The following is a 115,343-nucleotide window of genomic DNA, read 5'->3' as shown; positions in this document are numbered from 1 at the left end:
TGGGAAGCCAATACGCTTAGCGTGAGCTTTGTTTTTCGCTTCATCATCATCTAGTGGGCCATCTGAACCAGGAACACAAGGTACACCAGCTTTCTTCATTGAAGTGATAGCCGATACTTTGTCACCCATCATACGGATAGTTTCCGCTTTAGGACCAACAAAGATGAAGCCGCTACGTTCTACTTGTTCAGCAAAATCAGCGTTTTCAGATAGGAAACCATAGCCTGGGTGTACCGCAACTGCACCAGTTACTTCCGCTGCGCTAATAATGCGAGGGATGTTTAGGTAGCTGTCGATACCGCGAGCAGGACCAATACAAATTGTTTCGTCTGCAAGAAGTACGTGCTTAAGATCACGGTCAGCTGTTGAATGAACAGCAACGGTCTTAATGCCAAGCTCTTTACAGGCACGCAAAATACGCAGTGCAATTTCACCACGGTTCGCAATTACTAATTTATCTAACATAATGAGTGTTCTCTATTATTCGATAATTACTAGAGCTTGGTCGAACTCAACTGGTTGGCCGTCTTCAACTAGGATTGCTGTTACAACACCAGATTTATCAGCTTCGATTTGGTTCATCATTTTCATTGCTTCAACGATACATAGAGTTTCGCCAGCAGTTACAGATTGACCAACTTTAACGAATGGTTTTGCATCTGGGCTTGGTGCGCCGTAGAAAGTACCAACCATTGGAGAAAGAACTTGGTGACCAGCAGGAACTGCAGGTGCAGCTTCAACGACAGGAGCTGCCGCAACAGGAGTTGCTGCAACAGGAGCCGCTGCAACAGGAGCCGCTGCGTATTGAACAGGAGCTGCAGATACAGGGCTGTTACGACTGATTCGTACTGACTCTTCACCTTCAGAGATTTCTAGCTCAGAAATACCAGATTCTTCAACCAATTCGATTAGCTTTTTGATTTTGCGAATATCCATTGTTTCTTTCTCTTTATCTGTTGATTGACCTGACTCTATGACTGAGTAGGTAAGTATTAGTTCTGTCTTTAGACAGTTATTTTGACGTCAGCTTATTAATCGCTGCCATCAAAGCAAATTGATAACCTTGAGCACCTAAGCCACAAATCACACCTTCTGCTTTATCTGAAAGGTAAGAATGGTGGCGGAATGATTCACGTGCGTGAACATTCGATAGGTGTACTTCAATAAATGGTATCGCGACTCCTAATAATGCATCTCGCAACGCAACACTGGTATGAGTGAAAGCTGCTGGATTTATTATAATAAAATCAATGGACTGATAAGCACTGTGTATGGCTTCGATCAGTTCATACTCACGGTTAGATTGTAGGTGCGACAACTCGACGTCTTGCGCGTTTGCTTGCTCGGTTAAAGATTCAATAATCTGTTCGAGTGTTTGAGAACCATAGTGTGCAGGCTCTCGTAGTCCTAAAAGGTTAAGGTTTGGACCATTTAAAACTAGAATGCGTAACTTTGTAGACATCGTGAGGGTATCTTCCTATATCGTGACAACGAGTGCGAATGTTCCCATTTTATTTACAATTTAGACGTATTTACCAGAGGCGAAACGTCCAAATTTTCAAATTAGACCCAGATTATAGCTAATTCAGCGAAAATCGCAGCAAATTACTGGTCTAATCACCTATAGTTCAGGTCGGGAGTTGTTACTAACTTATCAAAAAAGGTTCACTACCTTAATTTTTGTGCGGATAATTGAGATCAAGATCAGGCACAAAAAAACCGCCACACAGGTGACGGTTTGTAAATGTTTCTGTTTTAAACAGCTTGTAAAAGCATAGTGTGAAGCTTGTTATGCAATTTCTGCTTTTTCAGCAATAAGCTTATCAACCACGCTAGGGTCGGCAAGAGTCGATGTATCGCCAAGGTTGCTGGTATCACCCGTTGCAATTTTACGTAGGATACGGCGCATAATTTTACCTGAGCGTGTTTTTGGTAAAGAGTCAGTCCAGTGCAGCACATCTGGCGTGGCTATCGGCCCAATCTCTTTTCTTACCCAGTCCTTCACTTCTTTATGAAGTTCAGCTGTAGGGAACTCACCGTCATTGAGTGTGATGTAAGCATAGATTGCTTGCCCCTTGATATCATGAGGAATACCAACAATGGCAGCTTCTGCTATTTTATCGAAAGCAACTAATGCAGATTCGATTTCCGCAGTACCCATACGGTGACCAGAGACGTTTAGTACGTCATCGACACGACCTGTGATCCAATAGTAGTCGTCTTCATCGCGTCGAGCACCATCACTTGTAAAGTACATACCTTTAAATGTAGAGAAATAGGTTTGCTCAAAACGTTCATGATCACCATAAACTGTACGCATTTGCCCTGGCCATGAATCAAGAATAACTAGATTACCGTCTGTAGCGCCTTCGATTATGTTCCCCATGTTATCAACAAGGGCTGGCTGAACACCAAAGAATGGGCGAGTTGCAGAACCTGGTTTCAGGTCAGTTGCTCCTGGAAGAGGGGCAATTAAGATACCGCCAGTTTCAGTTTGCCACCATGTATCGACAATCGGAGATTGCTCATTACCAATTGTTTTGTAATACCATTCCCAAGCTTCTGGGTTAATTGGCTCACCTACTGATCCCATAATGCGTAAGCTATCACGAGAAGTACCTTCAACGGCTTCATTACCTTTTGCCATCAATGCGCGAATCGCGGTTGGTGCGGTATAGAGGATATTCACTTGGTGCTTATCGACTACTTCGCTCATACGGCTAGTATTTGGGTAGTTTGGAACACCTTCAAACAAGATTGTTTTTGCACCATTCGCAAGTGGTCCGTAAACAAGGTAGGTGTGACCCGTGATCCAACCTACATCAGCAGTACACCAGAAGGTTTCGCCTTCTTGGTAATCAAAAACATACTTAAACGTCATTGCCGCGTAAACGAGGTAACCACCTGTAGTATGTAGAACCCCTTTTGGTTTACCTGTTGATCCTGAAGTATAAAGAATGAATAGCGGATCTTCGGCTTTCATTTCTTCCGGTTCACAGACCTCTGAAACTGTTGCTGTTGCTTCATGCCACCAAACATCACGATGTTCATGCCATTCCACATCGCCACCCGTACGTTTCATAACAATGACTTTCTCAATGTTTTTCACTTCTGGGTTGGTCAGTGCTTCATCAACGTTTTTCTTCAGTGGGACCGCTCTTCCGCCACGTACGCCTTCATCAGCTGTAATGACTACTTTTGAATCTGAATCAATGATTCGGCCTGATAGGGCTTCAGGAGAGAAACCGCCGAACACGACTGTGTGTACGGCACCAATTCGAGTACAAGCCAACATTGCTACGGCGGCTTCTGGAACCATTGGCATGTATAAACACACCACATCACCTTTGCGTACGCCTTGCTCTTTTAGAGCATTTGAAAACAGGCACACTTCTTTGTGTAATTCATTGAAGGTCAGTGTTTTATCATCGGCAGGGTCATCGCCTTCCCAAATAATAGCGACTTCGTCACCACGATCGGCTAGGTGACGATCAATACAGTTTGCTGAAACATTTAATGTCCCGTCTTCAAACCAGCGAATATCCACATGACCAGGATCGAATGAAGTGTTTTTTACTTGGGTGAAGGGTTTAATCCAATCTACTATTTTTCCGTGTTCACCCCAGAATCCTTCTGGGTCAGATACAGATTGCTGGTACATGGCTAGGTAAGTGTCATTATCCGCGTGTGTAGTTGCTTTGATATTGTCTTGTACTGGATAAACGTGGGCTTCACTCATTGCTTCTCTCCTTGTGCCTTCATTCCATGTGAACTGGGCAATTTCCGTTATGCGCTAATTCCGCTAGCTGTTTTTTAAACATGGCATTTATTTGAATTGTCTTTTATTGACTGCCTGTTGTGCTATCACTCTCGGCTAGGTGGGGAATTTCTACAATTAGACTTTAGGATGAGACGCCGCTTTCTACTTAAAAAATGGGGCGTTAAGTTTATAAAATAGCGACTTATGTTGAAATTTGCGAGATTGATCTAACGTTGATTATTAAGAGCTAGTTTTCAATGGGAAGAGTTGAAACGCGGTAAGTCACCGTGTTTTAAACGAACGAAGACCAAAGCGGCAGAGATAGCATCTTGTAGAGCGTCGTGCTTGTTGTTTTGCTGGGGAAGCCCAAGTTGTTTACAAATGGCGTCAAGACTTAAGTCGAAGTAGGAATTAGGCAAATGTTTTTCGAACTTGTCTTGGTAGAGCAAACTGACTTCAATGAGTTTGTTTGGCATGGGAAAACCGAGTTGCTTGATGCATGCTCGGTCCAATATCTTCTTGTCATATCGTATATGGTAGCCCACAAGCGGGCGGTTGCCGATAAAGTCGAGAAGTTCAATTAGAGCCTGTTTTTCTTCGATACCATTTTTAAGATCTTCATGACGAATCTTATGGATTTTGATAGAGCCAGAATCTAGAGATTGAGGAGCCCTAAGACGAACTTCGAAGGGTTGGCTGGTAATAATACGGTTGCCGATGATTTTTGTTGCCGCAATAGTGACAAGTTCTGCTCGGTTTGGATCCAGGCTGGTGGTTTCACAATCAAGTGATACATATTCACTTTGATGTGGGGCAGTAAAAAGCTCTCTGTAAGGCGAACCCTTTAGCTTGTAATGCCAGAACCGTCGAGTAAGCCCATTCATAGAAAGAGGCTCATGAAATGTCTTTGGCTTATCACAGGCAGCCTTTGGTTTATCACAGATAGTTTTTGGCTAATCATAGATAACCTTGGGCTCGCCATAGATAAATAGATATACATTGGCATAGCTTAATCACGAACTTGGTAGTGGTAACCAAGCCATTGTTTGAATTTTTTGACCACATGCAAACTATGGCGGAGTAAGTCTCGGTCTGATCTCTCCATTAATTTAATATCTAGCTTATTACTGCTGTGCTGCTGGGTGAGCCTTTGTGCCAATCTCCACTTAAAAAATTGTTTAAGTGCTTCACTTAAATTATCGGCTGTACTTTGTTCAAGAACCTTTCTCTCTACTAAGGCATTGATGCGGTCAAAGGTATTTTTATGAGGAATATTGTATTCCAAGCTTAATGCACGAATACCATGCACTATAGGGAAGATACCGCCTTGCTTGATATCCAAACCAGACTTCGATTTTTTTACATTACCAAAGAGTGTTAACGGGACTGAGAAATTCAGTGCAGGTCGGCAAAATTCAGTGAGGATTAACTCTTGCCCGGCCATTAATTCACTGAGGTGTTTCTGGATTGGTTCAAGTAATTCTTTATTACCGGCGACAGCGTGAGCATCTGCCATAATCGCAATGTCCATGACTTTTTCGGGTGTCGCTGAATGTACCCAATTGGAGAGTGTTTTTTTCCATTCGAGTTGGGAGTTCACCCATTTGGGATTATTGACCATTACGTTACCTGGGCAAAGAGGGTAGCCCAGCTGTTGCAAGGTGTGAGTCAGGTTTTCCATCACGTATTCGCATTGATGCCAATGCAGACCGTCTTGAATAATGAGTGCGTTATCTTGATCGGTTTTTAAAATTTGCTCTCCACGACCCTCAGACCCTAATACAACGAAACAGCAATGATTATGTAAAGCGGGTGGAACGACTAACTCAAAGGCCTTTTCAATTATTTGCTCATTAACGGCTGATATTAATTCCATGATAAACCGGGTACGAATACCATTATTTAAAAGACTCTCCACAAGTTGACGTTGTTTATTTGATGCGAGTGCAAGTTCTTCAATACTGGTTGCTCTCGCGATACGCAGAGTCAGAACGTGTGAGTGAGTGGAAAAGGCACTTAATATTTGAGTCATATCGAGCATGCCAATCGCTTCGCTGCCATCACAGACCATGACTCGTTTCATGCGGTTTCTTGTCATGGTAATCATGGCATTAAAAAGAAAGTCATCTTCCTCCACATGGAACACTGGAAAAGTCGCAATATCCCCCACGGGCGTATCAAGTGGGAGGTTATCTATCATAACTGCATGTAGCATATTGGTGCGGGTAACAATGGCATAAGGATAGGGCTTTGGAGTTCCTATAGTTCTAGGATCATCGTAGGCCAAATGCACCAGTGCTGAATCTAATCCGCTTTCTTTTAATGCTTGAGTCACTTGATTGATTGGCTGTTCTGGAGTGAGGATCAGTGGCGGGTGATAAATAGAACTATCAACTTTGGTAAGAATAAACTCCGCCAAGTTTTGTTGCTCTTGAGCTTCTTTAATAAGCTGTTTGCGTTTAGCAAGGTTGTTATCAAAGTAAGCGGCAAATTGCCCGTTCTCGTTGTAAAGCTCTAAAAAGACATGAGAAGGGAGCAGATAGCTTAAGGTGTCCTCGAGAGCGATATATTGGTGCTTTACCTGCTCATTGAATTGGCTTCTTACATCAAAAATATCGTCATTGGCGTAGTGCGCGTAAATTTCTTTGTTGTCAGGCGATCGTTCTTCAACGGCACCTTTAATCAGTATATGCAGGTGGTGGCTCGGTTTATTGGCCTCAACGATGACTTCTTGCTCTCGATAGTATGCGACATCCAATGAAGAACGTAAGGTCAATTGTTCGCTTTCGGATAAACGATCAAAAGGCGGAGACTGCATATTAAATTTATCAGGCATCATCGTCGCACAATAAAGGAGTGATGATCTCAGTTTGCCAAAAATCGAGTGGAGCGCTAGACGACTTTAGTCTAGAAAACAAAGAAGCTGAATCTAGATAGTTATGAAGCTTAGGTTAAATAGTAATTAAGCTTAAGTAAGGTAGTGGTGAATCGATGAGTTTAAAGGGCAATATTGGCTTCCATATTTCTAATACGGAAATTTGCAACGTCGTTTTATTCCCTTTTTCGTAAGCAATAAGCTAGGCATAATTCATCAATGCTCTTTTCTGTCTTCTTTAATAGGTCTTCGCGATGCAAAACCCTTCACCTTATGGCTGGATATCTCAGTATTTTCTTGGCTTTTTCTTTGCCTATGGCGTTTATCTGCCATTTTGGGCGCTGTGGTTTGAAGACCAAGGTGTTGCGCCAAGCGACATTGGTATTTTAATTGGTGCTGGTTTTGCGACTCGTTGTGTCGCTAACTTTGTTATCACACCACGCATTCATAAAGTTGAGCACTTAATCCCTGCTTTACGATGGTTGAGCCTCGCTGCATTAATTTTCGTAGGTTTTCATTTCTTTACTGGAGGCAGTTTTGCACTAATGCTGCTGGCTACGGTTCTGTTTAATTTATGCTGCGGTCCTATCGTTCCTTTATCAGATGCGATGGCGAACTATTACAGCCGAATTAAGCTATTGGACTATGGGCGCACTCGTTTGTGGGGCTCTATTGCTTTCATTGCTGGTTCAACGGTTGTGGGCTTCTTAGTCGCTGAGTTTGGCACTGAAATGATTTTGTATACGGCATTAGCTGGCGTGCTTTTTTCTTTAGTGCTGTGCATGCGTAATCCAAGCATTATGCCAGTAACACAGCAAGAAGAAGAGGCGACAAGACCTAAGCTGATGCAGTTGCTGCGTGAACCTTCAGTAGTGAAGTTTTTAACGCTAATGGCTTTGATCCAAGGTAGCCATGCGGCTTACTACAGCTTTAGTGCGATTTACTGGAAAGAAGCAGGACACTCGGAAGCGATTATAGGTTACCTGTGGAGCTTAGGTGTTGTTGCGGAAGTCGCGGTATTTGCATTCAGTAAGCGATTATTTTCAGGCTGGACTCTACGTACTTTATTCGTTATCGCGTCAATTGGTGTTATGGCTCGTTGGGGGATCACCGCTTCGACCACAGCTATCTTCGCATTAGTCATGGTTCAGTTATTACACGGTGTGACTTTTGCGATGGCACATATTGCTGCTATCCAATACATTCAATCAGAAAAGCCAAGCAAAATGGTCGCACTCCAGGCTTTATACAACGCAATTCCATTGGGTGCATTCATTGCGCTGATGACCACTCTGAGTGGTTGGGGCTACGAATTATGGGGCGCTGATATTTTCTGGTTTATGGCGGCAATGGGTGTTCTTGCTCTGTTTATCAAGGTTGATGAGAAACACTCAGTAACAGATGTAAACAGTAAAACGAAAGCGGAGCCTGAAGCACAGAATTAGAGCGTTCAGATTGTGTTCGCCCTCTATCCTTAGTTTAATAAACTTTGCTCAATTAAAGCCTGCACATTGCAGGCTTTTTCATAAGGATATGAATGAATGCAAGGTAGGCTTATATGCAAGGTTGGATAGTCGTTCCAGTATCACTCGCGTACTTAGGCGTATTATTTCTTATTGCTTGGTATGGAGATAGGCAGACTCGCTGGTTATCTCGTTGGCGACCATGGATCTACAGCCTTTCCATTGCGGTGTACTGTACTTCATGGACCTTCTACGGAACGGTTGGTCAGGCAAGCAATAACCCTTGGTCTTTTTTACCCATCTATCTCGCTCCCATCCTTGTTTTTACTTTGGGTTGGCGAGTCTTAGCGCGTTTGATTTTGATCGCGAAACGGGAGCACATTACCTCAATTGCTGACTTTATCGCGGCTCGTTACGGAAAGTCGCAAGGGCTAGCTGTGGCTGTTACCTTAATTGCGGTTGTGGGTATTCTGCCTTATATCGCTTTGCAGCTACGCGGTATTACCATGGGGCTCGATATTGTTGCCCCAAACCTTGCTCATGATTTTGGTTATCAGGACTACCATGTTTCTTGGTTTGTGGTTGGGGCATTAGCCATTTTTACCATGTTATTTGGTACCAGACATATCGATAATACAGAGCATCACCGCGGTATGATGATGGCGGTGGCATTTGAATCCATCGTTAAGCTGGTGGCTTTTCTTATCGTGGGTATTTTCATCATTTATCTAGCGTTAAGCAGCAATGAAATCAACTTACTGGATGTCGCTTCTTCCACTTACAAGCCGCCTAATATTCCTACGTTAGCCATCCACACAGTGCTCACTATGCTGGCTATCGTCTGTTTGCCTCGCCAATTTCATACCATGGTAGTAGAAAACGAGAGACCACAAGATCTGCATACGGCTCGTTGGTTATTTCCTCTCTACCTTATTTTAATGGGATTGTTTGTTTTACCCATTGCTTGGGCTGGGCAAGGGTTGTTAACGACTATGCCAGCAGATACTTATGTCATCAGTGTGCCAATGGAAGTTGGGGCTAATCACATTGCACTATTGGCATTTCTTGGAGGTACGTCAGCCGCCAGTGGTATGGTTATCGTATCGACAATTGCACTTGCGATAATGGTTTCAAATGATTTAGTGATGCCGTTATTACTGCGTCGTATGCGTTTATCGCAACGAACTCACCGACACTTTTCCGGCTTACTGCTTATTATTCGTCGGGCGCTGATTTTACTGTTGTTGCTCGGTGCGTGGGGGTTCTATCAGGCTTTAGATAGTATCCACTCACTTTCTGCCATTGGCTTCTTATCGTTTGCAGCCATTGCTCAATTTGCCCCTGCATTAATCGGCGGCATGTACTGGCGTTTGGGTAATCGTAAAGGTGTCTATGTCGGTTTAATGTTTGGATTCCTAATTTGGCTTATTACTCTGATGAGCCAAACCAGCATGCTTGCCGGAGATGGTGAAACTAACTTATTGCTATGGTTGATTACCCCGCCACAAATATTGAGTGGTTGGGAAATCAGTAGCTCAGATTGGGGAATCGTCCTCAGTGTGAGTGTGAATACTTTATGTTATGTCGCGGTGTCGTTACTGACGCGCCCAAGCCTAAGTGAACGCTTACAATCGGCATCTTTCATTGGCACACCGTTGCCTGAAAATGAAAACATCAGCTTGTATCAAGGGCGTGTCACGGTTGCCGAATTGGAGATGCTAGCGTCCCGTTTTGTTGGACGACCACGAGCTAAGTCTGCTTTTCAAACTTACTGGCAGCAGCAAGGTCCTCCTTTGTTACCTAATCAGCAAGCGCCTGAAAGTTTGATTCGCCATGCTGAAAGGGTGCTCGCTGGTGTATTTGGAGCTTCGTCTGCCAAGTTAGTACTTACTTCTGCTTTGCAAGGCAGAAACATGCAGCTTGAAGAAGTGGCGACCATTGTGGATGAAGCATCAGAGCTTTATGACTTTAGCCGGGGCTTACTACAAGGTGCAATCGAGCACATTGGACAAGGCATTGCTGTAATTGATAAGCAAATGCGCTTGGTGGCGTGGAATCAGCGTTATCTAGAGTTATTTGAATTCCCCGCAGGTTTGATACAAGTTGGTCGACCGATCTCAGATGTCATTCGCCATAATGCTGAACAAGGCTTGTGTGGTCCCGGCGATCCTGAAGATCATGTTCGTCGCCGTGTGTACCACTTGGAGCAAGGTACTCGGCATACCTCTTCGAGAATTCGTGCTGACGGTCGAGTGATTGAGGTTCAAGGTAATCCAATGCCTGGCGGTGGGTTTGTGATGAGTTTTACCGATATCACGGTATTCAGGCAAGCCGAACAGGCACTTAAAGAAGCCAACGAAAGTTTGGAATCTAGGGTTCACGAGCGTACTCAAGAGCTTGAAAAACTTAACCATCGATTAGTGAAAGCAACCAAAAAATCTGAATTGGAATCCCAATCAAAAACGAGGTTTTTAGCAGCCGTGAGCCATGATCTCATGCAACCACTTAATGCGGCTCGCTTGTTTGCCTCTTCATTATCTGAAGTGGCTAAAGATTCTGAAGTGAAGCAGCTGTCTTCCCACATTGAAAGTGCACTTGGGGCTGCTGAAGATTTGATTGGCGATTTGCTGGATATTTCTCGTTTGGAGTCAGGAAAATTAGAAACTCATGTGCATGCGTTTTCAATTAATGATGTGCTATCCAATCTTAATGCTGAATTCAGCGCGCTGGCTAAGCAACAAAACATACAATTTGAGATGATTCCTTCATCATTATTTATTGAGTCTGACCCTAAATTATTGAGACGTGTAATTCAGAACTTTTTAACTAATGCTTTCCGCTATAACCCGAGAGGAAAAGTGGTGTTGGGTGCTCGCCGTGTGAATGGGCAAGTTCGTATTGATGTATGGGATAACGGAACGGGTATTGATGAAGATAAGCAGCAAGAAATTTTTGAAGAGTTTACTCGTGGTAGCCAAGTCCGTGCTGATCAAGGATTAGGGTTAGGGCTCGCAATTTCAAAAGGGATTGCGCACGTTTTAGATCATCATATCTCTATGCGATCGTGGCCAGGTGAAGGGAGCGTCTTTTCTATCACTCTTAACCGAGCGGAAAAAATTATTGCGCCTCAGATTGTTCAAACCGTCACGCCGACCAGCGACTTAGATCATTTGAAAGTGTTATGCGTGGATAATGAACCTGAAATTTTAGTGGGGATGGAGAATTTAATTGGCAGGTGGGGCTGTGAAATTAAAACGGCAACAGATTTGGTTCAAAGCCTAAAAGCTTTGGATGATGACTGGATTCCAGATGTGATTTTCTCTGACTATAGGCTAGACAATGGTCGAACTGGGTTAGAAGTGCTGCAACAGTGCCGACTGCGCCTTGGTAATAACTTTGAAGGAGTCATTATTAGTGCAGATAGAACGGATGACATGATGTCTGCGATCAAAGGAAACGGTTTTGGATTCATAGCTAAGCCTGTTAAACCATTAAAACTAAGAGCCATTTTGAATCGACTTGCTTAGGCTTTTTAAGAGTAAGAGTACAAACAGAAAGAAGGTCTCACTTGAGACCTTCTTTTTATTGAATCGTAGTTAACTTAAATCACGGATAACCTAATCCGCGATACCGCCTTGAGTTAGCTTGGTTGGATCAAGTAAGCGAGCTAACTCTTCTCGGCTTAAATCTGTTTCCTGTTCTGCGACATCTAAAATTGGGCGCCCTTCTTTATAGGCTTTTTTGGCAATGTCAGCCGCTTTTAAATAACCAATCACAGGGTTAAGAGCGGTGACTAATATTGGGTTTTTAGAAAGTGCTGAATCTAAGTTATCTTGTCTAACTGTAAATGTAGCGATGGCTTTATCTGCTAAGGAAACGGCACTATTGGATAGCAGCTCAATGCTTTCCAAAATATTGTGTGCAATCACAGGCAGCATCACATTGAGTTGGAAGTTGCCTGATTGCCCAGCAATGGTAATGGTAGTGTCATTGCCAATGACTTGAGCTGAAGCCATGGCAGCCGCTTCGGGAATCACAGGGTTCACTTTGCCTGGCATTATAGAAGAACCAGGCTGCAAAGCTTGCAACTCAATTTCGCCAAGACCAGCAAGAGGACCTGAATTCATCCAGCGAAGATCGTTCGAGATCTTCATGATCGCGACTGCCGCTGTTTTAAGCTGGCCAGATAATGCGACGATCGCATCTTGGCTACTTAGGTTGAAAAAGAAGTTGTCGCTTGCTGTGAGCTTAAGCTTCGTGGCTTGAGATAGGTTATCTGCAAACTTACTAGCGAAACGCGGATCGGCATTGATCCCTGTTCCAACGGCTGTCCCGCCTTGAGCTAGAGCTGTGACAGAAGCAAGGCTATGTTCAATTCCTTGCTGGGCATGTTCAATTTGATATTTCCACCCACCCAGTTCTTGAGAAAAAGTGATCGGCATGGCATCCATTAGGTGCGTGCGCCCTGTTTTTACCACGTTAGATAACTCTGACTGCTTGGTTTCTAGCACTGATGTTAGGTGATTTAAAGCGGGCAATAGTTGTTTTTGAACAGCCATGACTACGCTCACTTGGATAGCAGTAGGCACTACATCATTACTGCTTTGCCCCATGTTTACGTGATCATTCGGGTTCACGTTGCCACCAAGTTGGGTAGAAGCGAGAGTGGCGATTACCTCATTAGCATTCATGTTTGAGCTAGTCCCGGAGCCCGTTTGATATACATCGATAGGGAAGTGATCAAGATGGTCGCCATCAATAATTTCTTGGCTCGCATCGATAATTGCAGCAGCAATATCACCTTCCAATAAGCCTAGTTGAGCATTGGTACTCGCCGCTGATTGCTTGATGTAGGCGAGAGCTTGAATGAAGCGAGTTGGCATAGTGTGCGAGCTGAAAGAGAAGTTATCTACTGCTCGCTGAGTTTGTGCTTGGTATAGCGCATTTTTAGGTACATGGACTTCACCCATGCTGTCCGTTTCAATTCTGTATTCTTGGGTCATCTTCTATCCTTGTTAGCCAAGTGGTGCTTGGACTTGTTGTAATTTTCTATGTAGGGATTGGTAGCGAGCATTACCTTCAACTTGTTGGCAGTAGTGTCGTTTTAAACAATAAAGAGGTGAGTAAATAGAATCGAGGCAGACTCGGCGGAAGATCATGCTGCGCTGAGGAGATTCGATTGCTTCAATCAAATGGAGGAAGATCTGACGTAAAAATAGTTCACAAAGTAAGATGTTTTCGTTTTCAGCGTGTTTTTCATAATAGGAAGCAAGTGTTATCCCGCAGTGGATATATTCTTGAATAACGTCGGGCTCAAAACCCGCTGAAGTCGTGGGTGCCGTAAAGCGATCTTGTGCTTTGTAAAACATTGAGTAGAGAATTTTTTGCTCTTCCATAGAAAGTTCTTCCATAAAAATCTTTCGATAATGTAATGATAATTATTATCGTTTGGGTTTTTAAACACAACCTCTTTATAAAAGAAAAGCCGATGCTATCAGCATCGGCTTCAGGTCGTTTCAATTTGAATCCCTACAATCCAACTTGAATCTTATATTTTCACTAGGTCTTAGTGGTCGTGAGCTTCACCTGCACCTTTAGGGTAACGGATGTTCTCAACCATCTCTTGTACATCTTGTGGAACTTCAGCTGTTACTTTATTCACTGCAATTGATACTACAAAGTTTAGACACATACCTAGCGTACCGATGCCTTCTGGGCTGATACCAAACCACCAGTTTTCAGGTGTGCTTGCTGCTGGGTTAATGAACTTGAAGTAAATGATGTAGCTTGCTGTGAAGGCAATACCCGTTAACATACCTGCGATTGCGCCTTCCTTGTTCATCTTCTTATAGAAGATACCTAGGATGATTGCAGGGAAGAAGGATGCTGCCGCTAAGCCGAATGCAAATGCCACTACTTGAGCTACGAAACCTGGAGGGTTAATACCTAAGTAACCCGCCCCGACAATTGCGACCATTGCTGCAATACGTGCGGCTAATAGCTCTTGTTTGTCGGTCATGTTTGGTCTGAAGCCTTTCTTCAGTAAATCATGAGAGATAGACGTTGAGATAACCAGTAGTAGACCTGCAGCAGTTGATAGTGCAGCGGCTAAGCCACCTGCAGCCAGTAGTGCTACAACCCAGTTTGGTAGTTTCGCAAGTTCTGGTGAAGCCAGTACGATGATGTCGCGGTTAATCTTCATCTCGTTGCGTTCATCACCCGAGTAGAACATTTTGCCATCGCCGTTCTTATCTTCCCAACCAACTAGACCAGTGCTTTCCCAGTTTTGGTACCAGCTTGGTGCTTCTGCTGCTGGAACACCTTGCATGTCAGGACCATTGATAGTTTCGATCATGTTTACACGAGCGAATGCTGCAACACCTGGTGCTGTTGTGTATAGCAAAGAGATGAACAGTAGTGCCCAACCTGCTGAGATACGAGCATCACGTACACGTGGTACTGTGAAGAAACGAATGATTACGTGTGGAAGACCTGCAGTACCAACCATTAGAGCCGCACAGATGAAGAATACATCCACCATGCTCTTGTTACCTTCGGTATAGGCGGTAAATCCGAGTTCTTCGGTTAGCCCATCCAGTTTATCTAGTAGATAAACATCGGTACCTGAAAGTGTTGAACCCATACCAACTTGTGGAAGTGGGTTACCAGTCATCATGATTGATGTGAAGATTGCTGGGACAAGGAAGGCGAAAATGAGGACACAGAATTGAGCTACCTGCGTATAAGTGATGCCTTTCATGCCGCCAAGTACAGCATAGAAGAAAACAATACCCATACCAATGATGATACCTAGGTTAATGTCGACTTCTAAGAAACGGGAGAATACTACGCCCACACCACGCATTTGACCTGCTACGTAGGTAAACGATACGAAGATTGCACAAAATACAGCAACCATACGCGCGGTTCTTGAGTAGTAACGCTCACCGATGAAATCTGGAACCGTAAACTGACCAAACTTACGTAGGTAAGGAGCTAAACATAGAGCAAGTAGTACATAACCACCAGTCCAACCCATAAGGTAAACCGCACCGTCATACCCTACGAATGAAATGATACCAGCCATTGAAATAAATGATGCAGCTGACATCCAGTCTGCAGCGGTTGCCATACCATTCGCAACAGGGTGTACACCACCGCCAGCTACGTAGAACTCACTGGTTGATCCCGCGCGAGCCCAGATTGCGATGCCGATATAAACTGCGAAAGTAATACCGACGAGAATAAACGTCCAAGTTTGAATATCCATGTTCTAGCCTCTAGTCTTCCTGTACGTTATATTTTTTGTCGAGCGCATTCATGCGAACAACGTAAATAAATATCAGCGCCACGAAGGTATAAATGGAGCCTTGTTGGGCGAACCAAAAACCTAGCTTGAAACCGCCAAATTGAATGGTGTTAAGAGCATCCACAAATAAGATGCCTGCGCCGTAAGACACTACAAACCATACCGCGAGTAGTGTTCCCATAATTCCCAAGTTTTCCTTCCAGTAGGCTTGAGCATGTTCTGTCGATTCGAACGCCATTGCCTTCTCCTTAATTCCGTTTCAGTAAAAACTGTTTCTGTAGAAAATTACCATGTTAACGTAATGTTACGATTTAAAAGATAACAAGGATAAGTCAATAACTCTGTGCAACTTTAGTCGGGCTAATAAAAGCGTAAGATCACCACTTAATGGGGCTTTAAGGGAAGTCGGCAATGAAAGTGTGATGTTAATTTGTTGTTAAATTAGCCAAAGGTCTAAGGTTGAGGGGGCTTTGAAGGGATCTTTTGAGCAATTAAATGAAAATTACTGAAAATAAACGGCAGGCAGGGGCATGGAACATAGGTGTATTTATGCATTATAAGGGCTAAATAAGAGAAGCTTCAGTATAAATGGCTAAGTATGAAAAGGGTTAAGAATGAAAGGGGCTAAGTGCGAGAAGAACTCTTAGTAGAAAACCTTAAGAATAAGAAAAATTGATCTCTAAATTTGAGAATATCTGAGTTTTAGACAAGTACGGCTTACAAGGAAGATTGCCCTCAATCACCGGCTTAGTCATTGAGGGCAACATTTTTAAATTGGTTAAAGGATTACATGTAAAAATCTTTAATACCGAGCAGTAAGTTATTCACTGCTACTGCTGCAAGAATAAGCCCCATTACACGGCTGATAATAGCAGCTCCTGCATTACCAATGACCTTTTGGATGCTGTTCGCTGCTAGTAAAAGCAGTAAAGTAATGACTAAGACACCGAGCATCACACCGGCAGTAATACTCTGATCAATCAAAGAAAAGCGGTGGTTATCAGTCAACATAACAATAGCCATCATTGCTCCGGGAGAAGCAATGGATGGAATAGCTAATGGGTAGACAGCCAAATCAGCTAGTTGAGAATGGCTGACTTCCTCAGAGATTTTTTGTTCTTGTTCGGGTTTGCTTTCCCCAAAAATCATAGATAACGCAAACAGTAATAAAACAAGCCCACCCGCCGCTTGAAATGCAGGAAGTGGAATTTGCATGGCCTCAAGAAGAAGTTGCCCAGCGATAAGGAAAAACAATAAAACGCCAGCAGATATCGCCACGGCTTTCAAAGCCACTTTGCGTCTTTGTGCAGGGGTTAAGCGTTGAGTTTGAGATAAGTAGACAGGTACAGAGCCAATTGGGTCAATAACAGCCCAAAGAACAACAAACTGAGTAATGATGATACTAGTAAGCAAAGTAAATCTCCCAGAGTTACGGACAGAGGGATAAAGATTGCTAGGGCAGCAATCTCATTCATTATAGCGTCTGTTATTCTCTTTAAGTCATCACAATGTGAGAGCTGAAAAAGACATTCAATTCAGCTCAGATATTGTGATGTTATTTACTGCTCGGTTTCCATCTGCTGTAGAAGGATGACGGCTTGAGTGCGGTTTTTTACGTCCAGTTTACGGAAGATTGCAGTCATGTGTGCCTTGATAGTTGCTTCTGAAACATTTAACTCGTACGCGATTTGCTTATTGAGTAAACCATCCGAAAGCATGCCGAGCACTTTGTATTGCTGAGGGGTGAGGGTGGATATTTTCTCCGCTAGATCGTTACATGCAGCGTTATTAGTAATCAGACCTTCAGGGTAGAAAGGGTCACCGTTTAATACTTGGTTTAATGCACTGACCAATTCTCGCATGTCACTCGATTTCGGAATAAATCCAAAAGCTCCGTGGCTTTTTACTTGGGTAACGACGCTGGCGTCTTCACTGGCAGAAATCACGACAATAGGTAAATCTGGGTATTCTGCTCTCAATTGAATAAGCCCTGACATGCCATTTGCACCAGGCATTTTGAGATCAAGCAGTAATAGATCGGGCTCATCTTCTTTTTTAAGGAGGGTCAGTAGTGCATTGAGTGAGTCTGCTTCAAGTAAATTAGCCCCGCTTATCGCCATATGAACCGACTGAAATAGAGCGTTGCGAAAAAGAGGGTGGTCATCAGCAATGATAATGGTGTAGGTCGAGTCCATGACATTTTACACTTTTAACAATTTAGTTAACTTTTATTATTATCTTGATTGGATATGCGGACAATATTTATACACTAAAAGTCTGAACCATATCGACTTTTAACGTGAACTAGCTTGATTATGAATCAGTAATTGAAAGGTAGATAAAGAAAACCGCAATTCTAAGAGTATTATTAAGTACTTATAGAAATGCGGTTCTTTTAAATTTGCTCTTTAGTTTCGGCTTTGGAAGCTTATTGATTCGCTTCGAGCGGGTAGGTATTCATATGCCTTAGGAATTTTTCAGCATTCATAAAGCCAGTCACGCGAGCATTTGGAACATGGTTACCCTTACTGTCCCAGAACTCGATAGTGGGTAGCCCAAGTACTTGTAATTGACCTAATAATTCAATGTCTTGAGGTAGGCTTTTGGTGACATCAGCTTGAAGTAAAATAAAGTTACCCAACTTCTTCTCTACATCTTGCTGGTGGAAGGTGTATTTCTCAAATTCCTTACATGCCACGCACCAATCAGCGTAGAAATCGAGCATCACAGGTTTACCTTGGGTTTTTGCATTTATTAGCTGTTGCTCTAAGTCAGCGATGTTACTGATTTGAATAAATTGCACTTGTGCTTGTTCTACCTGTACTGATTTTTCTGAAAACCAGTAGTTGAGCGCAGGCTGCGCTGAAACAAACAATCCAAGTATTGCAATAATTCCCACAGCACTTTGTTTCCACTCTCCAAATGGCAGAGAATTCTTAGAATGGTAAAGCCAACCAAATGCGATAAAGCCTAAAGTAGACCACAGTACTGTTGCCCAAAATTCAGGAATAATTCGTTCCAGTAAGAAGATAGGAGCGGCAAGCAAAATGAAACCAAACGCGACTTTCACTTTATCCATCCAATTACCTGCTTTTGGCAGAAGCTTATTACCAAACACGGCCACTAATATAAGTGGAATTCCCATGCCCATTGCAAGTGCGTAAAGCGCAATGGCACCAGTAAACAAGTCACCACTTTGTGCGACATACAAAAGAGCGCCAGAAAGTGGGGCAGTAGTACAAGGTGAACATACTAAACCAGAGATAGCCCCCATAGCGAAGACACCTAAAGTATTGCCACCTTGTTGCTTGTTGCTTTGATTGTTTAACCAAGTTTGGATACTGCTTGGCAATTGCAGGTTGTACAAGCCAAACATCGACATTGCCAAAGTGACAAACAATAAGCTTAAGCCAATCAGGACATAAGGGTGCTGCATTGCGGCTTGAAATTGCATGCCAGCTGAAGCGACAACTAACCCCAATAATGTGTAGGTGAGCGCCATACCTTGCACATAAATAAACGACAGCATTAATGCGCGACCTTGGCTCAATTTACCGCCACCCAGTACGATGCCAGTTAAAATTGGGTACATAGGTAAAACACAGGGAGTGAAAGCTAAACCAACACCTAGTGCTAGGAACAAGAAAGGTGTCCACCATGCATCCCCAAGCTTGTCTGCAAGGTTTGAGTCTTTCGATGATTCTGAAATCGAAGGAGTTTGGTTATTTGAGCTGGATAAATTCTGATTACTTTGAGTCTTTTTAGTTGTGTTATCTGTGCTCGCAGTATTAACTTTCGCGTCTGTTGATAATGAACTTCCAGCGGATGAGTCCGCTTTAAAAGGCTCGATATCAATAACACGAGTTTCAGGAGGGTAGCAGAAGCCTGCTTTAGCACAGCCTTGATATTGAACAATGAGTTTTGCACCTTCTTGATATTCAAGAAGCGGTATTTGAACAAAAAGAGGCTCTGTATAAATGCTCACTTCACCAAAAAATTCATCTTGGTAAGGTTGCCCATCCTCCATTTGCTCATCACCAATCAAGAGGTTTTCACCACTGAAAGCTATGCGATGTTGGTAGAGGTAGTATTCATCCTTCACTTGCCAATCAAGTAATATTTGATTGCCTTGCTGAAAGTGATTTAAAGGAAAAGCTTGGTCTACAGGAACAAATGTATTGCTCGATGTTAGGTTTAAGCTTGGTTCACTTTTTCCAAATAAAGCGAAAGCAGGGTTAGAGAGAGTAAGTAACCCGATAACCAGCAAAGAAATGAAAGCGCGCATAAAAAGATTCGTCAGTGTTAAGTTAAAAGTATCTTAACTTACTCAGACAGGATTATTGATGAATAAGTTTCAACTTGAGGCATATTTATACTGCATTGGGCTTTTTGAGAAAGATACAGATAAAGAAAAAGGAAGCCGAAGCTTCCTTTATGTTTTTATTACCGGGACTCACTGAGTCAATCGGAAACTAGATAAGTAGACCACCGAATGCAAAACCTAGCGCTACAGACGTTGCAATAGTCACAACACCCGGAATAAAGAATGGGTGGTTGAATACGTAGTTACCGATACGTGTAGAACCTGTGTCATCCATCTCAACTGCTGCCAATAATGTTGGGTAAGTTGGAAGTACGAACAGTGCACTTACCGCAGCAAATGACGCAACGGCTGTTAGTGGTGCTACACCAATTGCAAGAGCAGCTGGCATTAGTGCAACCGTTGTTGCGCCTTGTGAGTAAAGCAGCATAGAAGCGAAGAACAGAACTAGTGCTAGCATCCATGGGTAGTCAGCCAGTAGAGCGCCTGCTACGTCTTTGATTTCAGCAACGTGTGCGTTTACAAACGTTGAGCCTAGCCAAGCCACACCAAGTACACATACACACGCTGTCATACCAGAGCGGAATGTTGGCGCAGATGAAATTTTAGCAGCATCTACTTTAGTGAATAGAACAATCGCAGCTGCGGCTGCAAGCATGACACTCATGATTGCTTCGTTACGGCCAAGTGCTGGGTTTTCAATAAGACCAACTGAGCTTGAGATTGCAGCAGCGTAGCAAACGACAAAACCAATAGCGGCAAGGAAGATAAATGTCGCTTTCTTCGCTGTAGGCAGAATTTCACGCTTCTCTTGTGTCGCCAGTTTCACTAAACCTTTTTCAAGACGGTCTTGGTAGATAGGATCGTCTTTCAATTCGCTGCCCATGTAATTGGCAACCAAAGCACCGACCATACAAGCAATAAAAGTTGTTGGAATACAAACGGCTAGCAATGTTAGATAGTCAACACCGAATGGTGCCAGCATCGCAGCAAAAGCAACCACTGCCGCTGAAATTGGAGATGCAGTAATCGCAATTTGAGATGCAACAACAGCAATAGAAAGCGGACGAGATGGGCGTACCCCTTGTCCTTTTGCTACTTCGGCAATAACAGGCAGAGTCGAGAATGCGGTATGACCAGTACCCGCCATAAGAGTCATGACAAAAGTTACAATAGGCGCGTAAAAGGTAATACGTTCAGGATGTTTTCGTAAAAAGTTTTCGGCAATTTGCACTAACCAGTCCATACCACCAGCAACTTGCATAGCAGCAATCGCGGTAATGACCGACATGATGATCAAAATTACGTCAACAGGGATAAATGCTTGGCTGGTTGGAACTCCAAGTATTAGAGAAAGTGCGATAACACCTGCACCACCGGCAAAGCCGATTCCAATACCACCAATTCTGGCCCCTAAGAATATAAAGAGTAGGACGACAAATAGTTCTACTGCAATCATGGTTACACCTCATTATTAGATTTTATTATGTGAAGGTTCATATGAATAAGCCCTCAAATAATAAATCTTATGCATCTCGTTGATATAACCACTTTTACATTGTGGTTAACCGTATTGGAGCCTAAAAAAGGGCTCCGTTTGGAGCCCTCTATCTTCTACTTATTCGTAGCGCTTAGCTTTATACTGAGGATGCATGAGGTTTTCAACAGAGAAAATGTCATCTAGCTCTTCTTCAGTCAGTAATCCACGCTCTAAGACCACTTCTCGAACACTTTTTCCTGTTTCTGCACAAATCTTACCGACAATGTCACCCTCGTGGTGCCCAATGTATGGGTTTAGGTAAGTGACGATACCGATAGAGTTAAATACGTGAGATTCACATACTTCTTTGTTCACCGTAATGCCGTCTACACACTTGTCACGAAGGTTCACACACGCGTTTGTTAGAATATCTAGAGACTCAAACATGCTTTGTGCAATAACAGGCTCCATTACGTTCAGTTGCAGTTGACCACCTTCAGCAGCGAAAGAAACCGTGTTGTCGTTACCTAGCACTTTAAAGCAAACTTGGTTTACTACTTCAGGTACAACTGGGTTTACTTTAGCTGGCATGATTGAAGAGCCTGCTTGAAGTTCAGGTAGGTTAAGTTCATTCAGACCAGTACGTGGGCCTGAAGAAAGCAGACGTAAGTCGTTACAGATCTTAGACAGTTTAACCGCTAGACGCTTAAGTGCACCGTGTGTCATTACGTATGCGCCACAGTCCGACGTCGCTTCGATTAAATCTTCAGCCGCTACACACTCTAGTCCAGTTACCTCTGCTAGGTGTTTAACCGCAAGACCTTGGTAGCCAGGTGCAGCATTCAGACCAGTACCGATAGCTGTTGCGCCTAGGTTTACTTCTAGAAGTAGTTTTGAAGTGTATTCTAGGTTTTTGATTTCTTCATTAATGGTAACTGCCCAAGCATGGAACTCTTGACCAACCGTCATTGGCACTGCGTCTTGAAGCTGAGTACGTCCCATCTTCAAAATTGTGTTGAATTCTTGGCTCTTAAGCTCGAACGCACCTTTTAGGTATTCGATAGCGTCGATCAGTTTACGAACACTGTTGTAAACAGAGATGCGGAAGCCAGTAGGGTAAGCACAGTTTGTCGATTGGCTGCGGTTTACATGGTCATTTGGGTTGATGAACTCATATTGGCCTTTTTCTTTGCCCATTAGTTCAAGTGCCACGTTCGCGACTACTTCGTTCGCGTTCATGTTTACAGAAGTACCAGCACCACCTTGGAAAACGTCCGATGGGAACTGATCCATGCACTTGCCCGTGTCTAGAATTAGGTCACACGCTTCGATGATGTATTTAGCAACTTCGCTTGGAATGACACCTAACTCTTTGTTTGCTAAAGCTGCCGCTTTCTTGGTCATCACCATGCCACGAACAAATTCTGGTACGTCAGAAATAGTTACATTTGAGATGTTAAAGTTTTCAATAGCACGAAGAGTATGGATGCCGTAGTAAGCATCAGCGGGAACATGACGTTGACCTAATAGATCTTCTTCTAAACGAGTGGCTTGATTAGCTGCGATAGGAGCTTTAGATAGAGTAGCCATAACAGGATCCTTAGAGAATAATTCTGATAATGTAGTTAATTATTAGCCTATTCTGTATGCAAATACTCCGTTCGCTAGAATATTGGGCTGATAAATCCGTCCTGACTTATGTAGCACATGATACTGTACTTAGCGCATAAAAATAGTAAGTTGATCACCTTTTTTACTTTTGTCTCGTCAATATTCTGTAAAGTTATTTCGGGTCAAAAAACACGGTTCTTTACAGGATAAATTTGTGGTTAGTGGGGCTTTAAGCGTACACTGCAAGTAACAAAGGAGGGCGTGTGTTTCCTATCTTACTTTTACTCTTTATTTTCGTACCTATCATTGAGATCGGTCTATTTATTCAAGTTGGTGGCTTTCTAGGATTGTGGCCAACGATTGCGTTAGTACTCGTGACTGCATTTGTTGGGGCTTCACTGGTTCGTAGCCAAGGTATTCAGACATTAATGTCGGTACAAGGTCGCTTGCAGCAGGGTGAAATGCCTGCTCAACAGATTCTAGAAGGCGTGATGCTGGCTGTTGCTGGCGTATTGTTATTGACTCCTGGTTTCATGACAGATGCTTTCGGCATGCTGGTTTTACTTCCTGCACCAAGAGCTATCATGGCTAAAAAGTTGATGGAAAAAATGGTTGTGAAGAATATGTCTGGCGGATTTCACGCTGGTGGTTCGGCTGGCTTTGGTCATAGCCCATTTGAGCAAGACCCATTTCACCGCGACCCATTTAATAATTCGAATGATAGCAATACGTTTGAAGGTGAGTTTGAGAAAAAAAATGATGATGACGTCAATAAACTCAACAAGCCTTAGTGAGTTGATGGAATTCACGTTTTGAATGTCTGAATCGATTTAAATAAAAAATGCCCTAGCAAATTGCTGGGGCATTTTCTATTCGGTATCTAAGCAACTGAAGCTTGGTTCACTTCAATGTTGGCTCTTGTGATATTGAAGCCTGATGTGTTTTGGTTACATGAGTCCGACTAAACGGTAATGACTCATGTGACTGTAATTCTGAAATAAAAAGCGATTTAAAGCGCTCCTTCAAATCCCATTTGACGCCAAGCTTCAAAGGCGATAATTGCAACGGCATTAGATAAATTTAAGCTGCGAGCATCTGGCATCATAGGAATACGAATTCGCTGATCCATCGGCATGCTTTCAATAAACTCTGCTGGTAAACCGCGAGTTTCAGGACCAAACATTAAGACATCACCTTGTTGAAATTTAGCATCGACATGATGCCCCGTGGTTTTTGTGGTGCAGGCAAAAATACGGTAGTCGCCTTCACGTTCATTTTCTAAATATTCAATAAACGCTTCTAAATTTTTGTGTCGCTTCACGCGTGCTAAGTCATGGTAGTCCAAACCCGCACGGCGGACTTTCTTTTCTTCTAAATCAAAACCTAGTGGCTCAATTAAATGTAAGTTCGCACCGCAGTTAGCGCTAAGTCTAATAATGTTGCCAGTATTAGGGGCGATTTCAGGTTCATAAAGTGCAATATCAAACATATAAATTCACTATCAATAGAAGAAAAGAGGCTGAAGTATAAGGCGGCTTATTGTTTTAATACAAGCCACCTTATTGTTTCACTTTACGTCAGAGTTCATTTTGATGTTCTTCTGACTTGTATCTTTCGCATATCTTTATATTGAAAGCGATTTAGAACAGATGAGATTCATCTAGCCGTTATGACTTGTGGGCACTATGACTTTGGAAATTATGATTTTGGAAATAGGGCGACTTCGTAGTTCTCGGCAACCGCATTCCAGTTCACAACGTTCCACCATGCTGCTATGTAGTCAGGGCGGCGGTTTTGATAACTGATGTAGTAAGCATGTTCCCAAACATCGAGAGCTAAAATTGGCTCACCTTGGTTTTCAGCCGCGTCCATTAGTGGGTTGTCTTGGTTCGGTGTTGAGGTGATTTGAAGCTTTTTATCTTTCACGATTAGCCACACAAAGCCAGAGCCGAAGGTATTGATTGCTGCTTGAGTAAATGCCTCTTGGAATGCTTCAAAACTACCAAATGTAGATTGAATTGCTTCGCCAAGTGCCCCTTGTGGCTCGCCTCCACCTTCAGGTGACATGCAGTACCAGTACAGAACATGATTATAGTAACCACCGCCATTATTGCGGATCGCTGGAGCGTGCGTTGAGATATTGGCGAAGATGTCTCTAAGGGTTGCAGTTTCAAGATCACTGCCACTGATCGCAGCCATGAACTTGTCGTAATAAGTTCTATGGTGCTTTCCGTAGTGGACTTCCATTGTTTTCGCATCAATGTAAGGTTCTAAAGAATTGTATGCGTAGGGTAGTTCAGGGAAAGTGTGTGACATAGTAAATCCTCCGTAATTAGACGATCTACCATAATGATAATAAATATCATTATCAACTGTGTATTTGTAAGGTTATAGCTTGTGTCAAAATAAGCCGCTCACTCTTAAGCGGCTTACTTTGAGTACGACTTTATTAAACGGGCAAAATCGGTAGGGTAACTTCGACCTGAAGCCCACCTAACTGACTTCGACTACCTGCGATGGTGCCACTATGCTGGCGAATCGCACTTTCCGTAATAGCTAGCCCTAAACCAGCCCCTCCGGAATGCCGATCTCTAGCGGTCGATACTCGGTAGAATGGACGGAATATGGCTTCTAATTCATCGTCCGGAACACCTTCACCATTGTCACTTACTTGGATGGTAAGTGTGTCATTCTCGACAAACAGCTGAACATCAACAAGGTCCTCTCCATAATAAATGGCATTGCGAGTAATGTTCTCTATTGCACTCATCAATAGCTTTGGGTTACCTGAGATCTTTCTATCTGGAATGCTTGAGAAAGTCAGCTGCTTATCCATTTGCTCTGCTTCAAATTGGGCATCTTTTAATATTTCTTCCCATAAGCTAGATAAAGGCTGTACTTCGCGGTTTAAATGACTGTCTACTTGCATTCTTGAAAGAGTCAGTAGTTCGCCAATCATTTGTTCTAAACGTTGAGCTTCTGTTTCAACCCTGCCGTGTTCAGAGCTTTCCCCCTGTTTTCGTATGGCTAGAGCATTTGCCATGCGCAGGCGAGTTAATGGTGAGCGCAGTTCATGAGAAATATCAGATAGCAGGCGCTGTTGCCCTGAAATCATTTGATTCACAGCTTCAACCATTTGGTTAAAGCTTGCTCCTGCTTGTCTGAATTCTGACGTCCCTTTTTCAAGTTCAGGGTCTACGATGAACTCCCCTTGAGCAACTCGCTTAGCTGCTTGTTCAAGTTTTCTTGCAGGTTGGCTAAGTGCCCATGCTAACCAAAGCAGTAAGGGTGTGCTCACGAACATTACGGCTAGGAGCAGCTGTAATGGTTTATCGAACAAGCGGAGGAGAAATGGCGGTGTTTGATCCCATTTAACGCCAATATACATATAAAGATCTTGGTTGGCTAAATGCACGGGCAGAGGTCCAGCCACCATATAATGTCCATACAATCTTTGCTTGGGTTGCGTGGGTGCATCTATGGTTGTCACAAAGTTTTTAATGGCTTTAAGTTTAAAGTCTGGGTGCCTTTTTGTGGTTAACACGTTGCCATCTAAGTCAGTTAAAAATTGGCGAGCGCGTTTATCCCTTTTACTTCGAGGCTCTTCAAGCTTGAATAAAATTTTGCCTAAGTTGCTTTCGTTGGCAAAGCGTTTCTCAGTGTTGTCTTTTATCTTAAGAATACGCTGATAATGATCGGCTGGAATGTCGCGTGCTTTTCTTGGGTCTAAGTGTGGTAGAGATAACACAGCCAAAAGCACCAGTAACATGGTGAACCAAAAGATAGCAAAGATACGTCCATATAAGCTGGTGATTTTAGGTAAGCGCATTAATCTTCCTCAATCAATAAGTAGCCACGCCCTCGTAGGGTTTTAATACGAGGCTTGCCATCAGCACGTTCGGGGAGTTTTTTTCGTAAATTAGAAATATGCATATCAATGGCACGGTCAAAAGCTGCTAACCGTTTACCTAGGACATCCAAACTTAAAGATTCTTTTGTGATGACTTTTCCTGGGTTTTGGATTAAGTGGCTTAATAAGGCAAATTCAGTTGTTGTTAAGTCAACAAGCTCGCCTTTGTAGTAGGCTTCCTGTTTTCCGGGGTAGATCTTTATACCGTTATACTCGATACCATCGTTAGTCGGTTTTGGTGTCACAGCTTCCGTTTGGGTACGCCTAAGTATCGCTCTGATACGAGCAAGCAATTCGCGGTCACTAAAAGGCTTAGGTAAGTAGTCATCGGCGCCAAGCTCTAAACCAATCACGCGATCAATTTCTTCGCCCTTTGCAGTGAGCATTAGCACTGGTGTTTGCCTTGTTTCTCTCAGTTTCTTTAAAGTTTCCATACCATTAAGCTTTGGCATCATGACATCCAACAAAATAAGGTCGATGTCATCTGTTACGGCTTCTAATCCTGCGTATCCGTCATTGGCTTCTGATACAGAAAAGCCTTCGAAGCTCAAAATATCTTTCAGTAAGCTGGTGAGCTCAGTATCGTCATCAATGAGAAGAATATTTGCCATGGTAAGAACCTTGTTATTGTTGTGTACGCTTTAATATTACTGCTAATCGTTGGTCTATTTATAGTCTTTACGATTCTTTACGCTTTCTAAACGTTGCTTTACAAGCTAGCCACTATTCTACACTCAAGCGCTGAGAAACAGCCCACAAACAACCGAACCGTGACACGAATTGAGGCAATGATTATGAAAATGACTAAGAAACTTGTTCTAGCAGCAACTGCACTTCCACTAATGTTAGGCACTGCAAGCGCGTATGCTTTTGGCGGCGGTGATAAAGGACATCATGAAGGCTTCAAAGGTAAGTGTGGCGGTTTTGATAAGAAGATCATGCGCAAACTTGACCTAACTGATGCTCAGAAAGACCAGCTAAAAGAAATGCGTGAAGCGGGTCGTGAAGAAATGAAAGGTAAGCGTGCAGAGAAAATGGCGAACATGCAGCAGCACCAAGAAAAAGTTCAAGCGCTAGTTCTTGCTGATACTTTTGATGAAGCTGCAGCAACAGAATTGGCGACTCAGATGGTAGAAAAGCAAGCTGAACGTCGTGTTGCAATGCTTAAGAAGCAACACCAAGTGATGAGTATTTTAACTGAAGAGCAAAAAGCCGAGTTCCAAGATATTCAGCAAAAGCGCATGCAGAAATGTACTGAAAAAATGGAAAAACACATGAGTAAGCAAGGCTAAGCCTTCTGCTATTATCCGAGTGTTTTGTTACACCAGAATGTGTAAATAATTGATTAAATAAGCGACCTTGTGTCGCTTATTGTCGTTTAAGCATTCTAATTTTTAAGATAGAACATATTTTAACCTGTCATATTCAAGCTTTAGATTGCACGTTATACTTTGTTAACTCAGTCACTATATAGCCAGATTATGAAACAAGAATACGCTCGTTTAGTTACCTTAGCCGCTTGGGCGGCAACTATTATCGCCTCCATTTTGTTGATTGTGAAAGTGGCAGCTTGGTGGGTTACCGGATCAGTCAGTTTGCTGGCTTCTGTTGTTGACTCTCTGCTCGATATCGCGGCTTCAGTCGTCAACTTGTTGGTGGTCCGTTATGCATTACAACCTGCAGATAAAGAACATGCGTTTGGTCATGGAAAGGCGGAGTCATTGGCGGCTTTGGCTCAGGCGATGTTTATTTCTGGTTCTGCCTGCTTCCTTATTTTAAATGGTGTCGAGCGATTCTTCAGACCCCATGAACTTAACTCCCCTGAAATTGGTATATATGTCAGCTTATTTGCGATGCTGATGACCTTTGGGTTAGTTCGTTTCCAAAAACATGTGGTTCGCCAAACGGGTAGCCAAGCCATTGCCGCCGATTCCTTGCATTATCAATCTGACCTTTATATGAATGCTGCGATTATGCTGGCATTAGCGTTGAGTTGGGTTGGCTTTGGACAAGCTGACCCTGTGTTTGCTGTTGCTATTGGTCTTTATATTCTTTACAGCGCGTACCAAATGGCAATGGAAGCTATTCAATCTTTGCTTGATAGAAAGCTGCCTGATGATGAACTTCAGAAAATCAAAGATGCTTCGTTAAGCGTGGAAGGAGTGCTCGGTGTTCACCAGTTACGAACTCGTCGTTCTGGTCCTATTCGATTTATTCAACTGCATTTAGAGCTAGAAGACCAAATCCCACTTATTGAAGCGCACCGTATTTCTGATGAAGTAGAAGCAAAACTTATTTCAGTTTTCCCATCTGCTGATGTATTAATTCATCAAGACCCGTATTCCGTTGTTTTTGGTCCTGAAAAAGAACAAAAGTTTCAAGATTGGTCTTAATTGAGTGAAATGGTAAGTGATTGGATTTTGGACTACAGTGAGTAAAACCAAAGCGTCAGTGGTTGGTTTTCTCTACTGAGTAGTGAGCGTCTTAATAACAATTGTTGTTGATTCTGATATGAATCAACAAAGTATTTGAGTAAAACTGTAATACTCTTACATAAGTAGAAAAGTTACATAATTTAGTGCGATTAAAGTGGTATTCCTGTTGAAGAAATGTAACATAGCGCACAAATATAGAGTTTAAATATTGTTGATATACCGTCAGCAAGCATAAGAATTGAATAATAAATTCCCAAAAATCGAGGGTGAGCATGATTAAGAAAATCGGTGTTTTGACAAGTGGCGGTGACGCTCCAGGCATGAACGCAGCAGTACGTGGCGTAGTTCGTACCGCACTATCAGCTGGCATTGAAGTTTACGGCATTTACGATGGCTACCAAGGTCTAGTTGAAGACCGCATTCAACAGCTTGATCGTTCAAGTGTATCTGACGTGATTAACCGTGGTGGTACTTTCTTAGGTTCTGCACGTTTCCCTGAGTTTAAAGATGTAGCTGTTCGTGAAAAGGGCATTGAAAACCTTAAGAAACACGGCATCGAAGCTCTTGTGGTTATCGGTGGTGACGGTTCTTACATGGGTGCGAAAAAGCTTACTGAAATGGGCTACCCGTGTATTGGTCTTCCTGGCACTATCGATAACGATATTGCAGGCACAGATTACACAATCGGTTACCTAACTGCACTTAACACTGTTATTGATTCAATTGACCGTCTTCGTGATACTTCTTCTTCTCACCAACGTATTTCAATTGTAGAAATCATGGGTCGTCACTGTGGTGATCTAACTCTGATGTCTGCAATCGCAGGTGGCTGTGAGTACATAATCACTCCTGAAACTGGCTTAGATAAAGACCAGCTAATCGGTAACATTCAAGACGGCATTGCGAAAGGCAAAAAGCACGCAATTATCGCTCTGACTGAACTGATGATGGATGCTAACGAACTAGCCAAAGAAATTGAATCAGCAACGGGTCGTGAAACTCGTGCAACGGTTCTTGGCCACATTCAACGTGGTGGTCGTCCAACAGCATTTGACCGTGTACTTGCTTCACGCATGGGTAACTACGCTGTACACCTTCTTGCTGAAGGTCACGGTGGTCGTTGTGTTGGTATCGAGAAAGAACAGCTTGTTCACCACGATATCATCGATTGTATCGAGAACATGCAAAACCCAGATCGTTCAGACCTATTCAAGGTTGCTGAAGAGTTATTCTAAGCAAACATTAGACTTTGTCTGAAAGACTTAAAAATATTAAAAGTTTATAAGTCTGAAAAATTTAAAAACCGCTGATTAACTTCAGCGGTTTTTTTATGCCTGGCTTTTATACCGCTGAAGTTTCTAATTGAGCTGAACAGTATAGAAAACTGAACATATTAGAAAAGCAGGCAATAAAAAAGGCCAACCGAAGTTGACCTTTCATTTAACTTAAACGGTAAAGTTTAAATTAAGCTTTTGCTTCAGCTGCTGCTTTAGCGATAGCTGCGAAGCTTTTCGCGTCTAGAGCTGCACCGCCAACTAGAGCACCGTCGATGTCTGGTTGTGCGAAGTAAGCTGCTGCGTTTTCTGGCTTAACAGAACCGCCGTATTGGATAACAACTTTCTTAGCAACGTCTTCAGATTTCTCTGCAATGTGTGCACGGATTTGAGCGTGGATGCGTTGTGCATCTTCAGCTGTAGCTGCTTTACCAGTACCGATAGCCCAGATTGGTTCGTAAGCGATGATAGCGCCTTCAAGAGCTTCAACACCTTGAGTGTTGATAACAGCGTCAAGTTGACGAGCACATACAGCAACAGTTTCGCCTGCTTCGTTTTGTGCTTCAGACTCACCAATACAAAGAACAGGAGTTAGACCGTTCTCTTTTAGGAATGCGAATTTCTTAGCAACAAACTCGTCAGATTCAGCGTGGTATTCACGACGCTCAGAGTGACCGATGATGATGTGAGATGCGCCGAACTCTTTAAGCATTGCTGGAGACATGTCGCCAGTGAATGCACCGCTGTTGTTTAGGTCAGAGTTTTGAGCACCTAGGATGATAGCGCTGCCTGCTTCAGTAAGCGTACGCTCAGCAAGGTCAACGAAAAGTGCAGGTGGAGCAACTGCTACGTCTACGCCTGTCACGCCTTCAAGTTCAGCGTTAAGACCGTTTAGTAGATCAACAACCATTTCTTTGCTGCCGTTTAGTTTCCAGTTACCCATAACTACAGGATGACGCATAGGAATATCTCCAAAGTATTTAAATAAATCGAATGTAAAAAAGTAAACTTTATTACGAAATAATATAACAGATTAATATCAACAGATCATGACTGTGGTCATTACTTTCTTGGATCTTACTCAATGGTCAGAGTAGATTTTGAGCATATATCAGTGATCCGACAGACAGAATAATAGCGAACTTCTCGGATTTTTCATCGTTAGTTGATATTAAGGGACAAACGATTGCGTATTAGTATAGGAATTGAGAATGCCAAATTTAGTTTTAGAGTATTCAAACTCAGTGGATGAGCGAGTTAATATTCAAGGTTTGTTAGAAGACCTTCACCAAGTGGCACTTGTATGTGGGTTATTTGATGCGACTTCTGTGAAGTCTCGTTCACTGCGTTGCCATAATTGGTTGGTGGGTGAGGAAGGCGATAATGTCGATTTTATCCATATCAGTTTTGAACTATTATCGGGGCGTACAGAAGAGCAAAAGCGAGATTTATCTCGCCAATTAATGCAAACTTTACAAGAGCAAGCGAGCCACGTTCGTAGTCTTACTGTTAATATCCGAGATATGGATAAGACTTGTTTTCAAAAAGTGATTAACTAGCAGTCATGATTAACTTGTTGTAATGATTAATTAGTTAAAATAGTTAGCTGATCTAACCAATTTTTATTTTGCTGTCATATTTATTTTTGCTGTCAAAGCTGTGATGGCTAATTTTTTGAGTATCTAAGATGTCGATGAAAGAACTGTTGTTTTCTTTCAAGGGTAGAATTGGCCGTAAGGTCTTCTGGACTTGGAATGTTATTTATTATGTTTTAATTGCGGGCTTTGCAACCGGCATTTCTGTGTTATTCCCAGCGTATGCTTATATATTGCTACCTGTTTTCTTATTTTTCCTACTTGTACCTGATTTAGCGATCACTTCAAAGAGGTGGCATGACAGAGGAAAATCCAACCTTTGGTTACTGCTTAATATTCCTTTGGTACTAGGACGCTTAGCAACACCAGCCGCCACACAGAGTGTTGACGGTGCATCACCATTACAAATGGTTGCGACTACCGCTGCTTTGGCTTGTGGGCTGTGGATTCTGGTGGAGTGTGGCTTTATGAAAGGTACTGATGGAGAAAACCAATACGGACCAGAGTCTAAGTAGGTGTAGGTAAGCTGAGGTCTGAATAAATTCGGCATTCTAAAAAGGAGACTTAGCAGTCTCCTTTTTTATTTGAATTTAGTCAGCGTCATGGAATGTTTTCTTATGAGGGGGCTGAGGTTTAAAAGGAATAATCACAGCTTGTGGGGAATCAATTCGTACATCACCTTCTAGCATGTCTTGAAATTTACCCATCTGGCAGCAAAGCTCTTGCATCAACACAACATTGGTGTGATCCGGATTTTTACAGCGGCTGACGACGAGATCGATGTGGCATTGCTGTGCTCTAAGCCTGTCTTGCATGGATTCTGATGCAGAGCAAATCATATCCTCGCACATGTCATGCTTAAATTGATTAAAAGCGTCGGGATCCTTTTGTGCAAGATCGACAAGTTCATCGAATGATGGGAGAGGTTGTTCTAGCTGTGGGTATCCCATAGAGACTTCCTTCGTACTGTAATAACAATTTCATCAGTACATTAAGCATAAGAAAGATTATGGGGGATATTGTATCCGTTTACTCTTTTCTCAAAAATGAGAATGCATTAGAGCAAAGGCGTTAAGGTATAAGTGCAGCGGCGTTTACCTTCAATAATGTGTTCTGAGCGAGTAACTTCACATTCACCACTCAATAACTCTTTGAATATATTAAGCTCTGATTGGCATAGGCTTGGGCAACGTATAGCTGCTTTACAAATTGGGCAGTGATTCTCAATTAAAATATAGTGATCGTTTTCGTCAATAAGCTCTGCCATATATCCTTCGTTTTCTCGTAAATCAGCAAGTGTTTGCAATTTACTTGGCAGGTCTGAGCAATGAGATAGGGCTTCTTGGTACTGTTTGAAAGTGTGAGCTTCACGCTCAGCGGTGACTTTTTCCAGTCCTTCTTTACCAAATAAGTGTTCAACAGCATCAATAAATTGAATGGTTAATTCACCGTGACGATCTGAAAATTGCCCATGACCTTTCTGAGTCAGTGACCAGTGACGAGTAGGGCGCCCAACTTTAACTTTTACATCATGAAACGCGAGAATACCGTCATCTTCCAAACTTTGTAGGTGTTGTCTTGCGCCCATCGTCGTCATGCCAAACGCTTCAGAAAGTTGTTTAGCAGTAACGGCACCTTGGCGCTTGATAGTTTGTAAGATTTTGTCGCTCGTTTTCATGTTATTCCTACCTTATGAACCCTACTATTATGGGGCAAGGTGTTTATAAAGAAAACCTCTTACTATCTCTTGAGTTCTTTTATGCTATTTAATCGAAGAGCTTGCGGGGGAAGACAGAAGATTTTATAGGGATAATAAAAAGACTGATACCTGAGTATCAGCCTTCTTTTTTATTAAGCTCTGTTATTACTAAGCCTGATAGCGATCAGTGTTTATTATGACCGGTATTCATTATGGCGATTTTCTTTAAAGAATATGACCGATCACTTCTGGGTCTTTACGCTCTAGGTAGTGAATCGATTTGATGCGACGAATAGTACGGCAGCGACCACGAATGAGCAGGGTCTCAGTTGTCGCAATATTGCCTTGGCGTGTAATACCTTCAAGCAGGTCACCTTTAGTAATACCTGTCGCAGAGAATACAACATTGTCGCTGCGAGCCATGTCTTCCATTTTTAGGACGATGCCAGCGGTTACGCCCATTTCAGCACAACGCTCAAGTTCAAGTTCACCGTGTTTGCGGTTCTCTTCTGTGTCGCCTTTTACTTCGTGGCGAGGCAGTAATCGACCGTGCATGTCGCCATCTAGTGCGCGAATTACAGCAGCAGAAACCACACCTTCAGGAGCGCCGCCGATGCAGTACATTACGTCTACTTCGCTGTCTGGCATACAAGTTAGAATTGAAGCGGCAACATCGCCATCAGGCACAGCAAATACACGAATGCCCATTGTTTGCATTTGTGCAATAACTTCATCGTGACGAGGCTTAGCAAGCGTGGTGACTACTAGAGTATCAAGGGTTTTACCTAATGCTTTAGCGATATTTTCTAGGTTTTCTGTTAGTGGCAGTTCTAGGTCAATAACGCCTTTAGCGCCAGGACCAACCACTAGTTTTTCCATATACATGTCGGGTGCTTTTAGAAAGCTTCCTTTCTCACCTGCAGCCAGTACAGCCAAGGCGTTAGATTGCCCCATCGCCGTCATGCGGGTTCCTTCAATTGGATCTACTGCGATATCTACAGCATCACCACCAATACCTACCTCTTCACCAATGTATAGCATTGGAGCATCATCTATCTCGCCTTCACCGATAACAATTTCACCGCTGATTTCTGTTTTATTAAGTAAGCTACGCATTACTTCTACAGCAGCGCCATCGGCAGCGTTTTTATCGCCACGCCCGAGCCACTTATAACCTGCTAGTGCGGCACCTTCTGTGACACGAGAGAATGACATTGCTAAATCGCGTTTCATGCTGACTCCAAAACTTTCAAAGGGGGAATAGAAATTTGCGGCGAATTTTATCATACCTCAAAGGGAACGTTTGCTTTTTTACTTTTGAGGGTTTGCCTTTGATCAATATGAGGCTCGAAATTTGAAATATTCAATAAAATGATGAGTTACCACAGTTGCTTGCTATTGCTCACGTCAATATTCGGTGAATTACGATTATTTTTTAGTCGAATAGTGCAAAATATCGAATATAGAGAGTGTTTATCGGGGCTCTGCTGAGTAGAATGGGCGATAAGTGGAGTGAACCTTCAACTCGAATAGATAATTTAAAGGTAGGCCGACATGTCTTTTGATGTATTAGAAAAATTAGAAGCAAAAATTCAAACTGCAGTAGATACAATAGCACTTCTTCAAATGGAAGTTGAAGAACTTAAGGAAGAGAAAGAGCAGCTTACATCTGAAGCTAACGAGCTTAAAATAAGCCGTGAAGCATTAGAGCTTAAATCTCAAGAAATGCAGAAAGAGCATGAAGCTTGGCAAGACCGCATCCGTAACCTTTTAGGTAAAATGGATGATGTAGAGTAATTAGCTCTCTGAATTAGAAAACGCCCGCTATTTTTATAGCGGGCGTTTTTGTTTTTGTTCAGTTTTATCTGCAAGACGACTTAGCAAGTCGGCGTTTAGCTCATTAGATCTTAGGCCATTAGTTACAGGTTTATTAGTTACTAGCGAATTGGGTCATATGTTTCGTTATCAGGTGAATCATCTTGCTCATCGACTTCAAGATCATCATCCATGTCATCGTCATCTAGAACCAAATCTACATCAAGCGGCTCTTGAGATAAGATAACACCAGTGTTGTCGGCATACAGGTGATCTTCAGGAAGGAAAGTCACGCCACCAAAATTAACAGGTACGTCCGTTTCGCCATTGTGTTGTTGGGTTGCGCCAACCGGAATAGAGGCTAGGGCTTGGATGCCTAAATTCATATCTTCTAGTTCATCGACTTCACGTACACAGCCGTATACGACAAGACCTTCCCACTCATTCTCTTCGGCTAGTAGAGCAATTTCTGCATCAATTAAGGCTTTACGTAGAGAGCCTCCACCATCAATTAGCAACACTCGACCAAGACCATCTTGTTCTAGGACGGAACGAATTAAAGCATTATCTTCAAAACATTTTAACGTGGTGATTTTACCGGAGAACGATGAGCGACCTCCAAAGTTGCTGAACATAGGTTCAAGTACATCAACTTGGTCTAAATAAATATCACACAGCGCAGAAGTGTTGTATTCCATAGTTTACCTTTTGAACAATGAGCTTATCTTGAGTATATCGGTGCATTAACCCTTTGCAATCATTCCCCATAATTAACTGAGCAGAGTTTGAGCTACAACAACTCCTGCAAATAATAGGTTGGTAATTAATGAACACTTAACAATGACCGGCATCATAGGGGCAATTTGGGCTGGTTTTTGAGTATTCCAAACGGCTTTACCGTGTTTATAGACGGCGATAATGCTCAGTAAAAATGGCAAACTTATCCAAAGCGGCTTTTCTTGGATAACTAAGTAAGCAGAGAAGGCAACAATGGCACTGCCTAATAATAAGAAATGATAGTGCTTAGCTTTTGTTTGACCGAGACGAACTGCCATGGTGCGTTTTCCGCATTCGCTGTCATTTTCAATATCACGCATGTTATTGATATTAAGGACTGCGACAGCCATTAAGCCACAACCTAAAGCAGGCAGAAACAAGCTAGGCTCAACATTCCCAGTGTGTAAGAAGTAGGTGCCGGATACGCCAAGTAAACCAAAGAAGATAAAGACAGATAAGTCGCCTAACCCAATGTAGCCGTAAGGCTTGTTTCCTACTGTATAAGCAATAGCCGCGACAATGGCGAGAACACCTAATGCGATAAATGACAAAATACTTTCCAGTGTGCTTAATGCGTGGAAAATTAAAACCAAGCCCGCCACCATGGTAAATATGATGTTCAAAATGATGGCTTGCTTCATTGTTTTGGCGTTTACTGCGCCAGATTGCATGGCTCTTACTGGACCTAATCGATTATCGTTGTCAGTACCTTTAACAGCATCGCCATAGTCATTGGCGAGGTTGGATAATATCTGTAAAAGGGTTGCGGTAAGGAAAGCCAATAAAGCGATCGAAAGCGAGAACTGATCCGTGGAAAATGCCAAGCTACTCCCGGTAAGAATAGAGACAAGTGCCAATGGCAGAGTTTTTGGTCGTGCGGCATCAAGCCAAATCAGTAGAGATTGTTTCATCGTAGATACATTTCTTTATCAGTTCACCTTCATTAGCGGTGAGCTTAAGTGGTAAGTATATGGTGTCATACAGTGATTTCAGTATACGCTCATTTTTTGGGTATTAAAAAGCCCACTCGGAAGTGGGCTCTTATTAATGTCATTAGCCGTCATTTCTTTGCGATAACGCAAATGTTCGACTTTTTTGTGCTACAGGATAAAGCGACTTAAATCTTCATCTTCTACAAAACCACCTAATTTCGCTTTCACGTACTCAGCGTCGATAGTCAGTTTTGTACCAGGTTTGTCTGTTGCTTCGAATGAAATCTCATCCATTAGACGCTCCATAACAGTATGAAGACGACGAGCACCAATGTTCTCTGTTGTCTCATTGACTTGCCATGCTGCATCTGCAATTTGTGTGATGCCATCTTCTGTGAAATCAACATCAACATCTTCTGTCTTCATGAGCGCGATGTACTGTTCTGTCAGAGATGCTTTTGGCTCAGTTAGGATACGTTTGAAGTCGTTACTTGAAAGTGCTTCAAGCTCTACACGAATCGGTAAACGACCTTGTAGTTCAGGTATAAGGTCAGACGGTTTCGCTACTTGGAATGCACCAGATGTAACAAACAAGATATGGTCTGTTTTCACCATGCCATGTTTTGTTGAAACGGTACTGCCTTCAATTAATGGCAATAGATCGCGCTGAACACCTTCACGAGAAACATCAGGGCCAGAGCTATCGCCGCGCTTACAAATTTTGTCGATTTCATCAATGAAGACAATGCCGTTGTTTTCAACGTTGTAAATTGCGCTTTCTTTCAGTTCTTCTTGATTGACTAATTTTGCAGCTTCTTCTTCAGTCAGTGCTTTTAAAGCATCTTTGATTTTCAGCTTGCGCTTTTTCTTGGTGTCACCTGCAAGGTTTTGGAACATACCTTGAAGCTGATTAGTCATTTCTTCCATGCCCGGAGGAGCCATGATTTCCACGCCCATTTGCGGAGCGGCAACGTCGATTTCAATCTCTTTATCGTCTAGCTTTCCTTCGCGTAATTTCTTGCGGAAGATTTGACGAGTGTTTGATGAGCTTGTGTCTTCTGATTGCTCATTTTGACCCCAAGCATCACGTGCTGGTGGAAGTAGGGCATCTAGTACGCGTTCTTCAGCTTGTTCTTCAGCGCGGAATTGTACTTTTTCCATTGCTTGCTGATGAGTCATTTTGATTGCAACGTCTGTTAAGTCACGAATGATGGTTTCAACTTCTTTACCAACATAACCAACTTCAGTGAATTTCGTTGCTTCAACTTTGATGAACGGTGCGTTCGCCAGTTTTGCTAAGCGACGCGCAATTTCAGTTTTACCAACACCTGTTGGACCAATCATTAGAATATTTTTTGGAGATACTTCAACGCGCAAGCTTTCTTCAAGCTGCATGCGACGCCAGCGGTTACGTAGTGCGATTGCAACTGAGCGCTTTGCGTTATCTTGACCAATGATGTGGCGGTTAAGTTCGTGAACGATTTCACGAGGAGTCATCTCAGACATGGTGTTTCCTTAATTCTTTTAATCACGACTGCAATTGAATATCAAAATAACAGTTCTGCTGTTGGGCGTTAACTTCATACTTGGTTTGCGTATAAGTCATATACATAAATGAGCTTATGTGCGCATGAGCTATTTGTGCTCAGACATATTGAAGATGCGGCTGATTATTCAGGCTTAGGCAGTTCAACAGTGCTTTCAAGCTCTTCAACAGTGTGGTGATGGTTTGTGAATACGCAGATGTCACCAGCAATAGTGAGTGACTTCTCTGCTATTTCACGAGCATCTAAATCGGTATTTTCAAGCAGAGCTGTCGCGGCTGCTTGCGCAAAGTTACCACCAGAGCCAATGGCAATGAGGTCGTTTTCAGGCTGCACAACATCACCATTACCTGTGATGATCAATGATGCTGTTTCATCCGCAACCGCTAGTAAAGCTTCTAGCTTGCGAAGTGCGCGATCACTGCGCCAGTCTTTAGCAAGCTCAACGGCTGCTTTTGTTAAATGACCTTGGTGCATTTGCAGTTTGCTTTCAAATTTTTCGAATAGCGTGAAAGCATCAGCAGTACCGCCAGCAAAACCTGCCAGTACTTGGTTGTTATATAGGCGGCGAACTTTACGGGCATTGCCCTTCATCACTGTATTGCCTAAAGATACTTGTCCATCACCCGCGATGACGACTTTATTATTACGACGTACAGATACAATGGTAGTCACGAGTAGGGCCTCTTGTTTTTTTGTCTTTTGGGTATACAGGTTATATGAGGATAAAGAGCCGATAATTCAAGGAACCGCACAACTCAGAAATCAAATAGATGTGTAAATGAACGTAAGAATAAAGTTAGGAGAGATCTTTAAGATGAAAGAAGCAGTAAAGTGCTGGGGATAATGCTTGAGGGCGCTTAAAAGATAAAAGCCTTCACAAGGAAGGCTTTTAAGAGGTTGATACTTTAGTTGAGGTATTTTTGTGCTCACTGAAATACCACTATTGGGTTTCTTTCCAAATAGCACACGGCTCAATTTTAGCTCGTTGTAGCTTATGTCGGTCGCGCTCAGCATCGCGTTTTAAATCGTAAGGTCCAAGCACTACTCGGTACCAACTGCTGTTTTCTTTTTTGCGAACTTTACTGTTGATGCCTTGGAAAGCGATATCTAACTTGCGTGCTTCCGCTTGTTTCAGTGTTTTGTACGCACCACACTGCATGATATAAGGAATGTCAGATTTCTTCTGCTCTTTTGCCTTTACTTCAACTTGGCGGCTTGGCAGCGTTTCAACGTAATCCCACTTTTCTTCTGGAGGCGGTGGAATAGGTTTCGCAGCTTTAGGTTTTGGCTTGGGTTTTGTCACCACCGGTGTAGGTGCTGGTGGCTCTGGGTCTGTGCTAAGCAGGTATAATCCATAACCGAACCCACTAGCTAGTAGGATCGCTAAAAGACCACTACGCCAAGGCTTACGGCGAGGGGCTGTCTTTTTGGTCGGCTTCTTTGTTCCACGACCGCGTCTTGCGTAATCTTTATTGGCCACTGAGCATTTCAACAGTTGATGATTCAACTTTCATGGTAATCCAGATCGCGAGTGGATAATAGTGTAGAAATGGAAGCGGCACATCAAAATGTGCCGCAAAGAAGTGCTTTTCTATTGAATGCGTGGTGGAGCTGTACTTCCTCGTACGATCAACTCTGTTTCAAGCAAGCGGGAACCAGCTTGAACATCATTGCCTTTCAATACGTCCAGCATCATTAGCATCGCCTGACGACCAATCTCGTAGCGAGGTTGTGAAATAGTGGTGAGCGGTGGATCGCAGTATTGTGCGAATTTAATGTCATCGAAGCCTACCACAGAAAGGTCTTGTGGAACGCGTAGACCTAACTTCTTCGCTTCTTGAATCGCACCGATAGCCATAGCATCGTTGTGACAGAAGATAGCAGTTGGAGGTTCTGGCAGTGCGAGCAGTTGGCGAATCGATTGCGCGCCAGCTTCAAAAGTAAAATCGCCAACCGTGCCATAGGCAGGGTTCATTGTGATACCTGCTCGGCGTAGTGCTTGCTGGTAACCTTGCTGACGAAATTGACAGAGTGTCGCAGACGTTGGACCTGAAATTTGCCCTATACGCTTATGACCAAGTTGAGTGAGATAGTTCACGGCTTCAAATGCAGACGTTAAGTTGTCTATATGGACAGTCGGAAGCTCAAGATCTGGGGCAAACTCACAAGCCATTACCATGGGAGGTAAATTCTTTTGCTCGGGTTTACTTAAGTCAAATGGATGATCTGTACCGAGTAACAACATGCCATCAGCTTGTTTGGTGAACACTAAATTTACAAAAGAGCTCTCACGCTTCTTTTGTTGTCCACTATCGCCAAGTAACACAAGGTATCCGTGTTCAACCGCAGCATCTTCAATCCCACGGATAATTTCCGTAAAGTAAGGGTCACAGATGTCTGGGACAATAGTTACTATGGTTTTAGATTCGTTGCGACGTAAGTTTCTAGCTAACGAGTTAGGTGAGTATCCAGCTTCAAGTACGGCATTTTCAACGCGTTTACGAGTTGAAGATGATACTTTTTCCGGGTTCATAAGCGCTCTTGATACTGTCGCTGTAGAAACCCCTGCAAGCTGGGCAACATCCTTCATTGTCGCCATAAATTAAACCCTCTTTAAATTCCTTTGTATGCCACTGAAATCGGCAATCATTATTCTTTTAATTGATTAACTTCCATGAAAGCAATGCTTACACTTATGTGCTTGAAATATACTATTCATTTAGAGCACATAAAGTTACGGGTAGATTAACAAAAATTACACGACTCGTGTGAAGTAGCTCACGAGAAAACTGAAATCTCTGAAGCACCGCATACTTTTAACTGAGATCTTGAGGCTCTATATCGATCGACCAGCGTACTTTTTTTGCAGTTGGTAACATATTGATAGCTGGTTTCGCACTCATTAATAACTTTTGCATTAATGAACGAGTTTGAGTTTGTAAAACTAATTGCCAGCGTGACTTTCCTGCACGTTTTGCTAAAGGTGCGGGCGTTGGTCCGAGCACCATACAAAACCCATCATAAAGTGGATGTGCTTCAAGGGTATGACGAACCTGACGTAAAAAATCTTCCACCAAATATGGATCGTTGGCTTCAGCTCTAAATAACGTCATGAAAGTATAAGGAGGCAGCATAGCCTGTTTACGTTCGGCTAAGGCAGTTTGCGCAAAGTGGTTATAGTCTTTATGCAGTAAAGCCTGAAGAAGCCCATGTTCAGGGTGATGGGTTTGTAAGATCACTTCCCCAGGTTTACTGGCACGACCTGCACGTCCCGCGACTTGAATGAATAACTGGGCGAGTCGTTCTGAGGCTCGAAAGTCACTGCTATAAAGTGAACCATCGACATCGAGTAGGGCAACTAAAGTTACATCTGGAAAGTGGTGCCCTTTAGCGAGCATCTGCGTTCCGATAAGTATTTGGAACTCACCTTTACGTATGGATTCTAATGCTGTTTCTAAGCTGCCTTTACGGCGAGTGCTGTCTCTATCAATTCGTATTGTTTTATAATCAGGGAATAGGTGCCCTAACTGGGTTTCTAATTGTTCGGTACCCACGCCATGTGTTACTAGTTGGGTTGAACCACAACCTTGGCAATGGTGTACAACATGCTGTTGAGAACCACAGTGGTGGCAACGCATTTCATTGCTGTTTTGATGATAGGTATAATAAGCATCGCAGCGTTTACATTCTGCCGTCCAACCACATTCGTGACACATTAAAGCAGGAGAAAAACCACGGCGGTTTAAAAACAACATGACTTGGTTGCCAGACTGCAAATGACGTTGCATTTCTGCAATCAATGAAGCTGATAATCCACTTTCTAAATATTCCCCCTTCACATCCAGCACTTTGTTGGTTGTAGGAAGCGCGACCCCCGCTCGGTTGGTTAGTCTTAAATAGTGATACTTACCGGTTTGAGCGTTATGAAGGGTTTCAAATGCAGGAGTAGCAGAGCCGAGGACTACCGGTATTTGTGCTTTATGCGCACGCATTATCGCCACATCTCTAGCATGATAACGAAGGCTGTCTTGTTGCTTGTAGGATGCGTCATGTTCTTCATCAACAATGATGATACCTAGATCTGAAAAAGGGGTGAACAGTGCTGAGCGAGTGCCTATTACGATTCCTGCTATTTTATCACGGGCTGACAGCCAAGCATTAAGACGTTCAGTATCATTAAGCCCAGAGTGAATTACCTCGACAGGCACATTAAAGCGTCGTTTGAATCGGTTAATGGTTTGTGGCGTTAATCCAATTTCAGGAACAAGAACAAGCGCTTGTTTACCTTGCTCTAAAATTGGCTTAATCATGTTCAAGTAAACTTCAGTTTTCCCTGAGCCAGTGACACCTTCAAGCAAAAAGCAGCCAAAATCTGTCTGGCTATTGACGGTCGCGATAGCAATGGCTTGTTCTTCATTGAGCTTTGGCTTGTCGTGGTCGTTTTCTAGTTCTTTAGACCAAGCGATACGCATCGGCTTTTTTTCAAGAGACTCAATCCAGCCCTTTTCTTGAAGTGTTTTTAAAACCGCGCTTCCCACTTCCTCATCAATAAATTCTTGATGGGGCACGGATCCGTTTTCCAGCATTCTCATGACTTTTGCTTGCTTAACGGCACGCCCAAAACCTAGCATTAACTGATCTTTACCTTGAGGTGTCAGCTGCCATTCAACCAAGGTGGCAAAATCTGCATCTTTACCTTTACGTAAAGCAGAAGGTAATGCATTGGCGAACGTTTCCCCAAGAGGGTACTGATAAAACTGACTGCACCAAACTAACAAAGAATAAACCGAGTCAGACCAAACGGGTTGATTGTCCAACAACGCTTTAATTGGTTTGAGCTTGTCTAAGCTAAATTCGGATTCATTGACTAGCGCTGTGACTATGCCTGTTAATGTTTGACGCCCAAAAGGTACAGATACACGACCGCCAATAATAGGGAACAGGTGACTAGGTATTTTGTAGTCAAACTGCTTATCTAAAGGGACTGGTAGTGCGACACGGGCGATAGTTGGGCGCATAAAGTGACAGCTTTATTTTGAATAGGAAGTGACGAAACAGTCTAAAGGATAAGCCCATGAAATTCGAGAAACAGTTTGGTATCGCTTCATAAAGGCTGTGTTTTTTAATGGCTTAGCGACGTTAGAGAAGAACTGATATTGGCTTTTAATATAGAAGGGAAAAAAGGTTGGTGAAAAATGTATCAAATCAGTTGATCCTACTTCTCAGATTCATTACTATACTGCGCCTTGAAGGTATGGCTTTGTATCCTTGTGTTACGAAGCGGTACTTTTAATTATTTTTTAACTACGTGTGGTGTCCGGCTTAGAATCGGATGGCGACACGGCCTAATTGAGGTTATCCCATGAAAGCTGGAATCCACCCAGAATACAAAGCTGTTACAGCTACTTGCTCTTGCGGCAACACATTTGAATTCAACTCTACTCTAGGTAAAGCTGGTATTCACCTAGACGTATGTGACAAATGTCACCCATTCTACACTGGTAAGCAACGTATCGTAGATACTGGCGGCCGTGTTGATCGCTTTAACAAGCGTTTCGGTGCTCTTTCTAGCAAGTAGTAATACTCGCTAGATAGACATCCAAAAGGACACTTCGGTGTCCTTTTTTGTTGCCTACCATTTAGAGATTTCAACTGTTCACTGGTCTTATTAGTAGTCAAATCTCGTTTTTTAGTGAGACTGATAGGTAAACCACCTAGGAACTTTGAAGTACATCTATTAACATGAAGAGGATTCCCCCAAATAATAATATCTTAGGAAACCTACGCTCATGTCAGACGACACTCGCCAGGCTCAATCTTCAAAAGAGCCATTATCAGCAGAAGAAAAATTATCTGCTCAAGAACAATTTCGCCAGCAAGCTCTTGATTATCATGAATTCCCTATTCCAGGTAAAATTGCCGTTGAGCTGACTAAGCCGGCAAATTCAGCTGAAGACCTTGCTTTAGCATACAGCCCAGGTGTAGCTGAGCCTGTTCGAGAAATCGCACAGAATGTTGATAACGTTTATAAGTACACAGGTAAAGGCAACATGGTTGCAGTTATCTCTAACGGTACTGCGATTTTGGGTTTAGGTAACCTTGGTCCTATCGCTTCTAAGCCTGTAATGGAAGGTAAAGCTCTTCTGTTTAAACGTTTTGCTGGTTTAGATTCTATCGATATTGAAGTAAAACACCGCACAATCGATGAGTTTGTCGACACGGTAGCGAACATCGCAGATACTTTTGGTGGCATCAATTTAGAAGATATCAAAGCACCAGACTGCTTTGAGATTGAACGTCGTCTTATCGAACGTTGTGATGTGCCTGTATTCCATGATGACCAACACGGTACTGCTATCGTAACGGCTGCAGGTATGCTGAATGCCATCGAACTTCAAGGTAAGCAGCTAGAAGAATGCAAGATTGTTTGTTTAGGTGCGGGCGCGGCTGCGGTAGCGTGTATGGAGCTACTGATTAAGTGTGGCGCTCAGCGTGAAAAAATCTACATGCTAGATCGCAAGGGTGTGATCCACACTCGCCGTGACGACCTAAACGAATACAAACAGCTTTTTGCAAACAACACAGACAAGCGAACGCTGGAAGATGTGATTGAAGGTGCTGACTTATTCTTGGGTGTATCGGGTCCTAACTTATTACCTGCAGAATCTCTGAAGCTGATGGCTGATAAGCCTGTTGTATTTGCATGTTCAAATCCAGATCCAGAAATTAAGCCAGAGCTTGCTCATGAAGTGCGTAATGACTTAATCATGGGTACAGGTCGTAGCGACTACCCGAACCAAGTTAATAATGTGCTTTGCTTTCCGTTTATCTTCCGTGGTGCGCTAGATGTGCGAGCTAGCGAAATCAACGATGAGATGAAACTGGCAGCAGTCACGGCGATTCGTGAACTAGCAAAAGAAGAAGTTCCTGCTGAAGTATTAAAAGCGGCGGGAGCTGATGCACTGACATTTGGGATGGATTACATTATTCCGAAGCCAATGGATCCACGCTTATTGCCTCGCGTAGCGAAAGCGGTAGCACAGGCTGCAGTTGAATCTGGTGTTGCTCGTATCGAGATGCCTGAAAATTATATGGCTTAATGTTACGTCTTTAGCATTTAACTCATAAAAAAGCCGAATCATGGAAGCATGATTCGGCTTTTTTGTATCTTGGTATGACAAGCTTACACTTGAAATACAGAAGTTAGGTTCAAACTATTGTCACAAGCAAATGAAAATATGAAGGGTATAGACGTGATTTATTTTTATTCTTCGTCAAACGCTTCGAATTCGATACCCATCTCTGTCATTAGTTTTTTCACTTCAGCAGGGATATCGTCTGGGCGGTCTTTACGTAGATCTTCATCCGTAGGTAACGGTTGACCTGTGTAGGCATGAAGAAAGGCTTCACATAGCAATTCACTGTTTGTGGCATGGCGTAAGTTGTTTATCTGACGACGAGTACGTTCATCAGTTAGCACCTTTAATACTTTTAGAGGGATAGAAACCGTAATTTTCTTTACTTGTTCGCTTTTCTTTCCATGCTCAGCATATGGGCTTATGTACTCACCATTCCAATCTGCCATTGTGTACCTTCATCATTTTTGTAGTTAGATTAATTTAGAAGGTGATTTTAGCGGGATTTACCGCCATAAGCAAAGACATATGGACGTCTAGAAGTGTTGACGTCTTATGTTTATGGCAGTAAAGTGAATAACATATATCTAACACAGCTGCAAAACGCCGACAAGCAGCTGTTATATCCTGAACCCAATTTGTAAGGAGACACCTATGAGCAGCCGGAAGCCAGCCACAATTGCCGTTCGAACCGGTATTGAGTCAGACACTCAACACCATGCCGTTGTTCCACCAATTTATCTTTCGACAAATTATGGTTTTCCCGCTTTTGGTGAAGTGCCTAAATATGACTATACGAGATCGGGCAACCCGAACCGTGGGTTATTAGAAACAGCGCTCTTCGAACTGGAATCAGGAAAGGGTGCCGTTGTGACCAACTGCGGTACATCAGCATTGAACTTGTGGGTGTCTGCATTTCTAAGTGGTGACGATTTAATTGTTGCTCCACATGACTGCTACGGTGGAACGTACAGACTGTTTAATACACGTTCTCAAAAAGGGGACTTCAAAGTCCTGTTTGTTGATCAATCGGATCAAACCGCATTAGATGCAGCTATTGCTCTCAAGCCCAAATTAATCTTACTTGAAACACCTTCTAACCCTCTAGTGCGAGTGGTCGATATTGCAGAAACGTGTCGTAAAGCAAAAGAGGTCGGAGCGTTAGTTGCTGTCGATAATACGTTTTTGACACCTGTGTTCCAAAAGCCTCTAGAGCTAGGTGCTGACTTTGTTATTCACTCCACAACTAAATACATTAACGGTCACTCAGATGTAATTGGTGGTGTGGTCATCACTAAAACAGAAGAGCATGCTGAAGAATTAGGATGGTGGGGTAACTGTATAGGCGCAACAGGTACGCCATTTGATAGCTACATGACTTTACGTGGTATTCGTACTTTAGGTGCTCGTATGCGTGTACATGAAGAAAGCTCTCGTGAAATTTTAACAGCGCTTCAGCAGCAAGATTTAGTCGGCACTATTTATCACCCAAGCTTACCTGATCACCCTGGTCATGAAATTGCCAAAAAGCAGCAGTTAGGCTTTGGTTCTATGCTGAGCTTTGAGTTCGCAGGATCTTTTGAAGCGTTGAAGTTTTTTGTTGGTGAGCTAGAGCTGTTCTCGTTGGCAGAATCTTTAGGTGGTGTTGAAAGTTTGATTTGTCATCCAGCTTCTATGACTCACCGTGCAATGGGGGAAGCTGCTTTGGCTGAAGCGGGTGTATCTCAGCAACTTCTACGTTTGTCTGTAGGTTTAGAAGACGCGGGCGATCTTATTGAAGATCTAAACCAAGCGTTTCTTAAGACACATAACTTCATCGAGAATGGGGAAGCGAGCTAATGAGTGTTTTACGCCAACTGCATAAATTTGGTGGAAGTAGTTTAGCTAACCCAGAATGCTATCAGCGAGTTGTGAATATATTGAAAGAGTATTCAAGCGCGACTGATTTGGTTGTGGTCTCCGCTGCTGGTAAAACGACTAATCGTTTAATCGAGTTCTTAGAAGCACTAGATAAAGATGGGCGTTTAGCACATGAATGCCTACAGTCATTACGTCAATTCCAACTGAATTTAATTGAAGAGTTGTTAGAAGGTGATCAAGCTGCTCATCATCTTGGTTTAGTTCAAGCGGAATTCACAGCGTTAGGTGAATTGAATTCTCCACTGACTGAAGCGCAAAAGTCTCAAGTGCTAGGTCATGGTGAGGTCTGGTCTTCAAGGTTACTTGCTGAACTTCTTTCTCAGAGTGATCTACAAGCTATCGCGCAGGACGCTCGTGAATTCTTACGAGCGGAAGCGGGAACACAGCCAGAAGTTGATCGCTCGCGCTCTTACGCTTTAATTAAAGAAGTGCTGGCGCAACATACACATTGTCGGGTTGTGATTACGGGCTTCATGGCTCAAAACAGCGAAGGCGAAACCGTTCTTTTAGGGCGTAATGGTTCAGATTACTCTGCAACGGTTATTGGCGCGCTAGCTGAAGTTGACCGAGTGACTATTTGGAGCGATGTAGCCGGCGTTTACAGTGCGGACCCAAGGCTAGTATCGGATGCGTGCTTATTGCCTTTACTTCGTTTGGATGAAGCCAGCGAATTAGCCCGACTTGCTGCTCCTGTTTTACATAGCAGAACCTTACAGCCTGTTGCTCAAAGTGCGATGGATTTAAGTTTACGTTGCAGTTATCAACCAGAATCGGGCTCCACTCAAATTGAGCGTGTATTGGCTTCCGGTCGTGGTGCGAAAATTATTACGTCTCTGGATGAAGTTTTATTAATCCAAGTAACGTTTGGTCACGGGCACGATTTTGAGCGTTTGACTACCGATGTACTCGAAGGGTTGAAGCGTGCTCAATTAGAACCGCTAGCATATGAATTACAACCAGACCAATATTGTATTCGCTTGGCGTACACTGAAGAAATTGCTGGTGGTGCTTTAGAATACTTACAAGACCATGCTGTAGAAGGCGAGATTAAACTTAAAGAAGGCTTCTCTTTGGTGGCTGCGGTTGGAGCGGGTGTGACGAAAAACCCGAATCATTGCTATGGCTTTTATCAGCAGTTAAAAGACTCACCGGTAGAGTTTATCTCAGAGGCTTCTTCTGGATTAAGCTTGGTTGCAGTGATGCGCAAAGCTGACACATCTATTTTAGTAAAAGGTGTCCATTCCCAATTATTCCAAGCACAGAAACGAGTTGCTATCGCACTATGCGGGAAAGGAAACATTGGTTCGAGTTGGTTAAGTTTATTTGCAGAACAGAAAGCTGAACTAGAAAAGCGCCGTGGTATGAGCTTTGATTTAGTGGCAGTGATTGATAGTCAAACTTATTGGTTTGATGAGCAGGGCATTGACCCTAGCACTGTGCTTACTTGTTTCTCAGATGAAGCGGTAAATAATAACGGTAGTGACTGGCTTGAGCGTTTAGGCGAAATACAGGGTTATGATGAAGCGGTTGTATTAGATGTCACAGCCAGCAAATTGCTTGCTGATAAATATTTAGATATCGCTAAACAAGGGGTTCACCTGATCTCTGCAAATAAAGTGGCAGGTTCAGCATCCAGTGAATATTATCATCAAGTCCAAGATGCTTTTTCTAAAATCAGTCGCCACTGGTTATATAATGCAACAGTAGGGGCTGGGTTACCGATTAACCATACAGTTCGAGATTTACGTGAAAGTGGTGATGATATTATTGCTCTTTCAGGAATCTTCTCTGGTACTTTGTCTTGGCTGTTTCAGCAATTTGATGGCAGCGTTCCATTTAGTGAATTGGTAGATCTAGCATGGCAACAAGGTTTAACTGAACCAGACCCTCGAGCTGATTTAGATGGATCTGATGTGATGCGTAAGCTAGTGATCTTAGCACGTGAGTCAGGGCTAGATATTGAACCTGAAAACGTGAAAGTAGAGTCTTTAGTGCCGAAAGAGCTACAAGATTTGTCTGTAGATGACTTCTTCGATAAAGCTTCGTTGCTAAGTGATGAATTGGCAGAACGTTTAACTAAAGCTCAATCACAACAGAAAGTACTTCGTTATGTTGCTCGTCTTGAAAAAAATGGTAAAGCAACGGTAGGCGTAGAGGCTTTATCTAAAGAGCATGCGCTAGCGAACCTACTGCCATGCGATAATATTTTTGCGATCGAGAGCAAATGGTACAAAGATAATCCCTTAGTGATTCGAGGACCAGGCGCTGGTCGAGAGGTGACAGCAGGAGCAATTCAGTCCGATTTGAATCGTATGTCTAGCTTATTTTAATACCTTTAATGGTTGATTGTTCTGATTAACCAAGCCGCAATAACCCATAAATATGGCTGAAAGTAGAATTTATTTACTTTCAGCTTTTTTGTTTCTTTTCGGTGATTATCTATTCTCAAGCTCTGACCTTCTTCTTGAGCTTTACTCACGATCTACTTGAAAAAAATTCATAATGGATCAGTTGACATTAAATCGTATTCAATACATTCTGGAGACATATAGACGTCTAAACGTCGCTAGGGATTTGAAAATATTTAGTGGTTGCTTTTGCCACAGGGAGAGTAAGATGGGATATACGCACGCAGGTCATATCGACGCTTTGAATCAAAATATTGCTGAGCTTTCAGATAATATAAACGTGTCATTTGAGTTTTTTCCGCCGAGTAGTGAAAAGATGGAAGAAACGCTGTGGAATTCTGTTCACCGCTTGAAAACTCTTCAACCTAAATTTGTTTCAGTAACTTATGGAGCAAACTCTGGCGAGCGTGATCGTACTCACTCTATTATTAAAGAAATCAAAAACCAGACAGGTTTGGTAGCAGCGCCACACTTAACATGTATCGATGCAAGTCGTGATGAACTGATCCAGATTGCTGACGATTACTGGGCGAATGGCATTCAGAGTATTGTTGCGCTACGTGGTGATATTCCTGAAGGTGGCGGTGCTCCTGAGATGTACGCGTCTGATTTAGTCAATTTACTGAAATCCCGTCACGACTTTGATATCTCTGTTGCAGCTTTCCCTGAAGTGCACCCTGAAGCAAAAAGTGCTCAATCTGACCTTATTAACTTGAAACGTAAAGTTGATGCCGGTGCTAACCGTGCTATTACTCAATTCTTCTTTGATGTTGAAAGCTATCTACGTTTCCGTGACCGTTGTGTGGCAGCAGGAATTGATGTTGAAATCGTACCGGGCATTTTACCAGTATCTAACTTTAAACAAGCTTCCCGCTTTGCTGCGATGAATAATGTGAAAGTACCAGGCTGGATGGCGCAGCAGTTCCAAGGCTTGGATGATGATCCAACGACTCGTCAACTTGTAGGTGCTAGCCAAGCGATTGATATGGTTCGTACCTTAAGTCGTGAAGGTGTGAAAGATTTTCACTTTTATACACTGAACCGTGCAGAAATGACTTATGCACTGTGCCATACATTAGGTGTTCGACCACAAGTGGTAGCTGTTTAATCCATTTTCTTTAGATACAAAAAAGGCTTGGACTCTAAGAGTTCAAGCCTTTTATCTTTATAGACAGTCGCTATTCAGCTAAAAGCGATACAATCTGAACAGGGAAGAGCGTTATGCCATTGCACCTAGTTCAAGCAAAACCTCGTCAGCCCACACAATCCATGCCTCACGGATAAGTAGGTTACGACGCAGCGTTAAGCGCTCTAGACGAGCTTGCTTATCTAATGTCGCTGGTGTCGCGTAGTATGCTGCTTCAATTTCTTTGTAGTGAGAAACTAGCTTACGAGACTCTTCTACAAGTTCAGTCAGTTGAATACGGTATGCATCTGATGGTTGAACAGCACAAGCCATTAGCTTAGCTGAGAACTCATCACGTACTGTTGGGTGCGCAGTTGGTTGTTCAAACCATTCACCTAAAGCGCCACGACCGGCGTCGGTGATAGAATAAACTTTACGATCAGGTTTGCCTTCTTGAGGTTCAAGCACACAAGTTACTTGTTCATTTTGAGCCATTTTATTTAGCTCGCGATAAACTTGTTGGTGGCTTGCTTTCCAGAAGTAGCCAATGCTTGATGAAAACTCTTTTGTTATATCGTAACCAGTAGCATCGCGCGTACTTAAAACAGTTAAGATTACGTGTGGTAATGACATGTCTTTAATCCAAATGGTCAATAAACAGTAAACTAATGCTTAAACATCAAGTGTGCTTCTAATGGCACGATATGTTGGTATATGTCTAAGCAACACCAACGTATTTCGTTGGTTATGTCACCTTATAAAGCCGTTTGTCACCTAGCGCGGTAAGTTTCCTTACCTAGTGCTGTGGAATATTTTGATAGGAGTGTTTTCACAGCGGAGCGGTATTATATCTAAATAATAAGCATAAAGTGGAATACATGGACAAAATAACCCAAAAAACTGATAGAAAACTCAATAGTGGTTATTTTACAAAATAAAAAGGTCGCACGTGGCGACCTTTTGTCTTTATTTTAGTGTTAATCACTGGCTATCCGGTATTTCGCATACCTGCTGCAATACCTGCAATCGTCACCATTAGGGCTTCTTCTAGCTCTGGCGGTGGAGTTTCACATTTTCTAGTTCGGTATAACAACTCAGCTTGAAGCATGTTTAGTGGCTCAACGTAGATATTACGAAGGCGTATTGATTCAAGGCCCCATGGGTCGCTTTGCATCAAGTTTTCGTTATTCTCAACGTTCAATACTGCTTTAATGTCTTTTTGCAGTTGTTCACGAAGCAATTCACCAAGAGGAAGTAGTGACTCATCAACAAGTCGTTGATCGTAATACTTCGCGATTTCTAAATTGCACTTAGAATAAACCATCTCTAGCATACCTAAACGCGTAGAAAAGAATGGCCATTCGCGACACATCTCTTCTAAAAGAGCTTGATGGCCTTGGTCTACTGAATATTGAATCGCTTCACCAGCACCTAGCCATGCGGGTAGAACCAAGCGGTTTTGGCTCCAAGAGAATATCCAAGGGATCGCACGTAAGCTTTCAACTCCACCGTTAGGGTTACGTTTTGCTGGTCGAGAGCCAAGAGGCAGTTTACCTAGTTCTAACTCAGGCGTAGCTTGGCGGAAGTAAGGAACAAACTTTTCTTCACCACGAACAACATTACGGTAAGCTTCACAAGACACTTCTGAAAGCACATTCATCAGATCGCGCCATTCTTTTTTTGGCTCTGGTGGTGGTAGAAGGTTCGCTTCTAAAATAGCACTAGCGTATATATTAAAGCTGTTAACGGCGACTTCAGGTAATCCCAGCTTAAAGCGGATCATTTCACCTTGTTCCGTTACACGCAATCCGCCTTTTAAGCTTTTAGGTGGTTGAGAAAGTAGCGCCGCATGCGCCGGAGCGCCACCACGACCAACTGTTCCGCCACGACCATGGAATAACGTCAGTTCAATACCTTCGTCTTCACACACTTTAACCAGCTGATCCATTGCGTCATATTGAGCCCAGCCTGCAGACATTACACCAGCGTCTTTTGCTGAATCCGAGTAACCAATCATGACCATTTGGTGATTTTGGATAAAACCTCGGTACAGATCGATGCCCATTAGCTGTTTGATAACTGCTTCAGAGTTATTCAAGTCATCCAAAGTTTCAAACAACGGACACACATCCATGCGGTAAGGGCAGCCAGATTCTTGAAGAAGTAGGTGAACCGCCAGTACATCAGACGCAGTACGAGCCATTGAAATAACATAAGCACCGAAAGCTTCACGAGGCTGAGCTGCAATAATCTTACAGGTGTCTAAAACCTCTTTAACTTGTTCTGAAGGTTCCCATTCGCGTGGAAGAAGTGGACGTTTAGAACTTAGTTCATTGGTTAGGAAAGCAATCTTGTCTTGCTCACTCCATTGGTCATAATCACCAATGCCAAGGTAACGAGTCAGCTCAGAAAGAACGTCAGAGTGGCGAGTACTTTCTTGACGAACATCTAAGCGAACTAGATGTACTCCGAATGCTTTAATTCGACGTAGGGTATCAAGCAGTGAGCCATCAGCGATAACGCCCATGCCGCACTCATGCAGAGATTGGTAGCAGGCGTGAAGAGGAACCCAAAGCTGATCAATGTTTTGTAATGTCGGCTTTTTAGGCACGTCAGCGTGATGAATCTCAGCATCTAACACTTCAAGCGTATCACCAAGAAGAGTACGTAGACCTTTTAGGATGGCACGATACGCTTCGTGTTCATCGCCAGCTAATGCACGAACGGTGTCATTGCACTTTGTCATTGATAATTCAGTGATCAGTTCATTGACATCACCTAAATAGAGATCAGCGGCTTTCCAGCGAGATAAACGAAGTACTTCTTTGGTAATGGTATGAGTGACAAATGGGTTTCCGTCACGGTCACCACCCATCCAAGAAGAAAAGTGCACAGGGCGAGCATCAATAGGTAGACCTTCGCCAAAGTAGCCTTTAACGCGCTCATCCATATCACGTAGAAAATCAGGTACTGCTTCCCATAGTGAGTTTTCAACGACAGCAAAGCCCCATTTAGCTTCATCAAGTGGTGTTGGACGTTGCTGACGGATTACATCTGAGTGCCAACCTTGAGCGATTAATTGCTCTAGACGACGTTCAGTTTTAACGCGTTCTTTGTTTGATAAGTCACTTAGCTCTAGCTTCGACAAACATTGGTTAATTTTAACGAGTTTGTTGATCATCGTGCGACGAGTGATTTCGGTTGGGTGAGCCGTCAGTACGAGTTCGATATTTAAATCGCGTACTGCTTGTGCCGCATCCAACTTACTGATTTTGTTTTGGCTAAGCTTTGAAAATAAAGATTGTAGCGCGTCTGGTTCGCAAACGTGCTCTTCACAATGGCGAGAAATAGTATGGTACTGCTCTGCCATGTTTGTGAGATTTAAGAATTGGTTAAATGCGCGTGCCACAGGGGTTAGCTGTTCATTCGGCAGGTTTTTTATTTCTTCAATCAGGCTGTCACGATCAGCTTGGTTACCTGCTCTGGCTGACTTGGAAAGTTTACGTATTGTCTCTACTTTCTCTAAGATTACGTCACCATGTGCGTCTTGGATAGTGTTACCGAGCAAGCGTCCCAGCATGCTTACGTTACTCTTGAGAGCGGCGTATTTCTCGTTCATTGTCATCCTGCCTCGTAAAAAAATTACATCCATTGTTCCTTGCTAAGTACACAATCTAGCGAAAAGTGCTGTATCTAGTCAAATAAAGCATTCTAAGTTTGCAATTATTGGTTTTGGAAAATGAAGAAGTGATAAATTTGTTTTGATATAGGAATAAATTGAAATTTAATTACAACTTCTAAGTAGGAAAGGGAAAAACAGCATAAAAGCGACCTATTTGAGGATCGTTTTTATGCGAGTGATCTCTATTTTTGTTCTTAACTTAGAAGCTGGTAATAACTAGAAACAATATTTACGTATTGATTTACTGAGTACATCAATTGTTGGGTCGATGAAGTCAAAACTTAAGAACTCATCAGGTTGATGGGCTTGGTCAATTGAACCTGGTCCCAGTACTAGCGTTGGGCAAAGCTCTTGCAAGAAAGGCGCTTCAGTACAGTAGTTCACGGTTTGTGATTCAATCCCACACACTGATTCCATTCCACCAATAAATGGATGATCGTGTTGGCACTCGTACCCCGGGATTGGTTCATGCAATGGCGTTATCTCAATTCTGCCTGGCCATTTTGCTTCTACTTCTTTAAGCGCACCACGCAGCATGTTATCCAAACCATCTAGGCTGATGCCCGGTAAAGGACGAACATCATAATGCAGTTCACAACAGCCACAGATACGGTTAGCACTATCGCCTCCGTGAATATGACCAAGGTTTAGAGTGGGGCTTGGAATTGCAAAGCCGGGGTGATGGTACTCTTTAACTAACTTATCTCTCAGTTGCATTAGCGCAAACAGCACTTCATGCATAATTTCGATGGCATTAACACCTAAGGCGGGATCTGAAGAGTGACCTGATTTACCGGTTACTCGCACCGCATTAGCTACATGACCTTTATGCCCACGGATTGGTACTAGGCTTGTTGGCTCACCAATGATGCAGTAATCCGGTTTAAAAGGAGCACTTTCAGTAAAGTGTCGAGCACCCAGCATGGTGGTTTCTTCATCACACGTTGCTAAAACATAAAGTGGCTTAGATTGGTTACTCCAATCCATTTTCTTGACCGCTTCATAGATGAAAGCAAAAAAGCCTTTCATATCCGCAGTGCCTAATCCATAAAAACGGTTGTTGTGTTCTGTTAATGCATGAGGATTGAAATTCCAGCGTCCTTCATCAAAAGGAACGGTATCGCTGTGCCCTGCAAGAAGTAACCCTCCCTCACCAGAGCCCATTTTGGCAATCATATTATGTTTACCGGGTTCAACTTCTATCACTTCAACGCTGAAACCCACGTCTTTAAACCATTGCGCAAGCTTTTCAATGACTTTGGCATTGCCGTGATCCCAACTTGGTTCTGTTGAGCTAATTGAATCGGTGGATATCAGTCCTTCATAGACCTCAAGAAAACTTGGTAATTGCATAATATCTTCACTTCTACTATTGACAGAAAAACCATAAGGCGGTAAAACACATATTAAATCATATTTACTGAATAAAAAATCAAATAAAGCTAAAAATTAAGTATGATTAGTCAAATTTGAAATGTAACTTACCTCAAGAATGGATGTGTTGGGATGTTGAAAACTACGATTATCGGCGCAAGTGGCTACACAGGAGCAGAACTTGCTCTCATGGTGAATAAACACCCTGAGCTCACGCTATCAGGTTTATATGTATCCGCCAATAGTATAGATGCGGGTAAACCAATTGCAGCCTTGCACGGTAAGCTAGCTGGTTTAATTGATATGCCAGTTCAACCTCTAACGAATCCAGAACAAGTTGCACAAGACTGTGATGTTGTTTTTTTAGCGACAGCACATGAAGTAAGCCACGATCTCGCTCCTATCTTTCTTGAGAACGATTGCCAAGTATTCGACCTATCAGGTGCATTTAGAGTGAAGGGCGAAAACTTTTATCAAGAATTTTATGGCTTCGAGCATCAACATGAGCAATGGCTTGATAAAGCGGCTTACGGTTTAGCTGAGTGGAATGAAGACGCGATTAAAGAATCTCAGTTGGTTGCGGTAGCTGGTTGTTACCCAACAGCTTCACAGTTGGCAATCAAACCTTTGGTTGACGCTAACTTGCTTGATACAAACCAGTGGCCAGTGATTAACGCGACCAGTGGAGTCACTGGAGCGGGTCGTAAAGCGAGCATGGTCAATAGTTTTTGCGAAGTGAGCCTGCAGCCTTACGGTGTTTTCAATCACCGTCATCAACCTGAGATTGCTGCTCATTTAGGATGCGATGTGATTTTCACTCCACACCTTGGAAACTTTAAGCGTGGCATTCTAGCAACAATTACGATGAAGCTATCTGAAGGAGTGACGACCGAGCAAATTCAGCAAGCGTTTGAACAAGCTTATCAAGGTAAGCCTGCAGTCAGAATTCTTGAAGATAAGCTGCCTAGAATTCAAGACGTTGAAAACACACCATTTTGCGATTTAGGGTGGAAGGTTCAAGGTCAACATATCATCGTTGTGTCTGCGATTGATAACTTACTAAAAGGTGCATCTAGCCAAGCGATGCAGTGTTTAAATTTACGGTATGGCTTTCAGTCATTAACTGCGCTAGTGTAAGGAATCTTGTTATGAGCCTTAATAATCAACCATTAATCATAAAGTTAGGTGGAGCTGCATTATCTTGCACTGATACTTTAAGTCAGTTATTTGGTGCCATTTCCACTTATCAGCAACAAGCCCAACGCCCGATCGTGATTGTTCATGGCGGTGGTTACCTTGTTGATGACTTGATGAGTAAGTTAAATCTTGAAACCGTAAAAAAAGAGGGACTACGTGTCACTCCTTATGATCAAATTCCATTGATTGCAGGCGCTCTTGCAGGCACAGCGAACAAGCTACTTCAAGGGCAAGCAGTTAAAGATGGTTTGAATGCTGTTGGTTTGAGCTTAGCAGATGGTGGTTTATGTGAAATCACTGAGCTGGACCCTGAACTTGGAGCAGTAGGCAAAGCTGCTCCAGGTAATTCAGCAGTGCTTCAAGCAATTTTAGAAGCGGGCGCCTTACCTATTATCAGTTCGATTGGCTTAACTAATGATGGTCAATTGATGAATGTAAATGCTGACCAAGCTGCAGTAGCAGTAGCAGGTGCACTTGATGCTGAATTGGTACTGCTTTCTGATGTAAGCGGTGTATTGGATGGCAAAGGTCATTTGATTCCAAGCCTTAATCAACAGCAAGCCGATGACCTTATTACAGGAAAAGTGATTACTGACGGCATGATCGTTAAGGTTCAAGCCGCACTAGAAGCCGCTAACGACCTCGGTCGACCAATTGAAGTTGCCACTTGGCGATACCCAGAGAAACTGACACAACTTTTTTCAGGTAAAAGCATCGGAACACAGTTTTTACCTCAGTAGGGCTTACAACGAGTCACTACTTAAAGAATTTAGACAAAATATTTAGAACAAGCATATAACTATTAAAGTCATTTCCAACGCTGACCGCCATGTGCAGTATGGAAACTAGGAGAAAGAAAATGAGCAAAGTTAACGTAAAGAAAGTTGTAGTAGCCTACTCTGGCGGTCTAGACACATCAGTAATCATTCCATGGTTGAAAGAGAACTATGACTGTGAAGTTGTTGCGTTTGTCGCGGATGTTGGTCAAGGCGATGAAGAACTTATCGGCATTGAAGAGAAAGCAAAAGCTTCTGGTGCATCAGAATGTTACATCGCTGACCTTAAAGAAGAGATGGTTGCAGACTACATCTACCCAACGCTAAAAACAGGCGCTTACTACGAAGGAAAATACCTACTAGGTACGTCAATGGCTCGTCCAATCATCGCGAAAGCGCAGGTTGAAATCGCTCGTAAAGTGGGTGCAGACGCACTGTGTCACGGCTGTACTGGTAAAGGTAATGACCAAGTTCGTTTTGAGGGTGCATTTGCAGCTCTTGCTCCTGACCTACACGTAATTGCACCTTGGCGTGAATGGGATCTTGTGAGCCGTGAAGAGTGTCTCGATTACCTAGCTGAGCGTAACATTCCTTGTACCGCTTCTCTTACTAAGATCTACTCGCGTGATGCAAACGCATGGCACATTTCTACAGAAGGTGGCGTACTAGAAAATACATGGAACGCACCGGATGAAGATTGCTGGGCTTGGACGGTAGACCCAGAGCAAGCGCCAAACGAATCTGAAACAGTGACTTTAAAAGTTGAAAAAGGCGAAGTGGTAGCGGTTGATGGCGAAAAAATGACGCCATACAACGCACTGGTTTACCTAAATGAGAAGGGTGCTAAGCACGGTGTTGGTCGTATCGATATCGTAGAAAACCGTCTTGTTGGTATGAAGTCTCGTGGCTGTTACGAAACTCCTGGTGGCACAATCATGATGGAAGCACTGCGTGCAGTAGAGCAACTGGTTCTTGATAAAGCGGCATTCGAATTCCGTGAAGAGCTAGGTGTTAAGGCTTCTCACCTTGTATACGACGGTCGTTGGTTCACTCCTCTATGTAAGTCAATTCTTGCAGCAACAGATGAGCTAGCACAAGACGTGAATGGTGAAGTGGTTATCAAGCTTTACAAAGGCCATGCAACGGTGACTCAGAAGCGTTCTGACAACAGCCTGTACTCAGAAGAGTTTGCAACCTTCGGTGAAGATGAAGTTTACGACCAAAGCCACGCTGAAGGCTTCATCCGCCTTTACTCGCTATCAAGCCGTATCCGTGCTCTGAATAGCCAAAAGTAAAACTGAATAAAGACTTAACGCATTGCGTTAAGTCTAAAGTTTGAAAATATAGATACCGAAGCCCATTTACTATTTAAATAGTGAATGGGCTTTTTTCTTGAACAATCTGTTTAGTAAATGGGCATCGGCCTTTTGTATCCAATGACATATAATTCGCATTTCACGCTGTAAAGAGTCAACGGACGATTACCCGATGAATAAATATGTAAAAATAATGAATTAATACTTTATTTTTATTTTAAATTGCCGTAAGTTTAAACCATCAGAAAAATACTGAATCTTAATCAGAATTATTATTTGCAAAAACAGTGAGCACTGTGCAATTAGGAGATACACAATGGCATTATGGGGCGGTAGATTTACCCAAGCAGCAGACACACGGTTCAAAGATTTTAACGATTCTCTTCGTTTTGATTACCGTCTCGCTGAGCAAGACATTGTGGGCTCAATTGCCTGGTCTAAAGCTCTTCATTCAGTCAATGTTCTAACAGAAGAAGAACAGCAAAGACTAGAGCTTGCACTGAACGAGCTAAAACTCGAAGTGATGGAAGATCCAGAGCAGATCTTACGTTCTGATGCAGAAGATATTCATAGTTGGGTGGAGCAACAACTTATCGGCAAGGTCGGTGACTTGGGTAAAAAGCTTCATACCGGCCGTTCTCGTAATGACCAAGTGGCGACAGACCTTAAACTATGGTGCCGTCAGCAAGGTAACCAACTACTGCTAGCGCTTGACCGTCTGCAAAGTCAAATGGTGAACGTTGCTTCTCAGCATCAAGAAACCGTGCTTCCTGGTTATACTCACCTTCAACGTGCTCAGCCAGTAACTTTTGCTCACTGGTGCTTGGCTTACGTTGAAATGCTTGAGCGTGATTACTCTCGCTTGAGTGATGCGATTAAACGTCTAGATACGTGTCCTTTGGGTTCTGGTGCCCTTGCTGGAACCGCTTACCCGATGGACCGTGAAGAGTTAGCTCACAACTTAGGTTTTCGTCGTGCAACGCGTAACTCTCTAGATTCAGTTTCCGACCGTGACCATGTGATGGAGCTGATGTCGATTGCTTCTATCTCGATGCTTCACCTTTCACGTCTTGCAGAAGATATGATTTTCTACAACTCAGGTGAATCAAACTTCATCGAGTTAGCCGATACCGTGACTTCAGGTTCATCACTGATGCCACAAAAGAAAAACCCGGATGCGCTAGAACTTATCCGTGGTAAAACTGGTCGTGTATACGGTTCATTAGCCGCAATGATGATGACAGTGAAAGCATTGCCTTTGGCATACAACAAAGATATGCAAGAAGATAAAGAAGGTCTGTTTGACGCTTTAGACACTTGGAATGATTGTATGGAAATGGCGGCTCTTTGTTTTGACGGTATTAAAGTGAACGGCGAACGTACACTTGAAGCGGCGAAACAAGGTTACGCAAACTCTACAGAATTGGCTGATTACCTGGTAGCGAAAGGTATTCCTTTCCGTGAAGCTCACCACATTGTGGGTGTGACGGTTGTCGCTGCAATTTCGAAAGGCTGTGCACTGGAAGAATTAACCATCGCAGAGATGAAAGAGTTCTCTGAGGTGATAGAAGATGATGTTTACGACATCTTGACCATTGAATCTTGTTTAGAAAAACGTAGCGCATTGGGTGGCGTTTCCCCTAAACAAGTCGCTTATGCTGTAGACCAAGCTGAGAAGCGTTTATCGCAGCGTGACACTTCAATTGTCAAAGTACGGCCTGCTCGTTTGACCGATATAGAAGCATTAGAAGGCATGGTCGCTTACTGGGCAAACATGGGTGAAAACCTCCCTCGTTCTCGTAATGAGTTGGTGCGTGATATTGGCTCGTTTGCGGTAGCTGAGCATCATGGTGAGGTTACAGGTTGTGCATCACTTTATGTCTATGACTCTGGCTTAGCTGAAATTCGCTCGCTTGGGGTTGAAGCCGGCTGGCAAGGACAAGGGCAGGGTACTGCGATAGTGCAACACCTTGTTGATAAAGCGCGACAAATGGCAATCAAGAAAGTGTTTGTACTAACTCGTACTCCTGAATTCTTTATGAAACATGACTTCTTACCGACGTCTAAGTCATTGTTGCCAGAGAAAGTCCTCAAAGATTGTGACCAGTGCCCTCGCCAACATGCTTGTGATGAAGTTGCATTGGAAGTGAACTTGGTTGAGCAGGTTATTGCAAAAGTTAACGTTGCATAAGGTATTGATTTTATTGCACCTAAATAAAAGATTAAAAATCTGATCTTTTTTGGGAACAAATTAAGAAAAGTCCGGTCTATTAAAGTACCACTGCTTTTTCTTAGATTTATCTAAGAAAGCCCCAAAACCGATTGGTTTTGGGGCTTTTTTCTATCTGTTGTTTGGAAGTCTGTTTATTTATCTTCAATTACTTATCGGTTCGTTATTTAGTGTTTCTCTTTCTAAGAGGAAGGATTACAAATTTCATCACTAAATGAATGCTTAACAGTCCGCTAAACGCACAAGCCGCCATCATCAATGTAATGGCATTAATTGTTCTTGGATCTTCTTTGAAAAATAACCACCATATACCCCAGCTAAGAATTGATAATACTGTGAGTTGATTCATACAGCGTTGACAACGACCAAGCTTCTGCGTGATTTTTTCAGTTTTATTGCATCTAACACATGTCATATTAGGCTTAATTCGCGTTATGCTTATTACCTAAATAATAACACGTCATCGGGTTTTTAATTACGGTGACTTAAAGAGAGAAAGTTGATGATTGAGCGCCAAGAAACGAAACAACGCATGAGCCGTATTGTTAAGCACAATGGTACGATTTATTTATGTGGTCAAGTATGTGCCGATGCTACTCAAGGCATTAAAGAGCAAACTCAAACTATGCTTGATAAAGTGGAAGTTCTCCTTGAGCAAGCTGGAAGTGACAAAGAACACATGTTGTCAGCGACTATCTACATTAAGTCTATGGATGATTTTCAAGAGATGAATGCTGTATGGGATGCATGGGTTCCTGAAGGTCACGCTCCTGCTCGCGCATGTGTGACGGGTGATATGGCTCGTGAAGCGCTACTCGTTGAGATTTCTGTGATTGCTGCTGAGAAGTAATATCAAAGCCAGTAAGAAACAAAAAGGAAAGCCAATGGCTTTCCTTTTTAGTATCTAAATCTTGCTAACAGATCATGGCTATCTGTCTCTATGACCTGAAATTAACAACCAGGACCACAATCTAGACAATGTTTCACCATCTCTGGGCCTAGGTGCAGTTTCGCATTGAGGTCACGTAATGCAGTTCGTACACCTTCTTCGATTACTGGGTGGTAGAACGGCATATCTAGCATTTCAGAAACCGTCATCTTGTTCTGGTGTGCCCATGCTAGTAAGTGAGCCAAGTGCTCTGCATTTGGTCCCATCATTTCAGCACCAAGGAAGCGCCCTGTACCTTGCTCTCCGTAAACGTGCAGAATACCTTTGTTACGTAGCATCACTCGTGAACGACCTTGGTTTTCGAAAGACACCTCACCGGTTGCGAAGCACCCACAAGTACCTAAACGCGTTGTGATCTCTTTGTACGTTTCACCAACCATTGCGATTTGCGGATCAGAGAATACTGCTGAGATTTTAGAGCGGCGTAGACCTGCACGAATCTCAGGGAAGCGACCTGCATTATCACCGGCAATACGTGCTTGGTCTGCTGCTTCATGCAGTAGAGGCAATTGGTTGCTTGCATCCCCCGCAATAAATACTGATGGTAGCGATGTTTGTAGCGTATAGTGGTCTGCAACTGGCACACCACGTTCATCAAGTTCTAGAGAGGTATTCTCTAGGCCAAGCTTGTCTGTATTTGGACGACGACCTGTAGCTGCCAGTACGTATTCAACGACGTTAGTTTCTAATTCACCTTGCTTATTGATGAACTGGATTTCGACGCGATCTTCACCCGATTCAGTGGTAATGCGTTTCATGCTTTCGATTTTCACGTCGGCATCTAGGTAGAACTCTTCATTGAAGGCTTTATCTGCATACGCCATGATCTCAGGGTCGGTAACTGGACCTACTTGACCGCCTAAACCGAACAATTTTGTTTTAACGCCTAAGCGGTGTAGTGATTGACCAAGTTCTAGGCCAATAACCCCTGGTCCAAATACCGCTACTGATTCTGGCAAATCATCCCAGCTGAACACATCATCGTTAATGATAAGGCGATCACCAAGCTCATTCCAAACTGCAGGATAAGCAGGACGAGAACCGGTCGTGATAACAATACGTTTTGCAGTGATCACTGTATGATCATCAACCTGTAGCGTGTTGTCGTTTAGGAACTTAGCGTAACCAGAGATTTTGTCTTGCTCTGGGATTTCATCAACACCTTCTAAAACAAAACCAACAAAACGGTCACGTTCAAACTTCACTCTGTCCATCACTTCACGACCGTTAATCACAATACCACCTTGTGGGTGAACGCCAAAAGCCGGCGCCTTCTCAATTTGGTGTACGCTTTCAGCTGCTGCAATAAGCAGTTTAGATGGCATACAACCAACACGAGCACAGGTTGTGCCGTAAGGGCCGCCTTCAATCATCACAACACTGTCAGTGTGTGCTTTTGCAGCGCGGTAAGCCCCTAAACCTGCTGTACCGCCCCCGATAACTGCTACATCTACATTGACTTGTTTCATAATAATTTTCTCGCAATGGCTAAATTTAGTTTGAACAAACCCCTCCAACTCTGGTGATTTCTTGAGAGTCAGGATCGCGGGTCAGTTTTGTGATTCTGTTTTATTAGGTTTAGCTTGTGATTCAGCTTTTGTTACTAACCGATTCTTGTTGTTAACTCTTCTTTTAATTAACTATAGGTTAGTTAAAAGCGGGCGAGCCACAGGCTATATTCTTTTTCCAAAACTCAGATAAGAGTGGTTTGGAATCGCTAACCCACAAGAAGGTGGGTTAGCGGTATTACTTAGGTTATTTAATTGCTAGGCGTTTATTAGCGACTAAGTGATTAACCTAGGAAAGCTTCTAGTTCTTCGCTGCCACCGATGTGTTTGCCACCGATGAAGACTTGAGGAACGGTAGTGCGACCAGAGATTGCACGTAGGCTTACTGTTGTTGCATCTTTACCTAGAACCACTTCTTCGTAGTTTAGGCCTTTGTCGATTAGGTTCTGTTTCGCTTTCATACAGAAAGGGCAGCCTGGTTTAGTGAATACTGTAATTGACTCTTGCTCTTTGTGCTCAGGAGCTATGTGGTTAAGCATAGTATCAGCATCAGAAACCTTGAACGGGTCGCCTGGTACATCTTCTTCGATGAACATTTTTTCTACCACGCCGTTTTTAACCAGCATGCTGTAGCGCCATGAACGTTTGCCGAAGCCGATGTCGTTTTTCTCAACTAGCATACCCATACCATCTGTGAAATCACCGTTACCATCTGGGATGAATGTGATGTTTTCAGCTTCTTGGTCTGCTTTCCAAGCGTTCATTACGAATGTGTCGTTTACAGAAACACATAGAATGTCATCAACACCGTTTTCTTTGAATACAGAATGTAGTTCGTTGTAACGAGGTAGGTGGCTTGAAGAACATGTTGGAGTAAACGCGCCTGGTAGGCTGAATACGATAACTGTCTTGTCTTTGAATAGCTCTTCCGTCGTTACGTTAACCCATGCATCACCTTGGCGAGTTGGGAATGTTACTTGAGGGATTGATTGACCTTCTTTAGATGCAAACATATTGATTTCCTTAAATAGTATTTTAATTTTGTTCTATCAGAGCTTAACGTTTTTCTTTGCTCTGTTTCGTTTCGTTGAGCCCATTATTAGATAAATCCTTTGATAGCTCTAATCGTTTGATGTTATGGTTTTGATAGGTAAATTCTATCAAAAGTATTTTATCCCCAAATATTCCTATTCAGACCCTTGTTCTTATTAAAACCAGAGGTAAGAGGCAGATCATGAACATTCGTGACTTTGAATACTTAGTGGCTCTTGCAGAGCATAAACACTTTAGAAAAGCCGCCGAGGCGTGCTTTGTCAGCCAACCAACGCTTAGTGGGCAAATCCGTAAGTTGGAAGATGAAATAGGTTTACAGCTAACAGAGCGTAGCCCAAGAAAAGTGATTTTTACAGAATCTGGTTTACAGCTTGTAGAGCAAGCAAAGCGTATTTTAGCCGAAGTAAAAACATTTAAAGAGATGGCAAGTGGGCATGGTGAATCAATGACAGGTCCGATGCATATTGGATTTATTCCAACAGTTGGTCCTTATATCTTGCCTAAAATCATCCCTCATCTAAAAGAAAATTTTCCAGATCTTGAGCTTTATCTGCACGAAGCGCAGACACATCAGTTAGTGAGCCAACTAGAAGATGGCAAGCTTGATTGTTTGGTACTGGCTGCGGTTGATGAAACGGCTGCTTTCAAAGAGATTGATGTTTATGATGAGCCGCTGAGCGTTGCGGTGCCGTGTGATCATGAATGGGCTAAGCAAGACAGCGTTGATATGTTGCAGCTTAATGGTCAAACCGTTTTAGCTTTAGGGGATGGTCATTGCTTGCGTGATCAAGCATTAGGCTTTTGTTTTGCTGCGGGTGCTAAGGATGATGAAAGATTCAAAGCCACGAGTTTAGAAACGTTGCGAAATATGGTGGCTGCTGGTGCTGGAATTACACTATTACCTGAGTTGTCGCTGCCGAGTGAAAAGCAAAAAGATGGTGTGTGTTATTTGCCGGCGGTAAATCCTACTCCATCGCGACGTATTGTTGTGGCGTACCGACCTGGTTCACCGTTAAGACCTCGTTTTGAACAGTTAGCTGAAGTGATTAGTCAGCAATTAGAGCGAGTCACTCTTGTTCACAGTAGCTCTCGTTCATAAATCACATACACCGATGTGGTGAGAGTCAGCTTCTACTATTAAGATTAAAAAAGGGCAGATATTGAGTATCAATATCTGCCCTTTGTTTAGATCAAATGAACGGTTTCGTTAAAAAAGCTCTTCTTCAGCTTCACCAGACGAAGTTGAATAAATGTCATTGCTTAATGTTTCATTTATGAACTCTGTTGGCTCTGTGCCTTTTAAGAAATATTCAAACATAGATGACCCATCAGACTTGTTGGTTAACAGACCCGTTTCACGATCGATCCTTACTCTTACAATATTCTCGGGTAATGATTTTCTCTGAGCTGGCACATCAGCCAAAGCAGTACTCATGAAGTCTACCCAAGCAGGTTGTGCAGTCTTAGCACCGGCTTCAGCACCTGTGGTTTGACCTTTACCAAGGTTATTGTTGGCTTTTGTTCGACCTAATTTACGATTGTGATTATCAAAACCAACCCAAACTGTTGCTACAAGACCCGGTCCGTAACCGCTATACCAAGTATCCTTCGAATCATTGGTTGTACCGGTCTTCCCGCCAATGTCACGACGCTTGAGTGGTTGAGCACGCCAGCCGGTACCATTCCAGCCGGTCCCTTCTCGCCAGTTACCGCCACCCCAAATATTGCTATACATCATTTCACGCACTATGAATGCTGTTTGTTCGGAAATAACTTGAGGGGCGAATTGTGGCTCAGCTAATACATCTTGTTCATTAAATTCATCAGCGATAGAGCCTGTCGGAAGTTCAGCCTCTGTTAGGTCCATGTTCTCTGAATTATCAGATTCTAGCGATAATAGGTCAGCTAAATCAGTCTGTGTTTGGCAGTCTTGATGACAAACCACTTTAGGCTGAGCTTCAAATTCAACCTCACCAAATGGAGTTTCTACATGGCTAATGTAGAAAGGTTCGACGTAGTAGCCACCATTTGCAAATACAGAATACCCTTGAGCCACTTTCATTGGCGTTAAGCTACCAGCACCAAGTGCGATAGTTTCTGAACGTGGTACTTCATCAATATCAAAACCAAAACGGGTAAGGTAGTTTCGAGTGTCATCTAAGCCGACTTCTCGTAATACTCTCACTGCCATCACGTTTTTCGATTGAGCCAAACCAATACGTAGGCGAGTTGGTCCTACATAAGTGGGGGGTGAATTTTTCGGTCTCCATGCAGTACCTTGGCTTTTATCCCATTTGTTTATTGGTGCGTCATTGATTAATGAAGCCAGTGTTAAGCCTTTATCAACAGCAGCAGAGTAAATAAATGGTTTGATACCGGAGCCGACTTGTCGGACGGACTGAGTTGCACGGTTGAACTTATTATGGACGAAGTTAAAGCCACCTACCATAGACAAAACCGCACCATTATCAGGATTCATGGCAACAAAGGCGGTATTAGCGTTAGGAACTTGGCTTAAACGCCAGATAGCTTGAACTGTTTCAGAAGCCTCTTCCTCGGTAGTGATATCTGTTTCAACCTCAGACTCTTCAGGGGATTTTTCAGCGTTATCATCAACGCGACGGACCCAAATCTGTTCACCTTGTGCAAGAATATCTTGCGCTTTTTTAGGTGCAGACCCTTGACGTTCATCGGTTAAAAATTTGCGAGCCCAATTCATGTTTGACCATTCAATGGTCACTTCGCCTTTATTCTTCACCCATGCGGTTACAGTTTTATCGGAAACAGCAGTGACTACAGCTGGTAGAAGAGCCCCATAAGTCGGTTGTGATTTAAGGTGCTTGATGATCTGTTCTTGATCCCAAGTAGGTTGCTCTGTTTGCCAGAGTACTTTTTCCGCACCTCGGTAACCATGACGCTCATCGTAAGCTAAAAGGTTATTAATCGCGGCTCTATTTGCGGCTTTTTGCAGTTTAGAATCAATGGTTGTGTAAACCTTCATACCTGAAGTATAAGCATTTTCACCGTATCGCTTTACCATCCAAGCTCGTGCAACTTCTGCTACATAAGGGGCGCTTAACTTAATTTCAGCTCCGTGATATTTCGAAGTTAACTCTTCAGCTCGTGCTTCATCGTATTCTTCTTGAGTAATGTAGCGCTCATCAAGCATACGCATTAAAACGACATTTCGACGGTTGGTCGCTCGTTCGACTGAATAGATAGGGTTCATTGTCGAAGGAGCTTTAGGCATACCAGCTAAAGTCGCAAGTTCACTAAGAGTTAAATCAGGAAGATCTTTCCCGAAGTAGACACGACCAGCTGCTCCAAACCCGTATGAGCGGTGACCAAGAAAAATCTTGTTTACGTATAACTCTAGGATTTCTTCCTTACTAAGAAGTTGCTCAATATGGATCGCAATGAAAATCTCTTTAATCTTACGCATGATCTTTTTCTCATTAGATAAGAAAAAGTTACGCGCAAGCTGTTGAGTAATAGTACTGGCACCTTGCTTCGCAGAACCTGACATAGCAACCACTAGAGCAGCACGAGTAATACCAATTGGATCGATTCCCGGGTGGTCGTAAAAACGGCTGTCTTCGGTTGCGATCAAAGCTTCAATTAAGTGCTGTGGAATATCTTCATATTTCACTGGGTTACGGCGTTTTTCACCAAATTGTGAAATCAATTTACCGTCTTGACTGAAAACTTGCATGGGTGTTTGGAGTTCGACATCGCGCAATGTTGCAACATCTGGCAATTCAGGTTTTACATAATAATAGAACCCAAAAATTGTACCGACTCCAAGAATCATGCAAATCAATGTAAATATGAATAATCGCTTTATGAACTTCACCGGATAATCCCTGATTTGTTAAGGCTGATAGGCAGCAATCTCTTGTACTCTAGGCTAAAAATTAGCTTTCGTTTATTAACGCTTATTTAACTAATAATCTCAACCCCTTAGAACTAAGCCAACGATAAGCTAACTCAATAAAAAGTTAAGACATAGATAATGTTAGACCATTGTCTCAAGTCGAGGCTTTAGGAGCTAGGTAAAATGGGTTCATCATCAGTCATCGGTATAGATATAAGTAGCCACAGTATTAAAGCCGTGGTTCTCAAACCCGTAGGGGAGTTATATGCATTAATTGGATATAAAGAGCTTCCTATTTCGGACGACATTTTCTCTGATAATCATACCTTCGAGTATCAGAAAATTGTAAAGAAACTCAAAGAACTTAAAAAAGAGTTACCTTTGTTTAGTCGAAAGGTCGCCATTTCCATCCCTGACAATTCTGTTATTAGCAAAGTACTTCAAATTGAAAGCGAACTGGAAGATAGAGAAAAAGAGTTCTCTATTTACCAAACCTTCGCTCATCAATCTCCATTTCCAATCGAAGACCTCAGTTTAGATTTCGTCAAAGTTGAAGAAAAACGCTTTGGTAAAAGTTCAACGACAAGCTATCAGGTCTACGCGACTCGAAAAGAAGTCGTAGAAAGTCGGTCTTTGGCTATAAAGAAAGCAGGGCTAGAACCTGTTGTTGTGGATATTCATGCTCATGGGTTATTGAATATCTGGCAATTAGCGTCTCAGTTAAATCCAGATAAAAAAAATTGGTTACTTGTTGATGTAGGCCTGAATCAACTGTCTTTGGGGATTATGCCCCAGGGTGGTTCTTCTTTTTATAAAGACATTTCATTTGGTAGCCACTCAACAAACTCAACGGGCGAAGGTCACCCTGCGAGTGCATTTGGTAGTGCCGAAGAAAATCAAAAATACATAAATGATTTCATTGAGAAGCTAAAGCGGCAACTACAGCTTTATTCTTCAGTTAACTCTACGCACCCTCTTTCTGGAATTTGGTTGATGGGGGAAAGTGCAAATACACCAATGCTAATTGAAGAGCTCGAAAGGCAGCTCGGTTTGAGTTGTGAGCTTCTGAACCCTCTTTCTCTATTTGAGAATAAATTATCTAAAAAACGTCGCATGCATACTGATTGGCAAAGTTTTGGCATCGCTGCTGGAATGGCTATCAGTGGGCTTAAATGGGGAGAGGTGAAGCATGTTGCATCAAGTTAACTTATTGCCTTGGCGTGATGAGATCCGGGCTCAACATAAAAAACGTTTTATCAACCTTGTTGTGCTAGGAACCCTAGCGGCCGTGATTGCTCAGTGGATGGTGGGTAACTACTTTCATGAGCAGAAATCCGAACAACAAGCTCGCTTGAACTATTTGCAGCAATACATTGCTCAACTCGATACCCAGATCCAATCATTAAAAGTGGCAGAACAAGAACACAAATCGATTCTGACTCGTTTAGATGTGGTTGAGTCTCTTCAGTCGGGAAGAAATAAAACGACAGAGTTCATGAACTTAATGCCGAACCTAGTCCCTGAAGGTGTTTATGTCGATAAAATTAAGATGAATGGTCAAGAAGTTGAAATGTCAGGGATCAGTGATAGTACGGCTCGTTTAGCAACGATGTTAGACAACCTTGAACGTTCAGAGTCTTTAAGTGATGTTGAGATGCACTCCATCGTACATAACAAAGAACGCTTTAATAAAGAGTTTCAGACGTTCAAAGTCTCTTTCATGTTTACGCCTATATCTTTGCAAAAACCTCTTGAAGCTGCCGATACAACAGCTAAGCAGTCGGCAATGAAAGCGTCGTCGATAGCCAATGAACAATACCTCTCTGTGGGCGTTAGTAAGCTAGCACCTAATCAGATGGTATACCTCGTGAATCAGGAGGTCTCGAATGGTTAGTTTACAAGAACTTGATATTGATGAAATTACAGAGTGGCCGTTATTTCCTCAAGTGCTCGTGGTTTTATTACTGATGTTCATTATCCAAGGTTTTGGCGTTTGGTTTTATTTGATGCCACAAAATGATGAGTTAGAGGGGCTAAAGCAACAAGAGCAAACATTGAAAACGACGTTGCGAATTAAAGCGAATAAAGTTGCCACCTTGCCTCAACTGCAAAAGCAGCTAAATGAGTTAACTAGCCGTTATGACTACTTACTGCAGCAATTGCCTGTTCAAAAAGAGTTGGCAAGCATGTTGGCTGCGGTTAATGAACTGGGGCTGGATAATAAGCTGACTTTTACTCGCATTGATTGGGGAGAAAAACAAAATAAAGAGTTTCTTTATCGCTTACCCCTCAATATCGAACTAACGGGTGATTACCATGAAATTGGTGATTTTTCCGCAGCAATTGCCAAGCTACCAAGAATTATCAGTTTTGACGATGTGAATTGGCAACGAGTGAGCCAAGAAAGTAGCACGCTTCACTTTCGCGTCAGAGCTTATACCTACCAGTTTAAACCGGAGGTCAGAGATGAAGCCCAGTAAACTGGCTTATTTGAGCCTGATATTAATGCTTGTAGGTTGTAAAGCGAATCAAGATTCCTTGGAAGAATATGTATCAAAGGTTGAGGAGCAAGCAAGAAAAGAAGTTGCTCAGTTAAAACCAGCTGCCGAATTTATTGCTGCAACTTACGATCCGAAAATATCTAGAGGACCTTTTGTTTTACCCAAAGAAGCGATTGTGCAAGACCAGCCAATTGTTAAAAAAGACTGTTGGCAGCCAAGTTATCGTTCTAAAAATGGGAAGTTGGAAAAATACCCACTTAGTAAACTGCGTTTAAAAGGGGTCATGGGAAGCGGTTCTACTGTTTCTGGATTAGTTCAAACTCCTGTTGGTAATGTGGTGAAAATTCAAAAAGGTCAGTTCATTGGGTTGAATAACGGTCGCGTAACAAAAGTGACCAGTAAATATGTACTGATAAATGAAACCCTTCCAGATGGTCTAGGTTGTTGGCATAAACGTAACGTCAAGCTCGCTTTGAAGTGACCCAATTTCACACGATGTGGATATGAGATTTAATTATGATTAAAGGAATAGCTGTGAATATGAATAAGGTTTTTCAGAGTGTTTTACTCTTTGTTGCCTTGAGCTTTGCGTTAGTGACGCAAGCTGAAACGTCTTCCAATGAATTAAAGAGTATCGATTTTAGGCTAAATAAAGATAAAGATGCCGTGATCATTATCGAACTTGAAAGTAGCTCAACAGTGGTTGATGTGCAGCGAGCACAAGAAGGGTTAAGTATTGAGTTATTAAGTACTCAAGTGGCAGACGACAAGCTGTATATGCTTGATGTAAAAGATTTTTCGACTCTTGTGGATACGATTGAAGTATTTCGTGAATCACCGAGCACACGTTTATTAGCGTCTATCGATCAAGATTATCATTACGAATATACACTTAAAGGTCGATTCATTGAGGTAGTAATAAGTAAGCTAGAAGAAGATGCTCCTGCTGTTGAAAAAAGTATTCTTGAGAAAGAAGGTAAATTAATCTCAATTAACTTTCAGGACATTCCTGTGCGAAATGTTCTCCAACTTATTGCCGACTACAACAGCTTTAACTTAGTGGTTTCAGACTCGGTTTCTGGAAACCTAACTTTAAGATTGGATGGCGTTCCTTGGCAGCAAGTACTTGATATTATTTTACAGGTTAAGGGGCTTGATAAACGAGTTGACGGCAATGTTATTTTAGTCGCACCTAAAGCTGAACTTGATTTGAGAGAGCAGCAAGCTTTAGAAAAATCACGACTTGAAGAAGAGCTGGGAGAGTTGAAGTCTGAAATTGTAAAAATTAATTTTGCTAAGGCTTCTGAAATCGCAGAAATGATTGGTGGTGATAGTACCGTGAGCATGCTTTCTGAGCGAGGTTCAATCACGATAGATGAGAGAACTAACTCCTTATTGTTGAGAGAGTTACCTGAAAATATTGCAGTCATTCGCGAAATTGTTGAGTCACTTGATATACCGGTTAAGCAGGTACAAATTGAAGCTCGCATTGTAACGGTTACAGAGGGCAACCTTGATGAGTTAGGGGTCCGATGGGGCATATCCTCGACAAATGGAAACAACACCATAGGGGGCTCTATAGAGAGTAACCTAGCGACTATTGGTCTCTACGATGGCGGCGGCGGTGATGGTGAAGAAGGCGGCAGTGGTTTACCTATCGATGATTTCTTAAATGTAAATTTAGGTGCTACATCACCTCAGGCATCAAGCATTGCTTTTCAAGTTGCTAAATTAGGGTCAGATACTTTGCTTGATTTAGAGCTATCGGCACTACAGCAAGAATCTAAGGCTGAGATTATTTCTAGCCCACGTCTAATCACGACCAATAAAAAACCCGCTTATATTGAGCAAGGCACTGAAATTCCTTACTTAGAGTCTTCATCGAGTGGTGCCACATCCGTCGCATTTAAGAAAGCGGTTTTAAGCTTGAAAGTCACACCGCAAATTACCCCTGACAATCGATTAGTTTTGGATTTAAGTGTAACCCAAGATAGACCTGGGGCAGTTGTTAAGACTGGTACTGGTGAAGCTATAGCGATCGATACACAGAGGATTGGAACGCAAGTGCTTGTTAATAATGGGGAAACTGTTGTTCTTGGCGGTATCTTTCAACACAGTGTAACCAACACTGTGGATAAAGTACCTTTGCTCGGAGACCTTCCTTTACTTGGCGCATTATTTAGTCGTAGCTATGAAAATGTTGGTAAAAGTGAGCTGCTGATCTTCGTTACACCTAAAGTTGTGATTCAGTAATGAACAATTAGATTAAAAATAAAGTTGCATTAGTGGCACCTAACCTTGATAATTTCGGGTCTTATCACGAATTATCTGTGAGGAATCGGTGCCACAGGCCTTTTTATTTCAGTACGAGTGCTGACCTGCCTTGTGGCGATGTCATTGAATTAACGTTGTAAATTACTGCTAAAAACATGGCTGAGAAACGCAATATTTTTCTTGTTGGCCCAATGGGCGCCGGCAAAAGTACAATTGGTAGACACCTAGCTTCCCAACTTCACATGGAGTTTTTAGACTCTGATACTGTAATCGAAGAGCGCACTGGCGCTGATATCGCTTGGGTATTTGATGTTGAGGGAGAGGAAGGTTTCCGTAAACGCGAAGAATCTGTAATCAACGATCTGACGGAAGAGCAAGGTATTGTTCTAGCGACAGGCGGTGGTTCAGTAATGAGCAAAGAAAACCGTAACCGTCTATCTGCACGAGGCATCGTTGTATATTTAGAAACAACGATTGAAAAGCAACTTGCTCGCACTAACCGCGACAAGAAGCGTCCTTTACTTCAAACAGACAATCCTCGCGACGTCCTAGAAGACCTAGCGATATCACGTAATACACTTTACGAAGAAGTCGCGGATTATACCGTTCGTACTGATGATCAAAGTGCAAAAGTGGTAGCCAACCAGATCGTAAAAATGCTAGAAGAACGTTAAGTTCATTTTTCGGAGAGCAAAACCATGGAACGGATTACGGTCAATCTAGCTGAGCGTAGCTACCCAATCTCTATCGGCGCCGGGTTATTTAATGACCCGGCGTACCTTTCTTTTTTATCGAAGAAGCAGAAAGTAGTTGTTATTAGTAATGTAACGGTTGCTCCACTGTATGCAGATAAAATTCTTTCTTTACTTGAACACGTTGGCTGTCAAGCTTCTCTCTTAGAGCTGCCTGATGGTGAACAGTACAAGACGCTTGAAACGTTCAATTCAGTGATGAATTACATGCTTGAAGGGAATTACAGCCGCGATGTGGTCGTAATTGCTTTAGGTGGTGGTGTTATTGGTGATTTGGTGGGTTTTGCCGCAGCTTGTTACCAACGTGGTATAGATTTTGTTCAAATCCCTACAACATTGCTTTCCCAAGTAGATTCTTCTGTCGGCGGAAAAACAGCAGTTAACCATCCACTTGGTAAGAATATGATCGGGGCATTTTATCAGCCCAAATCTGTTGTTATCGATATTGAGTGTTTATCGACCCTGCCTGAGCGTGAGTTTGCGGCTGGTATCGCTGAAGTGATTAAGTACGGCATTATTTATGACGATGCTTTTTTCTCTTGGTTAGAAGATAACTTAGAAAGGCTTTATCAACTAGATGAGCAAGCTTTGATCACTGCGATTGCCCGTTGTTGTGCAATTAAGGCTGAAGTGGTGGCTCTAGATGAAAAAGAGTCAGGAATCAGAGCGTTATTGAACCTAGGTCATACATTTGGTCATGCGATTGAAGCAGAACTAGGCTATGGTAATTGGTTACACGGTGAAGCTGTGTCTTCAGGTACTGTAATGGCTGCGAAAACAGCTCAATTACAAGGTTTGATTTCGCAGGAGCAACTTGAACGAATTATTTCTATACTCAAGAATGCAAAGCTACCAATCCATACGCCAGAAAGTATGTCTTTTGATGACTTCATGAAGCATATGATGAGAGATAAAAAAGTGCTCTCTGGTCAATTACGTTTGGTTTTACCAACAGGAATTGGTACTGCTGAAGTTGTTGCTGATGTGCCTCAAGATATCATTGAGCAAGCAATTGATTTCTGCCGTACACTTTAGTTTGGTTGTTAAGCTGTTGGGGTATACCTAGCAGCTAACCCTGTTTACTGATCAACTTTATCAGTAAGGATATCCAATGAGTTTGGCTCATGAAGTAAGAGTGTTGGAATTAGAATCTCAAGTTGAATTGCTTGAGAGATTGCAGATGCTTACTAATTTTGGTTCTAATTTAGTAACGGTGGCTGGTCAACCTGGTTCCGGTAAATCTTGGTTAGCGCAACGCTATCTTGAAGCGTGGGCGAGTGAACAAAACCAATGTCTTCTCTTGTGTCATCCCAGCCAAGATGATCAACAACGTCGTGCTTTACTTCTTAGTCAAATCGTCTCAGATCCTCTCTTTAACCAGCAAGACTCTTTATCAGATAGCTTAACCCGGTTATTAGATGGGGAATCGTGCGATGTGGTCATTGTGATCGATGATGCTCATCAATTGACAGAAGTCTTGGTATCCGAACTTTGGATGTTAGTACTCGAAGCTCAAGCAAACCCTCTTTGGAATATTAATATTGTCTTGTTTTCCGAGTTGGGCAATTTAGATGCTTTATTGACTCGCTTAAGTTATGGGCAAGACCACAAGCCTATTGATCTAGAAATCGATACGCTTTCTCAAGTGGAAGCCGAGCAGTTTTTTGAATCTTTGGTTGTTCGTTATGTAGATGATGATTCTGAAAAGAGAGTGCGTTCAGCTTTTAAAAAAACTAAGCCTATCCCCGGCGACCTTATGGCTCTAGGAGAGTTGAAAGTGGAAAAAAGGATTATTATTCGTTCGATCATTGGGTCACCAACCACGATAGCAATATTGGTTACTTTGCTTTTGGTGGTTATTGGAGGAGGGTACTGGTGGATGTTGAATCAACCAACACCAGATGATAAGGCTCAAGCCTTGATTTCCCCAGCAGAACAAACGGCAATTCCAACGTTAGAATTTGCTAATGATGATTCAGAAGAGCTTAAAGTTGAAAGCTCTCAAAACCATTCCGACGGGCAATTACTTGACCCAAGTTATGAAGGGGCAACGGATGATTCATCAGCTTTACCTCCTGTAATTATTGAAGATATGGCTGGAGTTGGTACTGTTTCTCAAGATCAGCAGCGCGTAGTTATTACCTCTGATGTAGTTGATGCTCTGCTAGATGATAAGCCAGAAAGTGTTGATACCAGTACGATAGAAGCTGCGGTTGAAGAGAATACGGTGTCCGTGCTTGTGCCTGAAAATAACGTTCAGCAGCAGGTAACTAATCAAGATAATGTTCAACAGCCTATAAATCCTTCTAGTAGTGATGCTGTCGTTCAAGTTGAAGGTGTTAACGAGCAAGAAACAGCACCGAATAAAACGATTACTTTTTCTTTTGCTAGAGAAGAGCTGAAAGCATTGTCACCGAGAGCTTATACATTACAACTTGGTGCGATGACTTCTTTAGAAGATGTTCAATCATTTATTGAGCAATATAGTATTCAAGAGCAAGCCAGAATTTATCCAACGGTAAGAAATGGAGCAGAGTGGTTCATAATTGTTTACCAAGATTATCCAACCATACAAGTTGCTCGAGATTCAGTAGAAACATTACCCAAAGATCTACAGAACTTAGGTCCTTGGGCTAAGTCACTTAACCAAGTTCACCGAGAAATTGATCGAGTGAAATAATTTGTGGCTCTTTACGCCTATTTACTCGAAAGATAACTAATCAAGTTTCATGTTTTTTAGTAAATAGGCTGACGATGAGCAGTAAATAATGAAGCTTGGTAAGAAAGAGCTAAGCTCAGCAATAAATATCTGGGCTCAGCAAGAAATAACTGAGCTTAGGTCGAAAATATGTTACATTCCGCAGCCTTATTTTTTGGTTGATAGACAGAGCAGTAAATGAAAAAGCAGCGTGCCTTTCTAAAATGGGCTGGTGGTAAATATGGCCTAGTTGAAGATATCAAACGCCACCTGCCACCTGCTCGTAAGCTAGTTGAGCCCTTTATTGGCGCTGGCTCTGTGTTTCTGAATACAGATTATGACCAGTACTTACTTGCAGACATCAACCCAGATTTAATCAACCTTTACAATCTGTTAAAGACCGATCCTGAAACTTATATAGCGGAATCGAAGCGTTGGTTTTGTGCTGAGAATAACCGTAAAGAAGCGTATTTAGATATACGAGCTCAATTCAATGATACTGATAACGTGATGTATCGTTCTCTTGCCTTCCTTTATATGAATCGTTTCGGTTTTAATGGTCTATGCCGTTATAACAAGAAAGGTGGCTTTAATGTTCCTTTCGGTTCATACAAAAAACCTTATTTCCCTGAAGCTGAATTAGAATTCTTTTCTGAAAAAGCGAAGAAGGCTACATTCGTGTGCGAAGGTTATTCTGAGACTTTTAGTCGAGCTCGCAAAGGGTGTGTTGTTTATTGTGATCCACCGTATGCACCACTATCGACTACTGCGAATTTCACTTCTTATTCAGGCAATGGTTTTTCTTTAGATGACCAAGCAGCACTAGCTGATATTGCAGAAAAAGCGGCAATGGAACGTGATATACCCGTTTTAATCTCTAACCACGATACAACCCTCACGCGTCGTTTATATCACGGTGCAGATCTGAGTGTGGTTAAAGTTAAACGCACGATAAGCAGTAAAGGTTCAGGGCGGAATAAAGTGAATGAATTACTGGCACTATTCCATGCCGAGAAGAATCAGCAGCATTCACCCCTTGTAAGTGAAGAGTAAGCTTCGGCAGATTCTCAATCATTTAAAGATGTCTAACTAAGCCTTTAAAGGCTAGCCATAACCTACCTTTAAACTGGCAGATTAAAGTGTGTCCATGAACACTTTGATAAACAAATCTATTGAACTGCTAGGATCTGCTTAATCGCTTATGTAGAATTGCCGCCTAGATAGCATTGTCTTCCGTCTTGCCGATAATGCTACTACGAATGCAATTTACTCACTCTTAAGAGGTTAGGTATGAAAGATTTTCTCATCGCTCCATCTATTTTGTCTGCAGATTTTGCTCGTCTTGGTGAAGACGTAGAAAAAGTACTAGCAGCTGGTGCTGACGTGGTGCACTTTGATGTGATGGACAACCACTATGTACCTAACCTAACTTTTGGTGCTCCAATTTGTAAAGCTTTACGCGACTACGGCATCACTGCTCCTATCGATGTTCACCTAATGGTTAAGCCAGTAGACAGTATCGTACCTGAGTTTGCTAATGCCGGCGCATCAATGATTACCTTCCACGTTGAAGCATCTGAGCATATCGATCGCACCCTACAACTTATCAAAGAACACGGCTGTAAAGCGGGTGTGGTATTGAACCCTGCAACGCCGCTTTCTTGCCTAGATTACATTATGGATAAAGTAGACATGATTCTACTGATGTCTGTAAACCCAGGCTTCGGCGGTCAATCTTTCATTCCCCACACACTAGATAAGCTCCGCGCTGTTCGTAAGCTAATTGATGAGTCTGGTCGTGATATTCGCCTAGAGATTGATGGTGGCGTAAAGGTAGATAACATCCGTGAAATCGCAGAAGCGGGTGCAGACATGTTCGTTGCTGGTTCAGCTATCTTCAACCAACCAGATTACAAAGAAGTTATCGACGAAATGCGTGCAGAGCTTGCAAAAGTAAACGCATAATCGTAGAAATATAGATAGGTTGAATATTAAGGGGCTAATAGCCCCTTTTTTACGTCTTATAGCTCAACTGATGAGACGAATATAATTAATAGGAAAGTAAGATGTCATTAAGCTCAATAAAACTGATCGCCTTTGATTTGGACGGAACCTTATTAGATAGTGTGCCTGATTTAGCGGTTGCAGCTGACCAAGCTTGTCAGGAACTGGATTTTCCTTCAGTGAGCGAAGAACAAGTTCGTGACTATGTGGGTAATGGTGCGGATGTGCTTATCGGACGTTCACTTAGCCGCAGTATTACAGTGAGCTCTGAATTAGATCCTGAACTGCTTAAGAAAGCTCGTATCCTTTTTGATGACTTCTATGAAAAAAGTGGTCATAAATTGAGTCACTTATATCCATCAGTTAAAGAGACGTTAGCAGAGCTACATAAAGCCGGTTTCACTTTGGCACTGGTGACTAACAAGCCATCTAAATTTGTCCCTGATGTCTTGGCGCAGCACGGCATTGATAAATACTTCGTGGATGTATTGGGCGGTGACTCTTTCCCAGAGAAAAAACCAAACCCAGTAGCGTTGAATTGGCTACTTGAAAAGCATGGTGTAAAGCCAGAAGAAATGTTGATGGTGGGTGATTCAAGCAACGATATCAAAGCGGCTCAAAATGCAGGTTGCTACTCGTTTGGTCTGACTTACGGCTACAATCACGGTGAGCCGATTTCAGCATCTAATCCTGATTATGTCGCGGACAACGTCGCGCAATTACTAGATGTGGTTCTAGTTTCAGCATAAAGCGGACAAAAGTTAGCTAACCTACTAGCAAAATACTTATCAATGAGTACACTGGATGAGCCGCATAGAAAGAGCTGTGCGGCTTTTTTATTTAAGTTAAGAAGCTAACAAGCAAAGGAATTATAACCATGAGCAAGCCCATCGTATTGAGTGGTGTTCAACCATCAGGTGAACTAAGTATCGGTAACTACTTGGGTGCTCTACGTCAATGGCAACAGATGCAAGATGATTACGATTGCCAATACTGTGTTGTAGACCTTCACGCGGTTACGGTTCGTCAAGACCCGAAAGCACTGCATGAAGCGACCCTAGACGCACTAGCAATCTGTCTTGCTGTCGGTGTTGATCCAAAGAAGAGCACGCTATTTGTTCAGTCACACGTACCAGAGCATGCTCAACTTGGTTGGCTTCTTAACTGTTACACGCAAATGGGTGAACTGAGCCGTATGACTCAGTTTAAAGATAAATCTGCCCGTTACGCGAGTGATGTAAATGCAGGTCTATTTGGCTACCCAGTACTAATGGCTGCCGATATTCTGCTTTATGGTGCGCATCAAGTGCCAGTCGGTAATGATCAAAAGCAGCACCTAGAGTTAGCTCGTGATATCGCAACTCGTTTTAACAATGTGTATAGCACTCCAGAGCAACCAATCTTCCAAATTCCAGAACCGTACATTCCAACAGTGAATGCACGTGTAATGAGCTTGCAAGATGCGACGAAGAAGATGTCTAAGTCAGATGATAACCGTAAAAACGTTATTACTCTGTTAGAAGAGCCTAAGTCGATTATTAAAAAGATCAATAAAGCGCAAACTGATGCTGAAACACCACCACGCATTGCAAGTGATTGGGAAAATAAAGCGGGCATTTCTAACCTAATGAGCCTGTACTCGGCGGCTACTGGTAAAACGTTTGAAGAGATTGAGGCGCAATATCAAGGCGTAGAGATGTATGGTCCATTCAAGAAGGATGTTGGTGCAGCAATCGTAGAAATGCTTGAGCCGATTCAATCTGAGTACAAGCGTATTCGTGAAGATCGTGTTTACATGGATGCGGTAATGAAAGCAGGTGCTGAAAAAGCGTCAGAGCGTGCAGCTGTTACTTTGAAAAAAGCTTATGAAGCCGTAGGTTTCGTTTCTCGTCCTTAGATACTTGATTCTGCTTAAAATAAACCGCCGACTTAGGCGGTTTTTTTATGCGTGAACAAAAAATAAAGTTCCATAAAATTGTTGATGATTATTAAATTCTGAGGGGCTCGTCAAAATAAAACGCATTTGCTTACAATTTAATCGCACTAATAACGTTATCTGTTGAAAAAAAATGGTCACTCATAAAAAAGTAGTTTTACTAGTGATAAGAGTCTCATTTGTAACGTGGATGACTTCTTACTGTTACATAAAAAGGGGATATTACGCAGCATCTACTGGTTTGTATGAGTGGTCGGTGTTGTATTTGCTCTTGTTATTGTATTCGAGTTAGCAATGGATCCTGCGCCAAACTTACCAAGCCGTTAAATAGAATAATGTCTTAGATAAGGATTTTAAAATGACTTCAAAGAATGCTATTGCATTGGCTTTGTCTTCTTTATTTGTAGCGGCAAGCGCGAATGCTGTCACTATTTACGAAGCTGATAATGGTGATTTCGTTAAGCTGTATGGCGAAGTAGGGGTTGGTGGTCACATAGGTGCTAACTATGAATACGGTGAATTTTATGCAGACCAAAACTATGTAGACGACTCTTTCGCAACTATGGGTGTGAAAGGTAAGAACGATAAAATGCATTACCGCCTAGAGCTAGATTACGAGCGTGAGAACTGGGCATACGGCACCGGCGATATGGTTCTGGCGATCGATAAAGTATTTATTGGGTACGACCTCTATAAGAGTGACGGTTATTCTCATTACGTAGAAGCTGGTTTAACGGATACGGCTTTCGATGATTACGATAAATGGGGTGACTTCACGTTCGACACTACAGTTGAAACTGGCGAAGCCGGCGACCAAGACATGACGGTCAAGTATGAAGGTAAATACTTCGGCGTAATCAAAGTAGGTGCCTCTTACACTAACCGAGCTGAATCTTCTTCTGGTTCTGAACTTGGCGATATTGTGAATGGTTATGTTGGTTACTTCGGTGATCGCTTATCTGCTGTTGTTGGCTTAGAAGGTCGTGCTGGCTCTGATGGTGCATCGAAGTACGGTGAGCAACAATTATTAGGTTTCGGTGCTCGTTTTGCAGTCACTGATGATATTCACCTAGGTGTGAATGCTTACATTGAAGATGAAGATATTGCTCAAGATAGAACGCTGGTATCGACAGACCCAATCACAGGTGAAAAAACTTACATTAATAGCAATTACCAAACTTTAGAGAATAAAGGTTACCTAGCATCGGCTAAGTATAAGTTCTCTAAAACATGGGAATTTACTGCGTCATACAACTTTGAAGAGTATGAACAGTGGTCAATTGATAATGCGAGCTCTGATGTAAGTGATCATAAGAGCTGGGGTGATGATCGTACGTGGGGCACTATTGGCGTGAACTACAAACCAACGCGCTCGAGTGTTATCGCACTTGAGATGAACACTGGTGAAGCGGCGCAAGACGCATACGCATACGCTCGCGTTTACTTCTAATCCAATCAGAGAGAATCTAATAATGAACAAGAAAATAACTCTACTTGCTGGTGCGATTAGTGGTGTACTAAGTGGTGCAGCGCTGGCAGATGTTAATGACGTATTAATTACAGAGTACGTTGAAGGGTCTGCAAACAATAAAGCGGTTGAAATCAGTAACACGGGCACAACTGCTCATACCTTCGATGGTACATTGTCGCTTTACTACTCTTCATACAAGAATCAAATTAAAGATCCAGATGGTAATAATGTATTGCAGGGCATTACGTTAGAACCAGGTAAAAGTATCGTCGTACTGAATGGTGAAGCTGGCGCTGATATTCGTTTATACATCGAACGCCTTGGTGGTGAAGATGCATTGGTTGTGGCGGGAACTTTTGATCAAGTTAGCCATAATGCAATGAACTTTAATGGCGATGATGCCGTTTGGTTAGGCACGGATTCTTCAGAAGCGAATGTTAAAGATATTTTTGCTACATATGGTCACTCAGGCGATAAGCTATGGGCTGACAAGACAATGCGTCGTAAAGCTGGTAGCTCTCAATCTTCTACTTACAATGAATCAGAGTGGGAAGAGTTTGGAAAAGATGCGTTTGGTGGTTTAGGTCATCCTACGGATGTTAATGATGATCCAGTAGTTGTACCTGTAGAGCAAGTATGTACAGATGCAACAGGTGTTGAGAGCAAGCTTATTGGTGAAGTGCAAGGTGAAGGTAAATTCTCTCCACTGATTCCATCTGGCAGCTATGAATCAACAGACCTGTTTAAAGTAACTGGTATTGTTTCTGCTGTAACAAGCTACCCATCAAAAGGTTTCTACCTATATGACGAAAATGCTGACGGAAAAGAATTAAGTTCTGATGGTATTTTTGTACCTACAGCAACAGCTTCTGACAGCATGGTCGGTCAGAAAGTGTGTGTTGTAGCAAAAGTTAAAGAAAACTATGGTTTGACTCAGCTTGTTGCTGAAGACGATAAGTGGGAAGTACTAGAGGCGACACCCGTTACGGTAACGCCAGTAGAAATGAAGCGTATTGCAAGTGATACGACTTTTGAATCTACTCTAGAACGTTATGAAGGTATGTTGGTTAAAACTGTTGCTGATATGGATGCAACAGAAGAAGGCAACCAAGATATGCGCGTATCTCGTAGCTTTAGCTTCGACTACGATGCTTTCCGTAACAACATGGTATTAGCTTACAAGCGCCCAAATGCTCAACCAAACCAAGATCATATTGCTGGTTCAATTGACTCTATGGGTCAAGCTGCTGAAAATGATGATTTCCGTTTGATCCTTGAATCAGATGGTAAAGCACCAAATGGTCAGATCCCTTACTACTCTGATTTTGCTTCAGATCCACAAAATAATTACGTTCGTATTAATGACAGCGTAGTTGGTTTAACGGGTGTTATTGGCTATTCATACGGTGATTTCAACATCACAGTACCTAAAACGTTAGAAAGCTCAAATAACAGTTCTGTTTCTTTTGTTCATAATACAGACCGTACAAATGCGCCTGTGATTAATGAAAGCTACGGTGACGATGGCTTTACTATTAAAGTCGCAACTCAAAACGTATTGAACTACTTTAACTCGCCTTATGGTGGTTCTGATAACTCATTCGGTGATAACCGTGGTGCTGAGTCTCAGTTAGAGTTTGAACGTCAGCAAGCGAAGCTTGTTTCAGCAATCTACGGTCTAGATGCAGATATTCTTGGTTTGATGGAAATTGAGAACAATGGCTTTGGTGACTTCAGCGCTATTACTGAACTACTGACTGCAATTAACAAAAAATATTACGATGAAGATTACGGTGACCGTGGAAACCAAAACTCTATCCACAATCGTTATGTATTTGTAGGTTTTGATAAGAATGGCGATGTTATTCTTGATGACCAAGATACGGTAGGCAGCGATGCTATTACTACTGGTATTATCTACCGTCCTTCAAAAGTATCGGTTATTTCAGGTACTGTAATCCCAATGCCAGAGCAGCATGCTCCAATGATTGTGGATGAAAATGGCGCAGCGATTGTTGATTCTAAAGGTGAGATTCGTGAAAGCGGTGACAACTATCAACGTAATACAGTTGCCGCGACCTTCAATGTATTAAATACCGGTAAACAGCTAACGGTTTCAGTAAACCACTTGAAATCTAAAGGTTCTACTTGTTACGAAGACTGGGTTGGTTGGGAAACATGGAGCAACTTTGACCCTGTAAAAGATGACGTTCGTAATGATGATTACCAAGGTTCTTGTGAGAACTTCCGAGTTGCTGCTGCGTACCAATTAGGTACTGAAATGGCGAAAATCGGTGGGGATCAAGTTGTTTTGGGTGATATGAACTCATACGCGAATGAAGACCCAATGTTAATTCTGACAAGTAACCCAACGAACAAAGAGATCTACGCATCTTCATATACTTTCCTTGGGAAGCAGCCATCGGCAGTTAATGGTCAACAAGTGACTCAAACATTTGGTTTCCTAAATGCAGTCGACTTGAAAACTGAAGAAGGCAAAACATCTTGGAGCTATTCGTACAACGATGAAGTAGGTTCTTTGGACCATATGCTTATTACAAGCTCTCTTGAAGACCGCTTAGTTGATGCTGTTGATTGGCACATTAATGCACCTGAGTCTTCGCTGTTTGATTACAACAGCAAGTACAAAGGTGGCGATGAGAATGAAGCAAACCCATTCTACGCTGAAACACCATTCCGCTCTTCTGACCATGATTCTGCAATTGTAAGTCTTGGTTATAAGTACGGTGAAGCTGGCGAGTCGGCTATCACTATTGCAACTAAGAGCGGTCGCGCTGATATTGGTTTCCCAGTTTCAGCTGAAGCAAAAGCAGGTGATATTGCTGAAATCACAATTTCACCACTTCCTGAGAACGTAGCGCTACCAAAAGTAACGTTAAGTTCAGATGGTGCTCAAACAGTGATGTTTGATGTTGCAGGTCTTGATGCTGGCTCTTACTCAATCAACATGACGCTAAAACGCGCTGTTGCGAGCCAAGCAACTGCCGCATCAAGCACTATCGACTCAATGGCTATGTCTGTTGAAGTGACTAAGCGTGATTCAAGCAACGTAAAACCTATCTACCCATCATCTGATGGTTCAGGTGGTAGTTTTGGTTTTGGTGCACTTTTATCACTGATTGGTCTTGGCTTCTTACGCCGCCGTCGTAGCTAATTACGCACTCAATAATAAGGCTAGCATTTGCTAGCCTTATTCATATTTATATCAAGTACGGTATTGCACTTCAGTCTTATCTCAATCATAGAAGGCATTGCTGTACGTCTAAGTTAAGAATACTCAGCACCAAATTTTAATCTTGGTGCAATAAGAGGAATCATAATGAAAAAGAGTTTAATAGCACTTGCGGTAGGGGCGGTTCTTGTTCCAACGGCAAACGCCAATATTATTATTTCTGAAATTACAGAAGGTTCAGGTAGTAATAAAGCTATCGAGGTAGCCAATGTTGGCTCTGCTTCTGTGACACTAGATGGCTATACTGTTGAATTGGCAGCAAATGGGGGAGACTGGGGAAATAAAGAGGCACTAGATGGTGTAACTTTAGCCTCTGGAGAAACCTATGTAATAGTCAACGCAAGTGCCGATGCAGAGTTAAAAGGTAAAGGCAATGTCGAATCGACGGTTACTTACTTCAACGGAAATGATGCTGTTGCGGTCAAGCAAGGCGATACAATTATTGATATTGTGGGTGCTGGCGATGGCGAAAACTTCAATAAAGATGTCACATTACGTCGTACAGATCTAACTCCAAGCGAGTCATACGATGCATCTAAATTTGAAGTAGTCGATAAAGATGATTGGAGCGATTTCGGTAACGTTGAGTTAGGTGCTCCGGCTGAAAATATTCTGATCACTGAAGTTGTTGAGGGTTCAGGCAGTAATAAAGCTATCGAGATAGCGAATGTGGGTTCTACTGCTGTAACACTGGATGGCTACAGCTTGATGATGGAATCAAATGGTAGCGGTGATTGGGGAAATGAGTTTGATCTAGCTGGAGTCACGCTTCAATCTGGAGAGACTTATGTGGTTGCTAACTCTAGCGCTGCAGCGGACTTGTTAGCAAAATCGGATGGTACAGGAAGCATCACTTATTTTAACGGTGATGACTCTATTGCCTTATTTAAAGATGGTTCTATTGTCGATATTTTGGGTTACGTGAATGATACGGATTACAATAAAAACGTAACTTTGAAACGTACTACGATGACGGCGAGTACAGCTTATGACCCTGCTAAATTTGAAACGTTAGGTCAAGATGATTGGACCGATATTGGTAATGTTGACCTAGGTGGTGGCAACCCTGACCCAGAACCTGATCCCGACCCAGAGCCAACACCAGATACATTGATCAGTGAGCTTCAGGGTAATTCTTGGGCTTCTCCATATACCGACCCTGCAAACGGACAATTTATCTCAAATGAAGCGTTCACTGTCGTCGGTGTGATCACTGCAATTCAAAGCGAAGCTCTAGATGGTGATGTTGCAGTTGGTTTCTATATGCAAGATGAAACACCTGACAGTGATCCAAAAACATCGGACGGCATCTTTGTTGTGGGTGATGTTTCAGGTTTAGCTCTGGGCGATAAAGTCAAAGTCACTGGTCCTGTAGAAGAGAACTTTGGCTGGACACAAATTCCTGCTACAGCGATTGAAACGGTTGGAACGGGTACTGTTACCGCAACTGAATTATCTATCGCATCGAGTGATCCCGAATTTGACTTCACCCTTGAACGTCACGAAGGCATGCTAGTTAAGCTTACCTCCGCTTCTGATATGAAAGTGTCGCGTAACTACAGTTTTGATGAAGGGCCACAGCGATTCAACATGGTTCTAAGCCAAGGTGAAATTAATGTTCACCCGAACCAATCTTTCTTCCCTGGTACTCAAGAAGCTAAACAAGCCGCTGATTGTAATGATGATAATCGCTTAGTGGTTGAATCATTTACAAAAGATACGGTTGGGGCTCCTGCTTGGTACCCTGATTTTGGTCAAACTGATGTAGACCAAGATGGCACAACTGAGGACTTTATCCGCGTTGGCGATCTTGCAAGTAGCGTTCAAGGTGTCGTGGGTTACTCTTACTCAGATTATCGTTTCTATGTAACCGAAAATGTTACTAAGGATAGTTTCGCCGCTGATAACAGTAAGCGTAAAGCTGAACCTGTTCTTGATAATGGCGATATTCGTATTGCCACTTTCAACGCTAACCAGTACATCAATAGTTTAGAAGGCAGCGGTGAAACCAATCAATATTTAGAAGCGGATGCTCACCCTGGAGCTCAAAGTTCAACGGAATTTGATCATCAAACGCTTAAACTTGTTTCTGCTTTGAAGTCATTAAATGCTGACATTGTTGGTTTGATGGAAGTTGAAAACAATGGCTTTGAAGAAAGTTCTGCGATTGCTTATCTAGTTACACAACTAAACGCTGAATTAGATGAGATTGATCAGTACCACATTGCAAGTAGTGAAGGGCTAACTCACGTAGGTACGCTGGCGACAAGTAACTACGTTATTTTCCGTGCGAATAAGGTTGGTCTTGATTCATTGCAAGTCATCCCAATGCCTTCTCAAAAAAATGCGGATGATACAATGACAGCACAACATGACGCTGTTGTTCCTGTGTTCTCATTTAAAGACCGTGAAGAGAAATTGGTGGTTGCGCTTAACCACTTTGCATCAAAAGAACAAACGTGTTCAGAAGATAGTGCTGAAACTGATAGCCAAGGTGCGTGTGGAAGTTTACGAGTCTCTGCTGCTGATTATTTAGGTCAACAGTTAGCAAACCTTGAGGGTGAGAAGGTTATTCTAGGTAGCTTGAATGCTTACAATAACGAAGATGCGATTACTGTATTAACAGACCGTACTGATGCTCCAGAAGACTACGAAATCAAAACCGCAGCAAATACTTTCATCGGTGATACACCTTTACATGGTGCCGATGGTTCAGTAGTGACTGAAAGCTATGGTTATGAAAATGTTTTAGAAATCGTTGCACCGAATAGCTACAACGTAGTTAAAGGGGATGAAAGCGGAAGCTTAGATTACATTTTAACCTCAGCTGGTTTGAAAACGAAAGTTATCGGAGCAACTCAGTGGAACATAAACGCTGGTGAGTCTGAAGTGTTTGGTGCGGGCCATGAAACAGGACAAAAGTATACTGATGTGTACCGTTCAGCGGCACATGATCCTGTTGTTCTTTCCATTGATTTTGATGGTAAGCCACTAGAGCCAGTTGACCCTATCTATCCAGGTAACCCGGATCAACCGATTGTGCCTGGTACACCAATTGAGCTTCCATCTGAGCCATTGAATGAACCTCGATTCGAAGCACCGACAGACGGTGGTTTTGATTACTTCGTTGATCTGACTCAATATGCTGATTCTGCTTACCTTAAAGTAGGTGATGAAGTATCAGTAAGCTTCAGCAATGCAACTCAAGCATTTGTGGCGACTTCTTCTAATGTGCAGAAAGACGTGCTTGATCAGTTTGAAATTGCCTTTGGGTGGACTGAAGTACCAATTACAGGAGTTGGAGCAGGTGAATACACAGTAACCACGAGTGTTGCAGGCAGTGTACTTGAGACAAAAACCGTTCAAGTTGCGAAAAGTAGCAGCGATAGCGACGGTGGTTCATTTGGCTTAGGTGGCTTATTAAGCCTATTAGGTCTTGGCTTCTTACGTCGTAAGTTCAAATAACTCGTTGCTGATAGGAGAGGGGCGAATTCGCCCCTAATCGAAATATTATGATGAAAAAAACATTACTTACATTACTTATCCCATGTGCGTATGCCTCTGTCGCAACGGCAGCTTATGAACAAGCTCATGATCCACATGTTGTTGGTGGTATTCCATCGGTAACGTGTGAAATGACAATTGTAGAGCCGCCAGTACCACCTGGTGAAATACATAACCCAAATGGTTACTACGATAGCGCGTTAGACAAATCAGGCGATGAACTGAAAGCTGCCCTGAATAGTATTATCTCTACTGGTATTACTAAGTTACCGTATTCATCTAGCAGCTTTGATGTGTGGGATGCATTAGATAAAACGGATGAAGACCCGAATAACAGTAACAACGTTATTCTAATGTATACCGGTCGCTCGCAAGAGAAAGGGCAGAAGACAGGTCAAGGCAGTTTAGGTCAGGATAACTGGAACCGTGAACATACTTACCCGAAATCAAATGGTGGATTCAACGATAAGAGTGCTTACGGCTATACAGATATTCATCACCTTCGTCCTACAGATGAGTCTGTGAACAGCAAGCGTGGGAATTTAGAGTTTGATAACGGCGGAAGTGAGTTAACTGAAGCGCCTGGAAACTACAGTGATGGCGACTCATTTGAGCCTCGTGATCAAGTGAAAGGCGACGTTGCTCGTATGATCTTCTACATGGCAACACGTTATGAAGGTAATGACTCTAAGACACCAGATCTAGAATTAGTACCAACAGTGGTAGATAACGGTACTGCTCTAGGGAATGTGTGTACGTTACTGGCTTGGAATACCCAAGATGCAGTAGATGAATTTGAATTTAATAGAAACACTAAAATTCAAGAGATTCAAGGTAACCGAAACCCATTCGTTGATAACCCACAATGGGTGGACTCAATCTTTGCTAAAGATTGTAAGTAGCGAATAGATTATCGCTATGCTTGTTACTAGGTGACGGGTTTTAAATAAGAAGCCAATCACTAAAGAACCAATAACAGAGAAAGGTGCCTTGTGCACCTTTCTTTTTGTTGGTTACTCCTTGGCTAATGCAAGTATCAGAGAGTTCTAGCCTTCAAAGAATAGGGAATTATTCATAGTTGGATATTTTACCTTTGAACAGAAATACTTGCCTTTCTAGCCTCTTACTGCACAATACACACCCTATTGTCCTCCCTTCAATACGGTCAACGATTTACTCATGCTATTAATCATCGATAACTACGACTCTTTTACTTATAACCTGTACCAATACTTTTGTGAGTTAGGTGCAACGGTGAAAGTGGTACGTAATGATGAGATTGATATAGCAGGAATTGAAGCCCTCGCGCCTACTCACTTAGTGATATCTCCTGGTCCTTGTACTCCCAATGATGCTGGTATCTCATTAGCTGCTATAGAGTATTTCGCCGGTAAACTGCCTGTAATGGGAGTTTGTTTAGGTCATCAAGCGATTGCCCAAGTTTTTGGTGGTGAAGTCGTACGAGCTAGGCAAGTTATGCATGGAAAAACGTCTCCAATTAGACACAATGGACGAAGTGTTTTTCAAAGCTTAAATAATCCATTAACGGTAACTCGCTATCACTCACTAGTCGTTAAAAATGGCACATTACCTGATTGTTTCGAACTAACGGCTTGGACTGAATTTGAGGATGGCAGCATGGATGAAATCATGGGTTATCAGCATAAGACGTTACCGATCGATGCGGTTCAATTCCACCCAGAGTCAATTAAAACAGAACAGGGACACCAGTTACTGGCTAACTTCCTCGCTCGTTAAGTGTTTTATTCCTTGTTTACGCATAGCCCCTAACGGACACCGATCACTTTTTATAACATTTGTTATCTCTATATTTCGTAATCCCGCCTTTGCAAACTTATTCGCCGTATTTAGTGCGGACAGTGCTATATCACCGTCTTTGCTATGTATTGTTACGGCTGAACACCTCCCTCGATAAAAAAAGCTTCATAAAACAAACTACTTGATGCATAAATAGTCAGAGGCAGTGACGTTTATTCAGTTGTTTTCCGATGTGAAAGAATAAATCACTATTGAAATGGTTAATTAAATGTAAATACAATGCTGCAGCGGGATAAAAGCGGAACAAAATAATTTTGTCTCACTTATGAATCATTACGCTTATTTGCGAAGCATGCGGTATCGATAAAGGAATGTGCGATGACAGTGGAAAATAAAGTAGAACGTAGTCTGTTTAACGAGGTGATGGTGCCTTGTTATAACCCAATGGAAATGATTCCAGTTAAAGGCGAAGGCGCACGAGTCTGGGACCAAGAAGGTCGAGAGTATATCGACTTTGCTGGTGGTATCGCAGTAAGTTGTTTAGGTCACTGTCACCCAGCAATGGTGAATGCCGTGACTGAGCAAGCAAATAAGATTTGGCATCTAAGTAATGTTATGACCAATGAGCCAGCATTACGCCTTGCTAAGAAGCTAACAGACGTTTGCTTTGCTGATAAAGTTTTCTTTGCAAACTCTGGTGCTGAAGCGAATGAAGCGGCACTTAAATTAGCTCGCCGTTGGGCTGTTGACGTGCATGGAACTGAAAAATCAGAAATCATTGCATTCAAACAAGGTTTCCATGGTCGTACATTCTTTACTGTAACAGTTGGTGGTCAAGAAGCTTACTCTGACGGCTTTGGTCCTAAACCAGGCGATGTTACTCATCTACCTTATAATGATATAGCCGCTTTAGAAGCGCACATCTCTGAGCGCACTTGTGCTGTGATGATGGAACCATTGCAAGGTGAGGGCGGTATTATTTCGCCAACATCTGAATTCATGAATGCTGTCCGTGAACTTTGTGACAAGCACAACGCACTTCTTATTTTTGATGAAGTACAAACGGGTAATGGCCGTACTGGTGATTTCTACGCTTACCAAGGTTTAGGTGTAACGCCAGATATTCTTAGTACAGCAAAATCTCTTGGTGGCGGTTTCCCTATTGGTGCAATGCTGACTACTGACGCTTTAGCTCCTCACCTTAAAGTGGGTACTCATGGTTCAACTTACGGTGGTAACCCGTTGGCTTGTGCAGTAGCAGAAGCGGTAGTTGATGTGGTTAGCCAACCTGAAACTTTAGCGGGTGTTAAAGAGCGTGAAGCGCTATTCCGTGAAGGTTTGACTAGAATAAATGATAAGTACCAAATTTTTAGTGAAGTACGTGGTAAAGGTTTACTGCTAGGTGCTGCACTTAATGAGAAATGGCAGGGTCGAGCTCGTGATGTATTAGTTGCTGCGGGTAAAGAAGGCTTGATGGTATTGGTTGCGGGAGCGAATGTAGTCCGTTTCACACCATCACTTGTCATCACTAAACAAGAAATTGAAGAAGGCTTAGCAAAACTAGACAAAGCAATCGCGACGTTAGTTTAGCCTCAAAGCTCGCGTCATAAGAATATTCGCCATAGAGCGATTCTATGATGACTTGCTAAAGGCCCAGACTGTCTAGTTTTGGGCCTGTTTTGCATCTGGAGGGAATATTGATGCTAGTTGTTCGCCCTATTAAATTATCTGATTATGACGCGCTGCATGCTTGCGCCGTTGAATCAGGACATGGATTCACATCTCTTCCTGTAAATGAAGAGCTCCTAACTAACCGCATTACGCATTCTGAATACAGCTTTTCCAAACCGGATGTCACCGAACCTGGTGATGAAGGCTACCTAATGGTTGGCGTTGATAGCGAAACGGGAGAAGTGGCCGGTACCACAGGTATCGAAGCTTCTATCGGTTGGGACGTCCCATTTTACTCTTACCATATCAGCAAGGTTGTTCATTCATCACAAAAGTTGGGCGTGAACAATGTTGTTAAGCTTCTGACTTTTGGTAATAACTACACAGGCTGCAGTGAAATTTGTACTTTGTTTTTACGTCCATCTTTCCGTGGGGGATTGAATGGTCGTTTGATGTCAAAGTGCCGTTTCTTGATCATGTCTGAGCACCCAGAGCGTTTCTCCGAAACAATTTTTGCTGAGATGCGTGGCGTATCTGACGCTGATGGTAATTCACCTTTCTGGCAGTGGTTACAAGAACATTTCTTCTCTATCGATTTCACATTGGCAGATTACTTAACTGGTATCGGCAAAAAAGGCTTTATTGCTGATCTTATGCCTAAGTTACCGATATACGTGAATTTACTGAGCCAAGAAGCTCAAGCGGTAATCGGACAGGTTCACGATAATACTCGCCCAGCATTAAAGCTGTTAGAGCGAGAAGGTTTTACGAACCGAGGCTATGTCGACATTTTTGACGCAGGTCCAACTGTTGAATGTGATTTACGAAATATTGAATCTGTTCGCCATTCGATCAGAGCGCAGGTGAAGATCTCGGAGCATTCAAGCTCTCAAGATTACCTAATTGGTAATACCTCGTTTGAAAACTTCCGAGCGGTTGCAGCGAAAGGTGCATACGATCAAGCGAGTGATAAGGTGATCCTATCACCAGAAGTTGCTAAAGCTTTAGAAGTTAAAGAAGGTGACTTTGTTCGCATGCTCGTTCAGTAAGTCTGTTTCGGCTTCTTTGTGGAGTCGTGAAATGACTGAAGCGATAAATGACCAAAGCTAGAAATGCTCAAGGTTAGAAATGACCAAAGAAAGTGCATTAAGTACTTTTTGAAAAATTGTAAGTAAGGACAGTAGTATGACTCAGTGGATTGCAGGGCAATGGGTAGCCGGACAAGGCGAAGCGATGACATCAGTCAGCCCATTTAATAATGAGGTTGTTTGGCAAGGCGACAGTGCAACTCCAGCTCAAGTGGAATCAGCAGTTAGCGCGGCGCGTAACGCATTTGTAGGTTGGAAGAAATTAAGTTTTGCTGAGCGTGAAGCTATTGTTTTGGCTTTCGCTGAGAAAGTGAAAGAAAACAGTGAAGAAATTGCACAGATTATTGCAAAAGAAACGGGCAAACCAATTTGGGAGACTCGTACTGAAGCAGGTGCAATGGCAGGTAAGATTGCCATTTCAATTCGTGCATATCATGAACGTACAGGTGAAGCTTCTCGTGAAGCTGCTGGCAACCAAATTGTACTTCGTCACCGCCCATTGGGTGTAATGGCTGTCTTCGGTCCTTATAACTTCCCTGGTCACTTGCCTAACGGTCATATTGTTCCAGCATTGCTATCGGGTAATACCGTGGTATTCAAACCTTCAGAGCAGACGCCTTGGACGGGTGAGTTTGCTATGAAGTTATGGCAAGAGGCGGGCTTACCTGCAGGTGTCATTAACCTTGTGCAAGGCGCTAAAGAAACAGGTATCGCATTAGCTGACTCAAAAGGCTTAGATGGGGTGCTATTTACGGGTAGTGCAAATACCGGTCATATCCTACATCGTCAATTTGCAGGTCAGCCGGGTAAAATGCTGGCGCTTGAAATGGGCGGCAACAACCCTATGGTTATCTCTGACCAATATGGAGATGTCGACGCGACGGTTTATACCATTATTCAATCTGCGTTTATTAGTGCGGGTCAACGCTGTACTTGTGCTCGTCGCTTATATGTACCAGTGGGAGAGAAGGGCGACTTACTCATTAATAAATTGGTAGCCGCGACTCAGAAGATTCGTGTCGATCAACCTTTTGCAGAACCAGCACCTTTCATGGGACCACAAATTTCAGAAGCGGCTGCGAAGTTTATTCTTGATGCTCAAGCAAACCTTCAGTCTCTTGGAGGCGTTAGCCTAGTAGAAGCTAAAGGGCTTGAAGCTGCATTTGTGACTCCTGGTATTATCGATGCAACAAACATTGCTGAGTTGCCTGATGAGGAATATTTTGGACCACTTCTACAAGTTGTGCGTTACCAATCATTGGAAGAGGCCGTAAACCTAGCTAACGATACTCGTTTTGGCTTATCTGCAGGTCTTATTTCAACGGATGACTCTGAATGGGAATATTTCGTGGATCATATCCGTGCAGGTATTGTAAACCGCAACCGACAACTGACAGGGGCAAGTGGTGATGCACCATTTGGTGGACCTGGTGCGTCGGGTAACTTACGACCAAGTGCTTACTACGCTGCGGATTACTGTGCTTATCCAATGGCTTCAATGGAAGGTGGAGAGACATTACTGCCCGCGACATTTAGCCCAGGTATTGAACTTTAAATATCTCACCGAATATAAAGCTTAAATACTAGCCTTACCTCGATGTAAGGCTAGCCATAATAATAAAAAAACTCTGGTGGTTGCTTATTCATGGAAAGCTTCTGCGAGTGACAATGATTGCAAAATGGCTGCGGCATAAGCGGTAGCTTATCTTCTTAATCCAATATCTCTAGCTTGCTAGTACCCTCGACAAGGAGTCACCATGACGCCCGATCTATTATTCAGCTCATTATGGAACGATTATATTCAACGTTTATGCCCTTCAGCAGCTCAAGTTCAGCAGCTGTTGAAAGAAGACGAAGCGTTGATCAACGACCATATTGCACTGCGAACTTTCAACGTAGCCCCGCTTGGCATTGATACTCTAGCCAAACCATTTATAGATCTAGGCTATCAAGCTTGTGGTGATTATCTTTTCGAAAGTAAAAAATTAGTCGCGAAGCATTTTGAACATCCAGATCCAAATCAACCAAAAGTGTTCATCAGTGAACTTAAAGTTGAAGAGTGTTCAGCGGAGTTACAAACAATCGTTGCTAAGCTTGTGAAGCAATTGGACACCAATAAGCTAAAAGGTCATGAGTTCCTATTTGGTGGGCGACTATGGGATTTAAGCTTTGTGGATTTCCAAGTGTTGGCAAAAGAAAGTGAGTACGCTTCTTGGCTTGCGGCACATGGTTATGGGGCAAACCATTTCACAGTAAGTGTGAATCAACTGAATAAGTTTGATGAAGTTCAGTCTGTGAATGACTACTTGCGAGATGAAGGTTTTACTATCAATAGTGCTGGTGGAGAAGTAAAAGGTTCACCTGAAGTGCTTCTTGAGCAATCTTCAACGATGGCGGATAAAGTCGCGGTTACTTTCACTGAAGGCGTAGAAATGATTCCGGGTGGTTTTTACGAATTTGCTAAGCGCTACGTGATGGCAAATGGGGAAATCTATACTGGTTTTGTTGCGGCTTCTGCCGATAAGATTTTTGAAAGTACAGATAGCTAATCTAGCTTGTGTTCTCTAGAGGCTTTCATTACTAAGCCCTAGAACCTAGAAAAGAAAAAGCCACCAACTTTGCAGCTGGTGGCTTTAATATTTGTCTCGGCTTTTAATTGCTAGCTAGAGCGATTAAAAATTAGCGAGTACCGTAAACAACGATAGTCTTACCGTGAGCTGAAATTAAGTTCTGCTCTTCTAGCATCTTCAAGATACGACCAACAGTCTCACGTGAACAGCCAACAATCTGACCGATCTCTTGACGAGTGATCTTGATTTGCATGCCGTCTGGGTGAGTCATTGCATCTGGCTGTTTAGCTAGGTTTAGTAGCGTTTGAGCGATACGACCAGTCACGTCAAGGAAAGCTAAGTCACCTACTTTTTGGCTAGTCACTTGTAGACGATTAGCCATTTGAGATGATAGACGCATTAAGATGTCTGGGTTCACTTGGATAAGTTGACGGAATTTCTTAAATGAAATTTCAGCCACTTCACAAGGAGATTTAGCACGAACCCAAGCAGTACGCTCTTGGTCTTCTTCAAATAGACCAAGCTCACCAATAAAGTCACCTTGGTTTAGGTAAGAAAGAATCATCTCCTTACCTTCTTCATCTTTGATTAGAACCGCAACAGAACCTTTTACGATGTAGTACAAGGTTTCCGCTTTTTCACCAGCGTGAATTAGCGTGCTTTTAGAAGGGTACTTATGAATATGACAATGTGACAGAAACCATTCTAATGTTGGATCGGTTTGAGGTTTACCTAGAACCATAATATCTCACTTCCTCTGCAGGGTATGCTTGCTGCTTTCCGTATTAATTAGCTAAGCCTAAATTAGGCTTTAGGGTAAGAGCACTTTTTCAGTGCTGCAAGCTATCTTTTGTTTCGGACTAAAATAGTATCCTTTTTCAGTCACTATTTCTTGATTTTAATCGTGACCAAGCTGCGATTTTTTACGCAAAATTGTGCACATGATCACGGTATGAAAAGTAACCTGATAAAATGACGTTCTGTTAACCTATTTTTCCAGTTTCAATCAGCTGTTGAAGGATAGGTCTAACAATGAGCTCCATAGCAAAGCTCATCTTCCCGCCTGGCACGACTAGCGTATTATGTCGCGACATAAATGAGCCATCAATCATTGCTAAAAGGTATGGGAAATCGACATTTTTAATGCCACGCAATCGAATGACTACGAAGCTTTCATCTAAACTAGGGATTCCTTTTGCGTTCAGAGGGTTTGATGTATCGACTGTCGGAACACGCTGGAAGTTGATATGAGTACGTGAAAATTGTGGTGTAATGTAATTCAAATAGTCGTCCATTGAACGAACAATTGAATCCATTACCGCTTCACGAGAATGCCCTCGGTCGCGAGTATCTCGGACGAACTTTTGAATCCACTCCAAGTTTACGATGGGTACCATGCCAATCAATAAATCGACATGTTGTGAGGCATTAATGTCGCCATCTACAACACCACCGTGTAGTCCTTCGTAGAACATCACATCCGAGTTTTCAGGAATATCTTGCCAAGGTGTGAAAGTACCTGGCATTTGATTGTATGGAACGGCTTCATCAAAGGTATGAAGGTAACGGCGTACTTGCCCTGTACCTTCATTACCATATTTACGGAAAAACTCAGCCAGTGCTCCAAAGTCGTTGGCTTGTGGGCCAAAGTAACTGATGTGCTTTCCTTGTTCGCGTGCTTTACGGATCTCTACATCCATTTCTGGGCGAGTGAAGCGGTGAAAGCTATCGCCTTCTACCCATGCTGCCTTTACGTCCATCATATTGAACATTTTTCTAAAGGCTTCGGAAGTTGTAGTTGTACCGGCTCCTGATGAACCCGTTACTGCGATAATTGGATGTTTAGCGGACATGACAACCCTTGTCTTTGTAGTAACTTACTTGTTAGCAATCGCTTTCACTATAACATGGCTCACTGGCTAGCGCAGCATAGCTCCCTGCCATACGGTTACTCTACTTATTGTTGTTCTTTGATTCCATTCATTGCTTAAACTCAACTTCACATTGTATGACGTAGCTGAATATCAACAGTTTCGTGCAACTCAGAAAAGACGATATTGGCATCGCCTGTCTTCAGTTGGTTTTTTACTTGGTCAATTTTATTTTGTAGAGAAATTTCAACATCACCGTAATCAGTACCTTCACGAAGCACAAACTCCTTAATGAGGTTTTCTAATGTTTCAGGTGCAATGTCTTGCCATGGAATGATCATAAATACATCTCTATTTTACGGTCAGCTTTTTGGTTAGAACCTTATTGGTTCATGGAAATGACGAAAGAAAATAAGGCAACCATTATGCCGAATCTTGAATACTTTCATAGTAGGCAGGCAGTGCTTCTTCTAGCCAGAAGCGAGGTTTTAAGGTGTTCCCAGTGATAAATCCAACATGGCCACCATGCTGGAATAGGCGATAATCGATATTTTCTGGAAGTACAAATTTAGGGATCACGGCATCTGTCATGAATGGATCATCTTTAGCATGAATGATCTGAGTTGGCAGTTTGATTTTTTGTAATTTTGAAAGAGCTGAACATTTTACATAGTAATCTTGAGCGTTTTTGAAACCATGCAGTGGCGCGGTAATCCTTTCATCAAATTCGTATAAGTGACGAATGTTCTTGATGGATTCAGCGCTGATCCCCAGTTCATCAAGCAGGATCTGCCCTTTTTTCAATGCATTATCTTTTAGTGAATTTAATAAGTACTTTTTATAGATTTTAGAGAAGCCTTGCTCAATTCGGCTTGAACAGCTGGCAAGATCAAAAGGAGCTGAAACTATAGTTGCTGCTGATAGTAAAGGATCGTCAGCGTAATCGGCTAGATAATTAGCAAGCATGTTACCACCTAAAGAAATACCTACGGCTACTTTAGGGTTGTCTGGGAATTGTTTGTTTAAAAACTCAAGAAAGAAGCGCGCATCTTCTACTTCGCCTGAATGATAGGCTCTGGCTAATCGGTTCGGTTTTCCGCTGCATCCTCGAAAGTGCATCATGACGGATAACCACCCGTCTTTTGCGAAAGCATTCATCAAGCCGTTAGCATAAGGGCTTTCGAAACTGCCTTCTAGCCCGTGAAATAACACGAAGATAGGTTTTTTCTTTAGCTGTTCACCTGTTGGATCGTCACTCCAAGCAAGATCGAGAAAATCACCATCCGGTGTATCTAAGGTTTGCCAAGTGGGTTTAAACAGAGTCTGTTTACGAATAAACCGTGGCACCAGAGTCTGTAGGTGAGGGTTTGATAAGCCCGCAGCTGCGGTAAATATGGTCATAGAAAAACTCAGTCCATCCGTTAATGAGTAATTATCTTTTGTATTTCATTCTTTGAGCTTGGTCTATCAGGGCGTTGAGTGCAAGTGTTGGGTTTATCTGAATGGAAGCAATGCTGGCTTATTGAACGAGTAAAGAACAACTCAACTTTCTGGATATAGTAAGCCGTAATAAGTAAATACAATTAGGGACTTATTATTAAAATAGACAAGATAAACGGTTTTGATCATGGAAAAAAGTCTGAGATTAAAAGCTATTGGTTAGCAATGTTCGGAGCTGGTTCTGCAAAAGCCGAGTATAGGGATTCTCCACCCAGTAGACGGCAGTAGCGTAAAACCAGAGGATCGTGATAGTTGGTATCGAGGGGGAGGGTATTAATGCAATCTACTAGATCCGACTGCTGTTGTTTCTCAAGCTGGAGTTCAAACTGAAGGGCTTCTCTGTATAAAGAATCAGATACATGATGCTTTAGGTGCTTTCTGAGCTCGCGATAACTGTGCAGTAAAGCCTCTGAGCGACTTAAACATTGCTGGACTTTGTGCCAGTCCTCTTCGTGAAAGCTAACTTGCTGCTCATCTAGCCATTTAAGTAGCAGCAGCAAATTAACGTTACCATGGAAATTATTTTGTAGAGATAAGCACGCATCTTTTACTTCACGCACACTGTAATACTGAAGGCTGAACTGCCAGAGTCGTTCAAGTGTTAGCGATATCGTTACGTGCTCTAGGCTCATAGGCTATCTATATCCTGTTCCATTTGCTCTAGTTCTTCTTGAGCTGTCATCCAGTCCATTTCAACTTCTTCTAATTGAGATTTGCTGGTTGCTTGCTGTGCCAATACTTTATTAAGTCTAGCTTTATTTTCAGCTTCATAAAGAGAAGTATCTGACAATTCTTGCTCGGCTTCTTCTAAAGAAAGTGTCAGCGAGTCCATTTTCTTTTCAAATTGAGTCAGCTTTTTACGAATTGGTGCAGTCAGTTTTCTGAATTCTGCCTCACGACGCTTTTGATCTTTTTTAGCGGCAGCACTATTGGTGCTTTCTTTTACTGGAGCAAGTGCTTGCGCTTCTTTACGCTCGACTTTTTGTTGCTCTGATAACCATTTGTAGTAGTCAGTTAGGTCACCATCAAAAGGAGCAACTTGCTTGTCATGTACTAAATATAGATCATCAGTTGTCGCGCGGAGTAAGTACCTATCGTGGCTGACAATAACCATTGCGCCTTCAAATGTTTGTAAGGCAAAAGTCAGAGCCTGACGCATATCCAAATCAAGGTGGTTGGTTGGTTCATCAAGTAGAAGTAAGTTCGGTTTTTGCCAAACGACTAGTGCCAGTACGAGGCGTGCTTTTTCGCCACCTGAGAAAGGAGCGACCTTATCCATGGCTTTTTCACCTTGGAAGCCAAAACTACCCAAGTAATCACGCAATTGCTGTTCTGTGTGCTTTGGCGCAATTTGCATCATGTGCTGCAATGGTGTTTCTTCAGGGTGCAGAGTTTCCAATTGGTGCTGAGCAAAGTAGCCGATCTTAACGCCTTGAGAATAACTTAATTCACCACCTTGCTGCTTTAGTTCACCAGAAAGCAGTTTAATTAGTGTCGATTTACCTGCGCCATTACGGCCAAGTAAACCAATGCGGCTGCCAGGTACTAAGTTTAAACGAATTTTTTCGAGGATGAGGTGATCACCATAACCTGCTGATACTTCGTCCATCATCATGATCGGATTGGGTAAGGCGTCGGGTTCTTTGAATTGGAAGCTAAATGGATTATCAAATTGAGCCGGTAGCACTTGTTCCATTTTTTCTAATGCTTTAATACGGCTTTGAGCTTGGCGAGCTTTTGATGCTTTGTAACGAAAACGGTCAATGTAGCTTTGCATATGCGACATTTGTTTCTGCTGCTTTTGGTACATAGCTTGTTGAAGGATGAGCTTCTGAGCACGCTGTGTTTCAAAAGACGAGTAGTTACCCGTATATTCATTCAGGAGTTGGTTTTCAACATGAATAATACGGTTCACAATCGGATCTAAGAAGTCTCTATCGTGAGAAATCAGTACAAGTGTACCAGGGTAGTTTTGCAACCAGCGCTCTAACCACATCACAGCATCTAAGTCTAAGTGGTTGGTTGGTTCATCGAGTAACAGTAAATCACTTCGGCATAGCAGTGCTTGCGCTAGGTTTAAACGCATTCGCCAACCACCAGAAAACTGTGGCAAGTTCCATGACATTTGTTCTTGGCTAAAACCTAAACCGTCTAACAGTTCGGCCGCGCGTGATTTAATGGTGTAGCCGCCAATCGTTTCTATTTTACCGTGAATCTCTGCCACTAAAGTGCCGTTATCATCTTGTTCAGCTTTAGCCAGTTGCTCTTCTAATCCTCGATATTCTCTATCTCCATCAATCACGTACTCAATGGCCGTTCGCTCTAATGCAGGCGTCTCTTGAGCAACCCACGCTAATTCCCAGTGAGCGGGTTGGCTAAAGGTACCTGCATCAATAGAAAGCTCATCTTTAATAAGCGCAAATAATGTAGATTTACCACAGCCATTTTTTCCGACTAAACCGACTTTATCGCCAGGTTGGATTGTTGCTGAAGCTTGTTCAAGTAATGGTTTACCGCCGCGAAGCAGTTGAATATCAGAAAAAGTAATCATAGAAGTAGCAATTGAAATTAGAGGTGGGCAGACGACAGGCATAGTAGGCGTAAACCAGATAAAAGTCGATCACAATGCAATTTGGGTTATGATGCAGATAACATATTGATAACCTTTCTTGAATACGTACGGTTTTATTTTTGATAAACCAACGTTGTTTCAACGCTTTGCTTTGTAAGGAATGTTTCGAAGGAATGAGTAATACACCATTAGCTAACGATTCAGTGCCTAAAGTACTGATTATTTACGCTCACCCTGAGCCGAAAAGCTCAATTGCCAATCAGGTGATGATCAAAAAAATCGAGTCGTTGCATCACGTTAAAGTGCACGATATTTATGCTGCGTATCCGGATTTCTTTATTGATGTTCCTTTTGAGCATGAATTGTTAAATCAGCATGATGTGATTGTTTTCCAACATCCCTTGTTTATGTATTCATGTCCATCACTCTTAAAGGAGTGGTTTGATCGCGTGTTATGTAAAGGTTTTGCATTCGGTGACGAAACAGCGTTGCAGGGTAAATATTGGCGCAGTGTGATAACTACAGGTGGTAAAGAAGAAGCATTCGGTGAGAGCGGCTATAATAAATATCCTCTTCAAGAAATTTTACAACCGTTCGAGTTGACGGCTTTACTTTGTAAAATGAACTGGATGGAGCCTTTAGTTTTGCACTGGGCGAGAAATGTTTCGGATGCAGAGCGTTATCAACATGCTGATCAATATCGAGACTGGTTACGTAACCCTTTAGTTATTTTACCGGAAGATTTAACTCAACACTCGGGAGCGCAAGATGGCTCTGACTAATGACTTTCTTCAAGGTAGTGTGATTTTTCTATCAGCTGCAGTTATCGCGGTTCCTATTGCGCAGCGAGCTGGGCTCGGTTCTGTACTCGGTTACCTATTAGCTGGCGTTGCGATTGGTCCATGGGGTTTTGGGCTAATAAGTGATGTAGAAGCAATATTACATTTCTCTGAATTTGGTGTTGTCTTACTCCTGTTCCTCATCGGATTAGAGCTTAACCCTAAAAAACTGTGGCAAATGCGTGGACCAATCTTAGGATTAGGCGGCGCTCAGGTTATCTTAAGCACATTATTTATTATGGCAGTTGCTAGTTTGTTTGTTGATAGCTGGCAAGTCAGCCTTGTGATAGGTATGGGGCTTGCCCTTTCTTCAACCGCAATAGCGTTAAAAGTCATCGAAGAGAGAGGGCTAGCGGGTAAAGAAGCTGGTGATTCTGGCTTCGCGGTTTTGCTATTCCAAGATATTGCCGTTATTCCTATGCTTGCTATCTTGCCACTACTTGCCGGTAGTTCTGGTGGCGGCTGGCATGATGCCGCGTGGATGATTGCTGGGGTTACTGGTTTATTTATCGGTGGTCACTATTTAGTAAGACCACTGTTTCGCTATGTTGTAATGAGTGGCGTACGAGAACTATTTACTGTAGCAGCACTATTACTGGTCATTGGTATTGCCGTTTTAATGCAGAAAATTGGGCTTTCGATGGCTCTTGGCACCTTTTTAGCGGGTGTGCTGCTTGCCGAAAGTGAATATCGCCATGAGCTAGAAATTGCAATTGAGCCATTTAAGGGATTATTGCTTGGCTTGTTCTTTATTTCGGTGGGCATGGCCGTTAATTTAGGCTTATTAGCTTTAGCACCATTTGAAGTACTGATCGCTGTTGCTGGGTTAGTAATAGCTAAAGGCTTGATTCTATATTATTTGGCACGAGCATTTTCAATTGGACCTAAAGCCAGAAGCCGAATGGCAATGATTCTAAGCCAAGGTGGTGAATTCGCTTTTGTTATTTTTACCGCCGCAAGTACCCAAGGCATTCTAACTGCAGAGCAAGCTTCTTTTCTATTAGTGGTAGTGAGCTTATCTATGGTGACAACACCATTGATGTTGAAGTTGCAGGATAAGTTTTTTGCTAAGCAATTAAATCAGATAAGTGAAGAAGAAGGCATGTCTTCTGATGTGATCGATCGTAGTCCAAGAGTTATCATTGCGGGCTTTGGTCGTTTTGGTCAAATTATCGGGCGTCTAATGTATGCCAATAAAATCCGAATCACAGTACTGGAAAGTGACGCAAGCCAGATTCACCTTTTAAGAAAGTTTGGTTATAAAGTGTTTTATGGTGATGCTACTCAGCTTGATTTGTTACGGGCTGCAGGGGCGGATAAAGCTGAAGCCATGGTGATTTGTACTGACTCACCAGATGAGATCATGAAGATTGTTGATTTGTGTCGCCATCACTTTCCACGTTTGAAGTTACTTGCACGAGCAAGAAGCCGGGTAGAAGCGTATCAATTGATGAATCATGGCGTGGATAATTACTCTCGGGAAACTTTCTTAGGTGCACTAGATCTAGGTCGACAGACACTGACCGAATTAGGTATGCATCCATATAAAGCAAAAAGAGCCGAAGCACATTTTAGAAAGTTAGATAATGCTATGTTAAAAGAATTGCTGCCTCAGCATACTGAAGATAAAGAATTAGCCTCAAGAGCTAAAGAAGCCCGTAAAGAGCTTGAAGAGATTTTTGGTCATGAGATGGAAAATGATCGTCAATCTCGAAATTACTGGCAATAATTGTATCGGCATTTGTTGCCTAAGTGGCTTAACTACTAAAAACCAAAGCCGTAAAGGATAGATAACGTGAAACAAAAAAAACGCTTTATAGCGGGTGCTAGCTGCCCTAGTTGTAGTACTCAAGACACCCTACGCTGGTGGATTGAGAATAATATAGAGCTCGTAGAATGTGTGGAATGTGACTTCTCGGAACAAAGAAAACCGAAAGCTGTAGAAAAAAATGAACATGCTAAGCAGGAAATGATTGGTATTTTTAAGCCAGAATGATTGAGTTTCAGCAATTCATCCCCATAATGTCGATGTATAAATTTTATTCTTAGGCTCTATGCGTAAAAGAGCCTAGTTCAACCTCCTTGGAGCTCCCATGAAAATTGAAAAGAACGTAGTAGTTAGTGTCGCGTATCAAGTAAAACTTGAAGACGGCGTAGTTGTTGACCAATCGACAATCGAAGCTCCGTTAGATTACCTTCACGGTCACAACAACCTAATTACTGGTCTTGAAACTGAGCTAGAAGGTAAAGTTGCTGGTGATAAGTTCTCTGCAACTGTTACTCCTGAAGACGCTTACGGCGAGCACAACGATGCTCTAGTTCAGCGCGTTCCTGCTGATGTATTCCAAGGTGTTGAGCAAATCGAAGTTGGCATGCGTTTCCTAGCAGACACTGATCAAGGTCCTATCCCTGTAGAAGTGACTGAAGTAGACGGCGACGAAGTTGTTGTTGATGGCAACCACATGCTAGCTGGCCAAACTCTAACGTTTGACGTTGAAGTAGTAGCAGTTCGTGAAGCGACTGAAGAAGAAGTTCAACACGGTCACGTACACCAAGAAGGCGGCTGTGGTCACGATCATGAGCATGATCACGAAGGCGGTTGTTGTGGTGGTGAAGATCACGACCACGGTGAAGAGAAAAAAGACGGCTGTTGCGGCGGCGGTAGCTGCGGTTCTCACTAAGAATCGAGCTTTCAGTGTATTAACGCATTGAATAAGAGCCTCCTTAAATGGGGGCTTTTTTATGCCTCAAAGAAAATTACATTGAACATCTTTCGGTTATATTGATACTGAGAAGTTCAAGTTCAAGTTCAAGTTCAAGTTCAAGTTCAAGTTCAAGTTCAACGGAGAGCTGTAATGATTCAACCTTTTTCAATAGCAATTCATGGCGGTGCAGGTACGATTTTACGCTCTCAAATGAGTGACGAACTTCATCAAGAGATTATTTCTGCACTCAAAAAGTCAGTCCTGGCTGGATACCATGTACTACAGAATGGTGGTGACGCTGTAGATGCGGTCGTTGAAGCGGTAAAAGTTATGGAAGACTGCCCACATTTTAATGCGGGTAAAGGTTCTGTACTGACTCATGATGAGTTTGTTGAAATGGATGCTTCTGTTATGCATGGTTTGGAAATGGATGCTGGAGCGATTGCTGGGGTTCGTCATATTAAGAACCCTGTTGAACTGGCTCGTGATGTGATGCGTAAAAGTAACCATGTTTTATTGATTGGTGAAGGTGCTGAAAAATTCGCGTTTGAGCATAATTATGAATATACAGAACAAGATTACTTCTTTACTGAACGTCGCTATGAGCAATTATTGTCGATGAAGGAAAAAGGCTTATTTGCCCTTTCTGAGTCAAAAGATCCAGAGCCATCCGAGCCACCATCAGCAAAAACTCAATATCCAGATGATAAAAAATACGGAACTGTTGGAGCTGTGGCTTTAGATATGCAAGGAAACCTTGCCGCTGCCACAAGTACTGGTGGGGTGACGAATAAAAAGTACGGACGAGTAGGGGATTCACCAATTGTAGGTGCGGGTACCATGGCTGAAAATGGCAATGTTGCTGTGTCTACTACTGGAATGGGCGAGTTCTTTTTAAGAAAAATGGTTGCCGGTGATGTTGCTGCTCGAATGAGATACTTGAAGGAAGATGTGCATATGGCTTGTGAGCATATTATTCAAGGAGACTTAAAAGCAATGGGTGGCGAAGGTGGCTTAATTGCTGTTGATAGCAAAGGGGATATTCATTTTGGAATGAATAGCTCTGGGATGTACCGAGCAAGTGTTGATATCCACGGTAAGGTCGAAGTGAAAATTTACGCGGATGAGTAGATAGCCGTAAGAATGAACTTGTAGAAATTAAGAATCCTATAAAATAAAAAGGTAACCAATATAAATGGTTACCTTTTATTTTGTATACTTTTCATCAGCGATAGTAGGCATCACACTGCTCTTAATAATGCGGTGGTGGTGTCTCTTCTGATACATCAGCTAAGTTGGAGTTATCCATGTTTTTTACTTTGCCAACGACAAACTTCATCTGGTCTTGCATTCTAGTTATCAATAATTGCTGCTGAGACAAAGCATCGTTTAACTCTTCAATGGTTTGTTCTTGAAAGGCTAGCTTACACTCAAGATCTTCAATGCGATCTTGCAATGGCTGAAGGTTTTTATCCGTCATAATTAGTCGTCGAGTTTCCAAGCTTGTGCAATACCAGCTGAAGTAGCGGTAATCACTCGCTGCTGTGAATCAAAGGCTGCATCATACACTACCGCACGTGGAGGGCGAGTATCTTTTAGTGGTTCCACTTGGTACTTTGACATTCGTTCGCCACTCTTAGTATCCCACACATTGACTTGCCCTGCTGGAGTGCCTGTTACCAGTTTGGAGCCGTCATCTGAAAATCGTGCACTTGAGAATATAAGCTGGCGAGACCAACTTTTGAGTGGAGTCTGGTTCTCAGCATCATTCAAGTCCCAAACAATGGCTTGATTACCGCCATCAGAAGTAAAAGCGAGCTCACCATCACGCTGTAAAGCGACTCTATTCACACGTTGTTCATGCTCAAACTGTCGTATCACCAAGCCTGTTTCGGTATCCCAAAGATAAGCTTTATAGTCATTACCACCAGAGAGTGCAAAGCGACCATTGGAAGAGAGCGCAACAGAATTGACTTTTTCTCTGTGAGCAAGGAACTCTAGGCGCCGACCGGTGACTAAGTCCACATAGATAGCTTTACCGTTGGATAGCCCAAGCAATACTTTTTCACCGTTGCTTGATATATCCACATCGCGAATGAGACCGTCAGATATCGACCAAAGCCCTTCAGCTTGAGTCCAAGATAAATCCCAAACGGCAAAATTGAGCTGGCTTGCAGTAATGGCATAGCGACCATTGTCTGATATACGTATCTTGGATACTGAATTGGCAGCAGGGTCTTGTTGACCGAGTTGCGCCAATTCTTGGTCTTCTTTTAGGTCCCAAAGCAGAAGGTGTTTTTGCTTGGAGTAAAGTAAAGCAAAGCGACCATCACGGCTAAGTGCGAAGCTGGTGGTACCGCTCGGCTCTATTTCCCAGCGTTGTTCTTCTTTAGCAGAGAACAGACATCCATTTAACAGGGTGATGACAATTGCATATAGCAATGAGTGAGAAATTATTCGCATCACTTCTAATAATCCGGTTTGTGTCGACAGACATATAACTAGTATATTGGTATAACTAACCTATTCACACCAATCTAATCATAAGATTTGTGCACAATAACCAATGGCTTGGCCATTAATTGGAGATTTTAATGAAATCAGTTTTAAAAGTATCGCTTCTTGCTGCAACGGTTATGTTAGCAGTTGGTTGTCAGAAAGAAGAGCCACAAGCAGAAGCGCCACAAACTGAGCAAGTGCAAGCAGAAGCAAGCCAAGTTACTAGTTTTAAATCAGACGATGATAAAGCGGCATACGCTATTGGCGTTTCGTTTGCAAACTACCTAAGCACAAGTATTGATAAGCCAAGCGAGCTAGGTATTAATCTAGACAAAGACATCGTACTTAAGGGTATCGAAGATGTATTCGCTGGAAATTCTGAGCTGAATGAAGAAGAAACTCGCGCTGCGCTAGAATCACTAGACAAGCGAGTTGCTGAAACGATGCAAGCTCAAGCTGTTGAAAAAGCAGCAGCAGCGATGAAAGTTGGCAATGACTTCCGCAGCGAATTCGCGAAAGAGGAAGGCGTAAGTCAAACTGAATCAGGTCTACTTTACCAAGTACTGTCTTCAGCTGAAGGTGAGTCACCAAAAGATTCAGATACTGTTCAAGTGCACTACAAAGGTACTTTGATTGACGGCACTCAGTTCGATAGTTCTTACGATCGTGGTGAACCAGCGACTTTCCCTCTAAATCGAGTAATCCCTGGTTGGACTGAAGGTGTTCAACTCATGCAAGTGGGTTCTAAGTACAAGTTTGTTATCCCGCCAGAGTTGGCTTACGGTGAGCAAGATACACCGACAATTCCAGCAAATTCAACACTAGTATTTGAAGTTGAGCTTCTAAAAATTGATAACGGCGAAGAGACTGCCGTTCAATAATTAGCGCTTTAAGCAATACGTAAAGGTCTAACTTAGGTTAGGCCTTTTCTTTTTGTATTAAGGATAATATTTGAAAATAGAAGTTGTTCTAAATCACTAGTTCTAATGTTAGCTAGGTGTTCATTTCAAATTTTCTGATAAACTTACATAAATTTGTTGATTTTTCAGACGAAGGTAAGGGATTAGTGACAACTACAGAAACTCTCAATGCTGATATGTTGCTTGAAATGGAATCGGTCCATGTAATGCCATTCAGCGAACACGATAAAATAATTCTTCGATCTTATGAAGCGGTTGTCGATGGTATCGCTAGCCTTATCGGTCCGTTTTGTGAAATCGTTTTGCACTCATTAGAAGATCTTAATACGTCAGCGATTAAGATTGCTAACGGCGAGAACACCGGGCGCCAAGTCGGTTCGCCTATTACTGATCTAGCACTGAAAATGCTAAAAGATATAGAAGGGTCAGAAAGGAATTTCTCACGTTCATATTTTACTCGCGCAAAAGGCGGAGTATTAATGAAATCAATCACAGTTGCGATCCGAAACGGTGATCACCGAGTGATTGGTTTGCTGTGTATTAACGTCAACCTTGATGCTCCTTTTTCTCAAGTATTACATTCATTTATGCCGACTCAAGAAGCTGAAGAGGCTGCATCCTCTGTGAACTTTGCGAGTGATGTAGAAGAGCTCGTTGACCAAACAGTAGAACGCACAATTGAAGAAATTAATGCGGACAAAGCCGTTTCGAATAATACCAAAAACCGTCAAATAGTGATGGAGCTTTACGATAAAGGTATCTTTGATATTAAAGATGCGATCAACAGAGTTGCTGATCGTCTTAATATTTCAAAACATACGGTTTACCTCTACATTCGTCAACGTAAGACAGAGGATGAAGAAAGTTGAGTTCTCTCCTTACATACACGCTTGTAGTGAATGGACCTGTGTATGGCTCCCAGTCTGCACGTAATGCGTATTTGTTTGCAAAGGCGTTAATAGAGAAAGGGCATCAGCTTAAAAGCGTCTTTTTCTATCAAGATGGAGTCACCAATGGCTCGCGTTTAACGGTGCCCGCCAATGATGAGTTTGATCTAGTCGCGGCATGGCAGGCTCTCTCGTCTGAGCATAACGTCAGTTTAGAAACTTGTGTGGCGGCTGCATTAAGAAGAGGAATCATAGGTGAGGATGAGGCTAGTCAGCATAAGTTAAGTGCATCAAACCTAGCTGAGGGATTCTCCCAAAGTGGTTTGGGAAGCTTGGCTGAAGCGTTATTAAGCCAAGATAGGGTTGTACAGTTTTGAAGAAGTTAGCATTCGTTTTTCACCACTTTCCTCATAGCACCTCTTCAGGGCGAGAAGGACTCGACGCACTACTTGCAGCTTCAGCATATACAGAAGATATTTCCGTATTATTTTTAGGTGATGGAGTCACTCAATTACTCAAAGATCAAAGTCCAGACAAGGTGCTTAGCCGAGATTATATATCAGCTTTTAAACTGATGGATCTATATGATATTGAGAATGTATATGTTTGCCAATCTAGCTTAAAAAAATTCGGTCTGAGTAAGGATAAGCTTCTTATCGAGGTTGAATGCCTTTCGGGAGACGACATCATAAATAAGTTATCACTTTGTGACCAACTATTAACCTTTTAAGGTCGAATATGCTTCATATCGTAAAATCTTTAAGCAAACTTCCTTTAGTTTTTCAGCTTTTTTCTGAAGGTGATCAGCTTATTTTGACTGAAGAATCGGTTTATGCTTCTCTCCCAAATCATGAATACCACGCACAATTACACGACTTAAATAAGGTATCAGTCCTAGAAGCTGATCTACAAAGTCGAGGTCTACAAAATTTAGTCAGTGAAACCTTTGAACAAGTAGATTTTGAAGGATTTGTTGATTTGACGATATTGCATTTAAAATCAATAACTTGGTAGTGATATCTAAAGGGGCTATGGATGTGTAAATTTTCCTGAGCTCTAGATGGCTAAAAAAGATCTGTATATTTCTTGACACACATCCCACTGCTGAATAGAATTTTGCGTCCCTATTTACACTCTGTGTATAGGGTCTAGATTTTTCATCAAGCTTACTTTTAAGTAAATCAGGAGCTAGTTAATGGCAACTATTAACCAGTTGGTTCGCAAACCTCGTGTAAAGCAAGTTGTTAAAAGCAACGTGCCAGCACTAGAAGCGTGCCCACAAAAACGTGGTGTATGTACTCGCGTATATACTACTACTCCAAAAAAACCGAACTCAGCACTACGTAAAGTATGTCGTGTTCGTCTAACTAACGGCTTTGAAGTTACTTCATACATCGGCGGCGAAGGTCATAACCTTCAAGAACACAGTGTTGTTCTTATCCGTGGTGGTCGTGTTAAAGATTTACCAGGTGTGCGTTACCACACTGTTCGCGGTGCACTTGACTGTGCAGGCGTTAACGACCGTAAGAAAGGTCGTTCTAAGTATGGTGTGAAACGTCCTAAGTCTTAATGCGTCTTTTTTAAAAAGAAAGCGTTAAGTAAGGCCAAACACTATTTATTTATTATTCTGAAAAGTTTTGGAAAAAACCTGAAGAAGACAACGGAGAAATTCCATGCCACGTCGTCGCGTTATAGGCCAGCGTAAGATCCTTCCAGATCCTAAGTTCAAATCTGAACTGCTGGCAAAATTCGTTAACATCCTTATGGTTGACGGAAAAAAATCTACTGCAGAGAAGATTGTTTACACTGCACTAGAAGTTATGGCTGAGAAATCTGGTAAAGATCACTTAGCTGTATTTGAAGAAGCTCTTGAAAATGTTCGCCCAGCGGTAGAAGTTAAATCTCGCCGTGTGGGTGGTTCAACTTACCAAGTACCTGTAGAAGTTCGTCCGGTTCGCCGTAACGCTCTTGCTATGCGTTGGGTAGTTGAAGCTGCGCGTAAGCGTGGTGAAAAATCTATGGCTCAACGCCTAGCTGCTGAAATGCTAGATGCGTCTGAGAACAAAGGTACTTCGGTTAAGAAACGTGAAGACGTTCACCGTATGGCTGACGCAAACAAAGCGTTCGCACATTACCGCTGGTAATACCTTTCAGTGCAGCAAGGTTCCTTGCTGCACTTCTTTAGTTCCTATGCGTATGCTAGGAACTATTGCTATTTCTAGGGCAAGCAAATTTAACCCCTAGGCATAAGCAATAGTCCCTAAGTCTCTAAGTTAAGAGGATTCAACCGTGGCTCGTAAAACTCCTATAGAGCAATACCGTAATATCGGTATCGTTGCTCACGTAGATGCAGGTAAAACAACCACTAGTGAACGTATTCTGTTCTATACCGGTCTTTCTCACAAAATCGGCGAAGTTCACGATGGTGCAGCAACCATGGACTGGATGGAGCAAGAGCAAGAGCGCGGTATTACGATCACTTCAGCAGCGACTACTACGTTTTGGCGTGGTATGGAAGCTCAGTACCCAGATCACCGTATCAATATCATCGACACTCCTGGACACGTTGACTTCACTATCGAAGTAGAACGTTCTTTGCGTGTACTTGATGGTGCTGTTGTTGTGTTCTGTGGCTCATCTGGTGTTGAACCTCAGTCAGAGACAGTATGGCGTCAAGCTGATAAATACCAAGTTCCACGTATGGTTTTCGTTAACAAAATGGACCGTACTGGCGCAGACTTTTTGCGCGTAGTTGAACAGATCAAGGATCGCCTAGGTGCGACTCCTGTTCCGATTCAACTTAACATTGGTGTTGAAGAAAATTTCCAAGGCGTTGTCGATCTTATCAAAATGAAGGCAATCAACTGGAACGAAGCTGACCAAGGTATGACCTTTACATATGAAGACATTCCAGCAGATATGCAGGAAATGGCTGAAGAATACCGTACTGAACTTGTTGAAGCGGCTGCAGAAGCAAATGAAGAGCTGATGGATAAGTACCTTGAAGAAGGTGAGTTAACAGAAGCAGAAATCAAACAAGGTCTTCGTACTCGTACTCTTAATAATGAAATTGTACTGGCTACTTGTGGTAGTGCATTCAAAAACAAAGGTGTACAAGCTGTTCTAGATGCAGTTGTTGATTTCCTTCCTTCTCCAGTCGATGTTCCTGCAATTAAAGGTATCGATGAAGACGAGAATGAAGCAGAGCGTCATGCTGATGACAAAGAACCGTTCTCAGCACTAGCCTTTAAAATTGCAACAGACCCGTTTGTTGGTACTTTAACTTTCGTCCGTGTTTATTCTGGTGTTGTTGAAAGCGGTAAAACTGCTTATAACTCAGTTAAAAAGCAACGTGAACGTTTAGGGCGCATTGTACAAATGCACTCAAACAAGCGTGAAGAAGTGAAAGAAGTACGAGCAGGTGACATCGCCGCTATTATTGGCCTTAAAGATGTGACTACAGGTGAAACTTTATGTGACCAGAACCATAAAATTGTTCTAGAGCGTATGGAGTTCCCTGACCCAGTAATTCAGATCGTTGTAGAGCCTCGCTCTCAAGCCGATCAAGATAAAATGACCATCGCACTAGGTAAACTAGCAGCAGAAGATCCATCTTTCCGTGTAGAAACGGACGATGAGACAGGTCAGACTCTGATTTCAGGTATGGGTGAATTACATTTAGATATCATCGTTGATCGTATGAAGCGTGAGTTTAGCGTAAATTGCAACGTTGGTAACCCGCAAGTAGCTTATCGTGAAACGATTCGTGGTACTGCGAAAGCTGAAGGTAAATTTATCCGTGAGCACGGCGGCAAAGGGCAATACGGCCACGTATGGCTGAAACTAGAACCAGCTGAAGTTGGTGAAGGTTTTGTCTTTGTGAATGAAATTGATAACGGTATAGTTCCAAAAGAATTTATTAGCTCAGTCGCTAAAGGCGTAGAAGAGCAGATGAATAATGGTGTACTTGCTGGCTATCCAGTTTTGGATATCAAAGCTACACTATATGACGGTTCATACCATGAAACAGATTCAAGTGAGATGGCGTTTACAATCGCTGCCTCTATGGCTTTCAGAACAGGAGCACTTGAAGCGCAACCTGTACTGCTTGAGCCTATGATGAAAGTTGAAGTAACTACTCCAGAAGACTGGATGGGTGATGTTGTTGGCGATATTAACCGTCGCCGTGGCCTCATCGAAGGTATGGACGAGGGGACAGCTGGCCTGAAGATAATTCGTGCACAAGTTCCGTTGTCTGTCATGTTCGGTTACGCAACTGATTTACGTTCTGCGACACAAGGTCGTGCTTCTTACTCTATGGAGTTTAGTGAGTACGCTGAAGTGCCAAAAAATGTTGCTAATGCAATCATTGCAGAGCGTGGTTAAACAAAAGGGATGCATTTTTTTCATTTTTTGAAAGATCAATGCGTCCAAATATTGCGCTAGCGAGAGTTGGCGCATAAAATAGCAATTTCTGGCGCGTCTCGCTCAATAATGAACGTGGCGAATCATAACTAGGAAGGAACACGATTGTGTCTAAAGAAAAATTTGAACGTACGAAACCGCACGTAAACGTTGGTACTATCGGCCACGTTGACCACGGTAAAACAACTCTAACAGCTGCTATCTGTACTACACTTTCTAAAGTGTACGGTGGTGAAGCAAAAGACTTCGCATCTATCGATAACGCTCCAGAA

99 protein-coding genes and 3 pseudogenes (1 of these 102 running past the window's edge) are annotated in these 115,343 nt (G+C 42.5%); 56 read left to right on the top strand and 46 right to left on the bottom strand.

Annotated elements, in window-relative coordinates; all coding sequences use genetic code 11:
- From accC to L4C37_RS13980, 6 genes are all read right to left on the bottom strand, one after another.
- On the bottom strand, nucleotides 1-465 hold the beginning of the coding sequence (gene accC / locus L4C37_RS14005; RefSeq protein WP_137375037.1) for an acetyl-CoA carboxylase biotin carboxylase subunit. 879 nt of this gene lie to the left of the window's left edge; only the first 465 of its 1,344 coding nucleotides appear in the window; the start codon lies at nucleotides 463-465; its stop codon lies beyond the left edge, outside the window.
- A 15-nt stretch (nucleotides 466-480) separates the two neighbouring features.
- On the bottom strand, nucleotides 481-936 hold the full coding sequence (gene accB / locus L4C37_RS14000) for an acetyl-CoA carboxylase biotin carboxyl carrier protein (RefSeq protein WP_429768951.1): 456 nt from the start codon (nucleotides 934-936) through the stop codon (nucleotides 481-483).
- A 76-nt stretch (nucleotides 937-1,012) separates the two neighbouring features.
- Complete coding sequence (gene aroQ / locus L4C37_RS13995; RefSeq protein ID WP_137375039.1) at nucleotides 1,013-1,462, bottom strand: type II 3-dehydroquinate dehydratase; 450 nt, start codon at nucleotides 1,460-1,462, stop codon at nucleotides 1,013-1,015.
- 327 nt (nucleotides 1,463-1,789) lie between these two features.
- Nucleotides 1,790-3,739 (bottom strand): acetate--CoA ligase, encoded by a 1,950-nt coding sequence (acs, locus tag L4C37_RS13990; RefSeq protein WP_273295892.1) that lies wholly within the window; start codon nucleotides 3,737-3,739, stop codon nucleotides 1,790-1,792.
- Between the two features lie 275 nt (nucleotides 3,740-4,014).
- On the bottom strand, nucleotides 4,015-4,644 hold the full coding sequence (locus tag L4C37_RS13985; protein WP_137375041.1) for a 3'-5' exonuclease: 630 nt from the start codon (nucleotides 4,642-4,644) through the stop codon (nucleotides 4,015-4,017).
- A 125-nt stretch (nucleotides 4,645-4,769) separates the two neighbouring features.
- Nucleotides 4,770-6,596, bottom strand: a complete 1,827-nt coding sequence (locus tag L4C37_RS13980; protein ID WP_372264769.1) for a DUF294 nucleotidyltransferase-like domain-containing protein — start codon at nucleotides 6,594-6,596, stop codon at nucleotides 4,770-4,772.
- 293 nt (nucleotides 6,597-6,889) lie between these two features.
- Between L4C37_RS13980 and L4C37_RS13975 the strand changes: the two genes are divergently transcribed.
- Entirely contained in the window at nucleotides 6,890-8,080 is a 1,191-nt protein-coding gene (locus tag L4C37_RS13975; protein ID WP_137375042.1) for a 3-phenylpropionate MFS transporter, read from the top strand.
- A gap of 113 nt (nucleotides 8,081-8,193) precedes the next feature.
- Complete coding sequence (locus L4C37_RS13970; RefSeq protein WP_429768950.1) at nucleotides 8,194-11,625, top strand: PAS domain-containing hybrid sensor histidine kinase/response regulator; 3,432 nt, start codon at nucleotides 8,194-8,196, stop codon at nucleotides 11,623-11,625.
- 90 nt (nucleotides 11,626-11,715) lie between these two features.
- Here L4C37_RS13970 and L4C37_RS13965 read toward each other — a convergent pair whose 3' ends face one another.
- The 9 genes from L4C37_RS13965 to aspA form a co-directional block, all read right to left on the bottom strand.
- On the bottom strand, nucleotides 11,716-13,101 hold the full coding sequence (locus L4C37_RS13965) for a class II fumarate hydratase (RefSeq protein ID WP_137375044.1): 1,386 nt from the start codon (nucleotides 13,099-13,101) through the stop codon (nucleotides 11,716-11,718).
- A gap of 12 nt (nucleotides 13,102-13,113) precedes the next feature.
- Complete coding sequence (locus L4C37_RS13960) at nucleotides 13,114-13,494, bottom strand: hypothetical protein (protein ID WP_273296952.1); 381 nt, start codon at nucleotides 13,492-13,494, stop codon at nucleotides 13,114-13,116.
- Nucleotides 13,495-13,664: 170 nt separating this feature from the next.
- Nucleotides 13,665-15,368, bottom strand: coding sequence for a sodium:solute symporter family protein (locus tag L4C37_RS13955; RefSeq protein WP_137375045.1), 1,704 nt, complete (start codon nucleotides 15,366-15,368; stop codon nucleotides 13,665-13,667).
- Between the two features lie 10 nt (nucleotides 15,369-15,378).
- The gene (locus L4C37_RS13950) at nucleotides 15,379-15,645 is read right to left on the bottom strand and encodes a DUF4212 domain-containing protein (RefSeq protein WP_137375046.1); all 267 of its coding nucleotides are present in this window, start codon (nucleotides 15,643-15,645) and stop codon (nucleotides 15,379-15,381) included.
- 548 nt (nucleotides 15,646-16,193) lie between these two features.
- Nucleotides 16,194-16,820: a MarC family protein gene (locus tag L4C37_RS13945; RefSeq protein ID WP_137375047.1), complete on the bottom strand. Its 627-nt coding sequence runs from the start codon at nucleotides 16,818-16,820 to the stop codon at nucleotides 16,194-16,196.
- Nucleotides 16,821-16,966: 146 nt separating this feature from the next.
- Nucleotides 16,967-17,602 carry a response regulator transcription factor gene (locus tag L4C37_RS13940; RefSeq protein ID WP_372264765.1) on the bottom strand — a complete coding sequence of 212 codons (636 nt, stop codon included), beginning with the start codon at nucleotides 17,600-17,602 and terminating at the stop codon, nucleotides 16,967-16,969.
- Nucleotides 17,603-17,835: 233 nt separating this feature from the next.
- Nucleotides 17,836-19,692: a protein-disulfide reductase DsbD gene (locus L4C37_RS13935; protein WP_429768949.1), complete on the bottom strand. Its 1,857-nt coding sequence runs from the start codon at nucleotides 19,690-19,692 to the stop codon at nucleotides 17,836-17,838.
- A gap of 187 nt (nucleotides 19,693-19,879) precedes the next feature.
- A complete protein-coding gene (locus L4C37_RS13930) occupies nucleotides 19,880-21,187 on the bottom strand; it encodes an anaerobic C4-dicarboxylate transporter (RefSeq protein ID WP_137375050.1) in 1,308 nt (435 codons plus the stop codon).
- A gap of 159 nt (nucleotides 21,188-21,346) precedes the next feature.
- Nucleotides 21,347-22,798 (bottom strand): aspartate ammonia-lyase, encoded by a 1,452-nt coding sequence (aspA, locus tag L4C37_RS13925; protein ID WP_137375051.1) that lies wholly within the window; start codon nucleotides 22,796-22,798, stop codon nucleotides 21,347-21,349.
- A 284-nt stretch (nucleotides 22,799-23,082) separates the two neighbouring features.
- On the opposite strand from aspA, the gene L4C37_RS13920 reads away from it, so the two are divergent.
- Nucleotides 23,083-23,610, top strand: a complete 528-nt coding sequence (locus tag L4C37_RS13920) for an FxsA family protein (protein ID WP_137375052.1) — start codon at nucleotides 23,083-23,085, stop codon at nucleotides 23,608-23,610.
- Between the two features lie 218 nt (nucleotides 23,611-23,828).
- Here L4C37_RS13920 and L4C37_RS13915 read toward each other — a convergent pair whose 3' ends face one another.
- The 4 genes from L4C37_RS13915 to L4C37_RS13900 all read right to left on the bottom strand — a co-directional run bounded on the left by L4C37_RS13915 (nucleotide 23,829) and on the right by L4C37_RS13900 (nucleotide 27,340).
- Nucleotides 23,829-24,308: a tRNA (cytidine(34)-2'-O)-methyltransferase gene (locus tag L4C37_RS13915; RefSeq protein WP_171735049.1), complete on the bottom strand. Its 480-nt coding sequence runs from the start codon at nucleotides 24,306-24,308 to the stop codon at nucleotides 23,829-23,831.
- Nucleotides 24,309-24,517: 209 nt separating this feature from the next.
- Complete coding sequence (locus tag L4C37_RS13910; RefSeq protein WP_137375054.1) at nucleotides 24,518-25,135, bottom strand: superoxide dismutase; 618 nt, start codon at nucleotides 25,133-25,135, stop codon at nucleotides 24,518-24,520.
- Between the two features lie 133 nt (nucleotides 25,136-25,268).
- The gene (gene cpxA / locus L4C37_RS13905; protein WP_372264759.1) at nucleotides 25,269-26,648 is read right to left on the bottom strand and encodes an envelope stress sensor histidine kinase CpxA; all 1,380 of its coding nucleotides are present in this window, start codon (nucleotides 26,646-26,648) and stop codon (nucleotides 25,269-25,271) included.
- A complete protein-coding gene (locus L4C37_RS13900) occupies nucleotides 26,648-27,340 on the bottom strand; it encodes a response regulator (RefSeq protein WP_137375056.1) in 693 nt (230 codons plus the stop codon). The genes cpxA and L4C37_RS13900 overlap by 1 nt, the downstream gene beginning before the upstream one ends.
- Nucleotides 27,341-27,523: 183 nt before the next feature.
- Here L4C37_RS13900 and L4C37_RS13895 point away from each other — a divergent pair, with 183 nt between their 5' ends.
- From L4C37_RS13895 to pfkA, 3 genes are all read left to right on the top strand, one after another.
- Complete coding sequence (locus tag L4C37_RS13895) at nucleotides 27,524-28,021, top strand: CpxP family protein (RefSeq protein ID WP_429768948.1); 498 nt, start codon at nucleotides 27,524-27,526, stop codon at nucleotides 28,019-28,021.
- A gap of 189 nt (nucleotides 28,022-28,210) precedes the next feature.
- Complete coding sequence (fieF, locus tag L4C37_RS13890) at nucleotides 28,211-29,122, top strand: CDF family cation-efflux transporter FieF (RefSeq protein WP_137375058.1); 912 nt, start codon at nucleotides 28,211-28,213, stop codon at nucleotides 29,120-29,122.
- Nucleotides 29,123-29,436: 314 nt separating this feature from the next.
- Nucleotides 29,437-30,399 carry a 6-phosphofructokinase gene (gene pfkA, locus L4C37_RS13885; protein ID WP_137375059.1) on the top strand — a complete coding sequence of 321 codons (963 nt, stop codon included), beginning with the start codon at nucleotides 29,437-29,439 and terminating at the stop codon, nucleotides 30,397-30,399.
- Nucleotides 30,400-30,628: 229 nt separating this feature from the next.
- Here the strand turns inward: pfkA and tpiA are convergent, their stop codons facing one another.
- Entirely contained in the window at nucleotides 30,629-31,399 is a 771-nt protein-coding gene (tpiA, locus tag L4C37_RS13880; protein ID WP_012604968.1) for a triose-phosphate isomerase, read from the bottom strand.
- Nucleotides 31,400-31,649: 250 nt separating this feature from the next.
- Between tpiA and L4C37_RS13875 the strand changes: the two genes are divergently transcribed.
- Together L4C37_RS13875 and L4C37_RS13870 are read left to right on the top strand one after the other, a co-directional pair.
- The gene (locus L4C37_RS13875; RefSeq protein ID WP_137375060.1) at nucleotides 31,650-31,997 is read left to right on the top strand and encodes a 5-carboxymethyl-2-hydroxymuconate Delta-isomerase; all 348 of its coding nucleotides are present in this window, start codon (nucleotides 31,650-31,652) and stop codon (nucleotides 31,995-31,997) included.
- A 128-nt stretch (nucleotides 31,998-32,125) separates the two neighbouring features.
- Complete coding sequence (locus L4C37_RS13870; RefSeq protein WP_429768947.1) at nucleotides 32,126-32,548, top strand: DUF805 domain-containing protein; 423 nt, start codon at nucleotides 32,126-32,128, stop codon at nucleotides 32,546-32,548.
- A gap of 75 nt (nucleotides 32,549-32,623) precedes the next feature.
- Here the strand turns inward: L4C37_RS13870 and L4C37_RS13865 are convergent, their stop codons facing one another.
- From L4C37_RS13865 to glpX, 3 genes are all read right to left on the bottom strand, one after another.
- On the bottom strand, nucleotides 32,624-32,983 hold the full coding sequence (locus L4C37_RS13865; protein ID WP_137375062.1) for a DUF3135 domain-containing protein: 360 nt from the start codon (nucleotides 32,981-32,983) through the stop codon (nucleotides 32,624-32,626).
- Nucleotides 32,984-33,090: 107 nt separating this feature from the next.
- Nucleotides 33,091-33,711: a helix-turn-helix transcriptional regulator gene (locus tag L4C37_RS13860; protein ID WP_429768946.1), complete on the bottom strand. Its 621-nt coding sequence runs from the start codon at nucleotides 33,709-33,711 to the stop codon at nucleotides 33,091-33,093.
- A gap of 246 nt (nucleotides 33,712-33,957) precedes the next feature.
- A complete protein-coding gene (glpX, locus tag L4C37_RS13855) occupies nucleotides 33,958-34,965 on the bottom strand; it encodes a class II fructose-bisphosphatase (RefSeq protein WP_429768945.1) in 1,008 nt (335 codons plus the stop codon).
- A 321-nt stretch (nucleotides 34,966-35,286) separates the two neighbouring features.
- Between glpX and zapB the strand changes: the two genes are divergently transcribed.
- Entirely contained in the window at nucleotides 35,287-35,529 is a 243-nt protein-coding gene (gene zapB, locus L4C37_RS13850; RefSeq protein WP_137375065.1) for a cell division protein ZapB, read from the top strand.
- Between the two features lie 140 nt (nucleotides 35,530-35,669).
- Here zapB and rraA read toward each other — a convergent pair whose 3' ends face one another.
- From rraA to priA, 7 genes are all read right to left on the bottom strand, one after another.
- Nucleotides 35,670-36,245, bottom strand: a complete 576-nt coding sequence (gene rraA / locus L4C37_RS13845; protein ID WP_137375066.1) for a ribonuclease E activity regulator RraA — start codon at nucleotides 36,243-36,245, stop codon at nucleotides 35,670-35,672.
- A gap of 72 nt (nucleotides 36,246-36,317) precedes the next feature.
- Nucleotides 36,318-37,235, bottom strand: a complete 918-nt coding sequence (locus L4C37_RS13840) for a 1,4-dihydroxy-2-naphthoate polyprenyltransferase (RefSeq protein ID WP_429768944.1) — start codon at nucleotides 37,233-37,235, stop codon at nucleotides 36,318-36,320.
- Nucleotides 37,236-37,424: 189 nt separating this feature from the next.
- The gene (gene hslU, locus L4C37_RS13835; protein ID WP_137375068.1) at nucleotides 37,425-38,762 is read right to left on the bottom strand and encodes an ATP-dependent protease ATPase subunit HslU; all 1,338 of its coding nucleotides are present in this window, start codon (nucleotides 38,760-38,762) and stop codon (nucleotides 37,425-37,427) included.
- 164 nt (nucleotides 38,763-38,926) lie between these two features.
- Nucleotides 38,927-39,475, bottom strand: coding sequence for an ATP-dependent protease subunit HslV (gene hslV / locus L4C37_RS13830; protein WP_137375069.1), 549 nt, complete (start codon nucleotides 39,473-39,475; stop codon nucleotides 38,927-38,929).
- A 268-nt stretch (nucleotides 39,476-39,743) separates the two neighbouring features.
- Entirely contained in the window at nucleotides 39,744-40,283 is a 540-nt protein-coding gene (gene ftsN / locus L4C37_RS13825) for a cell division protein FtsN (protein ID WP_137375070.1), read from the bottom strand.
- Between the two features lie 111 nt (nucleotides 40,284-40,394).
- Nucleotides 40,395-41,402, bottom strand: coding sequence for a DNA-binding transcriptional regulator CytR (cytR, locus tag L4C37_RS13820; protein WP_137375071.1), 1,008 nt, complete (start codon nucleotides 41,400-41,402; stop codon nucleotides 40,395-40,397).
- Between the two features lie 217 nt (nucleotides 41,403-41,619).
- Entirely contained in the window at nucleotides 41,620-43,821 is a 2,202-nt protein-coding gene (gene priA / locus L4C37_RS13815) for a primosomal protein N' (RefSeq protein ID WP_137375072.1), read from the bottom strand.
- 344 nt (nucleotides 43,822-44,165) lie between these two features.
- On the opposite strand from priA, the gene rpmE reads away from it, so the two are divergent.
- A complete protein-coding gene (rpmE, locus tag L4C37_RS13810) occupies nucleotides 44,166-44,381 on the top strand; it encodes a 50S ribosomal protein L31 (RefSeq protein WP_137375073.1) in 216 nt (71 codons plus the stop codon).
- A gap of 211 nt (nucleotides 44,382-44,592) precedes the next feature.
- The gene (locus L4C37_RS13805; protein ID WP_137375074.1) at nucleotides 44,593-45,903 is read left to right on the top strand and encodes a malic enzyme-like NAD(P)-binding protein; all 1,311 of its coding nucleotides are present in this window, start codon (nucleotides 44,593-44,595) and stop codon (nucleotides 45,901-45,903) included.
- Between the two features lie 164 nt (nucleotides 45,904-46,067).
- Here L4C37_RS13805 and metJ read toward each other — a convergent pair whose 3' ends face one another.
- A complete protein-coding gene (gene metJ, locus L4C37_RS13800; protein WP_004415993.1) occupies nucleotides 46,068-46,388 on the bottom strand; it encodes a met regulon transcriptional regulator MetJ in 321 nt (106 codons plus the stop codon).
- A 205-nt stretch (nucleotides 46,389-46,593) separates the two neighbouring features.
- On the opposite strand from metJ, the gene L4C37_RS13795 reads away from it, so the two are divergent.
- The 3 genes from L4C37_RS13795 to metF all read left to right on the top strand — a co-directional run bounded on the left by L4C37_RS13795 (nucleotide 46,594) and on the right by metF (nucleotide 51,375).
- The gene (locus L4C37_RS13795; protein WP_273296996.1) at nucleotides 46,594-47,778 is read left to right on the top strand and encodes an O-succinylhomoserine (thiol)-lyase; all 1,185 of its coding nucleotides are present in this window, start codon (nucleotides 46,594-46,596) and stop codon (nucleotides 47,776-47,778) included.
- Nucleotides 47,778-50,189, top strand: a complete 2,412-nt coding sequence (locus L4C37_RS13790) for a bifunctional aspartate kinase/homoserine dehydrogenase II (RefSeq protein WP_429768943.1) — start codon at nucleotides 47,778-47,780, stop codon at nucleotides 50,187-50,189. Before L4C37_RS13795 ends, L4C37_RS13790 begins: the two co-directional genes overlap by 1 nt.
- 286 nt (nucleotides 50,190-50,475) lie before the next feature.
- Nucleotides 50,476-51,375 (top strand): methylenetetrahydrofolate reductase, encoded by a 900-nt coding sequence (gene metF, locus L4C37_RS13785; protein ID WP_137375077.1) that lies wholly within the window; start codon nucleotides 50,476-50,478, stop codon nucleotides 51,373-51,375.
- A gap of 111 nt (nucleotides 51,376-51,486) precedes the next feature.
- Here metF and L4C37_RS13780 read toward each other — a convergent pair whose 3' ends face one another.
- From L4C37_RS13780 to argE, 3 genes are all read right to left on the bottom strand, one after another.
- On the bottom strand, nucleotides 51,487-52,026 hold the full coding sequence (locus tag L4C37_RS13780) for a PadR family transcriptional regulator (protein ID WP_137375078.1): 540 nt from the start codon (nucleotides 52,024-52,026) through the stop codon (nucleotides 51,487-51,489).
- Nucleotides 52,027-52,381: 355 nt separating this feature from the next.
- Nucleotides 52,382-55,012, bottom strand: coding sequence for a phosphoenolpyruvate carboxylase (gene ppc, locus L4C37_RS13775; RefSeq protein WP_429768942.1), 2,631 nt, complete (start codon nucleotides 55,010-55,012; stop codon nucleotides 52,382-52,384).
- A gap of 279 nt (nucleotides 55,013-55,291) precedes the next feature.
- Complete coding sequence (gene argE / locus L4C37_RS13770) at nucleotides 55,292-56,428, bottom strand: acetylornithine deacetylase (protein WP_429768941.1); 1,137 nt, start codon at nucleotides 56,426-56,428, stop codon at nucleotides 55,292-55,294.
- Nucleotides 56,429-56,581: 153 nt separating this feature from the next.
- Here argE and argC point away from each other — a divergent pair, with 153 nt between their 5' ends.
- The 4 genes from argC to argH all read left to right on the top strand — a co-directional run bounded on the left by argC (nucleotide 56,582) and on the right by argH (nucleotide 61,929).
- On the top strand, nucleotides 56,582-57,586 hold the full coding sequence (argC, locus tag L4C37_RS13765; protein WP_429768940.1) for an N-acetyl-gamma-glutamyl-phosphate reductase: 1,005 nt from the start codon (nucleotides 56,582-56,584) through the stop codon (nucleotides 57,584-57,586).
- Between the two features lie 11 nt (nucleotides 57,587-57,597).
- Nucleotides 57,598-58,386 carry an acetylglutamate kinase gene (argB, locus tag L4C37_RS13760; RefSeq protein ID WP_429768939.1) on the top strand — a complete coding sequence of 263 codons (789 nt, stop codon included), beginning with the start codon at nucleotides 57,598-57,600 and terminating at the stop codon, nucleotides 58,384-58,386.
- Nucleotides 58,387-58,505: 119 nt separating this feature from the next.
- Nucleotides 58,506-59,717, top strand: coding sequence for an argininosuccinate synthase (locus tag L4C37_RS13755; RefSeq protein ID WP_429768938.1), 1,212 nt, complete (start codon nucleotides 58,506-58,508; stop codon nucleotides 59,715-59,717).
- A gap of 337 nt (nucleotides 59,718-60,054) precedes the next feature.
- Nucleotides 60,055-61,929, top strand: coding sequence for an argininosuccinate lyase (gene argH, locus L4C37_RS13750; protein ID WP_137375084.1), 1,875 nt, complete (start codon nucleotides 60,055-60,057; stop codon nucleotides 61,927-61,929).
- 202 nt (nucleotides 61,930-62,131) lie between these two features.
- Here argH and L4C37_RS13745 read toward each other — a convergent pair whose 3' ends face one another.
- Entirely contained in the window at nucleotides 62,132-62,383 is a 252-nt protein-coding gene (locus L4C37_RS13745) for a DUF3624 domain-containing protein (RefSeq protein ID WP_273296327.1), read from the bottom strand.
- An 87-nt stretch (nucleotides 62,384-62,470) separates the two neighbouring features.
- On the opposite strand from L4C37_RS13745, the gene L4C37_RS13740 reads away from it, so the two are divergent.
- Complete coding sequence (locus L4C37_RS13740; RefSeq protein ID WP_372264738.1) at nucleotides 62,471-62,818, top strand: RidA family protein; 348 nt, start codon at nucleotides 62,471-62,473, stop codon at nucleotides 62,816-62,818.
- Nucleotides 62,819-62,919: 101 nt separating this feature from the next.
- On the opposite strand, the gene L4C37_RS13735 is transcribed toward L4C37_RS13740, so the two are convergent.
- Nucleotides 62,920-64,386 (bottom strand): dihydrolipoyl dehydrogenase, encoded by a 1,467-nt coding sequence (locus L4C37_RS13735; RefSeq protein WP_429768937.1) that lies wholly within the window; start codon nucleotides 64,384-64,386, stop codon nucleotides 62,920-62,922.
- Between the two features lie 323 nt (nucleotides 64,387-64,709).
- Nucleotides 64,710-65,438 carry a glutathione peroxidase gene (locus tag L4C37_RS13730; protein ID WP_137375088.1) on the bottom strand — a complete coding sequence of 243 codons (729 nt, stop codon included), beginning with the start codon at nucleotides 65,436-65,438 and terminating at the stop codon, nucleotides 64,710-64,712.
- Nucleotides 65,439-65,659: 221 nt separating this feature from the next.
- Between L4C37_RS13730 and oxyR the strand changes: the two genes are divergently transcribed.
- Nucleotides 65,660-66,577: a DNA-binding transcriptional regulator OxyR gene (gene oxyR / locus L4C37_RS13725; protein WP_273296062.1), complete on the top strand. Its 918-nt coding sequence runs from the start codon at nucleotides 65,660-65,662 to the stop codon at nucleotides 66,575-66,577.
- Between the two features lie 108 nt (nucleotides 66,578-66,685).
- On the opposite strand, the gene L4C37_RS13720 is transcribed toward oxyR, so the two are convergent.
- A complete protein-coding gene (locus tag L4C37_RS13720) occupies nucleotides 66,686-69,331 on the bottom strand; it encodes a penicillin-binding protein 1A (RefSeq protein WP_429768936.1) in 2,646 nt (881 codons plus the stop codon).
- A 204-nt stretch (nucleotides 69,332-69,535) separates the two neighbouring features.
- On the opposite strand from L4C37_RS13720, the gene pilM reads away from it, so the two are divergent.
- The 22 genes and pseudogenes from pilM to L4C37_RS13610 all read left to right on the top strand — a co-directional run bounded on the left by pilM (nucleotide 69,536) and on the right by L4C37_RS13610 (nucleotide 96,832).
- Complete coding sequence (pilM, locus tag L4C37_RS13715) at nucleotides 69,536-70,558, top strand: type IV pilus assembly protein PilM (protein ID WP_429768935.1); 1,023 nt, start codon at nucleotides 69,536-69,538, stop codon at nucleotides 70,556-70,558.
- Nucleotides 70,542-71,108, top strand: a pseudogene (locus tag L4C37_RS13710) (PilN domain-containing protein); the annotation flags it as partial. The gene pilM and the pseudogene L4C37_RS13710, both read left to right, overlap by 17 nt.
- A 130-nt stretch (nucleotides 71,109-71,238) precedes the next feature.
- Nucleotides 71,239-71,832 (top strand): type IV pilus inner membrane component PilO, encoded by a 594-nt coding sequence (locus tag L4C37_RS13705; protein ID WP_137375092.1) that lies wholly within the window; start codon nucleotides 71,239-71,241, stop codon nucleotides 71,830-71,832.
- Nucleotides 71,819-72,334, top strand: a complete 516-nt coding sequence (locus L4C37_RS13700; protein WP_137375093.1) for a pilus assembly protein PilP — start codon at nucleotides 71,819-71,821, stop codon at nucleotides 72,332-72,334. Before L4C37_RS13705 ends, L4C37_RS13700 begins: the two co-directional genes overlap by 14 nt.
- 59 nt (nucleotides 72,335-72,393) lie before the next feature.
- Nucleotides 72,394-74,106, top strand: coding sequence for a type IV pilus secretin PilQ (locus L4C37_RS13695; protein WP_429768934.1), 1,713 nt, complete (start codon nucleotides 72,394-72,396; stop codon nucleotides 74,104-74,106).
- 176 nt (nucleotides 74,107-74,282) lie between these two features.
- Nucleotides 74,283-74,801 (top strand): shikimate kinase AroK, encoded by a 519-nt coding sequence (gene aroK / locus L4C37_RS13690; protein WP_137375095.1) that lies wholly within the window; start codon nucleotides 74,283-74,285, stop codon nucleotides 74,799-74,801.
- A 24-nt stretch (nucleotides 74,802-74,825) separates the two neighbouring features.
- Nucleotides 74,826-75,914, top strand: coding sequence for a 3-dehydroquinate synthase (gene aroB, locus L4C37_RS13685; protein WP_137375096.1), 1,089 nt, complete (start codon nucleotides 74,826-74,828; stop codon nucleotides 75,912-75,914).
- A 76-nt stretch (nucleotides 75,915-75,990) separates the two neighbouring features.
- A pseudogene (locus tag L4C37_RS13680) lies at nucleotides 75,991-77,110 on the top strand (ATP-binding protein); the annotation flags it as partial.
- Nucleotides 77,111-77,238: 128 nt separating this feature from the next.
- Nucleotides 77,239-77,559, top strand: a pseudogene (locus L4C37_RS13675) (SPOR domain-containing protein); the annotation flags it as partial.
- A gap of 216 nt (nucleotides 77,560-77,775) precedes the next feature.
- Nucleotides 77,776-78,630: a Dam family site-specific DNA-(adenine-N6)-methyltransferase gene (locus tag L4C37_RS13670; RefSeq protein ID WP_372264730.1), complete on the top strand. Its 855-nt coding sequence runs from the start codon at nucleotides 77,776-77,778 to the stop codon at nucleotides 78,628-78,630.
- A 237-nt stretch (nucleotides 78,631-78,867) separates the two neighbouring features.
- A complete protein-coding gene (rpe, locus tag L4C37_RS13665) occupies nucleotides 78,868-79,542 on the top strand; it encodes a ribulose-phosphate 3-epimerase (protein WP_429768933.1) in 675 nt (224 codons plus the stop codon).
- A 101-nt stretch (nucleotides 79,543-79,643) separates the two neighbouring features.
- A complete protein-coding gene (locus L4C37_RS13660; protein ID WP_137375099.1) occupies nucleotides 79,644-80,330 on the top strand; it encodes a phosphoglycolate phosphatase in 687 nt (228 codons plus the stop codon).
- Nucleotides 80,331-80,458: 128 nt separating this feature from the next.
- Nucleotides 80,459-81,478 (top strand): tryptophan--tRNA ligase, encoded by a 1,020-nt coding sequence (gene trpS / locus L4C37_RS13655; RefSeq protein WP_429768932.1) that lies wholly within the window; start codon nucleotides 80,459-80,461, stop codon nucleotides 81,476-81,478.
- 397 nt (nucleotides 81,479-81,875) lie between these two features.
- The gene (locus tag L4C37_RS13650) at nucleotides 81,876-82,967 is read left to right on the top strand and encodes a porin (RefSeq protein ID WP_137375101.1); all 1,092 of its coding nucleotides are present in this window, start codon (nucleotides 81,876-81,878) and stop codon (nucleotides 82,965-82,967) included.
- Nucleotides 82,968-82,989: 22 nt separating this feature from the next.
- Entirely contained in the window at nucleotides 82,990-86,163 is a 3,174-nt protein-coding gene (locus tag L4C37_RS13645; RefSeq protein WP_273294386.1) for an ExeM/NucH family extracellular endonuclease, read from the top strand.
- 165 nt (nucleotides 86,164-86,328) lie between these two features.
- Nucleotides 86,329-89,706 (top strand): ExeM/NucH family extracellular endonuclease, encoded by a 3,378-nt coding sequence (locus L4C37_RS13640; protein ID WP_429768931.1) that lies wholly within the window; start codon nucleotides 86,329-86,331, stop codon nucleotides 89,704-89,706.
- 50 nt (nucleotides 89,707-89,756) lie between these two features.
- The gene (locus L4C37_RS13635; protein WP_372264786.1) at nucleotides 89,757-90,647 is read left to right on the top strand and encodes an endonuclease I family protein; all 891 of its coding nucleotides are present in this window, start codon (nucleotides 89,757-89,759) and stop codon (nucleotides 90,645-90,647) included.
- Nucleotides 90,648-90,924: 277 nt separating this feature from the next.
- Nucleotides 90,925-91,503, top strand: a complete 579-nt coding sequence (locus L4C37_RS13630) for an aminodeoxychorismate/anthranilate synthase component II (protein WP_429768930.1) — start codon at nucleotides 90,925-90,927, stop codon at nucleotides 91,501-91,503.
- Nucleotides 91,504-91,902: 399 nt separating this feature from the next.
- Nucleotides 91,903-93,114 carry an aspartate aminotransferase family protein gene (locus tag L4C37_RS13625; RefSeq protein WP_429768929.1) on the top strand — a complete coding sequence of 404 codons (1,212 nt, stop codon included), beginning with the start codon at nucleotides 91,903-91,905 and terminating at the stop codon, nucleotides 93,112-93,114.
- 110 nt (nucleotides 93,115-93,224) lie between these two features.
- Complete coding sequence (gene astA, locus L4C37_RS13620) at nucleotides 93,225-94,244, top strand: arginine N-succinyltransferase (protein ID WP_372264721.1); 1,020 nt, start codon at nucleotides 93,225-93,227, stop codon at nucleotides 94,242-94,244.
- A 136-nt stretch (nucleotides 94,245-94,380) separates the two neighbouring features.
- The gene (gene astD, locus L4C37_RS13615) at nucleotides 94,381-95,838 is read left to right on the top strand and encodes a succinylglutamate-semialdehyde dehydrogenase (protein WP_273294379.1); all 1,458 of its coding nucleotides are present in this window, start codon (nucleotides 94,381-94,383) and stop codon (nucleotides 95,836-95,838) included.
- Nucleotides 95,839-96,040: 202 nt separating this feature from the next.
- The gene (locus L4C37_RS13610; protein ID WP_137375108.1) at nucleotides 96,041-96,832 is read left to right on the top strand and encodes a DUF1338 domain-containing protein; all 792 of its coding nucleotides are present in this window, start codon (nucleotides 96,041-96,043) and stop codon (nucleotides 96,830-96,832) included.
- 130 nt (nucleotides 96,833-96,962) lie between these two features.
- Here the strand turns inward: L4C37_RS13610 and crp are convergent, their stop codons facing one another.
- From crp to L4C37_RS13580, 6 genes are all read right to left on the bottom strand, one after another.
- Nucleotides 96,963-97,595: a cAMP-activated global transcriptional regulator CRP gene (gene crp / locus L4C37_RS13605; RefSeq protein ID WP_017036097.1), complete on the bottom strand. Its 633-nt coding sequence runs from the start codon at nucleotides 97,593-97,595 to the stop codon at nucleotides 96,963-96,965.
- A gap of 241 nt (nucleotides 97,596-97,836) precedes the next feature.
- Nucleotides 97,837-98,706: a phosphoribulokinase gene (locus L4C37_RS13600; protein ID WP_137375109.1), complete on the bottom strand. Its 870-nt coding sequence runs from the start codon at nucleotides 98,704-98,706 to the stop codon at nucleotides 97,837-97,839.
- Between the two features lie 146 nt (nucleotides 98,707-98,852).
- A complete protein-coding gene (locus tag L4C37_RS13595; RefSeq protein ID WP_171734992.1) occupies nucleotides 98,853-99,065 on the bottom strand; it encodes a YheU family protein in 213 nt (70 codons plus the stop codon).
- 82 nt (nucleotides 99,066-99,147) lie between these two features.
- Nucleotides 99,148-100,125, bottom strand: a complete 978-nt coding sequence (locus L4C37_RS13590) for a hydrolase (RefSeq protein WP_429768928.1) — start codon at nucleotides 100,123-100,125, stop codon at nucleotides 99,148-99,150.
- Between the two features lie 251 nt (nucleotides 100,126-100,376).
- Nucleotides 100,377-100,856 (bottom strand): TIGR02444 family protein, encoded by a 480-nt coding sequence (locus tag L4C37_RS13585; protein WP_429768927.1) that lies wholly within the window; start codon nucleotides 100,854-100,856, stop codon nucleotides 100,377-100,379.
- Nucleotides 100,853-102,775 carry an ABC transporter ATP-binding protein gene (locus tag L4C37_RS13580; protein ID WP_429768926.1) on the bottom strand — a complete coding sequence of 641 codons (1,923 nt, stop codon included), beginning with the start codon at nucleotides 102,773-102,775 and terminating at the stop codon, nucleotides 100,853-100,855. The genes L4C37_RS13585 and L4C37_RS13580 overlap by 4 nt, the downstream gene beginning before the upstream one ends.
- 194 nt (nucleotides 102,776-102,969) lie before the next feature.
- Between L4C37_RS13580 and kefG the strand changes: the two genes are divergently transcribed.
- The 5 genes from kefG (at nucleotide 102,970) to L4C37_RS13555 (ending at nucleotide 107,471) form a co-directional block, all read left to right on the top strand.
- Nucleotides 102,970-103,578, top strand: coding sequence for a glutathione-regulated potassium-efflux system ancillary protein KefG (gene kefG, locus L4C37_RS13575; protein ID WP_137375114.1), 609 nt, complete (start codon nucleotides 102,970-102,972; stop codon nucleotides 103,576-103,578).
- Nucleotides 103,565-105,364: a glutathione-regulated potassium-efflux system protein KefB gene (gene kefB, locus L4C37_RS13570; protein WP_429768925.1), complete on the top strand. Its 1,800-nt coding sequence runs from the start codon at nucleotides 103,565-103,567 to the stop codon at nucleotides 105,362-105,364. The genes kefG and kefB overlap by 14 nt, the downstream gene beginning before the upstream one ends.
- Before the next feature lie 66 nt (nucleotides 105,365-105,430).
- Nucleotides 105,431-105,631 (top strand): YheV family putative zinc ribbon protein, encoded by a 201-nt coding sequence (locus L4C37_RS13565; protein ID WP_137375116.1) that lies wholly within the window; start codon nucleotides 105,431-105,433, stop codon nucleotides 105,629-105,631.
- A 97-nt stretch (nucleotides 105,632-105,728) separates the two neighbouring features.
- A complete protein-coding gene (gene slyD / locus L4C37_RS13560; RefSeq protein WP_137375117.1) occupies nucleotides 105,729-106,316 on the top strand; it encodes a peptidylprolyl isomerase in 588 nt (195 codons plus the stop codon).
- Between the two features lie 174 nt (nucleotides 106,317-106,490).
- Nucleotides 106,491-107,471: an isoaspartyl peptidase/L-asparaginase family protein gene (locus L4C37_RS13555; protein ID WP_429768924.1), complete on the top strand. Its 981-nt coding sequence runs from the start codon at nucleotides 106,491-106,493 to the stop codon at nucleotides 107,469-107,471.
- Nucleotides 107,472-107,592: 121 nt separating this feature from the next.
- Here L4C37_RS13555 and L4C37_RS13550 read toward each other — a convergent pair whose 3' ends face one another.
- Nucleotides 107,593-107,820, bottom strand: coding sequence for a SlyX family protein (locus L4C37_RS13550; protein WP_137375119.1), 228 nt, complete (start codon nucleotides 107,818-107,820; stop codon nucleotides 107,593-107,595).
- Between the two features lie 2 nt (nucleotides 107,821-107,822).
- Nucleotides 107,823-108,803, bottom strand: a complete 981-nt coding sequence (locus L4C37_RS13545; protein ID WP_372264716.1) for a WD40 repeat domain-containing protein — start codon at nucleotides 108,801-108,803, stop codon at nucleotides 107,823-107,825.
- Nucleotides 108,804-108,934: 131 nt separating this feature from the next.
- Between L4C37_RS13545 and fkpA the strand changes: the two genes are divergently transcribed.
- The 9 genes from fkpA to L4C37_RS13500 form a co-directional block, all read left to right on the top strand.
- Nucleotides 108,935-109,720 (top strand): FKBP-type peptidyl-prolyl cis-trans isomerase, encoded by a 786-nt coding sequence (fkpA, locus tag L4C37_RS13540; RefSeq protein WP_137375121.1) that lies wholly within the window; start codon nucleotides 108,935-108,937, stop codon nucleotides 109,718-109,720.
- Nucleotides 109,721-109,905: 185 nt separating this feature from the next.
- Complete coding sequence (locus L4C37_RS13535) at nucleotides 109,906-110,628, top strand: helix-turn-helix transcriptional regulator (RefSeq protein ID WP_137375122.1); 723 nt, start codon at nucleotides 109,906-109,908, stop codon at nucleotides 110,626-110,628.
- A complete protein-coding gene (gene tusD / locus L4C37_RS13530; RefSeq protein ID WP_137375123.1) occupies nucleotides 110,625-111,023 on the top strand; it encodes a sulfurtransferase complex subunit TusD in 399 nt (132 codons plus the stop codon). The genes L4C37_RS13535 and tusD overlap by 4 nt, the downstream gene beginning before the upstream one ends.
- Complete coding sequence (gene tusC, locus L4C37_RS13525; RefSeq protein ID WP_429768923.1) at nucleotides 111,020-111,376, top strand: sulfurtransferase complex subunit TusC; 357 nt, start codon at nucleotides 111,020-111,022, stop codon at nucleotides 111,374-111,376. The genes tusD and tusC overlap by 4 nt, the downstream gene beginning before the upstream one ends.
- A gap of 8 nt (nucleotides 111,377-111,384) precedes the next feature.
- Complete coding sequence (tusB, locus tag L4C37_RS13520) at nucleotides 111,385-111,660, top strand: sulfurtransferase complex subunit TusB (protein ID WP_429768922.1); 276 nt, start codon at nucleotides 111,385-111,387, stop codon at nucleotides 111,658-111,660.
- A gap of 181 nt (nucleotides 111,661-111,841) precedes the next feature.
- The gene (gene rpsL / locus L4C37_RS13515; RefSeq protein WP_017035800.1) at nucleotides 111,842-112,216 is read left to right on the top strand and encodes a 30S ribosomal protein S12; all 375 of its coding nucleotides are present in this window, start codon (nucleotides 111,842-111,844) and stop codon (nucleotides 112,214-112,216) included.
- A 103-nt stretch (nucleotides 112,217-112,319) separates the two neighbouring features.
- The gene (gene rpsG / locus L4C37_RS13510; RefSeq protein ID WP_012604916.1) at nucleotides 112,320-112,790 is read left to right on the top strand and encodes a 30S ribosomal protein S7; all 471 of its coding nucleotides are present in this window, start codon (nucleotides 112,320-112,322) and stop codon (nucleotides 112,788-112,790) included.
- 145 nt (nucleotides 112,791-112,935) lie between these two features.
- On the top strand, nucleotides 112,936-115,032 hold the full coding sequence (fusA, locus tag L4C37_RS13505) for an elongation factor G (protein WP_137375126.1): 2,097 nt from the start codon (nucleotides 112,936-112,938) through the stop codon (nucleotides 115,030-115,032).
- 146 nt (nucleotides 115,033-115,178) lie between these two features.
- On the top strand, nucleotides 115,179-115,343 hold a 165-nt coding region (locus L4C37_RS13500; RefSeq protein ID WP_241905600.1), incomplete at its 3' end, for a GTP-binding protein.

Source organism: Vibrio kagoshimensis, from assembly GCF_050337535.1.
Lineage (GTDB): Bacteria > Pseudomonadota > Gammaproteobacteria > Enterobacterales > Vibrionaceae > Vibrio > Vibrio gallaecicus.
This window is presented reverse-complemented; position numbering and strand designations above follow the sequence as displayed.

Coding starts and splice junctions, on each gene's coding strand:
- L4C37_RS13580 (WP_429768926.1), bottom strand. CDS start 102,775: ATGATTACTTTTTCTGATATTCAACTGCTTCGCGGCGGTAAACCATTA.
- ppc (WP_429768942.1), bottom strand. CDS start 55,012: ATGAACGAGAAATACGCCGCTCTCAAGAGTAACGTAAGCATGCTGGGA.
- L4C37_RS13935 (WP_429768949.1), bottom strand. CDS start 19,692: ATGCGCGCTTTCATTTCTTTGCTGGTTATCGGGTTACTTACTCTCTCT.
- L4C37_RS13625 (WP_429768929.1), top strand. CDS start 91,903: ATGACAGTGGAAAATAAAGTAGAACGTAGTCTGTTTAACGAGGTGATG.
- aspA (WP_137375051.1), bottom strand. CDS start 22,798: ATGGCTACTCTATCTAAAGCTCCTATCGCAGCTAATCAAGCCACTCGT.
- pilM (WP_429768935.1), top strand. CDS start 69,536: ATGGGTTCATCATCAGTCATCGGTATAGATATAAGTAGCCACAGTATT.
- zapB (WP_137375065.1), top strand. CDS start 35,287: ATGTCTTTTGATGTATTAGAAAAATTAGAAGCAAAAATTCAAACTGCA.
- tusB (WP_429768922.1), top strand. CDS start 111,385: ATGCTTCATATCGTAAAATCTTTAAGCAAACTTCCTTTAGTTTTTCAG.
- trpS (WP_429768932.1), top strand. CDS start 80,459: ATGAGCAAGCCCATCGTATTGAGTGGTGTTCAACCATCAGGTGAACTA.
- L4C37_RS13635 (WP_372264786.1), top strand. CDS start 89,757: ATGAAAAAAACATTACTTACATTACTTATCCCATGTGCGTATGCCTCT.
- L4C37_RS13865 (WP_137375062.1), bottom strand. CDS start 32,983: ATGGGATACCCACAGCTAGAACAACCTCTCCCATCATTCGATGAACTT.
- L4C37_RS13755 (WP_429768938.1), top strand. CDS start 58,506: ATGAGCAAAGTTAACGTAAAGAAAGTTGTAGTAGCCTACTCTGGCGGT.
- L4C37_RS13670 (WP_372264730.1), top strand. CDS start 77,776: ATGAAAAAGCAGCGTGCCTTTCTAAAATGGGCTGGTGGTAAATATGGC.
- fieF (WP_137375058.1), top strand. CDS start 28,211: ATGAAACAAGAATACGCTCGTTTAGTTACCTTAGCCGCTTGGGCGGCA.
- glpX (WP_429768945.1), bottom strand. CDS start 34,965: ATGAAACGCGATTTAGCAATGTCATTCTCTCGTGTCACAGAAGGTGCC.
- oxyR (WP_273296062.1), top strand. CDS start 65,660: ATGAACATTCGTGACTTTGAATACTTAGTGGCTCTTGCAGAGCATAAA.
- rpsG (WP_012604916.1), top strand. CDS start 112,320: ATGCCACGTCGTCGCGTTATAGGCCAGCGTAAGATCCTTCCAGATCCT.
- rraA (WP_137375066.1), bottom strand. CDS start 36,245: ATGGAATACAACACTTCTGCGCTGTGTGATATTTATTTAGACCAAGTT.
- L4C37_RS13650 (WP_137375101.1), top strand. CDS start 81,876: ATGACTTCAAAGAATGCTATTGCATTGGCTTTGTCTTCTTTATTTGTA.
- L4C37_RS13610 (WP_137375108.1), top strand. CDS start 96,041: ATGACGCCCGATCTATTATTCAGCTCATTATGGAACGATTATATTCAA.
- argE (WP_429768941.1), bottom strand. CDS start 56,428: ATGCAATTACCAAGTTTTCTTGAGGTCTATGAAGGACTGATATCCACC.
- rpsL (WP_017035800.1), top strand. CDS start 111,842: ATGGCAACTATTAACCAGTTGGTTCGCAAACCTCGTGTAAAGCAAGTT.
- astA (WP_372264721.1), top strand. CDS start 93,225: ATGCTAGTTGTTCGCCCTATTAAATTATCTGATTATGACGCGCTGCAT.
- hslU (WP_137375068.1), bottom strand. CDS start 38,762: ATGTCTGAGATGACTCCTCGTGAAATCGTTCACGAACTTAACCGCCAC.
- L4C37_RS13965 (WP_137375044.1), bottom strand. CDS start 13,101: ATGACCCAAGAATACAGAATTGAAACGGACAGCATGGGTGAAGTCCAT.
- argH (WP_137375084.1), top strand. CDS start 60,055: ATGGCATTATGGGGCGGTAGATTTACCCAAGCAGCAGACACACGGTTC.
- aroB (WP_137375096.1), top strand. CDS start 74,826: ATGGAACGGATTACGGTCAATCTAGCTGAGCGTAGCTACCCAATCTCT.
- slyD (WP_137375117.1), top strand. CDS start 105,729: ATGAAAATTGAAAAGAACGTAGTAGTTAGTGTCGCGTATCAAGTAAAA.
- L4C37_RS13555 (WP_429768924.1), top strand. CDS start 106,491: ATGATTCAACCTTTTTCAATAGCAATTCATGGCGGTGCAGGTACGATT.
- L4C37_RS13900 (WP_137375056.1), bottom strand. CDS start 27,340: ATGGCAAATATTCTTCTCATTGATGACGATACTGAGCTCACCAGCTTA.
- fkpA (WP_137375121.1), top strand. CDS start 108,935: ATGAAATCAGTTTTAAAAGTATCGCTTCTTGCTGCAACGGTTATGTTA.
- kefB (WP_429768925.1), top strand. CDS start 103,565: ATGGCTCTGACTAATGACTTTCTTCAAGGTAGTGTGATTTTTCTATCA.
- tpiA (WP_012604968.1), bottom strand. CDS start 31,399: ATGCGTCATCCTGTAGTTATGGGTAACTGGAAACTAAACGGCAGCAAA.
- argC (WP_429768940.1), top strand. CDS start 56,582: ATGTTGAAAACTACGATTATCGGCGCAAGTGGCTACACAGGAGCAGAA.
- L4C37_RS13660 (WP_137375099.1), top strand. CDS start 79,644: ATGTCATTAAGCTCAATAAAACTGATCGCCTTTGATTTGGACGGAACC.
- metF (WP_137375077.1), top strand. CDS start 50,476: ATGGGATATACGCACGCAGGTCATATCGACGCTTTGAATCAAAATATT.
- L4C37_RS13640 (WP_429768931.1), top strand. CDS start 86,329: ATGAAAAAGAGTTTAATAGCACTTGCGGTAGGGGCGGTTCTTGTTCCA.
- L4C37_RS13790 (WP_429768943.1), top strand. CDS start 47,778: ATGAGTGTTTTACGCCAACTGCATAAATTTGGTGGAAGTAGTTTAGCT.
- pfkA (WP_137375059.1), top strand. CDS start 29,437: ATGATTAAGAAAATCGGTGTTTTGACAAGTGGCGGTGACGCTCCAGGC.
- L4C37_RS13895 (WP_429768948.1), top strand. CDS start 27,524: ATGAAAATGACTAAGAAACTTGTTCTAGCAGCAACTGCACTTCCACTA.
- metJ (WP_004415993.1), bottom strand. CDS start 46,388: ATGGCAGATTGGAATGGTGAGTACATAAGCCCATATGCTGAGCATGGA.
- L4C37_RS13795 (WP_273296996.1), top strand. CDS start 46,594: ATGAGCAGCCGGAAGCCAGCCACAATTGCCGTTCGAACCGGTATTGAG.
- cytR (WP_137375071.1), bottom strand. CDS start 41,402: ATGGCGACAATGAAGGATGTTGCCCAGCTTGCAGGGGTTTCTACAGCG.
- L4C37_RS13950 (WP_137375046.1), bottom strand. CDS start 15,645: ATGGCGTTCGAATCGACAGAACATGCTCAAGCCTACTGGAAGGAAAAC.
- L4C37_RS13910 (WP_137375054.1), bottom strand. CDS start 25,135: ATGTCACACACTTTCCCTGAACTACCCTACGCATACAATTCTTTAGAA.
- aroK (WP_137375095.1), top strand. CDS start 74,283: ATGGCTGAGAAACGCAATATTTTTCTTGTTGGCCCAATGGGCGCCGGC.
- L4C37_RS13955 (WP_137375045.1), bottom strand. CDS start 15,368: ATGGATATTCAAACTTGGACGTTTATTCTCGTCGGTATTACTTTCGCA.
- acs (WP_273295892.1), bottom strand. CDS start 3,739: ATGAGTGAAGCCCACGTTTATCCAGTACAAGACAATATCAAAGCAACT.
- L4C37_RS13985 (WP_137375041.1), bottom strand. CDS start 4,644: ATGAATGGGCTTACTCGACGGTTCTGGCATTACAAGCTAAAGGGTTCG.
- accB (WP_429768951.1), bottom strand. CDS start 936: ATGGATATTCGCAAAATCAAAAAGCTAATCGAATTGGTTGAAGAATCT.
- L4C37_RS13545 (WP_372264716.1), bottom strand. CDS start 108,803: ATGCGAATAATTTCTCACTCATTGCTATATGCAATTGTCATCACCCTG.
- astD (WP_273294379.1), top strand. CDS start 94,381: ATGACTCAGTGGATTGCAGGGCAATGGGTAGCCGGACAAGGCGAAGCG.
- L4C37_RS13595 (WP_171734992.1), bottom strand. CDS start 99,065: ATGATCATTCCATGGCAAGACATTGCACCTGAAACATTAGAAAACCTC.
- L4C37_RS13780 (WP_137375078.1), bottom strand. CDS start 52,026: ATGTCATTACCACACGTAATCTTAACTGTTTTAAGTACGCGCGATGCT.
- L4C37_RS13645 (WP_273294386.1), top strand. CDS start 82,990: ATGAACAAGAAAATAACTCTACTTGCTGGTGCGATTAGTGGTGTACTA.
- L4C37_RS13805 (WP_137375074.1), top strand. CDS start 44,593: ATGTCAGACGACACTCGCCAGGCTCAATCTTCAAAAGAGCCATTATCA.
- L4C37_RS13875 (WP_137375060.1), top strand. CDS start 31,650: ATGCCAAATTTAGTTTTAGAGTATTCAAACTCAGTGGATGAGCGAGTT.
- L4C37_RS13915 (WP_171735049.1), bottom strand. CDS start 24,308: ATGTTTGATATTGCACTTTATGAACCTGAAATCGCCCCTAATACTGGC.
- L4C37_RS13960 (WP_273296952.1), bottom strand. CDS start 13,494: ATGGAAGAGCAAAAAATTCTCTACTCAATGTTTTACAAAGCACAAGAT.
- L4C37_RS13730 (WP_137375088.1), bottom strand. CDS start 65,438: ATGTTTGCATCTAAAGAAGGTCAATCAATCCCTCAAGTAACATTCCCA.
- L4C37_RS13840 (WP_429768944.1), bottom strand. CDS start 37,235: ATGAAACAATCTCTACTGATTTGGCTTGATGCCGCACGACCAAAAACT.
- kefG (WP_137375114.1), top strand. CDS start 102,970: ATGAGTAATACACCATTAGCTAACGATTCAGTGCCTAAAGTACTGATT.
- L4C37_RS13550 (WP_137375119.1), bottom strand. CDS start 107,820: ATGACGGATAAAAACCTTCAGCCATTGCAAGATCGCATTGAAGATCTT.
- rpe (WP_429768933.1), top strand. CDS start 78,868: ATGAAAGATTTTCTCATCGCTCCATCTATTTTGTCTGCAGATTTTGCT.
- L4C37_RS13970 (WP_429768950.1), top strand. CDS start 8,194: ATGCAAGGTTGGATAGTCGTTCCAGTATCACTCGCGTACTTAGGCGTA.
- L4C37_RS13975 (WP_137375042.1), top strand. CDS start 6,890: ATGCAAAACCCTTCACCTTATGGCTGGATATCTCAGTATTTTCTTGGC.
- L4C37_RS13700 (WP_137375093.1), top strand. CDS start 71,819: ATGAAGCCCAGTAAACTGGCTTATTTGAGCCTGATATTAATGCTTGTA.
- L4C37_RS13630 (WP_429768930.1), top strand. CDS start 90,925: ATGCTATTAATCATCGATAACTACGACTCTTTTACTTATAACCTGTAC.
- L4C37_RS13860 (WP_429768946.1), bottom strand. CDS start 33,711: ATGAAAACGAGCGACAAAATCTTACAAACTATCAAGCGCCAAGGTGCC.
- L4C37_RS13600 (WP_137375109.1), bottom strand. CDS start 98,706: ATGTCCGCTAAACATCCAATTATCGCAGTAACGGGTTCATCAGGAGCC.
- crp (WP_017036097.1), bottom strand. CDS start 97,595: ATGGTTCTAGGTAAACCTCAAACCGATCCAACATTAGAATGGTTTCTG.
- L4C37_RS13980 (WP_372264769.1), bottom strand. CDS start 6,596: ATGCCTGATAAATTTAATATGCAGTCTCCGCCTTTTGATCGTTTATCC.
- L4C37_RS13735 (WP_429768937.1), bottom strand. CDS start 64,386: ATGAAACAAGTCAATGTAGATGTAGCAGTTATCGGGGGCGGTACAGCA.
- L4C37_RS13695 (WP_429768934.1), top strand. CDS start 72,394: ATGAATAAGGTTTTTCAGAGTGTTTTACTCTTTGTTGCCTTGAGCTTT.
- rpmE (WP_137375073.1), top strand. CDS start 44,166: ATGAAAGCTGGAATCCACCCAGAATACAAAGCTGTTACAGCTACTTGC.
- L4C37_RS13870 (WP_429768947.1), top strand. CDS start 32,126: ATGTCGATGAAAGAACTGTTGTTTTCTTTCAAGGGTAGAATTGGCCGT.
- cpxA (WP_372264759.1), bottom strand. CDS start 26,648: ATGCGCTTACCTAAAATCACCAGCTTATATGGACGTATCTTTGCTATC.
- L4C37_RS13930 (WP_137375050.1), bottom strand. CDS start 21,187: ATGATTGCAGTAGAACTATTTGTCGTCCTACTCTTTATATTCTTAGGG.
- L4C37_RS13940 (WP_372264765.1), bottom strand. CDS start 17,602: ATGGACTCGACCTACACCATTATCATTGCTGATGACCACCCTCTTTTT.
- L4C37_RS13745 (WP_273296327.1), bottom strand. CDS start 62,383: ATGACATGTGTTAGATGCAATAAAACTGAAAAAATCACGCAGAAGCTT.
- priA (WP_137375072.1), bottom strand. CDS start 43,821: ATGCGCCCAACTATCGCCCGTGTCGCACTACCAGTCCCTTTAGATAAG.
- L4C37_RS13705 (WP_137375092.1), top strand. CDS start 71,239: ATGGTTAGTTTACAAGAACTTGATATTGATGAAATTACAGAGTGGCCG.
- L4C37_RS13590 (WP_429768928.1), bottom strand. CDS start 100,125: ATGACCATATTTACCGCAGCTGCGGGCTTATCAAACCCTCACCTACAG.
- L4C37_RS13740 (WP_372264738.1), top strand. CDS start 62,471: ATGATTGAGCGCCAAGAAACGAAACAACGCATGAGCCGTATTGTTAAG.
- aroQ (WP_137375039.1), bottom strand. CDS start 1,462: ATGTCTACAAAGTTACGCATTCTAGTTTTAAATGGTCCAAACCTTAAC.
- L4C37_RS13585 (WP_429768927.1), bottom strand. CDS start 100,856: ATGAGCCTAGAGCACGTAACGATATCGCTAACACTTGAACGACTCTGG.
- argB (WP_429768939.1), top strand. CDS start 57,598: ATGAGCCTTAATAATCAACCATTAATCATAAAGTTAGGTGGAGCTGCA.